Annotated in this window: 87 protein-coding genes (1 of these 87 only partly in view); 56 read left to right on the top strand and 31 right to left on the bottom strand. The window is 71.4% G+C overall.

Going from position 1 to position 103,254, the window contains the following annotated elements:
* From AB0K28_RS23775 to AB0K28_RS23820, 10 genes are all read left to right on the top strand, one after another.
* Positions 1–1,476: the 3' portion of a sugar ABC transporter permease gene (locus tag AB0K28_RS23775; RefSeq protein WP_364373678.1), read on the top strand. Its footprint begins 552 nt before the window's first position; 1,476 of the gene's 2,028 nt are visible here — the last part of the coding sequence; its start codon lies off the left edge, out of view; it ends in the stop codon at positions 1,474–1,476.
* A gap of 11 nt (positions 1,477–1,487) precedes the next feature.
* Positions 1,488–2,630: a GNAT family N-acetyltransferase gene (locus tag AB0K28_RS23780; RefSeq protein WP_364373681.1), complete on the top strand. Its 1,143-nt coding sequence runs from the start codon at positions 1,488–1,490 to the stop codon at positions 2,628–2,630.
* Positions 2,631–2,721: 91 nt separating this feature from the next.
* Positions 2,722–3,246, top strand: coding sequence for a crossover junction endodeoxyribonuclease RuvC (gene ruvC / locus AB0K28_RS23785; RefSeq protein ID WP_364373870.1), 525 nt, complete (start codon positions 2,722–2,724; stop codon positions 3,244–3,246).
* Positions 3,247–3,706: 460 nt separating this feature from the next.
* On the top strand, positions 3,707–4,327 hold the full coding sequence (gene ruvA / locus AB0K28_RS23790) for a Holliday junction branch migration protein RuvA (protein WP_364373684.1): 621 nt from the start codon (positions 3,707–3,709) through the stop codon (positions 4,325–4,327).
* Positions 4,328–4,882: 555 nt separating this feature from the next.
* A complete protein-coding gene (ruvB, locus tag AB0K28_RS23795) occupies positions 4,883–5,917 on the top strand; it encodes a Holliday junction branch migration DNA helicase RuvB (protein ID WP_355414372.1) in 1,035 nt (344 codons plus the stop codon).
* Positions 5,918–6,134: 217 nt separating this feature from the next.
* Positions 6,135–6,518 (top strand): preprotein translocase subunit YajC, encoded by a 384-nt coding sequence (yajC, locus tag AB0K28_RS23800; protein ID WP_364373687.1) that lies wholly within the window; start codon positions 6,135–6,137, stop codon positions 6,516–6,518.
* 43 nt (positions 6,519–6,561) lie between these two features.
* On the top strand, positions 6,562–8,463 hold the full coding sequence (gene secD, locus AB0K28_RS23805; RefSeq protein WP_364373690.1) for a protein translocase subunit SecD: 1,902 nt from the start codon (positions 6,562–6,564) through the stop codon (positions 8,461–8,463).
* Between the two features lies 1 nt (position 8,464).
* The gene (gene secF, locus AB0K28_RS23810; protein WP_345386332.1) at positions 8,465–9,457 is read left to right on the top strand and encodes a protein translocase subunit SecF; all 993 of its coding nucleotides are present in this window, start codon (positions 8,465–8,467) and stop codon (positions 9,455–9,457) included.
* Positions 9,458–9,636: 179 nt separating this feature from the next.
* On the top strand, positions 9,637–10,155 hold the full coding sequence (locus tag AB0K28_RS23815) for an adenine phosphoribosyltransferase (protein WP_345386330.1): 519 nt from the start codon (positions 9,637–9,639) through the stop codon (positions 10,153–10,155).
* Between the two features lie 187 nt (positions 10,156–10,342).
* Complete coding sequence (locus AB0K28_RS23820; RefSeq protein WP_364373694.1) at positions 10,343–12,535, top strand: bifunctional (p)ppGpp synthetase/guanosine-3',5'-bis(diphosphate) 3'-pyrophosphohydrolase; 2,193 nt, start codon at positions 10,343–10,345, stop codon at positions 12,533–12,535.
* A 31-nt stretch (positions 12,536–12,566) separates the two neighbouring features.
* On the opposite strand, the gene AB0K28_RS23825 is transcribed toward AB0K28_RS23820, so the two are convergent.
* The 3 genes from AB0K28_RS23825 to AB0K28_RS23835 form a co-directional block, all read right to left on the bottom strand.
* Complete coding sequence (locus AB0K28_RS23825) at positions 12,567–13,655, bottom strand: cupin domain-containing protein (RefSeq protein WP_345386328.1); 1,089 nt, start codon at positions 13,653–13,655, stop codon at positions 12,567–12,569.
* A 107-nt stretch (positions 13,656–13,762) separates the two neighbouring features.
* A complete protein-coding gene (locus AB0K28_RS23830; RefSeq protein WP_364373697.1) occupies positions 13,763–14,992 on the bottom strand; it encodes a DUF349 domain-containing protein in 1,230 nt (409 codons plus the stop codon).
* Positions 14,993–15,054: 62 nt separating this feature from the next.
* The gene (locus AB0K28_RS23835; RefSeq protein WP_345386324.1) at positions 15,055–15,924 is read right to left on the bottom strand and encodes a peptidylprolyl isomerase; all 870 of its coding nucleotides are present in this window, start codon (positions 15,922–15,924) and stop codon (positions 15,055–15,057) included.
* Positions 15,925–16,062: 138 nt separating this feature from the next.
* On the opposite strand from AB0K28_RS23835, the gene AB0K28_RS23840 reads away from it, so the two are divergent.
* The 3 genes from AB0K28_RS23840 to aspS are packed head-to-tail and all read left to right on the top strand — an operon-like array spanning position 16,063 to position 19,794.
* Positions 16,063–16,743, top strand: coding sequence for an MBL fold metallo-hydrolase (locus AB0K28_RS23840; RefSeq protein ID WP_345386322.1), 681 nt, complete (start codon positions 16,063–16,065; stop codon positions 16,741–16,743).
* On the top strand, positions 16,743–18,005 hold the full coding sequence (hisS, locus tag AB0K28_RS23845; protein ID WP_345386320.1) for a histidine--tRNA ligase: 1,263 nt from the start codon (positions 16,743–16,745) through the stop codon (positions 18,003–18,005). The genes AB0K28_RS23840 and hisS overlap by 1 nt, the downstream gene beginning before the upstream one ends.
* A 55-nt stretch (positions 18,006–18,060) precedes the next feature.
* Entirely contained in the window at positions 18,061–19,794 is a 1,734-nt protein-coding gene (gene aspS / locus AB0K28_RS23850; protein WP_364373702.1) for an aspartate--tRNA ligase, read from the top strand.
* A gap of 77 nt (positions 19,795–19,871) precedes the next feature.
* Here the strand turns inward: aspS and AB0K28_RS23855 are convergent, their stop codons facing one another.
* Positions 19,872–20,768: a peptidylprolyl isomerase gene (locus AB0K28_RS23855; RefSeq protein ID WP_345386318.1), complete on the bottom strand. Its 897-nt coding sequence runs from the start codon at positions 20,766–20,768 to the stop codon at positions 19,872–19,874.
* A 167-nt stretch (positions 20,769–20,935) separates the two neighbouring features.
* On the opposite strand from AB0K28_RS23855, the gene AB0K28_RS23860 reads away from it, so the two are divergent.
* The 18 genes from AB0K28_RS23860 (at position 20,936) to AB0K28_RS23945 (ending at position 39,294) form a co-directional block, all read left to right on the top strand.
* A complete protein-coding gene (locus AB0K28_RS23860; RefSeq protein WP_345386316.1) occupies positions 20,936–21,415 on the top strand; it encodes a DUF2231 domain-containing protein in 480 nt (159 codons plus the stop codon).
* A gap of 30 nt (positions 21,416–21,445) precedes the next feature.
* Positions 21,446–22,747: a replication-associated recombination protein A gene (locus tag AB0K28_RS23865; RefSeq protein WP_364373706.1), complete on the top strand. Its 1,302-nt coding sequence runs from the start codon at positions 21,446–21,448 to the stop codon at positions 22,745–22,747.
* A gap of 55 nt (positions 22,748–22,802) precedes the next feature.
* Positions 22,803–23,648, top strand: coding sequence for an oxygenase MpaB family protein (locus AB0K28_RS23870; RefSeq protein WP_364373709.1), 846 nt, complete (start codon positions 22,803–22,805; stop codon positions 23,646–23,648).
* 86 nt (positions 23,649–23,734) lie between these two features.
* Entirely contained in the window at positions 23,735–24,136 is a 402-nt protein-coding gene (locus AB0K28_RS23875; protein WP_345386310.1) for a DUF948 domain-containing protein, read from the top strand.
* 8 nt (positions 24,137–24,144) lie between these two features.
* Entirely contained in the window at positions 24,145–24,363 is a 219-nt protein-coding gene (locus AB0K28_RS23880) for a hypothetical protein (protein WP_355414407.1), read from the top strand.
* A 71-nt stretch (positions 24,364–24,434) separates the two neighbouring features.
* Positions 24,435–27,107 carry an alanine--tRNA ligase gene (alaS, locus tag AB0K28_RS23885; RefSeq protein ID WP_364373713.1) on the top strand — a complete coding sequence of 891 codons (2,673 nt, stop codon included), beginning with the start codon at positions 24,435–24,437 and terminating at the stop codon, positions 27,105–27,107.
* A gap of 1 nt (position 27,108) precedes the next feature.
* The gene (ruvX, locus tag AB0K28_RS23890; RefSeq protein WP_345386306.1) at positions 27,109–27,588 is read left to right on the top strand and encodes a Holliday junction resolvase RuvX; all 480 of its coding nucleotides are present in this window, start codon (positions 27,109–27,111) and stop codon (positions 27,586–27,588) included.
* Between the two features lie 730 nt (positions 27,589–28,318).
* Positions 28,319–29,326: an endolytic transglycosylase MltG gene (mltG, locus tag AB0K28_RS23895; protein ID WP_364373717.1), complete on the top strand. Its 1,008-nt coding sequence runs from the start codon at positions 28,319–28,321 to the stop codon at positions 29,324–29,326.
* 211 nt (positions 29,327–29,537) lie between these two features.
* On the top strand, positions 29,538–30,701 hold the full coding sequence (mltG, locus tag AB0K28_RS23900) for an endolytic transglycosylase MltG (RefSeq protein ID WP_364373720.1): 1,164 nt from the start codon (positions 29,538–29,540) through the stop codon (positions 30,699–30,701).
* A complete protein-coding gene (locus tag AB0K28_RS23905; protein ID WP_364373723.1) occupies positions 30,671–30,928 on the top strand; it encodes a hypothetical protein in 258 nt (85 codons plus the stop codon). The genes mltG (AB0K28_RS23900) and AB0K28_RS23905 overlap by 31 nt, the downstream gene beginning before the upstream one ends.
* A 101-nt stretch (positions 30,929–31,029) precedes the next feature.
* Positions 31,030–31,869 (top strand): shikimate dehydrogenase, encoded by an 840-nt coding sequence (locus AB0K28_RS23910; RefSeq protein WP_364373726.1) that lies wholly within the window; start codon positions 31,030–31,032, stop codon positions 31,867–31,869.
* 343 nt (positions 31,870–32,212) lie between these two features.
* Positions 32,213–32,800, top strand: coding sequence for a translation initiation factor IF-3 (gene infC, locus AB0K28_RS23915; RefSeq protein WP_364116687.1), 588 nt, complete (start codon positions 32,213–32,215; stop codon positions 32,798–32,800).
* Between the two features lie 121 nt (positions 32,801–32,921).
* Entirely contained in the window at positions 32,922–33,116 is a 195-nt protein-coding gene (rpmI, locus tag AB0K28_RS23920) for a 50S ribosomal protein L35 (RefSeq protein WP_043622108.1), read from the top strand.
* Positions 33,117–33,140: 24 nt separating this feature from the next.
* A complete protein-coding gene (rplT, locus tag AB0K28_RS23925) occupies positions 33,141–33,524 on the top strand; it encodes a 50S ribosomal protein L20 (protein WP_345386295.1) in 384 nt (127 codons plus the stop codon).
* 101 nt (positions 33,525–33,625) lie between these two features.
* Positions 33,626–34,429 carry an RNA methyltransferase gene (locus tag AB0K28_RS23930; protein WP_364373873.1) on the top strand — a complete coding sequence of 268 codons (804 nt, stop codon included), beginning with the start codon at positions 33,626–33,628 and terminating at the stop codon, positions 34,427–34,429.
* 49 nt (positions 34,430–34,478) lie between these two features.
* Complete coding sequence (locus tag AB0K28_RS23935; RefSeq protein WP_345386293.1) at positions 34,479–35,570, top strand: ATP-binding protein; 1,092 nt, start codon at positions 34,479–34,481, stop codon at positions 35,568–35,570.
* 131 nt (positions 35,571–35,701) lie between these two features.
* Positions 35,702–36,742, top strand: a complete 1,041-nt coding sequence (pheS, locus tag AB0K28_RS23940; protein WP_345409250.1) for a phenylalanine--tRNA ligase subunit alpha — start codon at positions 35,702–35,704, stop codon at positions 36,740–36,742.
* A complete protein-coding gene (locus AB0K28_RS23945; protein ID WP_364373730.1) occupies positions 36,742–39,294 on the top strand; it encodes a phenylalanine--tRNA ligase subunit beta in 2,553 nt (850 codons plus the stop codon). The genes pheS and AB0K28_RS23945 overlap by 1 nt, the downstream gene beginning before the upstream one ends.
* A 50-nt stretch (positions 39,295–39,344) precedes the next feature.
* On the opposite strand, the gene AB0K28_RS23950 is transcribed toward AB0K28_RS23945, so the two are convergent.
* Positions 39,345–39,950 carry a Uma2 family endonuclease gene (locus AB0K28_RS23950; RefSeq protein WP_364373733.1) on the bottom strand — a complete coding sequence of 202 codons (606 nt, stop codon included), beginning with the start codon at positions 39,948–39,950 and terminating at the stop codon, positions 39,345–39,347.
* 70 nt (positions 39,951–40,020) lie between these two features.
* Here AB0K28_RS23950 and AB0K28_RS23955 point away from each other — a divergent pair, with 70 nt between their 5' ends.
* Complete coding sequence (locus AB0K28_RS23955) at positions 40,021–40,260, top strand: hypothetical protein (RefSeq protein WP_364373736.1); 240 nt, start codon at positions 40,021–40,023, stop codon at positions 40,258–40,260.
* A 38-nt stretch (positions 40,261–40,298) separates the two neighbouring features.
* Here AB0K28_RS23955 and AB0K28_RS23960 read toward each other — a convergent pair whose 3' ends face one another.
* From AB0K28_RS23960 to AB0K28_RS23975, 4 genes are all read right to left on the bottom strand, one after another.
* The gene (locus AB0K28_RS23960) at positions 40,299–41,591 is read right to left on the bottom strand and encodes an MFS transporter (RefSeq protein WP_364373739.1); all 1,293 of its coding nucleotides are present in this window, start codon (positions 41,589–41,591) and stop codon (positions 40,299–40,301) included.
* Positions 41,592–41,704: 113 nt separating this feature from the next.
* Positions 41,705–42,055, bottom strand: coding sequence for a nuclear transport factor 2 family protein (locus AB0K28_RS23965; protein ID WP_364373742.1), 351 nt, complete (start codon positions 42,053–42,055; stop codon positions 41,705–41,707).
* A gap of 70 nt (positions 42,056–42,125) precedes the next feature.
* Positions 42,126–42,527 carry a hypothetical protein gene (locus AB0K28_RS23970; protein WP_345386283.1) on the bottom strand — a complete coding sequence of 134 codons (402 nt, stop codon included), beginning with the start codon at positions 42,525–42,527 and terminating at the stop codon, positions 42,126–42,128.
* A gap of 245 nt (positions 42,528–42,772) precedes the next feature.
* The gene (locus AB0K28_RS23975; RefSeq protein ID WP_364373746.1) at positions 42,773–44,434 is read right to left on the bottom strand and encodes a class I adenylate-forming enzyme family protein; all 1,662 of its coding nucleotides are present in this window, start codon (positions 44,432–44,434) and stop codon (positions 42,773–42,775) included.
* Positions 44,435–44,739: 305 nt separating this feature from the next.
* Between AB0K28_RS23975 and AB0K28_RS23980 the strand changes: the two genes are divergently transcribed.
* Positions 44,740–46,359: an endo-1,4-beta-xylanase gene (locus AB0K28_RS23980; RefSeq protein WP_364373749.1), complete on the top strand. Its 1,620-nt coding sequence runs from the start codon at positions 44,740–44,742 to the stop codon at positions 46,357–46,359.
* Between the two features lie 181 nt (positions 46,360–46,540).
* A complete protein-coding gene (locus AB0K28_RS23985; protein WP_364373752.1) occupies positions 46,541–49,534 on the top strand; it encodes a glycoside hydrolase family 38 C-terminal domain-containing protein in 2,994 nt (997 codons plus the stop codon).
* A gap of 75 nt (positions 49,535–49,609) precedes the next feature.
* Here AB0K28_RS23985 and AB0K28_RS23990 read toward each other — a convergent pair whose 3' ends face one another.
* Positions 49,610–50,788, bottom strand: coding sequence for an ROK family transcriptional regulator (locus tag AB0K28_RS23990; protein WP_364373755.1), 1,179 nt, complete (start codon positions 50,786–50,788; stop codon positions 49,610–49,612).
* Between the two features lie 78 nt (positions 50,789–50,866).
* Between AB0K28_RS23990 and AB0K28_RS23995 the strand changes: the two genes are divergently transcribed.
* From AB0K28_RS23995 to AB0K28_RS24010, 4 genes are all read left to right on the top strand, one after another.
* A complete protein-coding gene (locus AB0K28_RS23995; protein ID WP_345386275.1) occupies positions 50,867–52,228 on the top strand; it encodes an extracellular solute-binding protein in 1,362 nt (453 codons plus the stop codon).
* Positions 52,225–53,139 carry a sugar ABC transporter permease gene (locus AB0K28_RS24000; RefSeq protein WP_345386273.1) on the top strand — a complete coding sequence of 305 codons (915 nt, stop codon included), beginning with the start codon at positions 52,225–52,227 and terminating at the stop codon, positions 53,137–53,139. The genes AB0K28_RS23995 and AB0K28_RS24000 overlap by 4 nt, the downstream gene beginning before the upstream one ends.
* Positions 53,136–53,957: a carbohydrate ABC transporter permease gene (locus AB0K28_RS24005; protein WP_345386271.1), complete on the top strand. Its 822-nt coding sequence runs from the start codon at positions 53,136–53,138 to the stop codon at positions 53,955–53,957. Before AB0K28_RS24000 ends, AB0K28_RS24005 begins: the two co-directional genes overlap by 4 nt.
* Positions 53,958–54,069: 112 nt before the next feature.
* Entirely contained in the window at positions 54,070–57,798 is a 3,729-nt protein-coding gene (locus AB0K28_RS24010; protein WP_364373760.1) for a S8 family serine peptidase, read from the top strand.
* A gap of 73 nt (positions 57,799–57,871) precedes the next feature.
* Here AB0K28_RS24010 and AB0K28_RS24015 read toward each other — a convergent pair whose 3' ends face one another.
* From AB0K28_RS24015 to AB0K28_RS24070, 12 genes are all read right to left on the bottom strand, one after another.
* Positions 57,872–61,039 carry a DUF87 domain-containing protein gene (locus AB0K28_RS24015; RefSeq protein ID WP_364373763.1) on the bottom strand — a complete coding sequence of 1,056 codons (3,168 nt, stop codon included), beginning with the start codon at positions 61,037–61,039 and terminating at the stop codon, positions 57,872–57,874.
* Positions 61,036–61,665 carry a hypothetical protein gene (locus tag AB0K28_RS24020; RefSeq protein WP_345386264.1) on the bottom strand — a complete coding sequence of 210 codons (630 nt, stop codon included), beginning with the start codon at positions 61,663–61,665 and terminating at the stop codon, positions 61,036–61,038. The genes AB0K28_RS24015 and AB0K28_RS24020 overlap by 4 nt, the downstream gene beginning before the upstream one ends.
* 3 nt (positions 61,666–61,668) lie before the next feature.
* Complete coding sequence (locus AB0K28_RS24025) at positions 61,669–62,661, bottom strand: DUF559 domain-containing protein (RefSeq protein ID WP_364373766.1); 993 nt, start codon at positions 62,659–62,661, stop codon at positions 61,669–61,671.
* Positions 62,662–62,739: 78 nt separating this feature from the next.
* Positions 62,740–63,486 carry a carbon-nitrogen hydrolase family protein gene (locus tag AB0K28_RS24030; RefSeq protein WP_364373769.1) on the bottom strand — a complete coding sequence of 249 codons (747 nt, stop codon included), beginning with the start codon at positions 63,484–63,486 and terminating at the stop codon, positions 62,740–62,742.
* A 4-nt stretch (positions 63,487–63,490) separates the two neighbouring features.
* The gene (locus tag AB0K28_RS24035; RefSeq protein WP_364373772.1) at positions 63,491–63,946 is read right to left on the bottom strand and encodes a helix-turn-helix domain-containing protein; all 456 of its coding nucleotides are present in this window, start codon (positions 63,944–63,946) and stop codon (positions 63,491–63,493) included.
* Positions 63,947–63,982: 36 nt separating this feature from the next.
* A complete protein-coding gene (locus AB0K28_RS24040) occupies positions 63,983–65,575 on the bottom strand; it encodes an ABC transporter ATP-binding protein (RefSeq protein WP_364373775.1) in 1,593 nt (530 codons plus the stop codon).
* A complete protein-coding gene (locus AB0K28_RS24045; RefSeq protein WP_364373778.1) occupies positions 65,572–66,618 on the bottom strand; it encodes a serine hydrolase domain-containing protein in 1,047 nt (348 codons plus the stop codon). Before AB0K28_RS24045 ends, AB0K28_RS24040 begins: the two co-directional genes overlap by 4 nt.
* Positions 66,615–67,778, bottom strand: coding sequence for an anhydro-N-acetylmuramic acid kinase (locus AB0K28_RS24050; protein ID WP_364373781.1), 1,164 nt, complete (start codon positions 67,776–67,778; stop codon positions 66,615–66,617). The genes AB0K28_RS24045 and AB0K28_RS24050 overlap by 4 nt, the downstream gene beginning before the upstream one ends.
* A complete protein-coding gene (murQ, locus tag AB0K28_RS24055; protein ID WP_345386252.1) occupies positions 67,775–68,674 on the bottom strand; it encodes an N-acetylmuramic acid 6-phosphate etherase in 900 nt (299 codons plus the stop codon). The genes AB0K28_RS24050 and murQ overlap by 4 nt, the downstream gene beginning before the upstream one ends.
* A gap of 7 nt (positions 68,675–68,681) precedes the next feature.
* Positions 68,682–69,506 (bottom strand): ABC transporter permease, encoded by an 825-nt coding sequence (locus AB0K28_RS24060; protein WP_364373785.1) that lies wholly within the window; start codon positions 69,504–69,506, stop codon positions 68,682–68,684.
* Positions 69,503–70,468 (bottom strand): ABC transporter permease, encoded by a 966-nt coding sequence (locus AB0K28_RS24065; RefSeq protein WP_364373788.1) that lies wholly within the window; start codon positions 70,466–70,468, stop codon positions 69,503–69,505. The genes AB0K28_RS24060 and AB0K28_RS24065 overlap by 4 nt, the downstream gene beginning before the upstream one ends.
* Positions 70,469–70,476: 8 nt before the next feature.
* On the bottom strand, positions 70,477–72,027 hold the full coding sequence (locus tag AB0K28_RS24070) for an ABC transporter substrate-binding protein (RefSeq protein ID WP_364373791.1): 1,551 nt from the start codon (positions 72,025–72,027) through the stop codon (positions 70,477–70,479).
* An 82-nt stretch (positions 72,028–72,109) separates the two neighbouring features.
* On the opposite strand from AB0K28_RS24070, the gene AB0K28_RS24075 reads away from it, so the two are divergent.
* The 4 genes from AB0K28_RS24075 to AB0K28_RS24090 all read left to right on the top strand — a co-directional run bounded on the left by AB0K28_RS24075 (position 72,110) and on the right by AB0K28_RS24090 (position 76,334).
* A complete protein-coding gene (locus AB0K28_RS24075; RefSeq protein WP_364373794.1) occupies positions 72,110–72,994 on the top strand; it encodes a MurR/RpiR family transcriptional regulator in 885 nt (294 codons plus the stop codon).
* A gap of 127 nt (positions 72,995–73,121) precedes the next feature.
* Positions 73,122–74,012, top strand: coding sequence for a sulfotransferase (locus tag AB0K28_RS24080; protein WP_364373797.1), 891 nt, complete (start codon positions 73,122–73,124; stop codon positions 74,010–74,012).
* A gap of 65 nt (positions 74,013–74,077) precedes the next feature.
* Positions 74,078–75,709, top strand: a complete 1,632-nt coding sequence (locus tag AB0K28_RS24085) for an arylsulfatase (protein ID WP_364373800.1) — start codon at positions 74,078–74,080, stop codon at positions 75,707–75,709.
* Positions 75,710–75,782: 73 nt separating this feature from the next.
* Positions 75,783–76,334, top strand: a complete 552-nt coding sequence (locus AB0K28_RS24090; RefSeq protein ID WP_364373803.1) for a peptidoglycan recognition family protein — start codon at positions 75,783–75,785, stop codon at positions 76,332–76,334.
* A gap of 2 nt (positions 76,335–76,336) precedes the next feature.
* On the opposite strand, the gene AB0K28_RS24095 is transcribed toward AB0K28_RS24090, so the two are convergent.
* The 7 genes from AB0K28_RS24095 to AB0K28_RS24125 form a co-directional block, all read right to left on the bottom strand.
* Positions 76,337–76,873: an NUDIX hydrolase family protein gene (locus AB0K28_RS24095; RefSeq protein WP_364373805.1), complete on the bottom strand. Its 537-nt coding sequence runs from the start codon at positions 76,871–76,873 to the stop codon at positions 76,337–76,339.
* A gap of 24 nt (positions 76,874–76,897) precedes the next feature.
* The gene (locus tag AB0K28_RS24100; RefSeq protein ID WP_364373808.1) at positions 76,898–77,038 is read right to left on the bottom strand and encodes a hypothetical protein; all 141 of its coding nucleotides are present in this window, start codon (positions 77,036–77,038) and stop codon (positions 76,898–76,900) included.
* Positions 77,035–78,015 (bottom strand): NrfD/PsrC family molybdoenzyme membrane anchor subunit, encoded by a 981-nt coding sequence (nrfD, locus tag AB0K28_RS24105; RefSeq protein ID WP_364373878.1) that lies wholly within the window; start codon positions 78,013–78,015, stop codon positions 77,035–77,037. The genes AB0K28_RS24100 and nrfD overlap by 4 nt, the downstream gene beginning before the upstream one ends.
* 17 nt (positions 78,016–78,032) lie before the next feature.
* Positions 78,033–78,926 carry a 4Fe-4S dicluster domain-containing protein gene (locus AB0K28_RS24110; RefSeq protein ID WP_364373811.1) on the bottom strand — a complete coding sequence of 298 codons (894 nt, stop codon included), beginning with the start codon at positions 78,924–78,926 and terminating at the stop codon, positions 78,033–78,035.
* Positions 78,927–78,929: 3 nt separating this feature from the next.
* Positions 78,930–82,157 (bottom strand): formate dehydrogenase, encoded by a 3,228-nt coding sequence (gene fdh / locus AB0K28_RS24115; RefSeq protein WP_364373813.1) that lies wholly within the window; start codon positions 82,155–82,157, stop codon positions 78,930–78,932.
* 63 nt (positions 82,158–82,220) lie between these two features.
* Complete coding sequence (locus tag AB0K28_RS24120) at positions 82,221–83,642, bottom strand: rhamnulokinase family protein (protein WP_364373816.1); 1,422 nt, start codon at positions 83,640–83,642, stop codon at positions 82,221–82,223.
* Positions 83,639–84,640 (bottom strand): substrate-binding domain-containing protein, encoded by a 1,002-nt coding sequence (locus AB0K28_RS24125; RefSeq protein ID WP_364373819.1) that lies wholly within the window; start codon positions 84,638–84,640, stop codon positions 83,639–83,641. The genes AB0K28_RS24120 and AB0K28_RS24125 overlap by 4 nt, the downstream gene beginning before the upstream one ends.
* 290 nt (positions 84,641–84,930) lie before the next feature.
* Here AB0K28_RS24125 and AB0K28_RS24130 point away from each other — a divergent pair, with 290 nt between their 5' ends.
* The 12 genes from AB0K28_RS24130 to AB0K28_RS24185 all read left to right on the top strand — a co-directional run bounded on the left by AB0K28_RS24130 (position 84,931) and on the right by AB0K28_RS24185 (position 98,765).
* Positions 84,931–86,862 carry a beta-galactosidase gene (locus AB0K28_RS24130; protein WP_364373822.1) on the top strand — a complete coding sequence of 644 codons (1,932 nt, stop codon included), beginning with the start codon at positions 84,931–84,933 and terminating at the stop codon, positions 86,860–86,862.
* 145 nt (positions 86,863–87,007) lie between these two features.
* Positions 87,008–87,325 (top strand): L-rhamnose mutarotase, encoded by a 318-nt coding sequence (locus AB0K28_RS24135; protein ID WP_345386222.1) that lies wholly within the window; start codon positions 87,008–87,010, stop codon positions 87,323–87,325.
* A 10-nt stretch (positions 87,326–87,335) separates the two neighbouring features.
* Positions 87,336–88,493 (top strand): L-rhamnose isomerase, encoded by a 1,158-nt coding sequence (gene rhaI / locus AB0K28_RS24140; RefSeq protein WP_364373826.1) that lies wholly within the window; start codon positions 87,336–87,338, stop codon positions 88,491–88,493.
* A gap of 6 nt (positions 88,494–88,499) precedes the next feature.
* Positions 88,500–90,542 (top strand): bifunctional aldolase/short-chain dehydrogenase, encoded by a 2,043-nt coding sequence (locus AB0K28_RS24145; RefSeq protein WP_364373829.1) that lies wholly within the window; start codon positions 88,500–88,502, stop codon positions 90,540–90,542.
* Between the two features lie 264 nt (positions 90,543–90,806).
* On the top strand, positions 90,807–91,829 hold the full coding sequence (gene argC, locus AB0K28_RS24150; RefSeq protein ID WP_364373832.1) for an N-acetyl-gamma-glutamyl-phosphate reductase: 1,023 nt from the start codon (positions 90,807–90,809) through the stop codon (positions 91,827–91,829).
* A 67-nt stretch (positions 91,830–91,896) separates the two neighbouring features.
* Positions 91,897–93,048, top strand: a complete 1,152-nt coding sequence (gene argJ, locus AB0K28_RS24155) for a bifunctional glutamate N-acetyltransferase/amino-acid acetyltransferase ArgJ (RefSeq protein ID WP_345386220.1) — start codon at positions 91,897–91,899, stop codon at positions 93,046–93,048.
* Entirely contained in the window at positions 93,045–93,920 is an 876-nt protein-coding gene (gene argB, locus AB0K28_RS24160) for an acetylglutamate kinase (RefSeq protein ID WP_345386217.1), read from the top strand. The genes argJ and argB overlap by 4 nt, the downstream gene beginning before the upstream one ends.
* Entirely contained in the window at positions 93,917–95,083 is a 1,167-nt protein-coding gene (locus tag AB0K28_RS24165) for an acetylornithine transaminase (protein WP_345386214.1), read from the top strand. Before argB ends, AB0K28_RS24165 begins: the two co-directional genes overlap by 4 nt.
* On the top strand, positions 95,080–96,003 hold the full coding sequence (argF, locus tag AB0K28_RS24170) for an ornithine carbamoyltransferase (RefSeq protein ID WP_364373837.1): 924 nt from the start codon (positions 95,080–95,082) through the stop codon (positions 96,001–96,003). Before AB0K28_RS24165 ends, argF begins: the two co-directional genes overlap by 4 nt.
* The gene (locus AB0K28_RS24175; RefSeq protein WP_364373840.1) at positions 96,000–96,503 is read left to right on the top strand and encodes an arginine repressor; all 504 of its coding nucleotides are present in this window, start codon (positions 96,000–96,002) and stop codon (positions 96,501–96,503) included. Before argF ends, AB0K28_RS24175 begins: the two co-directional genes overlap by 4 nt.
* Positions 96,504–96,663: 160 nt before the next feature.
* Positions 96,664–98,094 (top strand): argininosuccinate lyase, encoded by a 1,431-nt coding sequence (gene argH / locus AB0K28_RS24180; protein ID WP_364373843.1) that lies wholly within the window; start codon positions 96,664–96,666, stop codon positions 98,092–98,094.
* A complete protein-coding gene (locus AB0K28_RS24185) occupies positions 98,076–98,765 on the top strand; it encodes a DNA-3-methyladenine glycosylase (RefSeq protein WP_364373846.1) in 690 nt (229 codons plus the stop codon). Before argH ends, AB0K28_RS24185 begins: the two co-directional genes overlap by 19 nt.
* On the opposite strand, the gene AB0K28_RS24190 is transcribed toward AB0K28_RS24185, so the two are convergent.
* The gene (locus tag AB0K28_RS24190; protein ID WP_364373848.1) at positions 98,705–99,106 is read right to left on the bottom strand and encodes a PH domain-containing protein; all 402 of its coding nucleotides are present in this window, start codon (positions 99,104–99,106) and stop codon (positions 98,705–98,707) included. The two genes, AB0K28_RS24185 and AB0K28_RS24190, sit on opposite strands and share 61 nt — an antisense overlap.
* Before the next feature lie 86 nt (positions 99,107–99,192).
* On the opposite strand from AB0K28_RS24190, the gene tyrS reads away from it, so the two are divergent.
* A complete protein-coding gene (gene tyrS / locus AB0K28_RS24195; RefSeq protein WP_345386205.1) occupies positions 99,193–100,458 on the top strand; it encodes a tyrosine--tRNA ligase in 1,266 nt (421 codons plus the stop codon).
* 91 nt (positions 100,459–100,549) lie between these two features.
* Here the strand turns inward: tyrS and AB0K28_RS24200 are convergent, their stop codons facing one another.
* Entirely contained in the window at positions 100,550–102,022 is a 1,473-nt protein-coding gene (locus AB0K28_RS24200; RefSeq protein ID WP_364373851.1) for a glycosyltransferase family 39 protein, read from the bottom strand.
* A gap of 106 nt (positions 102,023–102,128) precedes the next feature.
* On the opposite strand from AB0K28_RS24200, the gene AB0K28_RS24205 reads away from it, so the two are divergent.
* Positions 102,129–102,728 (top strand): HAD family phosphatase, encoded by a 600-nt coding sequence (locus tag AB0K28_RS24205; protein ID WP_364373854.1) that lies wholly within the window; start codon positions 102,129–102,131, stop codon positions 102,726–102,728.
* Positions 102,729–103,254 lie beyond the last annotated feature (526 nt).

The raw sequence follows: 103,254 nt of genomic DNA on the forward strand, positions 1-103,254 counted from the left end.
CCGGGGCCGGCGACCGTGGCGGTGGGCGTCCTCGTCGCGTTCGCCATCGTGGCGGCCGGACTGCAGACGTTCGCCCTCAGCCAGGTGCTCACCGGCGGCGGCCCTCAGCGCGCCACACAGACGCTCGCGGGCCTCCAGTACGACTACGCCTTCAGAACGGCCGAGTTCGGCCTCGGTGCGGCCGTGGCGACGCTCACGGGAGTGGTCCTGGGCGTGCTGGGCATCGCCGCCACGATCATCGCGGCCGCCTCCGGCCTCCGCATCACCCTCACCCCCAAGACCGGCCTCCCCGGCCTCCCCGACCTCCCCGACCCACCGACCCCACCGGCCTTCGGCCCGGGCGCACCCACCTCCGCCCAACACGGACCGTTCGCCTCCGGCGCACAGGCACCGGCCGCCCTCGGCCAGCAGGGACCCACGGCTTTCTTCCCGCACGGCGGAGCCGCCTCCGGCCAGGGCGGTCAGGCCGCCTTCGGCCAGCAGGGATCCCTGCCTGGGGGTGCCCAGGGCGGGGCCGCCTCCGGTCCGCAAGGCGCGGTCACCTCCGGCTCCCAGGGGCAGACCCCCTTCGGGGCCGCCTTCGGTGCGCACGGCTCTCAGCCGCACTCGGGGCACGCCCAGGGAGGTGCCCCGGAGGCTCACGACGGTGGTGCGGGTGGGGTGACGTCCCCGTACCTGCCCGGGAGCGGGCAGCCCGGGAAGGCGCGGCAGGCCCCCGCGAGGCGCGCGGCCACACCGGCGGGCGTCGCGATCGGGGTCGCCGCGTTAGCGGTGGTCGTGGTGGCCGCGTTCGTGCTCGCCTGGCCGTGGATGGACGGCGTGCTGGCCTCCAGGGCGGGCGCGGCGAGCAGCCTCAGAGCCCAGGTCAACACCTGGGTCCCGGCCGTCATCGGCGCAGTGGTCTCGGTGGGCGTGGCGTACCTGGCCGCCCTCGGCATCGGCGGTCTGCGCCCGCTCGGCCGCGCCAGCGAGTGGCTGCTGCTGATCTTCGCCCCCTGGTTGTTCGTCGGCGCGGGCCCGTTCAGCGTCGCCAACTGGCAGAACGTCCGCAACCTCGGCCTCATCGACACCTTCCCCGCCCTCATCCCGCCGCTGCTGGTGAGCGTCCCCGCGCTGCTGGTGCTGACCCTCCTGTGCAAGGGCCTGGCCGAACGCACCGACAGGGACTTCTTCTCGGGCGTGTTCCTGCCGTCGCTGCCCATGGCGGGCATCCTGGCCGGCGCCGTCACGCTGGTGAACGCCCACGACGTCCAGTGGCCGCTCCTGGTCGTCCAGCACACCGACCTGTTCACCGCCCCGGTCGCCCAGATGGCCCAGGTGGGCGGCTTCTCCCGGGCCGCCGCCGACATCGGCGCCGCGACACCGCTGGTCGTGGTGGCCGTCGGGCTGGCCGTCCTGGTGACGGCCCAGCTCCTCTACCTCGACAGGCTCGCCGTCACGACAAAGGATTCGCGGGTACGTACCCCGGTTTCATAGGTTTGCTGCTTGTGGAAATACGCGACATAACGCCCGACGACCTCGACGACGTCCTCGACCTGCGCCGGCGGGCGTTCGGCCCGATGAGCCCGAGCGGCAAGGAGAAGTGGCGCAAGTCCGTGCTGCCCGCGCTGGCCGAGGGGCGCTACCTCGGGATGTTCGACGGCGGCAGGATCGCGGCGGCCGCCCGGCTGCGCCGCTTCACCCAGTGGTGGCACGGCCGGCCACAGCCGATGGCCGCGATCGCGGGCGTCACGGTCAGCCCCGAGGACCGCGGGCGCGGCGTCGGCACCGGCATCATGCGGGCCGTCCTCGACCGCGCCACCAAGCTGGGCGACGCGGTCTCCGCCCTCTATCCGGCCACCACCGCCATCTACCGCAACCTCGGCTACGAGCACGCGGGCGCGCAGCACATCATCCGCCTGCCCGCCGAGTCGCTGCGCGGCATCCGGCCGTCCGGCCAGGTCAAGCTGCGCAGGATGGGCCCCGGCGACGCCGCCGAGCTGATCACCGTGCTGCACCGCGTGCATGGCGCGGCCCGCGCCAGCGGCCCGATCTCGTACGACGAGGACACCTGGAACCTGTGGCTGGCCAACGAGGACGACTTCCTCTACCTGGCCGACGACGGCTACGCGGTCTACCGCTGGCGGGGCGACGACATGGAGGTCGAGAACGTCGTCGCCGCCTCCTCCGACACCCTGCGGGCGCTGTGGGGGCTGGTCGGCAGCGCCTCCTCGGTGGCCCGCGAGGTCGTCGCCGCCGTGGCGCCCGACGACCCGGTGCTGTGGATGCTGCGCGAGCGTACGAAGGAGCAGCTCACGCGGGTGCCGTGGATGTTCAGGGTGCTGGACGTGGCCGCCGCCGTCGAGCGCAGGGGATATCCGGCGCACGCGAGCTGCCAGGCCGTCGTGACCGTGGACGACCCGGTCAGGGGCGGGGGCACGTGGCGCCTGGACATCTCTGGCGGAACGGGCGCAGCTACCCCGGCCTCCGGAACCGGCGTCACGCTCTCGGTGAACGGCCTGTCCGCTTTGTACGCCGGTATCCCCACCTCGACGCTGCGGCTCAGCGGTCTCATGTCCGGAGATGACCGATACGACGAGGCACTCGACGCCGCCTTCGCCGCCAAGCCGTACATGCTCGACTACTTCTAGCCCCCGCTTCCCGGTGCGCGCCCTCCCCGGCCACGGTAAAGTCTCGTGCCGAACAGATGTTCGGCGGCGCAGGTCTCTGGAGGGCATGCCGGTGCGGGTGATGGGCGTCGATCCGGGGCTGACCCGGTGCGGGGTGGGCGCGGTCGAAGGGCGCCCAGGAGCGCCGCTGTCACTCGTGGCCGTCGGGGTGGTGCGCACGGGTGCCGACGAAGAGCTCGGCGCCCGGCTCGTCGGCATCGAGGCCGGCATCGAGCGCTGGCTCGACGAGGTGCGCCCCGACGCGGTGGCCGTCGAGCGCGTCTTCAGCCAGCACAACGTCCGCACGGTGATGGGCACGGCACAGGCCGCCGGCATCGCCGTCCTGTGCGCCGCCCGGCGCGGCCTCCCGGTGGCGCTGCACACGCCGTCCGAGGTCAAGGCCGCCATCACGGGCAGCGGCACGGCCGACAAGAAACAGATCGGCGCCATGGTCACCCGCCTCCTGCGCCTCACCGAGATGCCCAAGCCCGCCGACGCCGCCGACGCCCTCGCCCTGGCCATCTGCCACGTCTGGCGCGGCGGCGCCCAACACCGCCTCGCCACCGCCCTGGCCAAAGCCAGAAACCCCCACCGATGACCCCAACCTCCCCAAACCCACCCCACACTTCCGGCCCCCAGCCCGCCGACACACGACCCGGCCACACCCCGGCCCTGGGGCTGAGCGGCATAGCGGCCCCAAGCACGGGGGCGTCGGGCGTGGTGCTGCCGCGCGCAGTGGCGCCGCGCGCAGAGAGATGCCTGCGCTTGACGTCCTCAGGCTTCGTGAAGGCGACGTCTGGCCGCTGCCCTCAGCCCGTCGGCACCCCCAGCGGCCCCACCCGGAACGTGGGGCTGCCGGGTGTGGGCAGGCGCTTGCGGTTGGCCTCGACGGCAGCCGCTGCGAGGGTCGCATGCCCCCGTTCTCAGCCCATTCTCGGCCGCAGCGGCCGCGCCCGGAGCTCGGGGTTGCCGGGCGTGGCGGTGGTGGGTGTGGGGGTGGATCTGCGCTATGACAGGGGACCAGGTGTGACAGTGGTGACGGAGACGGGAGGCCGAGCGTGATCGCGTCGGTGACGGGCAAGGTGACGGCGATCGCCCCTGATGGGGCCGTGATCGAGGTCGGCGGCGTCGGCATCCTCACCCACTGCACGCCGGGCACGCTCGCCACGCTCCGGCTGGGCGAGGAGGCCAGGCTGGCCACGTCCCTCGTGGTGCGCGAGGAGTCGCTCACCCTGTACGGCTTCGCCACCGACGACGAGCGGGCCGTCTTCGAGCTGCTCCAGACGGCCAGCGGCGTCGGCCCCAAGCTGGCGCTGGCGATGCTCGCCGTCCACACGCCCAACGCGCTCCGCGTGGCCGTGGCCTCGGCCGACCTCAAGGCGCTCACCCAGGTGCCGGGCATCGGGCAGAAGGGCGCCCAGCGCATCGTCCTGGAGCTCAAGGACCGGCTCGGCACTCCTGAGGAGACCGTCAACGCCGCGCTCAACGGCGACCGCCGCGCGGCAGTGTGGCGCGAGCAGGTCCACTCGGGCCTGGTGGGGCTCGGCTACTCCAGCAAGGACGCCGACGACGCCATCGCCGCCGTCGAGCCCGAGGCGGAGGCCGACCTCGCCGCCGGCCGCCAGCCCCAGGTCGCCACCCTCCTGAAGGCCGCACTCCGTTCCCTGAGCATCCGATGACCCACCACCACTCCGACACCCCCAAGCCACCGCGTGCCGCAGCACATCTCGGCGCCGTGCGTGACGCGCTGGCGCATGGTGCGCCCGTGCACCTCGCAGAGCAGGGAAGTGGGGTTCGGCTGAACTCCGGGCGAGGGCGACGGGACCGTGGTGACCATGGGCGTCCACGGCGTGGAGCTGCTGTTGTCGCTGAGGGCTCGGAAGCCGGTGAGGGGCTTGAGGATGTGCGGTTGCCGTCGGCCCATCGGCTTGGTGCCATTGCGCCGTCACATCCGGCATGCCTGCCGGTCGTTGCGGGACGCTCAACAGGCAGGCATGCCGGCCGGTCGTGCGAGACGCTCGGATGGGTCGCGGGTTTTCGCACCGCGCGGGGTCGGGGTTCGGCAAATGGCCGAGGATGCCATCGGGGATGGGGCGAGGGTGGCGAAGAGGGTCCTGGGGTGGGGCGAGGGTGTGTGGTGGCGGGGGAGAGGGGTGGCGTGATACGTGAGGGCGTGGCGGGCCATGACGGCCGCCCAGGCGGGCGTTCGGTGACTGAGGAGAGGAGGCGCTGGGATGGGATTTGAGCGGGACGAGATTCTGTCGGCCGCCGCCGGTGGCGACGAGCTGCAGATCGAGGCCGCACTCAGGCCCAAGCGCCTCAGCGAGTTCATCGGCCAGGGACGCGTCCGCGAGCAGCTGTCGCTGGTGCTGGAGAGCGCCTTGCGGCGGCAGCGGCCACCGGATCACGTGCTGATGAGCGGCTCGCCCGGCCTGGGCAAGACGACGCTGGCGATGATCATCGCGGCGGAGCTGAACGCGCCGCTGCGCATCACGTCGGGGCCCGCGCTGGAGCGGGCGGGCGACCTGGCGGCGATCCTGTCGACGCTGACCGAGGGCGAGGTGCTGTTCATCGACGAGATCCACCGGATGGCCAGGCCCGCCGAGGAGATGCTCTACCTCGCGATGGAGGACTTCCGGGTCGACATCGTCGTGGGCAAGGGGCCGGGGGCGACCGCCATCCCGCTGGAGATCGCGCCGTTCACGCTGGTGGGCGCCACCACCAGGGCGGGGCTGCTGCCTGCGCCGCTGCGCGACAGGTTCGGCTTCACCGCCCACATGGACTTCTACGAGGTCCCCGAGCTGGAGCAGGTGCTGCACAGGTCGGCGCAGCTGCTCGGCGTCGGGCTGCCGGACGAGGGCGCCCATGAGATCGCCCGCCGTTCCAGGGGCACCCCGCGCATCGCGAACCGGTTGCTGCGCCGGGTGCGCGACTTCGCCGACGTGCGCGCGGGCGGTGTGATAGACCGCGACGTCGCCTCGGCGGCGCTCAACCTCTACGAGGTCGACGGCGAGGGGCTCGACCGGCTCGACCGGGCGGTGCTCGGCGTGCTGCTGCGCAAGTTCGGCGGCGGCCCGGTGGGGTTGTCCACACTCGCGGTGGCCGTGGGGGAGGAGCCCGAGACGGTCGAGGTGGTGGCCGAGCCGTTCCTCGTACGCCAAGGACTGCTGGCCAGGACCCCGCGCGGCCGGGTGGCGACCGCGGCGGCGTGGACCCATCTCGGGATGACGCCACCGCCGGATGCGTTCGGAGCGTCGCTTTTCGACTGATCACAGATCGGTTGCAACCATTTCAATATGGGAACTTCCCCGCGCGCCGAAACGCTGCTTCGTTGCCGCGTTTCGCAACAAGCGCCTACACTCCGTGGCTTGGCTGGCTGTGTAGGCTGACGGGCTGAGCGGCGCGGCCCGGAGCAACGCACGGAATTTCCGGCGCGAGGCCGGTGTCAACTCCTTGTACGACTATGGAAGGTCGCCCCTTATGGACATGGGACAACTCGGAAGCATCCTGCCGCTGATTCTTCTGGTGGTGGTGTTCTACTTCCTGCTGATCCGCCCCCAGCGCAAGCGCCAGCAAGAGGCGATCCAGATGCAGAACTCCCTGACGCCGGGCACCCGGGTCATGACCACGACCGGGCTGTTCGCCACCGTCGTCGCGGTAGACAATGAGGACGTCGTCCTCGAGATCGCGCCAGGGATCGAGACCCGCTGGGTGAAGGCCGCCATCGGCCGCGTCGTCACCCCCGGCGACGCTCCGGCGAGTGACGAGCCGGCCGCTGACCAGGCCGAGCTCGGCGAGGAGGGCAAGACGGAGTCCGAGGCCACCGTGGAGCGCAACGGCGACCAGGACTCCAGCACGAAGAAGTCCTGACTAAGCTCTGCCACAAACCTCTATCTGAAAGAACTGACGACCAGTGGCCCGACCGACCAGCCGCCACAGCCGACCGGGGCGTACGCTCCTGGTGCTGCTGGCGCTCATCCTCGCCCTGGGCGGGACGATGTTCCTGCAAAAGGCGTACACGCCCAAGCTGGGCCTCGACCTAGCGGGCGGCACGACGGTGACGTTGTCCCCGGTGACCCAGAACAACGCGGCGCCGCCCGAGGAGATCCTCGACCGGGCGGTCAACATCATCCGCGACCGGGTCAACGGCACGGGCATCTCCGACGCCGAGGTCGCCAAGTCCGGCGACAACATCATCATCTCCATCCCGGGCGTGGGCCAGAACGAGGCCATCAAGCTGGTCGCGACCACCGCGGAGCTGCGTTTCCGTCAGGTGCTTGCCATGGAGGCCACGCAGGCCCCCGCCGACCTGGCCACCACCGCGCCGACGCCCGGCCCGTCCGGCAGCCCGTCGGCCCAGCCGTCCACCCGGCCCTCCCAGTCGGCCGCGACGCCGAGCGCGTCCCCGACCGGTAAGGCGCTCTCGTCCGCGCTGACCTCCCCGACCGCCCCGCCCTCCGCGGGCGCGCCGCGGTCGGCCACCGAGACCGGTGACGGGCAGAAGAGCCAGGGCGACGGACAGGCCCGGCAACAGGACCCCGATGGGCAAGGCGACGGTGACGGCAAGGCCCGCACCGGCACCCAGAACAACCAGACCGCCCAGAACAACCAGACCGGCCAGAACAACCAGGACAACACCAAGGGCCAGAACGCCAAGGCGTCGCCGTCGGGCGCGCCCACGGCCAGCACGCCGCCCGTGCAGCCCCCGCAGCAGAACCCCGACATCAACACCGCCGGCATCGACCCCAAGGTGCTCGAGCAGTTCAACAAGCTCGACTGCGCCGACCCGGCCAACCGCGGCCAGGGCGTCCAGGACGACCCGAACAAGCAGTACGCCGCCTGCGAGACCGACGGCAGCTTCAAGTACGTCCTCGACGTCGCCAAGGTCGTCGGCACCGACATCGACACCGCCTCGGCCGGCGTCCGGCAGGGCACCACCGAGTGGATCGTCCAGCTCGACTTCAAGAGCAAGGGCGCCGGCGAGTGGAGCAAGCTCACCACCGCCGCCTACAACTCGCCCGAGCCGCGCAACAAGGTCGCGGTCGTGCTCGACGGCGTCGTCATCACCGCCCCCAACATCATCAGCCCGATCCCCGGCGGGCGGGCCGAGATCACCGGCGGCTTCGACCAGATCAGCGCCACCAACCTGGCCGACCAGCTCAAGTACGGCGCGCTGCCGCTGAAGTTCAACCGCAGCTCGGTCGACACGGTCTCCTCGACGCTCGGCCAGGACCAGCTGCAGGGCGGTCTCATCGCCGGCCTCATCGGCCTGGCGCTGGTGGTCGTCTACTGCATGCTCTACTACCGGGGCCTCGGCATCGTCGCGGTGCTGAGCCTCGTGGTGGCGACGGTCCTGACGTACACCGCGGTGGTCGTGCTCGGCCACAACGCCAACTTCCGGCTCTCGCTGCCGCACATCATCGGCCTGGTGGTCTCGATCGGCATCACCGCCGACTCCTTCATCGTCTACTTCGAACGCATACGTGACGAGATGAAGGAGGGCAGGCGCTCGCTGCGGGCGGCCGTCGAGGTGGCCTGGGTTCGCGCCCGGCGCACGATCCTGATCGCCGACGCCGTCATGTTCATCGCCGCCATCGTGCTGTACTTCCTGGCGGTGGGCGGTGTCGCCGGCTTCGCGTTCGCGATGGGCCTGACCACGCTGATCGACGTCGTGGTGGTGTTCCTGTTCACCAAGCCGTTCATCGCCATGCTGGCGAAGCTCAAGTTCTTCGCCAAGGGGCATCCGCTGTCGGGGCTCGATTCCGAGCGCATGAGCGAGGCGACCGGCCACAAGACCACTCCGCAGGAGGCCTGAGATGGGACTGGGGCGTCGCCTCTATCGCGGCGAGATCGACGTCGACTTCGTCGGCAAATGGCGGCTGTGGTACAGCCTGTCCGGCCTGCTGCTGCTGGTGTCGCTGGCCGGGCTGGTCCTGCATGGGCTCAACCTCGGTGTGGAGTTCAAGGGCGGCACGATCTTCTCGTTCAAGGCCCAGCACGCCACCGTCGAGCAGGTGCGTACGTCCGTCCAGGAAGAGGGCGTGCACCAGGTGATCGTCCAGCAGGCCGGCACCGACGGCTGGCGGGCGACCACCGAGAGCCTGCCGGAGGACACCAGGTCGCAGGTGCAGAGCGCCATCGCGAAGGACTTCAGCGTCCCGGCCGACCAGGTCAGCATCCAGGCCATCGGCCCGTCCTGGGGTGGTGAGGTGTCGCAGAAGGCGTGGATCGGCCTGGGCGTGTTCATGCTCGCGATCATCTTGTACCTGTCGATGGCGTTCGAGCCGAAGATGGCGCTGGCGGCGATCGTCGCGCTCATCCACGACCTCGTCATCACGGCCGGCATCTACGCCTGGTCGGGCTTCGAGGTCACGCCGGCCACGCTGCTGGGCTTCCTGACCATCCTCGGTTATTCGCTCTACGACGCGGTCGTGGTGTTCGACATGATCAAGGAGGTCACGGCCAAGCTGGGCCACACCTCGAAGCAGACGTACTCGATGGCGGCCAACAACGCGCTCAACCACACGCTGATCAGGTCGCTGAACACCTCGCTCGTCGCGATCCTGCCGGTGGCGGCGATCCTGTTCATCGGCACCACGCTGCTCGGCGCGGGCACGCTGAAGGACCTGTCGCTGGCGCTGTTCGTCGGCATGATCGTCGGTACGTACTCCTCGCTGTGCGTCGCCACGCCGCTGCTGGTGACGCTGAAGGAGCGCGAGCCGAAGTACCAGGCCATCGCCAAGAGGCTGGCCTCCACCGGAGGCGGTGGCAGGAAAGGCCCCAAAAGCGCGGCCGTAGCCAAGGGCTGACCCGTTCGTACGACGGGCTCAGCAGGCGCCCTCGCCCCGGCAAGGGGCGGGGGCGCCTGCCTTTGTGGGCCCCGAGGTCGCGAGGGCCTCAAAGAGGCGCTGAGAGCTCCGGGTAGGGGTCAGGGCCCGATATGCACCATCATGGAGCCCGGCACACGGCCGGCGGAGAAGGGATGACCATGAGCGAGCTGAGCACGACGATCCTCGACCGGATCAGGGACGTGCCCGACTACCCCAAGCCGGGGGTCATGTTCAAGGACATCACCCCGCTGCTGGCCGACCCGGTGGCGATGGCCGCCGTGGTGGACGAGCTGGCCGGGCTGCACCAGGTGGACAAGATCGTGGGCATTGAGGCGCGGGGGTTCATCCTGGCGGCGCCGGTGGCCTACCGGGCGGGCGCGGGGTTCGTACCGGTGCGCAAGAAGGGGAAACTGCCCGCCGCCACGCTGGAGGAGTCCTACGATCTGGAGTACGGCTCCGCGACGATCGAGGTGCACCGCGACGCGTTCGCGCCCGGCGACCGGGTGCTCGTGGTCGACGACGTGCTGGCCACGGGCGGCACCGCGAAGGCGGCCGTGGAGCTGGTGAAGAGGGCCGGCGCCGAGGTCGTCGGCATCGCCGTGCTGATGGAGCTGGCCTTCCTGAAGGGACGTGAGCGCATCGAGGGAGAGCGGTTGCACTCCCTTGTGATCGTCTGAGCCCGCCCGCGGCGGCCCAGGTTTCCTGCCTGGATACACTGGGGGGATCTGGACTCGAACGTGAGGAGCCACTGCGTGAGGAGTCTGTGTGCCCCGTGATGTGGTCGCGCCCGACGTAACCGACTCCGGCAATGCGGAGACGCCCGGTGTGCCGTCGGTGCGCCGCAGGCGTTTCGGGGGTGGGGCGATGAATCCGGTGCTGGAGCCGCTGTTCCGTACGGTCCGTGCCACCCACCCCAAGGCCGACCTGCGGGTGATCGAGCGCGCCTACGACGTGGCCGCCTACCACCACCGCGACCAGAAGCGGAAGTCGGGCGACCCCTACATCACCCACCCGCTGGCCGTCGCGACGATCCTGGCCGAGCTCGGCACCGACGACGAGACGCTGTGCGCGGCGCTGCTGCACGACACGGTCGAGGACACCGCCTACTCCCTCGACGAGCTGCGGGGCGACTTCGGCGACACGATCGCGTCGCTGGTCGACGGCGTCACCAAGCTCGACAAGGTCAAGTTCGGCGACGCGGCGCAGGCCGAGACCGTGCGCAAGATGGTCGTGGCGATGTCGCGCGACATCAGGGTGCTGATCATCAAGCTGGCCGACCGGCTGCACAACATGCGCACGATGCGCTACCTCCCCGAGCACAAGCGTCACCAGAAGTCGCGCGAGACGCTGGAGATCTTCGCCCCGCTGGCCCACCGCCTGGGCATGAACACGATCAAGTGGGAACTTGAGGACCTCGCGTTCGCCATGCTCTATCCCAAGCGCTACGACGAGATCGCGCGCATGGTGTCGGAGCGGGCGCCGCGCCGCGACCTGTTCCTGCAGGAGGTCATCGAGAAGGTCTCGGGCGACCTGCGCGAGGCGAAGATCCGCGCGGTGGTGAAGGGCCGGCCGAAGCACTACTACTCGGTCTACCAGAAGATGATCGCCCGCGACGTCGCGTTCGACGACATCTACGACCTGGTGGGCATCCGCGTGCTGGTCGACTCCGTACGCGACTGCTATGCCGCGCTCGGCACCATCCACGCGAGGTGGAACCCGGTGCCAGGGCGGTTCAAGGACTACATAGCGATGCCCAAGTTCAACATGTACCAGTCGCTGCACACCACGGTGATCGGTCCCGAGGGCAAGCCGGTCGAGCTGCAGATCCGCACCCACGCGATGCACCACAGGGCCGAGTACGGCGTCGCCGCGCACTGGAAGTACAAAGAGGAGGTCGGCAGCCCCGGCCCCACGGGCAAGGTCAAGCCGGGCAGCGACATGGCCTGGCTGCGCCAGCTCCTCGACTGGCAGAAGGAGACCTCCGACCCGGGCGAGTTCCTCGAGTCGCTGCGCTTCGACCTGTCGGTCTCCGAGGTCTACGTCTTCACCCCCAAGGGCCAGGTCATCGCGCTGCCCGAGGGCGCCACGCCGGTCGACTTCGCCTACGCGGTGCACACCGAGGTGGGTCACCGCTGCATCGGCGCCCGGGTCAACGGGCGGCTGGTGCCGCTGGAGTCGCGGCTCGGCAACGGCGACACGGTGGAGATCTTCACCTCCAAGTCGCCCGACGCGGGGCCGTCGCGCGACTGGCTGAAGTTCGTCAAGTCGGGCAGGGCCCGCAACAAGATCCGGCAGTGGTTCTCGAAGGAGCGCCGCGAGACCGCGATCGAGGCGGGCAAGGAGGCCATCGGCCGGGCGATGCGCAAGCAGGGCCTGCCGCTGCAGCGCCTGATGTCCGGCGAGGCGCTGCTGGCGCTGGCCCGCGACCTGCGCTATCCCGATGTCTCCGCGCTCTATGCGGCGGTCGGCGAGGGCCACATCGCGGCCCAGTCGGTGGTGCAGAAGCTGGTGGCCTCGATCGGCGGGGTCGACAGCGCCGAGGAGGACATCGCCGAGACCTCGCTGCCGACCCGGCTGCGCGGCCGCCCGCGCGGCGGTGGCGGCGCCGGCGTGGTGGTGGCGGGCGACGCCGACGTCTGGGTACGCCTGTCGAAGTGCTGCACCCCCGTGCCGGGCGACGAGATCGTCGGTTTCGTCACCCGCGGCCACGGCGTCTCGGTGCACCGGGCCGACTGCACGAACGTGCAGCAGCTGCGGGAGCAGCCTGACCGGCTGGTCGAGGTGAGCTGGTCGCCGAGCGACGACAGCGTGTTCCTGGTGGCCATCCAGGTCGAGGCGCTCGACCGGCCGCGGCTGCTGTCCGACGTCACCCGCACGCTGTCCGACCAGCACGTCAACATCCTGAGCGCGTCGGTCACGACCTCGCGCGACCGGGTGGCGATCAGCAAGTTCACCTTCGAGATGGGCGACCCCAAGCACCTCGGCCACGTGCTCAAGGCCGTGCGCAGCATCCAGGGCGTCTTCGACGTCTACCGGGTCAGCGGCGCGGGCAACTGACGGCTCGGGTTGACGGCTCGGCGTTGACGGCTCAGCGGCGCAGGCCTGGCAGGTTGACCACGACGGCCTCCTGCGTGCTGCGCGCGATCACCACGACCGCCTCCTGCGCGGGGTCGGGGTTCTCCTCGCGGTGCGGCACGTACGGGGGCACGAACACGTAGTCGCCGGGCCGCGCGTCGATGCGGGTCTCCGTGTCGTCCTCCAGGAACACGAACGACGGCGTGCCGCTGACGACGTAGATGGCGGTCTCCGAGGCGCCGTGGTGGTGGTCGGAGGAGCGGGTGGCGGGCGCGACGTGCGTCTGGCCCATCCACAGCCGTGACGAGCCGGTGGTGGCGCCGCTGACGGCGGCCAGGCGCCGCATGCCCGAGCTCTGCGCCGTCTCGCCGGAGAGCTCTCCTGCGGCCACGTGACGCAGGGTCTGGTGGAAGGGGTCACCCTGGTCCCGGTAGCCCTCCCAGAGGCGCCCTCCGGCCCGTTCGAGCACGCGCGTGGCGACGGCGGTCAGGCGTACGGGGTCGTCGTGCACCTTCAGCAGCTCGTCGGCCAGCTCGGGGTCGTGGGCGCGCAGCTCGCGCAGCAGCCACTTGCCGGTGCCCTGCCACCTGCCGCCCGCGCCGAGCGCCGCCCTCGCGGTGGCCTGCACGATCTCCCAGCCGATGAACGCCGCCTCGCCCGGGTCGGTGGCGCCGGCGAGGTCGTCGAGCAGGTCGGACAGCACGTAGCGGGCCCGCTCCGACTGCCCGGCGGGCTGACCGCCGGGACCGGCCGAGACCCGCTCGCCCAGGGCCGCCTGCAGGTCGCTGGCCCGGCCGCCGGTCCTGTCGGTCAGCACCGCGCCCTCGGAGCAGATGCGGGCCAGTGTCGGCCTGCGGGCCGCGAAGTCGCGCTCGATGTAGGCCGCCAGGCTGGTCTCGCTGTGCGCGAACAGCTCGATCGGCCAGTCACGCCAGCGCAGGCTCTCGCGGTAGGGGCGGTCGAGACCGTCGAGCACCACGATGATGTCGAGATCGGAGGTGCTGGTGCGGCGCTCGGTGAGCACGCTGCCGCCGACGAAGGCGTACAGGGCTCCCGGGAACGTCTCTTCGACGAAGGCGCGCGCGGCGGTGACGGGATCCATGCCGCACAGCCTAGATCGCGGGCCCCGTCGCACGCCGCCCGATTCGGCGACGGCGGCCCGCATGGCGACCGGCGAGGAGCCCCCGTGAGAGGGGACCCCGCGCCGGATCAGCTGAACTCGGCCAGCGTGCGCTCCGCCTCCGCCAGCCACGAACGGCGGGCGGTGAGCGCCTCCTCGGCCTCCTTGACGTCCTTCGCCCGGCCCGCGGCCTGCGCCTTGTCCAGGCGCTTCTCCAGCTGCTCGATGGAGGTGCGCAGCTGGTCGACGGTGCTCTGGGCGCGCGCCCTCGCCTCGGGGTTGGAGCGCTTCCACTCGGCGTCCTCGGCCTTGCGCACGGTCTCGTCCACCCGGCGCAGCCCGCCCTCCAGGCGGTCGCGCTGGTCGCGCGGCACGGGACCGGCGGCCTCCCAACGCTCGAGGATGCTGCGCAGCGCGGCCCTGGCGGTGCGGACGTCGGTGACCGGCAGGATCTTCTCGGCCTCGGCCAGCAGCTCCTCCTTGACCACCGCGTTGGCCGCGAGCGAGGCGTCGCGCTCGGCGAACACCGCCGAGCGCGCCTGGAAGAACTGGTCCTGGGCGGCCTTGAAGCGGGCCCACAGCTCGTCCTCGGCCTCGCGCGAGGCCCGCCCGGCGTTCTTCCACTGCTGCATGAGGTCGCGGTAGACGGCCGCCGTGGGGCCCCAGTCGGTGGAGCCGGCCAGTGACTCGGCCTCGGCGACGATGCGCTCCTTCTCCGCGCGCACGCCCTCGCGCTGCTCGTCGAGCCCCGCGAAGTACGCCTTGCGCCGCTTGGCGAACGCCGTGCGGGCCGCCGACAGCCGCTTCCACAGCGTGGCCTCGGTGGCGCGGTCGATGCGGTCGGCCGCCTTCCACTCCTCCACGAGCTGGCGCAGCCGTTCGCCGCCCGACTTCCAGTGGGTGGTCTCCTCGGCGATGCGCTCGGCCTCGCCGACGATCCGCTCCTTGACCGTCCTGGCCTCGGCCCGCGCCTGCTCGCGCGCGGCCTTGACCTCCTCGCGGCGCTGGGCCACCAGCTCGGTCAGCCCGTCGAGCCTGGCCGTCAGCGCGGCCAGGTCGCCGACGGCGTGGGCGTCGGCCACGGCTTCGCGCAGCTTGGTGATGCCGGCCTCGGCCTGGGCCGGAGCGAGGTCGGTGCCCCTGACGCGCTGTTCGAGGAGCTGGACCTGACCGGCCAGCTCGTCGTACTTGCGATGGAAGTAGGCCAGTGCCTCTTCGGGTTCACCGGCCTGCCAGGAGCCGACGGCTCGCTCTCCCTCAGCCGTACGCACGTAGACGGTGCCGTCGTCGTCTACCCGGCCCCACGGGTCGGTGCTCACCGTGTCCTCCCGCACTATCCATCAGACCCTTCGGGACTACTTCGTCCCTAGTTTGTATTACGTCAGCTCTTGCCGGCGATTGTCACGTCTTTGATTTCGACGGTTTGCTTAGGTGCTCCTGTCCCATCTCCCGCGTCGGCGATCACGCCTGCTTTGTTCACCTTGTCCAGGATGTCGAGCCCCTTGGTGATCGTACCCACCGGCGTGTAATCCGGGGTGAGGCCGATGTCGCCGTAAACGAGGAAGAACTGGCTGCCCGTGCTGCCCGGCGCGGAGGTTTTGGCCATCGCCATCACGCCGCGCTTGTACTGGGCGCCCTGGAGGTTCTCCTCGGCCATGACGTAACCGGGGCCGCCCGAGCCGTCCTGGCTCTTGCCGTCGGCCTTGGCGGTCGGGTCGCCGCACTGCAGCATGGGGAACTTGTCGCTGCCGAGCCGGTGGCACTTGCTGCCGTCGTAGTACTTCTTCTCCGCCAGGAACTCCAGCGAGTTGGTGGTGCAGGGAGCCTTGGCGTTGTTCAGCTCGACGACGATCTCACCGAGGTTGGTGTCGATCGTCATCTTCTTCGTGGCGGGCTCGGTCTTGACCTTGGCCGGCGGCATGCCGACGTCCTTGACCTGACCGCCTGAGGTGTCCTTGACGTAGTCGCACGTGCCCGTCGCCGCGTCGTAGGGCTTCGGCCCCGTGTTCTCCGACGCCGGTGCGGTCTCCGCGGCCGTCGCGGAGGGCGAGGCGGCCGCCTCGGTGCCCGGGTCGTTGCCCCCGAGCAGCGCGACCGCGGCCACGATGCCGCCGACCACGACCACCACGCCCGCGGTGGAGCCGATGATCGCCGTGCGCTTGGCCTTCTGCTCACGCTCGATGCGGCGCTGCATCTGCCGCTCGTAGTGCTCGCGTGCCAGCTGCTTCTGCCGGTCCTTCCCCGTGGCCACCGCTTTGCCTCCCATAGTCAATCAACTGAGGTGGGCGAATCGTATCGGCCAACGGGTAATGATTCGCAGCCCGGCGACCCGCACCGGTACCCTTCGGTTACATTCCCATTGGCTTTTCGACGAGATCACCTGAGGCAGATGCTCATCGCCGGCTTCCCCGCAGGGGCCTTCCAGACCAATTGTTACGTAGTCGCGCCCGCGGCCGGCGAGGAGTGCGTCATCGTCGATCCTGGTCAGGACGCCGTCGAGGGGGTCGACGAGCTGCTGCGCGAGCACCGGCTCAAGCCGGTCGCCGTCCTGCTCACCCACGGCCACCTCGATCACGTCTGGTCGGTGGCCCCCGTCTGCGGCGCGCGCGACGTGCCCGCCTGGATCCACCCCGACGACCGCCACCTGCTGAGCGACCCGGCCGCGGGCTGGTCCGACACCAGCGCGTCGCTGTTCGGCGGCCTCACGCTGAGCGAGCCCGACGACGTGCGCGAGCTGTCCGACGGCGCCGTGCTGCCGCTCGCGGGGCTGGAGCTCGTGGTCGATCACACGCCAGGCCATACCAGGGGGTCGGTGAGCTTCCGGCTGCCCGGCGACGAGATCATGTTCTCGGGCGACCTGCTGTTCGCCGGCTCCATCGGCCGCACCGATCTTCCCGGCGGCGACTACACGACCATCCTGAGCAGCCTGGCTACCAAGTGTCTGCCGCTGCCGGACGATACGGTCGTCCTGCCGGGCCACGGACCACAGACCACGATCGGCCGCGAGCGCGCGACCAACCCGTATCTCAAGGAAGCAGCGCCGCACGCCGGTCCCACACGAGGGATCTAATGAGCTTCCAAGCACCGAAAGGCACCTTCGACTGGCTGCCACCCCGCTCCGAGCGGGTCCTCGCCGTACGCGAGGCGCTGGCCGCGCCGCTGCGCCTCGCCGGCTACGGCTACATCGAGACGCCGGTCTTCGAAGACACCCAGCTGTTCGCCAGGGGCGTAGGCGAGTCGACCGACATCGTCTCCAAGGAGATGTACACCTTCCCCGACAAGGCGGGCCGCTCGCTGACGCTGCGCCCCGAGGGCACCGCCTCGGTGGTCCGTGCGGTGCTCCAGCACAACCTGCACACCGGGCAGCTGCCGGTGAAGTTGTGGTACTCCGGCAGCCAGTTCCGCTACGAGCGCGCCCAGAAGGGCCGCTACCGCCACTTCTGGCAGGTCGGCGCCGAGGCGCTGGGCGCCGAGGACCCCGCGCTCGACGCCGAGCTGATCGTGCTCGGCGCGCGCGGCTTCGCCTCGCTCGGGCTGCGCGACGTCCGGCTGCTGCTCAACTCGCTCGGCGACAAGAACTGCCGGCCCGCCTACCGGGCCGCGCTGCAGGAGTTCCTGCGCGGGCTCGACCTCGACGCCGACACCAGGGCCCGCATCGAGATCAACCCGCTGCGGGTGCTCGACGACAAGCGGCCCGAGGTGCAGGCCCAGCTCGCCGGCGCGCCGCTGGTGGTCGACCACCTGTGCGACGACTGCCGGGCGTACCACGAGGAGGTGCGCGCCCTGCTGAGCGCCTCCGGCGTCGCCTTCGAGGACGACCCGCGCCTGGTGCGCGGCCTCGACTACTACACCCGCACCACGTTCGAGTTCGTCCACGACGGGCTCGGCTCGCAGTCGGCCGTCGGCGGCGGCGGCCGCTACGACGGGCTCAGCGAGATGCTCGACGGGCCGCCGCTGCCCAGCGTCGGGTGGGCGCTCGGCGTCGACCGCACGTTCCTGGCCATGGAGGCCGAGGGCCTGCTCGGCGACGACGCGGCACACGAGCGCGTGCAGGTGTACGGTGTCCCGCTGGGTGACGACGCCCGGCGCCGCATGTTCCTGCTCATCGACGAGCTGCGCGCGGCCGGGCTCAGCGCCGACATGGCCTTCGGCGGCAAGGGGCTCAAGGGCGCGATGAAGGGCGCCGGCCGCTCGGGCGCCGCGTTCGCGCTGATCCTGGGCGAGCGTGACCTGGCCGCCGAGGCCGTGCAAGTGAAGGACCTGGCCACCGCCGAGCAGACCGAGGTGCCGCTGGCCAAGGTCGTCGACGTCTTGAAGGGGAAGGTGCAGTGACCGGCGAGCCAGGGCCGCTGCCTCCCCTCACTCATCCGCATGAAGGGAAAGTGCAGTGATCCGCACGCATACCGCCGGGTCGCTCCGCGAGGAGCACGCCGGGCAGCAGGTGACGCTCGCAGGATGGGTGGCGCGCCGCCGTGACCACGGCGGTGTCGTCTTCATCGACCTGCGCGACGCCTCCGGCTCGGCGCAGGTGGTCTTCCGCGAGGAGGACCACGCTCACGACCTGCGCGCCGAATACTGCGTGCAGGTCGTCGGCAAGGTCAGGGTGCGGCCCGAGGGCAACGAGAACCCCGAGCTGCCCACCGGCGCCGTCGAGGTGGTGGCCGACACGGTCGAGGTGCTGAGCGAGTCGGCGCCGCTGCCGTTCCCCATCGAGGGCAACGTGGGGGTGTCGGAGGAGGCGCGGCTCAAATACCGCTACCTCGACATCCGCCGGCAGCAGGTGGCCAACGCGATGCGCACCCGCTCCAAGGCGACCTACCTCGCCAACGAGGTGATGCACGAGCTCGGCTTCGTCTACGTCGAGACGCCCACCCTGACCCGCTCCACGCCCGAGGGCGCGCGCGACTTCCTGGTGCCGGTGCGGCTGCAGCCGGGCAACTGGTACGCCCTGCCGCAGTCGCCGCAGCTGTTCAAGCAGCTGCTGCAGGTGGCCGGCCTCGAGCGCTACTACCAGCTGGCCAAGTGCTACCGCGACGAGGACCTGCGGGCCGACCGGCAGCCGGAGTTCACCCAGATCGACGTCGAGATGTCGTTCGTCGACCAGGAGGACGTCATCGAGGTCGGCGAGAAGCTGATCGGCCGGCTGTGGAAGGAGATCGCCGGCTACGAGCTGCCGACCCCGCTGCCGCGCATGACGTACGCCGACGCGATGGCCCGCTACGGCTCCGACAAGCCCGACCTGCGCTTCGGCCAGGAGCTGGTCGAGATGACCGACTACTTCTCCGGCACCTCGTTCCGCGTCTTCCAGGCCGACTACGTCGGCGCCGTCGTCATGCCCGGCGGGGCCTCCCAGACCCGCAAGGAGCTCGACGGCTGGCAGGAGTGGGCCCGCTCCCGCGGCGCCAAGGGCCTGGCCTACGTGCTCGTCCAGGAGGACGGCACGCTCGGCGGCCCGGTCGCGAAGAACCTGTCGGAGCAGGAGCTGTCCGGGCTGGCCGGAAAGGTCGGTGCGCAGCCGGGCGACGCCATCTTCTTCGCCGCCGGCGCCAAGAGCGCCGCCCGCGACCTGCTCGGCGCGGCCCGGCTGGAGATCGGCCGGCACTGCGACCTGATCGACGAGTCGCAGTGGTCGTTCCTGTGGGTCGTCGACGCGCCCATGTTCGAGGAGGACGGCGAGGGCGGCTGGACGGCCGTGCACCACCCGTTCACCGGGCCGAAGCCGGAGTGGGCCGACAACTTCCAGGACCACCCTGGCGAGGCGCTGGCCTACGCCTACGACATGGTCTGCAACGGCATGGAGATCGGCGGCGGCTCGATCCGTATCCACCGGGCCGAGATGCAGCAGCGCGTCTTCGACGTGCTCGGCATCTCCAAGGAGGACGCGGAGAGCAAGTTCGGCTTCCTGCTCGAGGCGTTCAAGTACGGCCCGCCCCCGCACGGCGGCATCGCCTACGGCTGGGACCGCATCTGCATGCTGCTGTCGGGCGGCGACTCGATCCGCGACGTGATCGCGTTCCCGAAGACGGCCTCCGGCTTCGACCCGCTGACCGGCGCGCCCACGCCGATCACGACGGAGCAGCGCAAGGAGGCGGGCGTGGACGCCGCGCCCAAGCAGGCGTAGTCCCGCGAATGAGAACGGCCCGGGCGCCCCGCGAAGGGGCGCCCGGGCCGTTCTCACATCCGGGCGGGGGCCGCGCGTCAGGAGAAGGTGATGCGCTTGATGATGACCGGCTTGCGCGGTGCGGTGGTGCCGCCGTCGCCGGTGATGTCGGCCTCGTTGACGATGAGGTCCTTGGGGCTGGTGGCCAGGCCCTCCAGCATCTCCATGCCCTCGCTGACGATGCCGACGACCGAGTAGCCGGCGCCGATCTGCATGTTCTCGTTGGACAGCGAGATCGCGAACTGGCTGTTGTTCTGCCCGGCCGAGTCACCCGGCTGGGTCATGAACACCACGCCCTTGCCGACCGGGATCTCGATGTTCTCGTCGCCGTAGACGTAGCCCGCTGTGCCCTGGCCGTCGGTCGGGTTCTTGCCGTCGGCCTTGGCCAGCGGGTCACCGCACTGCAGCATGTGCACGCCCGACACCTCGGGCGTCACCAGGCGGTGGCACTTCATGTCGTTGTAGAACTTCTTGCGCGACAGGAAGTTCAGCGAGTTGACCGCGCACGGCGCCTCGTTCGTCATCAGGTCGACGACGACGTTGCCGCGGTTCAGCTCGATCGTCATCTTCTTGAGCTTCAGGTTCGGCTTCTTGGGCGGCAGGCCCACGAACTTGTTGGGCACCGACTTGTCCCGCTTGTACGTGCACGTCACGGGGCCGGTCCTGGTCGGAGTGGGCGTCTCGGGCGTCGCCGGGGTGCTGGCGCTGGCCGAGGGGCTCGCCTGCGCCGAAGCCTCGTCGGGCTCGTTGTCGACCAAGGTGGTCGCCGCGAAGATGCCGCCCGCGACCACGACGACAGCCACGGCCGCGCCGATGAAGGTGTTCCGCCTCGCCTTAACGGTCTGCGCGGCGGCGCGCTTCGCCTGCCGTTCCTTGTGCTCCCGCGCCAGCTCTTTCTGGCGGTCCTCTTCGCTCTGGCGGTCGTCGCCGCTCACCGCTATGTCCTCTCGTCTTTGCCAAGGTATGACCAAACAACTCCGCGAATGCTACCGGCCTTCGATATGTGACGGACGTAAGTGGCGAAAGCCGAGCGAAGCGACCGCTGAGGCCGCGAACCTGCAGGCGGCGCGGACCGTAAGTGAAGGAGAACCAAGGAGTCCCCATGTTCGACGAGATCCTCGGCCTGCCGGCCCACCCCCTGATCGTCCACTTCGCCGTCGTGCTCACGCCGCTGCTCGCCGTCGTCGCGCTCGCGTACGCGCTCGTGCCCCGCTGGCGCCCCTCCACCGCGTGGGCCGTCGTGCTGCTCTCCTTGGCGGCGCCCGCGGCCGTGTTCGTCGCCAGGCAGAGCGGCGAGAGCCTCAAGGAGGCCAGGTTCGGCGAGGCCGAGGGCGAGATGGCGGAACTCATCTCCGCGCACGAGGGCTTCGCCCTGCCGCTGCTGCTGTCCGTGCTCGGGCTCGGCGCGTCCGCGCTGCTCCTCGTGTACGCCTCCCGCCCCGCCCGCGACTCCCTGTCGGGCGACCGCTTCGGCCGGCCCGTCACGGTCGTCCTCGCGGCGCTGACGGTCGTGCTGGCCGCCGTGGCCGCCTTCTACGTCTTCCAGGCCGGGGACTCGGGAGCCAGGGCCGTGTGGTCCTAGCGGGCCTGCCGCAGCGTGTAATCTCGCGTTGTGGATAGCCTGTTCGATTCGGCGGCCGAGGAGGCCACACCGCAGCCGCTCGCCGTGCGCATGCGTCCGCGTACGCTCGACGAGGTGATCGGTCAGCGGCATCTGCTCGGGTCCGGCACCCCGCTGCGGCGCCTGGTCGAGAGCGAGGCTCCCATGTCGCTGTTCCTGTGGGGGCCGCCCGGCACCGGCAAGACCACGCTCGCCTACGTGGTCTCCAATGTCACCAAGCGCCGCTTCGTCGAGGTCTCGGCCGTCTCCGCCGGGGTGAAGGACGTCCGCGCCGCCATCGACTCGGCGCGCCGCGAGCTCGGCATGACCGGCCGCCAGACCGTGCTGTTCGTCGACGAGGTGCACCGCTTCAACAAGGCCCAGCAGGACGCCCTGCTGCCGGCTGTGGAGAACCGCTGGGTCACCTTCATCGGCGCCACCACGGAGAACCCGTTCTTCTCGGTCATCTCGCCGCTGCTGTCCCGCTCGCTGCTGCTCACGCTGGAGTCGCTGACCGACGACGACGTGCGGGCGGTGCTGGAGCGGGCCGTGTCCGACCCGCGCGGGCTCGGCGGGCGCAACACGCTCGCGCCCGAGGCGCTCGACCACCTCGTGCGCCTGGCGGGCGGCGACGCTCGGCGCTCACTCACCTACCTGGAGGCGGCGGCGCTGCTGGCCGACGACATCACCGTGGAGGTGGTGGAGAAGGCCGTCGACAAGGCCGCCGTACGCTATGACCGGCAGGGCGACCAGCACTACGACGTCATCAGCGCGTTCATCAAGTCGATGCGCGGCTCCGACGCCGACGCGGCGCTCCACTACCTCGCCCGCATGATCGAGGCCGGCGAGGACCCGCGCTTCATCGCCCGCCGCATCGTCATCTTCGCCTCCGAGGACGTCGGCCTGGCCGACCCCACCTGCCTGCAGACCGCCGTGGCCGCCGCGCAGGCGGTGCAGCTCATCGGGCTGCCCGAGGGGCAGATCAACCTGGCCCACGCCGTCATCCACTGCGCCACCGCGCCCAAGTCCAACGCCGTCGTCAAGGCCATCGGGGCGGCGATCGGCGACGTCCGCAAGGGGCTGATCGGACAGGTGCCCGGCCACCTGCGCGACGCCCACTACTCCGGGGCCGCCAAGCTGGGCCACGGCGACGGCTACCGCTACCCCCACGACTACGACCACGGGCTGGTGCGCCAGGACTACGCGCCCGAGCAGGTGCGCGAACGGCGCTACTACCAGCCGACCCGCCACGGGGCCGAGGCGCCGGTGGCCGAGCGGTGGGCGAAGATCCGCGACTTCCTCAGGGGGTCGTGACACCTTCGCCGGCGAATCGTCCAAAGTGGTACTAAGTCTGCGATCACGGGGAATCATGATCGTTGTGAAGCCGACCGTGACCCCCGGCGGCGGCCTGTACGGCCCCCGATCGATCACCTGGCGCGTCCACACCGAGACGCCCGCCTGGCCGGCGGCCGTACGCGCCTTCCAGCTCCAGGCCCTGCACCCGCGCACGATCCGCGGCATCGTCCAGAACCACCTGCTCGACGACGCCGAGGCGGTCAGGGCGCACCTGCGGCGGCGGCTCGGCTTCGTCGCCCTGCGCACCTTCGGGACGCGTGAGCAGGCCGAGGCGATGTACGAGCGGGCCCGCGAGGTGCACGCCCGCCTCGTCGGGCTCGACACCGCGACGGGCACGCTGTTCCGGCTGGACGAGCCGGAGAGCCTGCGCTGGGCGCACTGCGCCGAAGTGGCGTCCCACCTGGAGGTCGCCCGGCTGTCGGGGGTGGCGCTGACGGCGGGGGAGCGGGACGCGTACGTGGCCGAGCAGCGCCGCGCCGCGTACCTCGCCGGCCTCACCGACGTGCCGGACAGCGCAGGTGAGCTGGCCGACCACCTCACCGGGATGCGCGCCCACCTGTCCGCCACCGACGAGGCACGCGAGCTGCTGCGCCTCGTCGTCACCCCGCCGCCCTCGCTGCGGCCCGGCACCCTGCCCGCCGTCGGCGCGCTCGCGTTCGCCACGCTGCCCGGCTGGGCCAGGAGCATGTACGGCTGCCCAGGCGACGCGGCGGCCGGATACGCGGCGGGCGCGGCGCTCAAGGCGCTGCGCGCGACGGCCATGGCGATGCCGGAACGGCTGGTGGCGCCCGAGATCCGGGCCGCGCGTGCCCTCATGCGAGCGGCGGCGCGGACCCGCGGAGCCGACGTGGCTGCCTGAGCGCGGAAGCCGTCCGCACTAACGTTGTCACCCGAACGCGATAGGGTCTTGACGTTCCGGCCCAGCGTACGTAGGGAGATGCGCGGATGCTTACCGCTGGAGAGGTCGCCGGGCTGATCGCCGCCACGGGCTGGGTGGTCCTGGTGTGCGTCATGGCCATGGTGCTCGTCAAGCTCGCCCGGCTGCTCAACGAGACCACCAAGGCGGTCTCCGACCTGAACAAGCGCCTGGCGCCGCTGCTCGACGACGTCAGCGTGACGGTCAACGAGACCAACAGGCAGCTCGTCGCCGTCGAGGCCATCGCCAAGGACGTCAAGCAGGTCAGCGGCCACGCGGCCAAGCTGAGCGCGGTCACGCAGACCATCTTCACCGGGCCGCTGATCAAGGTGTCCTCCCTGAGCTACGGCCTGCGCAGGGCCATCGAGGCCCGCCGGCCGCGCCGCCCCGTGCGGACGAGCAGGAGCCGGGTTCAGGAGCGCGCACGATGATCAGACGCATGTTCTACGTCTCGCTGGGCGCGTTCCTCGCCTTCTGGGTGATGCGCCGCCTGCAGGCACTCCACCCCGACCACGTCGCCCGGCGGACGGCCGACGGCGCCGCGGGCATGCTCCGGCAGGTGAGAGACTTTACTCACGACGCGCTCGGCGAGGCCGCGGAGCGCGAAACCGAGTTGCGCGCCCGGTTCGGCCTCGACAAGGCTGAAAACGCCGGATGACGCTCGCCCGCCGACGGCGGGCGGCTCGACGAACACGACAACACGACTGACTACAGCAAAGGATGGCCACCATGGAGTCGGCAGAGATCGCGCGCCGCTTCCTGCGCTTCTTCGAGGAGCGTGGGCACACCATAGTGCCCTCGGCCAGCCTGATCGCTGAGGACCCGACGCTTCTCCTGGTCAACGCGGGTATGGTGCCGTTCAAGCCGTACTTCCTGGGGCAGCGCAGGCCTCCGGGGTCACGGCTCGCCACCGCCCAGAAGTGCGTCCGCACGCCCGACATCGACGAGGTCGGCAAGACCACCAGGCACGCGACGTTCTTCCAGATGCTGGGCAACTTCTCCTTCGGCGACTACTTCAAGGCCGAGGTGATCCCCTACGCGTGGGAGCTGCTCACCAGGTCCGAGTCCGACGGCGGCTTCGGCTTCCCCGAGGACAAGCTGTGGGCGACGGTCTACCTCGAGGACGACGAGGCGTACGACATCTGGCGCAACAAGGTCGGCCTGCCCGAGCACCGCATCCAGCGCCGCGACCTCGAGGACAACTACTGGCACATGGGCGTGCCCGGCCCGGGCGGCCCCTGCTCCGAGATCTACTACGACCGCGGCCCCGAATACGGCAAGGAGGGCGGCCCCGTCGCCGACGAGGACCGCTACCTCGAGGTCTGGAACCTCGTGTTCATGCAATACCAGCTGAGCGCGGTCCGGGCCAAGACCGACTTCGACATCTCCGGCGAGCTGCCGAGCAAGAACATCGACACCGGCATGGGCCTCGAGCGCATGGCGGCGATCCTGCAGGGCGTCGACAACATCTACGAGATCGACACCACCTACAAGATCCTCGACAAGGCGGCCGAGCTCACCAAGACCCGCTACGGGCGCGACCAGCGCGCCGACGTCAGCCTGCGGGTCATCGCCGACCACGTGCGCACCGGCACCATGCTGGTCGCCGACGGCGTGCTGCCCGGCAACGAGGGCCGCGGCTACGTCCTGCGCCGCATCCTGCGCCGCTCGATCCGCAACCTGCGCCTGCTCGGCTCCGGCGACGAGCGCTACATGCACGAGCTGACCGACGTCGCGATCAACGTGATGGGCGAGCAGTACGACCAGCTCAAGGCCGACGCGCCGCAGATCCACGCGGTCATCGACGCCGAGGAGGCGTCGTTCCTCGGCACGCTGCGCACCGGCACCGCGATCTTCGACGTCGCCGTCGAGGAGACCAAGCGCAAGTCGGGCACCACGATCCCCGGCGACCAGGCGTTCAAGCTCCACGACACCTACGGCTTCCCCATCGACCTGACGCTGGAGATGGCGGCCGAGCACGGCCTCAAGGTCGACGAAGAGGGCTTCCGCCGGCTCATGAAGGAGCAGCGGGCGGCGGCCAAGGCCGACGCGGCGGCGAAGAAGACCGGCAACGCCGACATCTCCGTGTTCGGGCAGATGCTGGAGTCCGCCGGCAAGGTCGACTTCCTCGGCTACGACGAGACCGAGGCCGACACCCGCATCGTCGGCGTCCTCGTCGACGGCCTGCCCGTCCCCGCGGCGGGCGCGGGCAGCACGGTCGAGGTCGTGCTGCAGCGCACGCCGTTCTACGCCGAGGGCGGTGGCCAGCTCGCCGACCAGGGCGTCATCCGTACGAGCGGGGCCGAGGTCGAGGTCGTCGACGTGCAGTCGCCGCTCAAGGGCCTCATCGTGCACCGCGGCAAGATCCGCAGCGGCGAGCTGCGGGTCGGCGACGAGGCGCAGGCGGAGATCGACATCGAGCGGCGCCGCGCGATCTCGCGCAGCCACAGCGCCACCCACCTCGTCCACCGCGGCTTCAAGAACGCGCTCGGCGAGACCGCGGCGCAGGCCGGCTCCGAGAACTCTCCCGGCCGCTTCCGCTTCGACTTCACCGCGGCGGGCGCGGTGCCGCCGAGCGTGCTGCGCGACGTCGAGGACGAAGTCAACGCCGTGCTCATCAACGACCTCAAGGTCAACGCCTTCTACACCTCGCAGGCGGAGGCGCGGGCGATGGGCGCGCTGGCCATGTTCGGCGAGAAGTACGGCGACGAGGTCCGCGTGGTCGAGATCGGCGACTACTCCCGCGAGCTGTGCGGCGGCACCCACGTCCACAGCTCCGGCCAGCTCGGCCTGGTCAAGGTGCTGGGCGAGCAGTCGGTCGGCGCGGGCGTGCGCCGCGTCGAGGCGCTCGTCGGCATCGACGCCTTCCGCTTCCTCGCCCGCGAGAGCGTGCTGGTCAACCAGCTCAGCGAGCAGCTCAAGGCGCGCCGCGAAGAGCTGCCCGAGCGCATCGAGGGCATCGTCACGCGGCTGCGGACCGCCGAGAAGGAGCTGGAGCGGCTGCGTTCCGCCCAGGTGCTCCAGGTGGCGGGCGAGCTGGTGTCGCAGGCCCGTGACCTGGGCGGCGTCTCCGTCGTGACACACCGCGCGCCTGATGGCACCGGCGCCGATGACCTGCGTAAGCTCGCGCTTGATGTACGAGGCAGGTTCCCGGCCGACCGGCCGGCGGTCATCGTGATCGTCGGCGTCCCCTCCGACCGGCCCGTGGTGGTTGCCGCGGTCAACGAGGCGGGGCGCGAGCGGGGGCTCAAGGCCGGACGGCTGGTCGGCGTCGCCGCCAAGGCTCTTGGGGGTGGCGGTGGCGGCAAGGACGATGTCGCGCAGGGCGGCGGCACACGACCGGAGGCGATCGGCGACGCGCTGCGCCTGGTTGACGACGCGATCGTGGGGCAGCTCGGCTGACATGAGGTTCGGTTCACGAATCGGCGTCGACGTCGGTTCTGTACGCATCGGCGTGGCGCGCAGCGACCCGTCGGGGTTGCTGGCCACGCCGGTCGAGACCGTGCGGCGAGGCAAGGGCGACCTCGCCCGCATCGCCGCGATCGCCGCCGAGCACGAGGCGATCGAGGTCGTGGTGGGACTGCCCACCTCGCTGTCCGGGCGTGAGGGGCAGGCCGCGGGGCTGGCGCGCGAGTTCGCCGCCAGGCTCGCCGCGCGGCTGGCTCCCACGCCCGTCCGCCTGTTCGACGAGCGGCTGACCACGGTCACGGCGCAGCAGGGCCTGCGGGCCAGCGGCGTGCGGGCCAAGAAGCAGCGCGGCGTCGTCGACCAGGCGGCGGCCGTCGTGCTGCTGCAGGACGCGCTCGATTCCGAGCGCGCCACCGAGAGACCACCAGGCAGGCCCGTCGAACCGCCCCGCGCGGCCGACGGACCTGCCTCATGAACGCGCCCACGCCCACATCCCGTTGCGGGTGGCCCGCTGCTAGGGCCACCTCCTTCGCGCTGCTCTCTTCCGAGCACGCTCGCCACTCCTCCGGAGACGCACACCGGTCCTCCGGGAACGCGCGCCGCCGCGCGGCGAGTGACTCTGCCGGGACGTGCCGTCCCGAGGCCGCTGTTCGCAGCTCTTTGGAGCGTTCCGATCTGGTGTCCGATGAGGCGGTCGCATGAACAGGACACCGGGCGACGAGGACGACCTCGGCGACATGATCCCCTTCCAGGACAGCGAAGACCTGCCCGGCAGCACAGAGCCAGAGCCCGAGGCCCGAACCGCGCCCGAGGAGCGGCCCGCGGCCGAGGCCGGTCGAGACGAGCTGGCCCAGCCCGATCGGCAGGCAGCAGCCGCGGCGCAGTCGGACCCCACGGAGCGGGTTGTAGCTGGGACTGAGCCGGAGTCTGAGGGGCGGGCTGCCGCTGGGGCGGAGGCGGGTCCTGAGCAGCGGGCGGCTGCCGGGGCGGAGCCGGAGTCTGAGCAGTCGGCTGTCGCTGGGACGGAGGCGGGTTCTGAGCGGTGGGCGGCTGGGGGAGCGGAGCCGGGGGTCGAGCGGGGGAGCGTCTCTGATGAGCAGCCCCCTTCCCAGTCTCCTTCTCGACCTCCTTCTCATTCCCCTTCCGAGGAGGCCGCTGGGGACGATGTGGCCGCCGGGCGGCGGAAGGCTTGGCGGAAGGTCGGGGTGCTGTCCGCTGGGTTGCTGGCCGGGGTGCTGGCGCTTGGCGTGGGGGCCATCACGGTCGTGAAGCCGTACCTGAGTCCTGATGACTTCCAGGGGCCGGGCAACGGCGCGGTGACGGTGCGGATCACGCCGGGGTCGAGCGCGTACGCGATCGGGGCGGCGCTGGCCGAGGCCGGGGTGGTGGCGAGCGCGCAGTCGTTTGTGAACGTGACCGAGCAGCGGGCGGTGAGCGACCGGCTGCGGCCGGGACACTACCGGCTGCGCAAGGGCATGGCCGCGGCGGCGGCGCTCGACCTGCTGCTCAAGCCCGCCTCGCGGGTGGTGCGGCGGGTGACCGTGCCCGAGGGGCTGCGGGTGCAGGAGGTGTTCAGCCGGCTGGCCAAGCTGGCCGGGCTGCCGGTCGAGGAGCTGCGCAAGGTGGACAAGGCTCTCGTCGGCCTGCCCAAGTACGCTCCCGGGCTTGAGGGGTTCCTGTTCCCCGCCACGTACGAGATCGAGCCCGGCGACACCGCCGTGGACGTGCTGGCGGCGATGGCCGAGCGGTTCGAGGCCGCGGCCCGTCACGTGGGCCTGGAGGAGCAGGCCGGGCAGGTGAACCTGACGCCGCTCGAAGTGGTCACGGTGGCGAGCATGATCCAGGCCGAGGGCGGCACTGACGAGGACTACCCGAAGATCGCTAGGGTGATCTACAACCGGTTGGCGAAGGGCACCCCGTTGGAGATCGACAGCACGGTGCTGTACGCGCAGAACCGGCGGACGCTGAAAGTCACGGAGAGCGACACCAAGGTGAACTCTCCCTACAACACCTACCGGCACAAAGGGCTGCCCCCAGGCCCCATCGCCAATCCGGGCGAGAAGGCACTGATGGCGGCCCTGAACCCGGCTGAAGGCGATTGGCACTGGTTTGTTACCACGGATCCCGCGCATAGAATCACCAAATTCACCAACAAAGAGAGCGAGTTCGTGAGATACCGGGAAGAGTTGAACAAGAACCTCGGGACACGCTGATGTTCGTTGGGACCCGCACTGTCCCCGCGCAAAAGCCCCAAAACGGGGCATGCGTCCTCTTTCCGTCCCCTAGCATGGCTACCCAGAGTGATCCCCGTCGGCCGGCGCGGTGCGTCCGGCGGATTCCCCCGTTTCGCTCGGTGACTCCAGCCGGTTGGGCAGTTCCGCTTGACGCCTGGCGGGCAGTGCCGGGAGATTGGCCAGCGCATCTATGAACGATCTCGATCTGAACACTCTGCTCGGCCCCGAGGACGACGAAGGCTCGCCTCGGCGCCGCTCCCGGGGCGCCGGCAAACGCGGCGGTGGCCGCCGCCGTCGCCGGCGCCGCAACCGGGGCCGCTTCCTCGCGCCGATGCTCGCCTTCATCGTCCTGGCCGGCATCCTCGGCGGCGGTGGCTACTTCGCCTACACGCGGATCAACGACGCCCTTGTTCCCGATGACTACACCGGCGCCGGCTCCGGCGAGGTCGTCATCGAGATCAAGGACGGCCAGAGCGCCTCCGACGTCGCGCAGGAGCTGGAGCGGCAGGGGGTCGTGGCCAGCGCCAGAGCGTTCACCAACGCCATCGCCAACGCGAAGAAGAGCGGCTCGCTGCAGCCCGGCGAGTACAAGCTGCGCAAGAAGATGTCGGCCGCCAGCGCCGTCGAGATGCTCGACCACGACAAGCGGCTGCGCGACACCTTCACCATCGCCGAGGGCCTGCGGCTGTCCCAGACGCTCCCCCAGCTCGCGGAGAAGACCGGCAAGCCGCTTGAGGAGTTCAACGCGGCGGCCAAGGACGTCGAGAGCCTCGACCTGCCGAAGTACGCCAAGGGCAAGCTGGAGGGGTACGCCTTCCCGGCCACGTACGAGTTCCAGCCCAACTCGACGCCGAAGCAGATCCTGGCGGCCATGGTCAAGCGCTACAACCAGACGGCCGAGAAGTACGACATCGAGTCGGGCGCCAAGGACCTCGGCTTCACGCCGCACGAGCTCATCACCATCGCGAGCATCGTGCAGGCGGAGGCGGGCCGGCAGGAGGACATGGCGAAGATCGCCCGCGTCATCTACAACCGGCTCAAGCTGCCGATGAACCTGGCGATGGACAGCACGGTCATGTACGCGCTCAAGAAGAAGGGCACGTACGCGACCTTCGCCGAGACGCGGAACACCAAGTCCCGGTACAACACGTACAAGTACCCGGGGCTGCCGCCGGGGCCCATCGCCAACCCCGGCGACCACGCCATCGAGGCGGCGCTCAACCCCGCCAAGGGGCCGTGGCTGTTCTTCGTCGCCACCGACCCCAAGAGCCAGGTCACCGAGTTCGCCACCACGGAAACCGAGCACAACGCGCTGGTGGCCAAGTGCAAGGCGAACGGCGGCTGCGGCGGCTGACCGTCCAAGGCGCCCGCGCACGCAACGCGCTGCGCGGGCGCCGCAAGCGGATGCGCCGCAAGCGGATGCGCCGCAAGCGGATGCGCCGCAAGCGGATGCGCCGCAAGCGGATGCGCCGCAAGCGGATGCGCCGCGAGCGGATGCGCCGCGAGCGGATGCGCCGCGAGCGGATGCGCCGCGAGCGGATGCGCCGCAAGTGGATGTGCCGTGAGCCGGATGTGCCGTGAGCCGGTGGGGCTGGAGGATGTTCTCACCGTGCGCCCGTGGCGTGTCCGTGTGGCGTGGTGGGCGGCGGTAGGGTGCTGCGTGGTTGGAAAGGACGTGCGTGATGCGAGCTGCCGTGATGGGGTCGCCCATCGGCCATTCGCTCTCGCCCCACCTGCACCGGGCCGCCTACCGGGCGATGGGGCTCGACGGGTGGAGCTACGAGGCGTTCGAGTGTGACGAGGCCCGGCTGCCCGGCCTGCTGGCCGAGCTGACCCCCGTACGCGGACAGGCCGGCGACGACGGCCGCGCCTGGGCGGGGCTGTCGCTCACGATGCCGCTCAAGCGGGCCGTGCTGCCCCTGCTCGACACGGTCTCCGACCTGGCCGTCGAGGTGGGCGGCGCCAACACGGTGGTCTTCCGCGACGGCCGGCGCCACGGCGACAACACCGACGTCTACGGCATCGAGCGCGCCCTGGCCGAGGCGGGGGTGCCCGCGCCGCGCTCGGCGACCGTGCTGGGCGGCGGCGCCACGGCGGCCTCCGCGCTGGCGGCGCTGCGCGGTCTCGGGCTCTACTCCGCGACGCTGCTCGTCCGCGACCCCGCCAGGGCGGGGGAGACGGCCGCGGTGGCCGAGCGGCTTGGCGTGGCGCTGGCGGTGGAGACGTTCGCCAAGCTCGACGCTCGCATCGACGTCGACCTGGTGATCTCCACGCTGCCGAGCGGCGCCGCCGACGCCTTCGCCGACCGGCTGGCGCGCGTGCCGGCCCTGTTCGACGTGGTCTACGCACCCTGGCCGACCGCCGCGGCGACGGCCGTGCGGGCTGCGGGCGGCATCGTGGTCGGCGGGTTCGAGATGCTGCTGCACCAGGCGGTACGCCAGGTGCAGCTGATGACCGGTGTGACGGACGTGCCCGTCGAGGCCATGCGCGCCGCCGGCGAGGCGGAACTTCTCCGCCGCTGACTCCGCGCCATGGGAGCGATGCCCGCTGCAGGCGAGGCTGAGCTGCTCCGGCGCTGAATCTCCGCGTTACGGGGATGATTCGAGCAGGCTTCGGTGTTGTGGTAATGTAGCTCTCTGATCGGTCCGGCATGCCTTGCTGGACGCGCAAGCGGAGGTCTCCCTCCCACCTGAGTCGCCGCAAGGTGGCCGGGTCCAGGATCACGCCGGACTACTCCGGGGAGCTCGAGGCCACGAAAGCCAAAGAGCTCAGTGGCCCCGCATGCGCGACGTGCGGGGCTTTTCGCGTTCAAGTGAGAAGCCCCGATACGACGAGCACGTAGGGATCGCAAACCTAGGAGGCCCCATCAGCACTGAGCCCCGCATCAACGAGCGTATCCGAGTTCCCGAGGTTCGCCTCGTGGGCCCGAACGGCGAGCAGGTAGGCATCGTCTCCATTCATGACGCGCTGAAGCTCGCCCAGGAGGCCGACCTCGACCTCGTCGAGGTCGCGGCCACGGCTCGACCGCCCGTGTGCAAGCTCATGGACTACGGCAAGTTCAAGTACGAGTCCGCGATGAAGGCGCGCGAGGCGCGCAAGAATCAGGCGCACACGATCATCAAGGAGATCAAGCTCCGGCCGAAGATCGACCCGCACGACTACGAGACCAAGAAGGGTCACGTGGTGCGGTTCCTCAAGGCGGGGGACAAGGTCAAAGTCACGATCATGTTCCGCGGGCGCGAGCAGTCCCGGCCGGAGCTCGGTTTCCGGCTGCTGCAGCGGCTGGCGGACGACGTCCAGGAGCTCGGCTTCGTGGAGTCCCACGCCAAGCAGGACGGCCGTAACATGATCATGGTGATCGGTCCGCACAAGAAGAAGGCCGAGGCAAAGGCCGAAAAGGCCGCAGCCAAGGCGCAGCGTGGCGGCGAGGAGCCTTCCCCACCGGAAGCGTGACCCGCAGTTGGGGTTAGCCTTACAGCACCCCAGCAGCCACCGGCAGACGAAGACGCCGCGACCGGGCCGGACACGCACCGGCCCGGCCACCGGCACGACCGAAACGAGGAGAGACGGCGACATGCCGAAGATGAAGACGCACAGCGGTGCGAAGAAGCGGTTCCGGCTCACCGGCACCGGCAAGATCAAGCGTCGCCGTGCCAATCGCGCGCACTACAACGAGTGGAAGTCGTCCACGCTGACGCGCCGTCTCAAGAACGAGGTCGTCCTTTCCGACGCCGATTCCAAGAAGATCAAGAAGCTGCTCGCCAAGTAGCGCGAACCCCCGGGGAGAAGAAACATGGCACGCGTGAAGCGGGCGCTCAACGCCAAGAAGAAGCGCAAGGTCGTCCTCGACAGGGCGAGCGGTTACCGTGGCCAGCGGTCGCGGCTCTACCGCAAGGCCAAGGAGCAGATGCTCCACTCGATGACGTACGCCTACCGGGACCGCAAGGACCGCAAGGGCGCGTTCCGTCGTCTGTGGATCCAGCGCATCAACGCCGCGGCCCGGCAGAACGGCATCACTTACAACCGCCTGATCCAGGGTCTGCGCCTGGCCAACATCGAGGTCGACAGGAAGATCCTGGCCGACCTCGCGGTCAACGACAGCCAGACCTTCGCCACGCTCGTCGAGGCCGCCAAGAAGGCGCTCCCGGCGAACGTGAACGCTCCGGCCGCGAGCTGAAGCGCTTGATTTGAACGAGGGGCCCACCGATGACGGTGGGCCCTTTGCTGTCTGCACGCACGGGCCGTTGGCGGCAGGCGTCCGTACGACTGGGGGAGACGATGGCCGGGTCCGAGCTGACCAACGTGAGATCGCCGCGGGTCAAGGCCGCGCGGCGGCTCACCAAGCGGGCCTTCCGTGAGCAGGACAGGAAGTTCCTGGCCGAGGGGCCGCAGGCGGTGCGCGAGGCGCTCAAGCTCGACGGCGTGACCCTGGAGCTGTTCAGCACGGCCGAGGCCGAGCTGCGCCACCCCGAGCTGATCACCGAGGCCACGCTCAAGGGCGTCCTCGTCCACCGGGCGAGCGGCGAGGTCATGTCCGAGCTGTCACAGACCGTGACGCCGCAGGGGCTGGTGGCCGTCTGCCGGCTGGTGCACGTGCCCCTGGAGGAGGCGCTGGCGGGCGAGCCTCGGCTGGTGGCGGTGCTGGCGCACGTCCGCGATCCGGGCAACGCGGGGACCGTCATGCGGGCGGCCGACGCGGCGGGGGCGGACGCGGTGGTGTTCACGGACGCGTCGGTTGACCCGTACAACGGCAAGTGCGTACGCGCCAGCGTAGGCAGCCTTTTCCATCTTCCCGTCACGATCGGTGCACCGGTGGGCTCCGCCGTGCGTCAACTCAGGGAGCGGGGCCTGCGCGTGCTGGCGGCCGACGGCGCGGGCAAGCACACGCTCGACGACGTCGATCTCTCGGGACCGACGGCGTGGATCTTCGGAAACGAGGCCTGGGGACTGCCGGAGGAAATACTCACCGAAGCGGATGATGTGGTCAGAGTGCCCATCTACGGACAGGCTGAAAGTCTGAACCTGGCCACCGCCGCGGCGGTATGCCTTTACTCCTCGGCCAGGGCGCAGCGGGTGCCCTAGGCGACGGGAAACCCGCTATTGTCGGCGTTGTAGGCGGAGGAGGCGAGGCGTGCACGGCGCAGACACCGACGGGCGAGTGGTCGCGGCCGCGTGCACGATAGCCATCGACGATCTCCCCGACGGCCTCATCGTGACCGACCGATATGGGCGCGTGCTGGCCGTCAACCGGGCCGCCGCGCGGCTCACCGGCATCGTGGCGGAGCGCGCCGTCGGCCGGCACATGAACGACGTCTACCCGTTCCGCGACCACGACGGGCGCGACTGGTGGAAGGCGCTCGACCCCGAGGGCGGGCTGCGCACCCGCACCCGCGTGCCGGAGCGGCCGCTGCACCTGCCCGGCGGGCAGGAGCTCTACGTCGCGGCCAGGCTCGTCCGCGAGCCGGAGCGCGGCGGCGAGGTCGAGCGCGTCGCGATCACGCTGCGTGACGGCGGTGCCCGCTCCCGGCTCGAGCGCAGCCGCGCCGACCTGGTCTCCACCGTCGCCCACGAGCTGCGCTCGCCGCTGACCAGCGTCAAGGGGTTCACCGCCACGCTGCTGGCGAAGTGGACCCGCTTCACCGACGAGCAGAAGCTCGTCATGCTCGAGACCGTCAACAACGACGCCGACCGCGTCACCCGGCTCATCACCGAGCTGCTCGACGTCTCCCGCATCGAGTCGGGGCGCCTCGAGGTGCGCCGTCAGGTCGTCGATCTGCCCGCCAGGGCGCGCCGTCTCATCGCGGGCCGGGTCGCGGCCGGCGAGCCGGAGAACCGCTTCCGGCTGATCGCCGACGACGAGCTGCCCGAGATGTGGCTCGACCAGGACAAGATCGACCAGATCCTGGGTAACCTGGTGGAAAACGCGCTGCGCCACGGGCGCGGCACTGTGACGATCGAGATCGAGTCCATCGAATGGGGAGTGGCCGTGTCGGTGCGCGACGAGGGCGAGGGCATCGAGCCCGAGCTGGCTCCGCGCGTCTTCAGGCAGTTCTGGCGGGGCGGCAACAGCCGCCGCCGGGGCGGCACGGGGCTCGGCCTGTTCATCGTCAAGGGCCTGGTCGAGGCGCACGGCGGCACGATCACGGTGCAGCGCGCGCCCGAGGGCGGGGCTGAGTTCCGATTTACCTTGCCCACCGGCACCCCCGACTTCGCCGGCGTCTAGTCGCCGCGTTCGGGCCCGGTGGGCGGGTCCCACTAGACTCTTTTCCGCTCAAGCCCTGGATACGGAGCTCACTCTTGTCTGACTACGATCCCGTCGAGGTGACACCGTTGCATGCCGACGAGGTGTCCCGGATGGAGGCCGACGCCATCGAGGCGATCAAGGCGGCCGGCGACCTCGACGCACTCAAGCAGGCCAGGCTGGCGCACGCGGGTGACCGCTCGCCCATCGCCCTGGCCAACCGCGAGATCGGCGCCCTGCCGCCGGCCGCCCGCGCCGAGGCCGGCAAGCGCGTCGGCGCGGCCCGCAAGGCCATCAACGAGGCGCTCGCCGCCCGCCAGGCCGAGCTGGAGGCAGAGCGCGACGCCCGCGTCCTCATCGAGGAGGCCGTCGACGTCACCCTGCCGTGGGACCGCCGGCCGCGCGGCGCCCGCCACCCGCTCACCACGCTGCAGGAGCGCATCGCCGACGCCTTCGTCGCCATGGGCTACGAAGTGGCCGAGGGGCCCGAGCTCGAAGGCGAGTGGTTCAACTTCGACGCTCTCAACATCGCCAAGGACCACCCGGCGCGCTCCGACCACGACACGTTCTTCGTCGGCTCCACCGACTCCGGCATGGTGCTGCGCACGCAGACCTCGCCGGTGCAGATCAGGGCGCTGCTCGAGCGCGAGCTGCCGGTCTACGTCATCTCGCCGGGCAAGACGTTCCGCACCGACGAGCTCGACGCCACCCACACCCCGGTCTTCCACCAGACCGAGGGCCTGGCCGTCGACGAGGGCCTGACCATGGCCCACCTCAAGGGCACGCTCGACCGGTTCGCCGAGGTCATGTTCGGCAAGGGCATCACGACGCGGTTCCGGCCCAACTACTTCCCGTTCACCGAGCCGTCCGCGGAGATGGACCTCAAGTGCTTCGTCTGCCGCGGCGCCTCCGCGGTGCCCGGCAACCCGCCCTGCCGCACCTGCAAGTCGGAGGGCTGGATCGAGTGGGGCGGCTGCGGCATGGTCAACCCGCGCGTGCTCATCGCGTGCGGCGTCGACCCGTCGCGTTACTCCGGGTTCGCCTTCGGCATGGGCATCGAGCGGACGCTGATGTTCCGCCACAACGCCGAGGACATGCGTGACATGGTCGAGGGAGACGTGCGCTTCACGCTCCCGTTCGGAATGGAGATCTGATGAGGGTCCCGCTTTCCTGGCTGCGGGAGTATGTCGATCTCCCGGCGGTCACCGCCCACGAGGTGGCCGACAAGCTCACGGCCGCCGGGCTCAAGCTCGAGTCGATCACCTCGCACGGCCACGACGTCAAGAACGTCGTCGTCGGCGAGGTGCTCGAGGTCGAAGAGCTGACCGGCTTCAAGAAGCCGATCAGGCACTGCAAGGTCGAGGTGGGCGAGGCGACGCCGCGCGAGATCGTCTGCGGCGCCACGAACTTCGCCGCCGGTGACCGGGTGCCCGTCGTGCTGCCCGGCGGCGTGCTGCCCGGCGGGTTCGAGGTCGGGGCGCGCAAGACGTACGGGCGGATGTCCGAGGGCATGATCTGCTCCGAGCGTGAGCTGGGGCTGGGCGACGACCACAGCGGCATCATGGTGCTGCCCGAGGGCACGCCCATCGGCACCGACGTGGTCGAGCTGCTCGGGCTGCGCGACGACGTCATCGAGCTGGAGATCACCCCCGACATCGGCTACGCGCTGTCGATCCGCGGCGTGGCCCGCGAGGTGGCCACGGCGTTCGGGGTGGCCTTCCGCGACCCCGCCGACGTCGAGGTGCCCGCCGAGACCGCGCCGTCGTGGCCGGCCTCCATCGGCGACCCGACCGCCTGCGACCGGTTCGTGCTGCGCGAGGCGCACGGCTTCGACCCGGAGGCGCAGACGCCGCTGTGGATGCGCGTACGCCTGCACCGGGCCGGCATGCGCCCGGTCTCGCTGGCCGTCGACATCACCAACTACCTGATGCTGGAGCTCGGGCAGCCGCTGCACGCCTTCGACCGCGGCAAGCTCACCGGCGAGATCGTCGTCCGCAGGGCCGCGGCGGGCGAGCGGCTGGAGACGCTCGACCACGTCGTACGCGACCTCGACCCCGACGACATCCTCATCACCGACCAGTCGGGGCCGATCTCCATGGCCGGCACCATGGGCGGCCTGGAGACCGAGATCTCCGGCTCCTCGACCGACATCGTCATCGAGGCCGCCCACTTCTCCGCCACCGGCATCTCCCGCGAGTCCCGGCGGCACGGGCTGGTCTCCGAGGCGTCCAAGCGGTTCGAGCGCGGCGTCGACCGCGAGCTGCCGCTCGTCGCCTCGTGGCGGGCCGTGCGGCTGCTGGCCGAGCTGGGCGGCGCCACCGTGCCGCCCGGCGTCACGCACGCCGAGGTCGAGGTGTCGCCGGCGCGCATCGCGATCCCGGCCGGCTACCCGGGCCGGGTGGCCGGCGTCCCCTACTCCAAGGAGACCGTGGTCACCCGCCTGCAGCAGGTCGGCTGCGTCGTCACCGACGGCGCCGACCCGGCCGTGCGGCAGGGCGGCGTCGCCCCGACCGGCGTGGTGACCGGCGGCGAGCTGGCCGCCAGGCTGGCCGTGACCGGCGACGACATGATCACCGTGACCCCGCCGTCCTGGCGGCCCGACCTGACCGACCCCAACGACCTGGCGGAGGAGGTCATCCGGCTGGAGGGCTACGAGAACCTCCCGTCGGTGCTGCCCTCCGCCCCGGCCGGCGCCGGGCTCACCGAGGGCCAGCGGCTGCGCCGGCGGGTCGGGCGGGCGCTGGCCGAAGGCGGCTACGTCGAGGTGCTCAGCTACCCGTTCATCAGCCCCGACGACTTCGACCGCATGCAGCTGCCCGCCGAGGACGCGCGCCGCCGCGCCGCGCGGCTGGCCAACCCGCTGTCGGAGGACGAGCCGCTGATGCGGACGACGCTGCTGCCGGGGCTGCTGAAGACGCTCGTACGCAACGTCGGGCGCGGCTTCACCGACGTCGCGCTGTTCGAGTCCGGCTCCGTCTACCGGCCCCGCGAGGACGCGCCCGAGGTCGCTCCGGTGCTCGGCGTCGAGCGGCGGCCCACCGCCGACGAACTGGCCACCATCGAGTCGGCGCTGCCCGACCAGCCGCTGCGGGTCGCGGTCGTGCTGGCCGGCGAGTTCGAGCGGTCCGGCTGGTGGGGCGCGGGGCGGGCGGCCTCGTGGGCCGACGCCGTGCAGGCGGCCCGGCTCGTCGCCGCCGAGGCGCGGCTCGAGCTGTCCATCAGCGCCGACCAGCACGAGCCGTGGCATCCCGGCCGGTGCGCCGCCCTCTACGTGGGCGACACGCTGGTGGGGCACGCCGGTGAGCTGCACCCGCGGGTCATCGAGGCGTACGGGCTGCCGGCCCGCACCGCGGCGATGGAGCTGGAGCTGTCGCGGCTGGAGGCGGCCATGCCGGGGCCCGTCGACACGCCCGCCGTGTCCGCCTACCCGGTCGCCACCCAGGACGTCGCGCTGATCGTGCCGGACTTCACGCCGGTCGCCGACGTCGAGGCGGCGCTGCGCGACGGGGCGGGGGAGCTGCTGGAGTCGATCAGGCTGTTCGACGTCTACGCGGGTGAGCAGGTGGGCGAGGGGAACAAGTCGCTCGCCTACTCGATGCGGTTCCGCGCGCCCGACCGTACGCTGACCGTCGAGGAGACCACGGCGGCCCGCGACGCGGCGGTGGCCATGGCCGCCGACCGGGTGGGCGCCCAGCTCCGCGGCTGACCCGGCCGTTTCAGAGGGCCGGTGCGCTGCCGCACCGGCCCTTTCTGGCGTCAGGGTTCGTAGAGTGTGGCGACGTCGAAGTCGATGGGGAACGGGACCGAGAGTTTGAGCCGGTCGTGGTGGATGCCGGTGACGACGTAGGACCTGGTGGTCGGGCTCAGCTCGTGGACGACGACGGTGGCCTTGCCCTGGGTCTCCTCCACCAGCCAGAAATGGGGGATGCCTGCCTCGGCGTAGAGGACGGGCTTGCGCTTCGTGTCCCGCAATGCGGACTCCGGTGAGATCACTTCGACGGCGAGGACCACGTCTGCGGCATCGAAGTAGGTGACCTCGCTGCCGGTGAAGGTGCCGGGTGCGAGGACGATGAGGTCAGGCTCGGGGCGCTGCCTCGGGCCCAGCTTGACGCTCATCTCCTGGCGTACTTTGTGATCTGCAGGGGCGAACCTGTCCAGCTCGACGTGTAGCCGGTAGAGGACCAATGAATGGAAGTCGCGCTGGGGGGCCACGAAGACCAAGCTTCCATCAATCAACTCTGTGTGCGCAGGCAAATCCGGAAGGTGATCGAGATCTTCTGCTGCGAAGCCCTGTGGTGGCGGAAAAACCCAGTCCGGGAGCGAGGACGACGTCATCTCAGCGATCACCGCTTCGGCAGTCATGGTTGAACGCTACCAACCTATTGTGATCACGCTAGGTGAAAGTCAAGACACAGTTAAGAGCCTGAGAGGGATGGAGATGGCGGAGCTGCTGGTGTTCGGGGAGCGGGAGGATGCCGAGGAGGTGGCGGAGACGCTGGGGGAGTGGTTTCCGGAGGTGGGGGTGCCGCGGGTGGTGCGGGAGACCTTGGCGGGGGAGGACGATGCCGAGGATGCTCAGTGGGTGGTCGTGGTCGAGGGGCTCGACGGCGCGGCTTTGGGCAAGGTCGATGAGCTGGTCGAGCGGTATGACGGGTGGCGGGAGGCGGGCTGATCGCATCAGGTGGCCCGCCTCGTCAGCCGGCCTCGGGGTCAGGCGAGGGTGGCGGCTTCGCGGCGGGCCTTTTCCGCCAGGGCGTTTTCGTCGGTTGTGGCGTCGTAGCGGCGGAACTTCGGCAGGGCGGTGGCCAGGCTCAGTACGGCGGCCACGCACAGCACGCCGCCCGCGCCGAGTGCGAAGCGGGTGCCGCCGAGCTGGGCCATCATGCCGGCCCGCGCGTTGCCCAGCATGGGGCCGCTGGCGTACGAGAGGAGCTCGATGCCGGCCAGGCGGCCGCGCAGCTCCGGCGGGATGGTCTGGTTCCACATCGTCATGCGGAAGATGCCGCTGATCATGTCGGCGGCGCCCGCGAACGCGATGCAGACGACGATGAGCCAGATGTTCGGGGCCACGGCGGTCAGCGCCACGGCGACGCCCCACAAGGCGGCGGCCACGATCACGCCGAGGCCGTGGCGGCGTACGCGGGCCGTCCAGCGGCCGGTGAGCGAGGCGATCAGCGCGCCGACCGCGGAGGCCGAGTAGAGCAGCCCGAGCGCCTGCGGAGCCCGCAGCTCCTCGGCGAGGAACGGGAACAACGCGTTCGCCATCGCGAACACCATGGCGGCCATGTCCACGAGGTACGTGCCCACCAGGTCCTTGCGGCTCATCGCGTACCGCATGCCCTCGACCAGCGACTTGATCGAGGCGGGCGCCGCGTCCTCGGCAGGGGGCAGCGACCTGACCCGCCAGAGCAGGAACATCGACAGCAGGAAGGTGAGCGTGTCGAGGACGTACGCGGAGGTGACGCCCCACGACGCGACCATCAGGCCGCCGAGGGCGGGGGCCACGATGGCGCCGAAGTTCCAGCGCAGGCTCGACAGGACGGCGGCGGCGGCCTGCTGGTCGTGCTTGACGACCTGCTGCATCACCGCCTCCAGGCTGGGGCGCTGGAGCGAGCCGATGCCGGTGGAGATCGCGCCCACGACGTACAGGACCCAGATCTGCGGGCTCGGCAGCATTGCGTTGATCATGAGCGCGGCGGAGGTGACCAGCAGGCCCAGCTCGCTCACCACGATGATCTTGCGGCGGTCGAGCGCGTCGGCGATCGCGCCGCCCCACAGCCCGCACACCACCATGGGCACGAACTCCGCCAGGCTCACCAGGCCCACCGCGAGGTAGGAGTCGGTGAGCTGCTTCATCTGGTACGGCACCGCGACCATCGTGATCAGCGTGCCGAACATGGTGATGACGCCGGACCCGAAGAGCAACCGGTAGTCGCGGGAGTCGCGGAGCGGGCTGAGGTCGAGCGCGAGGTGGCGGAGCAGGCGCTTCAATGCTGATGGCACGAGTGGCAATTGTCCGTGATGGCGGCTGGCGTGGGCAAATCAATTCAGAGGTGGATGTTCAGGAGACGACTCGACGACCTCCGGGAGGCTCCCGGAGGTCGTCGCGAGGGCGGTCAGGACGGGATCTCGTCCAGGAAGCCCAGGACGCTGCGGACGCGGCCGTCCTCGGCCAGTTCCACCGCGTCGAAGCCGGTGGCGACGGGGTCGCCGCCCTCCGGGCCGAGGTGCCAGGTGAAGCGGGCGACGTGGTGGTGGCTGTCGTACAGCTCGCCCGGGGTGAAGACGAGGCCGGGGAACATGGACTGCGCGCCCTCGATCACGGCGGCGATGGCGGCGTGTCCCGTGACGTCGGCGAGGGGGTCGGTGTAGGTGCCGTCCTCGGTCCACAGCTCGGCCACGGCCTTGGCGCGGGCCTCGGGGTCGGTCTCGTTCCAGCAGGCGAGGTAGCGGTCGACGAGGGTCACGATCTCTGTCTCCTTGGTGCGGGGTCGGCTTGGTGCGGGGTCGGCTTGGTGCAGGGCCGGCAAGGAAGGGTCAGCGGCTCTTGCGCAGGCCGGTGAGCTGGAGTTCGGCGAAGACGGCCACCACGAGGGCCTGGGTGACGGCCCAGACGGCGCCGATCGTGGTGAGGTCGAGTGCGCCGGTGACGACGGCGGCGACGCTGCCCAGGGTCCAGGCGACGTTCAGGGCGATGACGGCCCTGGTGCCGGTGCGGCTGATGTCGCGGCGGGTGGCGAGGACGGCGACGGCGGCGCCGTACGCCAGGAGGAAGGCGCCGATGCCGCGCAGCAGGGCGGCGTCCGGGCCGAGCAGCGCGGCGACGGGGCCGGCGAAGGCGAGGTAGGCCAGCCCGTTGACGCCCGTCACGGCGGCGTCCGCGGCCAGCGCCAGGCGCAGGAACTTCGTACGGTCGGTGGTGATGGGCAGGGCGGTCATGTCGGGCTCCTTCGCGGCGACCACGGTCGTGCTGACACCGGGAACGATGTCAGGACGCGGGTAGGCGCCGCGATTACCCGGTGGGTAAGCGGGAGCCGGGAAGGGGTGTCCGAGCAGGGGGAACGCGATCGGTGTGAAGGCCATCACACGCCGACGGCTCCCCCGGAGGACACCGGGGGAGCCGTCGGACGCCTGCTGCGCTGGGCGGAGCGCCCAGCGGCGCGGCGCGTCAAAGCCCCGGCGGGTCAGGTGCCGAGGATCTCGCGGCGCAGGTGGGTCTTGAGGATCTTGCCGCCGGGGTTGCGGGGCAGCTCGCCCTCGCGGAACCAGACGTGCACCGGGATCTTGAACTTGGCGATCCTGGAGGACAGGAACTCGCGCAGCTCGTCCGGCGTGAGCGAGGCGCCGGGCGCCAGGCGGAGCACGGCGCCGACCTCCTCGCCCAGCTCGTCGTGCGGTACGCCGATCACGGCCGCGTCGTCCACCGCCGGATGCTCGAACAGGGCGGCCTCGACCTCGGCGCAGTAGACGTTCTCGCCGCCCCTGATCACCATGTCCTTGGCGCGGTCCACGATGTAGACGAAGCCGTCCTCGTCGATCTTGGCCAGGTCGCCGGTGTGCAGCCAGCCGCCGACGAACGTCTGCGCGGTCGCCTCCGGCTTGTTCCAATAGCCGAGGATGACGTTGGGTCCGCGTACGCACAGCTCGCCGACCTCGCCGCGGGGCAGCTCGCCGCCCAGGGGGTCGACGACCCGAACGTCCACCACGGGGGAGGGCAGGCCGATGCTGTCGGGCCTGGCGTGGTAGTCGGCGCCGCCGTTGCCGATGGCCAGGGCGCTGGTCTCGGTCATGCCGTAGCCGTTGGAGGGCGCGCGGTCGGGCAGGTTCGTCTTGATGCGCTCCAGCAGCTTGGGCGGGGCGGGGGCGCCACCGTAGCCGAGGGTGGACAGCGAGGACAGGTCGTACTTGCCGAAGTCGGGGTGCGACATGAGCTGCCAGGCGTTGGTGGGCACGCCGATCATGGCGGTGACCCGCTCGCGCTCGATGAGCTGCAGCGCCTTCTCCGGGTCCCACTTGTACATCAGCACCAGGCCGCCGCCGCTGAACATCGTGGTCGTCATCGCCGAGAAGCAGCCGGTGACGTGGAAGAGCGGCACGGTCAGCAGGGTGATCCTGCGGGTGCCCGCCGCCGCGCCGACGTCCTTGCCGGACAGGGCGACGGCGCGCATGAGGCCGTAGGCGACGGTCATGGGGGACTGGCCGATGTTGCGGTGGCTGCCGAGCGCGCCCTTGGGGTTGCCGGTGGTGCCGGAGGTGTAGAAGATCGTCGCGGGGTCGTCGGGGGCCGGCTCGACCTCGGGGAGGGAGACGTCCGCCGGGATCTCGCCGAGCACGTCGTCGAACGCGCGCGCCCCGTCCGGGGCCTCGCCCCTGGCGACGATCATCGGCACGCCCGTGGAGGCCAGCCTGACGGCGCGCTCACCGTCCGCGATCAGCACCTTGGCTCCCGAGTCGGTCACGCCGTAGGCCAGCTCGGCCTCCGTCCACCAGGCGTTGAGCGGTACGGCGATGGCCCCGGCGGCCAGCACGGCCGAGAAGGAGATCACCCATTCCGGGTAGTTGCGCATGGCCACGGCCACCCGGTCGCCCTTGCTCACGCCGTAGTCCTCGACCAGCCGGCGGGCGAGGGTGGCGACGCGGCGGAAGTGGTCCTCGAAGGTGATGTGCTCGTCCTCGTAGACGAGGAAGACCTTGTCGCCGTGGAATCTGCTCATCTCCAGCAGGGCCCGGTAGTGCGGCGGGGCGTGCTTCCACGTGCGTACGCCGGTGCCGCCGATCTCCTCCATCTCGAAGAGCTGGCCGGGACCGGTGAGCTGGGCCTGGACCTGGGCGTGCGAAAGAGACATCCGCAGTACTCCCGCAGTGGACGATTGTTCCGGACAATCACAGTACCGACCGGCCGGTACGTGCGCTAGACGCCTGATCTCCGCCGCTGTGACCATGAAACTTTCATGAGTTTGCCGATACTTTCTGCCCGCCAACTGCTCATTTGGCCCCGGCCCGACCGCCTGGTTGACCCGCTCGTGCGCATGTCAATACCGTCTGCTCCATGGTCCCATCGGGGCCGAAACTTTCGGAATCGAGTGCCTGCCTCCGGAGGTAGATGCCCGTGCGTTCGTCCTCACTCCTCAGACCCCTCGCGTTAGCGGGGTTGCTCGCGACCTTCCTCCTACCCACCGTCCCGGCGGAAGCATCGGCGCCGCTGCGTACGCACGCGGCCTCCAAGGGCAAGTTCATCGGTGCGGCGCTCGCCACCAGCCCGCTGTCGAACGAGACCGCCTACCGCAACATCGCGGCCACGGAGTTCAACCAGATCACCGCCGAGAACGCGATGAAGTGGGACGCCACCGAGCCCAGCCAGAACCAGTTCAACTTCTCCGGCGCCGACGCCATCGTCAACTTCGCCGAGCAGAACAACCAGCAGGTCCACGGCCACACGCTGGTCTGGCACCAGCAGACCCCCGGCTGGGTGCAGGGCCTCGGCGCGAGCGCCATGCGCAGCGCGATCCAGAACCACATCTCGCAGGTCGTCGGCCGCTACGCCGACAACCCGGCCGTGGTCTCGTGGGACGTGGTCAACGAGGTGTTCGAAGAGAACGGCAGCATGCGGAGCTCGTTCTGGTACAACACGCTCGGCCAGAGCTACATCGCCGACGCCTTCAGGGCCGCCCGGGCCGCCGACCCCGACGCCCGGCTGTGCATCAACGACTACAACGTCGAGGGCATCAACGCCAAGAGCACCGCGATGTACAACCTGGTCTCCTCGCTGCGCCAGCAGGGCGTGCCGGTCGACTGCGTCGGCTTCCAGGGCCACCTCGCCATCCAGTACGGCTTCCCGAACGACCTGCAGCAGAACCTGGAGCGCTTCGCCGCGCTCGGCGTCCAGGTGCGCATCACCGAGCTCGACATCCGCATGCAGATGCCGCGCAACTCCTCCAAGGACGCCACCCAGGCCACCTACTACCGCAACGTCATCAACGCCTGCCTGGCGGTGACGGCCTGCGCCGGCGTGACGATCTGGGGCTTCACCGACAAGCACTCGTGGGTGCCGGACACGTTCGGCGGTGAGGGCGCCGCGCTCATCTACGACGAGAACTACCAGCAGAAGGCCTCCTACACCGCCGTGCACGACGCGCTGGCGGGCGGCACGGGCGGCGACGACACCACGCCGCCGACCACGCCGGGCACGCCGACGTCGAGCAACGTCACCTCCAACTCGGCGACGCTGTCCTGGAGCGCCTCGACCGACAGCGGCGGCAGCGGCCTGGCCGGTTACAACGTCTACCGCGAGCAGGGCGCCACGGACACGCTGCTCGGGCAGAGCACGACCGCCTCGATCAACCTGACGGGGCTGACGCCGGAGACGCAGTACCAGGTCTACGTGCGCGCCCGTGACGGCGCGGGCAACCTGTCCGGCAACTCGCCGGCCGCCACGTTCACGACCTCCGAGGGTCCCGTCGGCGGTGGTGGCTGCACCGCCACCGGCACCGTGCAGACCCAGTGGCAGAACGGCTACGTCGTCCAGCCGGTGACCGTCACCAACACCGGCACCTCGGCCATCAACGGCTGGACCGTCACCTTCACGCTGCCCTCCGGGCACACGCTGGCCGGCTCGTGGAACGCGTCCCTGACCGTCAGCGGGCAGACCGTCACGGCCAGGAACGCCAACTACAACGGCAACCTGGCGCCGAACGCCAGTACCACGTTCGGTTTCCAGGTGAACCGTCCGAACGGGAACACGCAGACGCCTTCCGGCTACACCTGCGCCTGATCGGGGATCCCCTGGGGCCTGCCCGACTGCCCGCCCGGCACCGGTAACCGCCCCAGGGGATTCTCTCCCCTTTTGAGAAGAGGGGGTGGCTTTGCCGGAAATGATGGGGATGCATAACGTGCTGTTGGTGCCCGCCCTTGCCAGCGGCCCGCCGTTCTCCATCTGCTGAGGAGCCTGCCTGATGCATGACGACCGCACTCTGGTCGAAGCCCGTCTGAAGCGCGTACTGACCGAGCGGATCCGCCCCGCGGTCTATCCCGAGTCGGTGCCGCTGGAGGTGGGCGTGTGGCACGCGCCGGGCGAGCCGGTACCGGTGGCCGAGGGCCTGGCCGCGCCGCGCGAGCCGATCGCGGTCGGCACGCCGTGGGGGCCGCCGTGGGGCACGAGCTGGTTCACCGTGAGCGGCACCGTCCCCATGGAGTGGACGGGCAAGATCGTCGAAGCGGTGCTCGACCTCGGGTTCAACCCGGACAAGACGGGCTTCCAGTGCGAAGGGCTGGTCTACCGGCCCGACGGCACCCCCGTGAAGAGCCTCAACCCCCGCCAGCAGTGGGTCCGCGTCGCCGGGCCCGCCGAGGGCGGCGAGGAGGTGCGCCTGCACATCGAGGCCGCCTCCAACCCGGTCATCCTCGACTACCACCCCTTCCTGCCCACTCAGCTGGGCGACAAGGAGACGGCCGGCACCGAGCCGCTCTACCGGCTGGCCCGCATGGACCTCGCCGTCTTCGACAAGACGGTGTGGGACCTGGTGATGGACCTGGAGGTGCTCGGCGAGCTGATGCAGGAGCTGCCCGTCGAGGGCGCCCGCCGCTGGGAGATCCTCCGGGCGATCGAGCGCGCGCTGGACGCCGTCGATCTGCAGGACGTGAACGGCACCGCCGCCGCGGCCAGGGCCGAGCTGACCGGTGTCCTGGCCGCGCCGGCCGTGCCGTCGGCGCACCGGATCAGCGCCGTCGGGCACGCCCACATCGACTCGGCCTGGCTGTGGCCGCTGCGCGAGACCGTGCGCAAGGTGGCCCGCACCGCCTCCAACATGACCACGCTGCTGGAGGAGGACCCCGACTTCGTCTTCGCGATGTCGCAGGCCCAGCAGTGGGCCTGGCTGAAGGAGCACAGGCCCGAGGTGTGGGCCAAGGTCGTCAAGGCGGTGGCGACCGGCCGGTTCGTGCCCGCGGGCGGCATGTGGGTCGAGTCCGACACGAACATGCCGGGCTCCGAGGCGATGGCCCGGCAGTTCGTGCACGGCAAGCGCTTCTTCATCGACGAGTTCGGGGTGGACAACGAGGAGGTGTGGCTGCCCGACACGTTCGGGTTCGCGGCCGGGCTGCCGCAGATCATCAAGGCGGCCGGGTCGAAGCGGCTGCTCACCCAGAAGATCTCGTGGAGCCAGACCAACACGTTCCCGCACCACACGTTCCTGTGGGAGGGCATCGACGGGACCAGGATCTTCACCCACTTCCCGCCCATCGACACCTACAACGCCTCCCTGCGCGGCGGCGAGCTGGCGCACGCGGCCCGCAACTTCAAGGACAAGGGCGTGGCCAGGCACTCGCTGGCCCCGACCGGGCACGGCGACGGCGGCGGCGGCACCACCCGCGAGATGGTGGCCAGGGCGGCCCGCGTCCGCGACCTGGAGGGCTCGCCCACCGTGACGTGGGAGACGCCCGCCGAGTTCTTCGACAAGGCCGAGGCCGAGTACCCCAACCCGCCGGTCTGGGTGGGCGAGCTCTACCTGGAGCTGCACCGGGCCACGCTGACCAGCCAGGCCAAGACCAAGCAGGGCAACCGGCGCAGCGAGGCGCTGCTGCGGGAGGCCGAGCTGTGGGCGGCGACGGCGGCCGTACGGGCGGGGGCCGACTATCCGTACGAGGCGCTCGACCGGCTGTGGAAGACGGTGCTGCTGCACCAGTTCCACGACATCCTGCCCGGCTCGTCGATCGCGTGGGTGCACCGGGAGGCGCGCAGGACGTACGAGCTGGTGACCGAGGAGCTGAACGGCATCATCGACGCCGCGCAGCGCGCGCTGGCGGGCGAGCCGGCCGGCGGCACGCTGGTCTTCAACGGCGCACCGCACGCCCGCAACGGCGTGCCCGCGGGCGGCGCCGCCCCCGAGACCCCGGCCGCCGCCGTGCAGGCGGCGCCGCGGCCCGCGGGCGGGTTCGTGCTCGACGACGGGCTGCTCAGGGTCGAGATCGACGGGCGCGGGCTGGTCGTGTCGGCGTACGACCTGCGGGCCGGGCGCGAGACCGTCGCGCCGGGGCGGGCGGCCTGCCTGCCACAGCTGCACCCGGACTTCCCGAACAAGTGGGACGCCTGGGACGTGGACGAGTTCTACCGCAACACGGTGACCGACCTGACGGAGGCGGACGACGTGCGCCTCGACGGGGTCACGGTCGTGGTCGAGCGCTCGTTCGGGGCCTCGTCGATGGTGCAGCGGCTCACGCTCGCCGAGGGGCGGCTGGAGATCGACACCGAGGTCGACTGGCACGAGACGGAGAAGTTCCTCAAGCTGGCCTTCCCCCTCGACGTACGCGCCGACCGGTACGCCTCCGAGAGCCAGTACGGTCACACCTTCCGCCCCACCCACACCAACACGAGCTGGGAGGCCGCCAAGTTCGAGGCCTGCAACCACCGCTTCGTGCACCTGGAGGAGCCCGGCTGGGGCGTGGCCATGGTGACCGACTCGACCTACGGCCACGACGTCACCCGCGACGTGGACGAGCACGGCACCACGACCACGCTGCGCGTCTCGCTGCTGCGCGCGCCGCGCTTCCCCGACCCCGAGACCGACCAGGGCGCGCACCGCTTCCGCCACGCGCTCGTGCCGGGCGCGGAGATCGGCGACGCCGTGCGCGAGGGCCACTTCATCAACCAGCCCGAGCGCCGCGTGCCCGGCTCCGCGCCGGTCGAGCCGCTGGTCACGGTGGACGACGACGCCGTGGTGGTGACGGCGGTGAAGCTGGCCGACGACGGCAGCGGCGACGTGGTGGTCCGCTTCCACGAGTCGCGCGGCGGCCGGGCCCGCGCCAGGCTGCGTCCCGGCTTCCCCGTCGCGGAGGTCGTCACGACCGACCTGCTGGAGCGGCCGACGGGCGAGCCCGAGCGGCCCGGCGACGGGATCGCCGTGGCGCTGCGCCCGTTCGAGCTGGTCACGCTGCGCATGAAGCGGGCCTGAGCCCGCACCGGCCGGGCCCTGACGCCAGAACCCGCGCGCCAGGGCCCGGCCGCGCGCCTGACCATCGAGCCGGGCTCAGCCGCTGAGCAGCGTGCCGAGGCGGGGCGCGTAGGTGGCGTGGAAGACGAGGGAGGCCGCACCGATCGCGGCGGCGTCGGCCGCGATCGGTGAGGTCTCCACGCGTACGGCGTGCAGCCGCCTGGCCATCGTCCGCCCCGCCACGGCCGCCGCGATCGCCTCCCGATAGATGCCGCCGACCTCGCGCAGCGCGGGCCCGCCCAGCACGAGCAGGTCGATGTCCAGCATGTTCACCACGCTGACGGCGGCCACGGCGAGGCGGTCGGCCACCCGCTCGATCACCGCGCGCGCCGCCGGCTCGCCGCGCGCCGCGGCCGCGCAGACGTCGGCGTGGTCGGCGCCGCCCGCGGCCGCCTCGATCGCGCTCGGGCAGCACACCGCCTCCACGCAGCCCCGGTTGCCGCAGTAGCACGCGGGCCCGTCGGGCTCGACGGTGATGTGCCCGAACTCGCCGGCGTTGAGTGAGCGCCCGCGATAGATCTGGTTGTCGAGGAACAGCCCGCCGCCGATGCCGGTGCCGAGGTAGAGGTAGGCGAAGCTGGGCGCGGAGCGCGCGATGCCGGCCCACCGCTCGCCGATCGCCGCCGCCGTGGCGTCGTTGTCGACGGTCACCGGGAAGCGGGTGTACTCCTGGAGCAACTCCTTGATCGGCGTGCCGGCCCACGCGGGCAGCCGGGGCGGGCTCACCATCACGCCGTCGCCGTCGAGCGGTCCCGGGCAGGCCAGCCCCACCCCGAGCACCTTGCCGTCCGGCACCCCCGCCTCGCGCAGGATCCGCCTGGCCGCCCGCGCCATCTGCCTGACCACCGCGTCGGGCCTGGCCCGCGGGCGTACGGGCAGATGCAGCCGGGCGACCGGGCGGCCCGCCAGGTCCGCCAGCACGCACGACAGCGCCTTGGGATCGAAGTGCACGCCGACCGCGTAGCCGGCGCCGGCGTCCACCCGCAGGATGGTGGCCGGCTTGCCGCCGCGCGACGGCGCCGAGCCGTCCTCGACGACCAGGCCCTCCTCCAGCAGCCTGCGTACGATCACCGACACCGTCTGCGCCGTCAGCCCCGTCACGGACGCGACCTGGACGCGGCTGATCCCGTCGGAGGCCTGGATGGCCTCCAGCACCACGGCCCGGTTGTAGCTGCCGACCTTGGGCAGGTTGGTGCCCTGCTGCATGTGAGTCATATCACCACAAAGTGTTGACTTAGTAAATCAAAAAGACTTACGTTCTCCGCAACCCAAAGGAAACAAGGGGAGGCCGTGATGACACGTAGGCTGGCCGGTTCCCTCCTGCTGTTGACAGCGCTGACAGCAGCCGGTTGCGGCGGTGGCGCCGCCGAAGAAGCCTCAGGAACCAAGGAGCTCGAGGTTCTCTACAAGGTCGAGCCCACGTGGCCGCACCTGGAGAAGATGCTCACGGATGCGAAGAAGCAGTACGAATCCAGCCATCCCGGCGTCACGATCAAGCTGACCGGGGTGCAGGGCAACAACGAGGCCTACTACACGAAGCTGGCGCTGCTGAACCGCTCCGCGGACTCGGCGCCCGACATCTACTACCACGACACCTTCCAGGTGAACGCCGACGTCGCCGCGGGCAAGCTGGCCCCGCTCGACGAATACCTGACCAAGTGGCCCGACTGGAGCTCCCAGTTCCCCGACTCGGTCAAGGAGGCCGCGAAGGGCGCCGACGGCAAGATCTACGGCGTGCCGATCAGCACCGACACGCGCGGCCTCTGGTACCACAAGGACGTCTTCGCCAAGGCGGGACTGCCCGTCCCGTGGGAGCCGAAGACCTGGAACGACGTGCTGACCGCAGCCCGGACGATCAAGCAGAAGGTGCCGGACGCCGTCCCCTTCAGCATGTACTCCACGAAGATCCACGGCGAGGCGTCCACCATGCAGGGCTTCGAGATGCTCCTGTACGGCACCCCCGGCGGCACCCTGTACGACAGCGCCCAGCAGAAGTGGGTGAGCGGCGGCAAGAACTTCACCGACGCGCTGACCTTCATCCACACGATCTACCGCGAGGAGCTCGGCCCCAGGCAGGCCGACGCCCACAACGCCAAGCTCGCCGACAAGGTCAACCACGAGTGGTTCCCGGCCGGCAAGGTCGGCATCTCCCTCGACGGCGCCTGGACGCCGTCGGCCTGGAAGGACACCAGCACCAAGCCGTGGCCCGCCTGGCAGGAGAAGATCGGCTGGACGGCCATGCCGACGCAGAACGGCGAGGAGCCGGGCGCGGTCAGCATGTCGGGCGGCTGGGTCATGGCGATGAGCTCCTACACCAAGCTCAAGCAGGAGGCGTTCGACTTCATCACCGTGGCGATGAACAAGGAGAACGCGATGACGTACTCCGTGAGCACCGGTGACCTGGCCGTGCGCAAGGACGTCGCGGCCGACCCGAAGTACACCGCCGACAACCCGTCGGTGAAGTTCTTCACCGAACTCGCCGAGGTGACGCACTACCGGCCCGCCTACGAGGCGTACCCGAAGGTGTCGGCGCAGATCCAGGAGGCCATGGAGGCCGTCACCACCGGCTCGCAGACGCCTGAGGAGGCCACCGCGGCCTACGCCAAGGCGCTGCCCGGCGCGGTCGGAGGCCCCGACAAGGTCGTCGCCAAATGACGGTCGCCACGGCGCCGTCCCCGCCCGTGACGGGCACGCCTGCGGGCGGCCCGTCACGGCGGCGGGTCATGCGCTGGCTGCTGCCCCTGGGCCCGGCGCTGGTGCTGCTGGCGCTGTTCCTCGCGGGGCCCATCCTGTGGAGCGTCTACATCGCGTTCACCAACGAGACCCTGACCGGCTCGGCCTCGGTGAACTCGCAGTTCGTCGGGCTGGACAACTTCGTCAAGCTCTTCGACGACCCGAACTTCATCAACTCGTTCCTGCTCACGTTCGTCTTCGTGATCGGCTCGGCCGTCATCGGCCAGAACACGCTGGGCCTGATCATCGCGCTGCTGATGCGCGGGCGCGGCAGGGTGACGCGCAGCACGGTCAACGGCGTGGTCATCGCGGCCTGGGTGATGCCCGAGATCGTGGCGGCGGCCTGCTGGTTCTCCTTCCTCGCCGAGGAGGGCACGCTCAACACCGCGCTCGGCATCTCGCAGGAGTGGCTCTACACCGCGCCGATGCTGGCGGTGATCCTGGCCAATGTCTGGCGCGGCACCGCGTTCTCGATGCTGGTCTACTCGGCGGCGCTGTCGGAGGTGCCGAAGGACCTGGTGGAGGCGGCGGCGGTGGACGGCGCGGGCCCAGGAAAGCGGCTGCTGCACATCACGCTGCCGCTGATCCGGCGCTCGATCATGTCGAACCTGATGCTGATCACCCTGCAGACGCTGGCCAGCTTCGGGCTCATCTACGCCCTGACGGGCGGCGGTCCTGGCACGGCCAGCCAGACGACCCCGCTCTACATGTACGAGCAGGCGTTCCGCTACTTCGAGATCGGCTACGGCTCGGCCATCGCGCTGGTCATGCTGGTCATCGGGGCCCTGTTCTCGCTGATCTACCTGCGTCTGATCAAGGTGGAGGACGCATGACCAGACTCGCCGCGAGGGGCGCGGCCACGCTGTCGCTGCTGGTGATCGCGCTGGCGTTCCTGGGGCCCTTCATCTGGGTGCTCATCGCCTCGGTGCAGCCGGAGGCGACGCTGGCCGCCGCGCCGACCCTGACCTTCTCCCTCGACAACTTCAAGGCCGTGCTGACCTGGGAGACGATCGTGCTCCCGCTGATCAACTCGGTCGTCATCTCGGGCTCGACGGCGCTGCTGACGGTGGTGGTGGCCGGGCTCGCGGCCTATCCGCTCTCGCGCTACCAGCTGCGCTACCGCCGCCACTTCATGCTGACGCTGCTGTTCACCACGGGCCTGCCGATGACGGCGATCCTGGTGCCGGTCTACGCGATGTTCTTCCGGTTCAACCTGTACGGCTCGGTGCCGGCGATGGTGCTGTTCCTGACCGCCAGCTCGCTGCCGTTCTCCATCTGGATGATGAAGAACTTCATGGACGGCGTGCCGGTCAGCCTGGAGGAGGCCGCCTGGGTGGACGGCGCCGGATGGGTGCAGTCGCTGCGCGCCGTGGTGGGGCCGCTGATGGCGCCGGGCATCGCGGTGGTGGCGATCTTCGTGTTCGTCGGGCAGTGGGGCAACTTCTTCGCCCCGTTCGTGCTGCTGGACGCGCCGGAGAAGCAGCCGGCCGCGGTGACCATCTACACGTTCTTCTCGCAGTACGGGCAGGTCGCCTACGGGCAGCTGGCCGCGTTCTCGATCCTCTACACGGCACCCGCGGTGATCCTCTACGTGGCGGTCAACAAGTACCTCGCGGGGTCGTTCAACCTCGGCGGCGCGACGAAGGGGTAGCTGGCGGATTCACGACAAGTCAGGATGTGGCCACCTCCATGTCATAGACACCGCAGTTCGGGACCACTAGAAATCCGGTATTCGTGCTTACCGATTCTCTGGAGGTCGTCCCATGCTGCGTGGCTTAAGCCGGTTGAAGTGGGGGTCGGCGCTCGCGCTCCCCACGGTCATGGCGGCCGCGCTGCTCGCGGCGCCCGCCGCGTACGCCGAAAGCGCCGGGCCCTTCACGGCCGCGGCGACGAGCGACGAGATCACCCTGATCACCGGCGACCGGGTGCAGGTGCGCGACGTGGACGGCGGTCACCACGCGGTCACCGTCACGCCCGTCCCGCGCGCCGACGGTTCCGTGCCCACCTTCCAGGTGATGGAGACCCAGCGCGGCGTCACCGTCATCCCCGACGACGTCGCGAGTCTGGTGCCGGGCCGGCTCGACCCCGCGCTGTTCGACGTGACGGCGCTGGCCGAGCAGGACTTCGGCGCCGCCATCCCGCTCATCCTCACCTACGGCGCCAACGCTGCCAAGGCCGCTGTGCCCGCCGCCCGGCAGGAGCGCACGCTGGAGAGCATCGGCGGCGCCGGCGTGTCGGTCGCCGCGTCCGACGCCCCCGCGTTCGGCGCCCAGCTCGCCGCGCTGGCCGCCCCGTCCTCGCAGGCCCGCGCGGCGGGCGCGCTGGCCGGCGTCGAGAAGATCTGGCTCGACCGTAAGGTCAGGCCCACGCTGACGGAGAGCGTGCCGCAGATCGGCGCCCCCGCCGCGTGGGCCGCCGGGCACGACGGCGCCGGCACCACCGTGGCCGTGCTCGACACCGGCGTCGACGCCACCCACCCCGACCTCACCGGCAAGGTGGCCGGGCAGCGCGACTTCACCGGCGAGAACGCCACCGGCGACCCCCACGGCCACGGCACCCACGTCGCGGACACGATCGCGGGCGCGGGCGTGGACGGCGGCAAGGGCGTCGCGCCGGGCGCGCGGCTGCTCAACGGCCGCGTCCTGGCCGCCGACGGCTACGGCCAGCTGTCCTGGATCATCGACGGCATGGAGTGGGCGGCCGGCGAGCAGCACGCCCAGATCGTCAACATGAGCCTCGGCAGCCCCGAGGCGGGCGGCCCGCTCACCGAGGCGCTGTCCACGCTGACGCGGGAGTACGGCACCCTGTTCGTGGTCGCGGCCGGCAACGACGGCTGCGAGTCCTGCGTCGGCTCGCCCGGCGACGCCCCCGAGGCGCTGACCGTCGGCGCCGTGGACAAGCAGGACAAGCTGGCCCCCTTCTCCAGCCGCGGCCCGATCACCGCCACCCAGGCGGTCAAGCCCGAGGTGACGGCGCCCGGCGTGGACATCACCGCCGCCAGGACCGGCGGCGGGCTGGTATCCATGTCCGGCACCTCGATGGCCACCCCGCACGTCGCGGGTGCGGCCGCGCTGCTGCGCCAGGCCCGTCCAGGCCTCACCGGCGGTGAGCTGAAGGCGCTGCTCACGGCCACCGCCAAACCGGGCCAGGACATCCCCGTGGACGCCCAGGGCCTGGGCCGCATCGACGTGAACGCCGCGCTGCGGAGCACGGTCGTCGCCTCGACCGGCACGCTCGACTTCGGCAGGAACGACGAGGGCGCCGCCAAGACGCTCACGATCGGCTACCGCAACCTCGGCGACCAGCCCGCCGACCTCGACCTGAGCGCCGGCGACGCGTTCACCGTCGAACCCGCCAGGCTCACCGTCCCCGCGGGCGGCACCGCGCAGGCCAAGGTCACGCTCAAAGCCGACCGGCCGGGCGTGCTGCGCCAGGAGCTCGTCGCGGGCGGCGCCCGCACGCTGCTGACCGGCAGCGTCGAGGAGGAGAAAGTCGAGCTGCGGGTACGCGGCATCGCCAGGGACGGCAGGACGGCCCGCGGCGGCTTCACCGTGCTCAACCTGGACGAGGGCACCCTCGTCGGCCGCGTACTGCCCGGCGACCCCGCCCAGCCCTGCACCGACGCCAAGTACGGCTCGGGCACCTGCCTGCTGGTCAAGCCCGGCACCTACTCCGTGCTCGGCCACATCTTCACCATGCCCGCCACGCAGGACAGCACCGCCACCGGCGACCCGCTCAACGAGAGCCTGGTCGGCGACCCCGAGATGAAGATCACCAAGGACACCGAGGTCGTCCTGGACGCCCGCAAGGCCGTCGAGGTCAAGGTCGAGACCCCCGACCACGAGACCAAGCGCAACACCGGCGCCGCCGCCGCGATCAAGTGGTACCGGGCCGGCGAGCAGGGCACCGCGCTGCGCGGCGGCACCACGATCACGCCCGGCGGGCAGATCGAGGAACGCCTGTTCATCCAGCCCACCAGGAAGGTCACCAAGGGCACGTTCGTCGTCGCCACCCGCTGGCGGCTCACCGCGCCCGAGATCACCTTCTCCACCCTCGGGCTGAAGCTCGACCCCCAGTACGTCGACCCCGTCCAGTTCAGCGACTACGCCACCGAGTACCCCCGGCTCGACGGCACCCGCCTGCTCCTCGCCGTGGACGCCGGGCGCGGCACCCCCGCCGAGATCAAGGCCCGCGACCTGCGCGGCAAGCTCGCCGTCATCCGCCGCACCGACGGCGTGCCGGTCTCCACGCAGGCCAACGCCGCCGCCGCGGCCGGCGCCGCGATGGTCGCCGTCTACAGCGACCGGCCCGGCCCCGACGCCACCACCGGCGGCAACGGCGTCAAGCTGGCCGTCCCGACCGTGCGGCTCACCCACGAGGAGGGGATGGAGCTCGTCCAGCGGGCGCGCCACCTTCCCGTCCTGATCGTCGCCAAGGGCATCGTGGCCAGCCCGTACGTGTACGACCTGTACCTGCGCGAGAAGGGGCGGGTGCCGGACAAGCTCACGTACAAGGTGAAGTCGAAGTCGCTGGCCAGGATCGAGACCGGCTACCACAGCCAGCTCTCCGACGACGTGACCGTCAACGAGGCGCGCTTCGTCTTCGAGCCCTGGGACACCTCGTCCATCTCGACGAACCACCCCATGGCGAAGACGCCGCGCACCCGCACCGAGTACGTCACCCCGGACCCCGAGGTGGTGTGGACCTCGTCGGCGATCACGCCGGAGCGGGCGTACAACAACCTGTGGCCGCACCCCGACACGCCGCGGCTCTCGCTGTCGTCGCCGGAGTTCCGGGCGTACAAGGCGGGGGAGCGGGTCAGCCGCACCGCGTTCAAGCAGCCGCTGCTGCCCGGCTTCAACCCGCGCAACCCGACGCGCAGGGAGGGCGACCAGCTGTTCCTGTCGCCGCAGGGCTTCGTGGACGCCCAGGGCAACTTCGGCGACGCGTACACCAGCGACTTCGAGCACGGGCTGAAGACCGACTTCCGGCTCTACCAGGGCGACGAGCTGCTGTGGCAGACCAACTACCTGCCCTCGGGGTCGGGGACGCTGCCCGCCGAGAAGGGGACGTACCGGATCACGTACGACGTCGCCAACGAGGCCGAGTGGGCGAAGCTGGCCGTCCGGACGCGCGGCGAGTGGACGTTCGGCTCCGCGCACGCCGGCGAGCCGACCGTGGTGCCCCTGCTGCTGGCCTCCTTCGACGCACCGGTCGACCTGAAGAACCGGGCCGGGGCCCGCAAGCTCGGGCTCACCCTGCGCCACCAGGAGGGCGCCGAGCGCAGCGCGATCAAGGACGTGTCGCTGGAGGTGTCGTACGACGACGGCGCCACCTGGAAGAGCGCCCGGCTGCGCGCCAAGGGCGAGGGCCGCTACGAGACGTCGCTCACCCAGTCGCGGTCCGGGTTCGTCTCGCTGCGGCTGCGGGCCTCCGACGTCAAGGGCAACGCGGTGGCGCATGAGGTGATCCGGGCCTACGCCCTGCGCTGATCTGCGGAAAGGGGAGCGCCTGACGGGCGCTCCCGGCTGAGGGGGAGCGCCGCACCGGCGCTCCCCCTTTTCGTCATGCCCGGCTCTTCCCGATGACCTCCTCCGTCGTCAGCGGCGACTTCGGGTGCCACGTCAGGCACATCGGGACGCGCGTCTTGGTGAACGCGCTCTCCTCGGACGCCACGTAGAACTGGCCCGCGCCGAGGCGGGAGATGTCCGGCACGTCGCCGCCCTTCTGCTTGGCCATCTCCTTGGCCGCCGTGATCTGGATCGGGGCGTTCAGCAGGCCGAAGAACTGCGTGGCCGCGTTGCCCGGGATCTGGTTGTGCAGGCCCTTCGGCGCCTGGGTGGCGAAGACCAGGCCGAGGCCGTACTTGCGGGCCTGTGAGGCCAGCAGCACCGTGCTGCGGGTGGAGGCCGCGGTGCCCGTCGCCGGGGCGAACGTCTGCGCCTCGTCCGTCACCAGCAGCGCGCCCAGCGGGCGGTCCTGCGCCGGGTGCCGCTTGAACCAGACGAACAGCTCCATCTGCAGCTGGCTCACGAAGCTCTGCCGCTGCTCCAGCGACGGCAGGCCGACCAGGCTGATCACCGACACCCTGGCCCGCTTCCCCTCGGGCGGCGTGATCAGCAGGCCCGGGTCCACCGGCGTGCCCGTCCCGCCGAACAGCGGGTCGTTGTCCATCGCGGCGGTCAGCGACTGGGCCAGCTCGGCGGCGATGTGCTGGGCACTGGCCAGCTCGCTCACGCCGTCGGGCAGGTCGGACAGCAGCGCGGCCAGGCCCTTGAGGCTGGTCGCGCCACGGCGGCCGTAGTACGCGAGCGCCTTGCGCAGCACCGCCTGGCCGCGCTGCGCCTTCTCCGTGCGGGCGTCCAGCCTGATGCGCGGCACGATGAACGACACCGCGGCCTCCACCGCCTCCGCGAACTCGTCGGGGTCGTTCGCGAGGCTCGTGAAGTCGGGCAGCGGCTGGAAGGCCAGCGGGCGGCCGCCCGCGCGGCCCGGCGTCCACACCACCACGTCGGTGTTCTCCAGGTACTCCCGCGCCCGCTCCCGGTCACCCGCCTCCCACCCCGGCGGTTCCTCCGGCCAGGGGTCGCCCAGCCTGGCCAGGTCGTTGTTCGGGTCGATCACGATGGCGGACACGCCGCGCAGCGCGCACTCCTCGACCAGCCGCCGGATGAGCACGGTCTTGCCGGATCCGGACCCGGCGAAGATCGTCACATGCTTCCTGAGCGCCTCCAGCCCCACACTCACGGCCACCCCATCGGAGATCCGCCGCCCGACGCACAAGGACGGCGCGCCGCCCCCGCCCCCTGGCCGCGCGCGGACCGGGCCCGGCTCCGATGCCACTGCCGGCCCCGCCTCCGGGTCCTGCGATGCGGTCTGTGAGGGGGTGGTCTGTGAGGGGGTGGTCTGTGAGGGTGCGGGGGGAACGGTCCAGGGGCCGGTCAGGGCCTCGGTGAGGAAGGGGATCGTTTTCGTCGGGTGGCGGGAGGTGAGCCAAGCTCGTAGGTCCGGGGGATTCTCCGACAGCAGAGCCTTCAGGGCCGCGAGGACGCGGAGGTCGTCGCCGGTCCAGCTCAGGGTGCGGCCGCCGGCCCGTTCGAAGGCGGCGATCGCGGCCTGGGTGGCCGCGCCCTTCGACCAGGGTGTGTTGCGGAGCAGGAACAGGTGGCGTTTCGGGACGTCGGCGTCCAGGCCGGCGGCCACGCACGCCTTGCGCACCCGGTTGAGCGCCGCGTTGCCGTGCGCGGCGGTGACCGCGCGGAAGGCCCAGTGGACCTCGTCCTCCCTGGCCTCGTCCAGCGTGCGGCGCAGCCGGGCGTGCAGGGGCGGCTTCTGGCTGGGCGGCGGGTCCACGTTGAACGCCGTCCCGGCCTCGCCCCGCTCGGCGATCCAGGCCGCCAGCCCGGCGGCGAGCAGGGAGGGCATGGCGGTGTCCTCGCTCGCGTGGTCGATCTCCGGGGCGGGCCCGGCGTCGCGCAGCTCGGCGAAGCGGGCGTCGATCGCGGCCAGAGCGCCGGAGGAGGGCGGCGCGGGCACGGGCGCCGGCTCAGGCCGGTCGGTGGTGAAGCCGGTGAGCTCTCTGACCTCGCCGTCCTGGACGCAGGCCCGTACGTGCTGGTCGATGCGGATGAGGAGCTGGCGCGGCGTGAAGCCGGGAGCCTGCTCGAACGCCTCGGGACGCACCGGCCACGTCGGGTAGGGCGGCTTGACGCCGGCCTCGCCGTACTGCACCTCGAACCGCCGCGCGACGAGGGCCCGCGCGGTGCCGGCGTCGGGGATGGTCATGAGCTGGACGGCCTGACGGAACCGGTCGCGTACGGTGTCCACCGCCACGTTCTCGATGAGCGCCCACGTGGCGGGGATGCAGGTGACCACGGTGAGCGTACGCCGGGTGACCTCGCGCAACGCCATGAGCCCGCCCGCGATGCGCTCGATCAGCAGCGCCTCGCCCGGGTCGAGCCCGCCGCTCTGGGTCGCCGTCGAGGACTGCGCGACCAGCGGGTCGATCTGGTCCACCGCGATGACCGTCGGGCCGGTGAGGGCGAGCAGGCGGGAGACGTCTCGGACGATCTCCTGCGGCGTCCTGCCGACCTGGCGGATGCCCCACCGCGCCCGCTCGCCCGGTTCGCCCTCGGGAGCCGACGACAGGAACGCCTCGCCCAGGTCCTGCAGCGCGAGGTCCTCGCCGGCCAGCAGCACCAGGGCACGCGCCGCGTCCTGGCAGTCCTTGCCGACCTGCGGGTGCGACTGGCGCAGCCGGGTGATGAACGTGTCGAGCTCCTCCCTGGTGATGTGCCGCTTGCCGGTGACGGCGCGACGCGTCATGCGGGAGACGCCCACCTGGACGGCCAGCCGGTCGAGGAGCACCGCGAGCTGCACCTGCCCGTCCTCGCGCGGCCGGAACAGGCTGTCCAGGATCGACACCACGGTGCTCTCCCAGAAGCCCTTGGCGTCGAGCAGGCTGACCAGCACGAAGTAGCCGCCCTGGCGCTGGGCCTGCTCGCGTACCCAGCCGAGCAGGTGCGTCTTGCCGGTGCCGCGCTGCCCCTGCACGACGACGCCGATGGGGCTGCCGTCCGCGCGTCCGGCCGCCTCGGCGAGGCCGTCCAGGACGATCTGGGCGGACGCGCCGTGCAGCCCCTCCACGTGGTACTCGGAGCGGCGCCACACGTCGTCGGCGCTCTCGGTGTAGTTGAAGCTGAGCGCGGCGAGGTCCTGTGCGCCGCCCGTCACCGCGGGCCGATCCAGAGCAGGTGCTTGGCCTGGTCGCCGATGACCACGGCGGCGTCGCGGTCGCGCGGGCCGAGCGTCTTCTGGTTCGACTCGGGGACGAGGTTGACGTCGGGGAGCCGCTCCATGCGGACGAGTGTCGCGTCCACGTCGGAGCGCGGCACATCGGGCAGGCGGTCGCGGACGTCCGTCAGGCTGACCCACGCGCCGGGCCGGGCGGCGAGCGCGGTGTACGCGGCCCGGATGCGCTCCTCGACGTCAGCGGCCTCGGCCGGATCGTCGGGCTGGAGCACGTCGGCCAGGCTCTGATCGGTACGCCGCATGTAGCGCGGCAGCCACCCCAGTAACGCGATCGCCATCGCGCCGGCCGAGCCGCTCATCACCGGGAACGTTCCCGTGCCGAGGTCGTCGGCGAGGCGCGCCCACCCGGAGTCGGTCAGCGTGTGCGAGAACCCTCGTCCCACCCGTCGGCTCTCGACCAGCTTCATGTCGTTGAGCCGCACCCGATGCTTACCGTCGAGTGACAGCTTGTACCGCTGTTTCAGCTCGGTGTTCGGCACCTCGCGGGCCTCGACGGCCAGCACGACCAAAGCGGCGAATTCGGGAAGCGACAGCCCGTTGTCCGGCATATTTCATCCTTCCGTCCCGCGGCGGTTCCGCAGGAACCGCGCGATCGAGTTGATCACGGTAGTGGTGTCGGTCAACACCTGAACATCGAGGAAGCGCAGCACGGCGTAACCGTCGAGTTGCAGCCGCACGTCGCGGGCCCGGTCGGCGGCGAACTTGGCGGCCTGCCGGTGGTCGTCGCCGTCGATCTCCACGACGCACCGCTCCCGCTCCCACACCAGGTCGAGCCGGATCGGCACGGCCAGCGGATGCGGCTGGTACGTCTGGTTCCACGCCCGCCCGTACGCCCACGCCTGCCGGGAAAGCGCCGCCTCCAGCGCCTGCTCACCGGGACTGCCGGGATGCGGCCGTCCGACCGGCGCCGGGTACGACACCCGCGGCGGCTCGGGGACGACGGGGACGGTGAGAGCGGGAAGGCGCGGCTTGACCGTCTCCAGCCGATCGACGGCGTCCAGCGGCGCGCCCGCCAGCCACACCCCCAGCGACCCCCGGTGCGCCAGCCACTCGCACGCGGCGACCAGCACCTCCTGCCCGGCGGCGGTCAGCCCGTCGGGGACGCGGACCAGCAAGGCGGTGCGGCTCCTGCCGAAGCTGTCGGCCAGCGCCCTGGCCAGCCCGGCGGCCCGCACCTCGGGCCGTAACCCGCTGGGCCCGCCCGCTAGCGCCCGCTCGGCCAGCTCCGCCAGGAACGGTCCATAATGCTCGCTCGCGGCGGCCCTGCGCAGCGCCAGGGCGCGGACGGCGGGCAGGTGCGCGCCGCCCGGCCCCTCGATGCCCTCGGCCCCGGGTAACCAGGCGGGGAACAGCGCGACGGCCGCCGCGTCGAGCTCGTCGAGGACGGCGGCGACCAGCCCGGAGACGGAGGTCACCGGGCCCGGCCGGTAGGTGAGGACGGCGGGGGCGTCCGGCGGCAGCGGGTCGATGCTCACGGCGATCGCCTCGGCGTCGGCGTCGAGCCGGACCACCCGGCCGACCGGCAGCTCTGACCACGACCGCACAGGACACCATTCCATCGAGCATTCAGGGGGCAGCAGCGACCGTATCGGGCCGCCGGCCCGGCTGTCAGCCCCTGAGCGTCAGCGGAAGCCGCGGGCCGTGCGGTCGGAGCGGAAGGCGTCCAGGCGGGCGAAGTCCAGCTCGTGGACCGAGACGGGCGCGTCGGGCGGGCCGGTGAAGAAGCCGGTGTGCGTCTCCGGGCAGGGGTTGGCCAGGCCGGTGACGCCCGCGCAGGGATGCCCGTGGTACGTGGTCTCATGGTGCCAGTCGCTGACCGCCACGTACGTCATGAACTCGTACGCCCGCGCCACGCTCATGTGTTGCCACAGCTCCCTGGCGGGGGCGGGGCCGTCCCAGCGGGTGACGGAGAAGGCGGGCACCAGCACGGCGTCGAGGCCGTCGCGCCCGGCCAGGCTGGCGGAGTACCACAGGTCGGCGCAGAGCAGCACGTGCAGGCGGTGGCCGGCCAGCTCGAAGCCGGCGCTCGGGCGGCCGGGCCGGATGCCGGAGCGCAGCTCCAGCCCGTACGGGTGCACCTTGTCGTACTCCAGCAGCAGCGTGCCGCCCGCGTCGAAGACCGCGCCCCGGTTGACCGGGCCGTCGTAGTGCGAGCCGCCGACGACCGCCATGCCGGAGCCGGTGGCGAGGTCGCGCACCCTGGCCAGGTAGTCGGACCGGGGCAGGCTGGACCCGGCCAGCTCGGGCAGCAGCAGCACGTCGGCGGGGGGACCGGCGGAGCTCGAGGAGCCGATCAGGGTCTCGGCGGCGTCGAAGTTGGCGTGACCGTCGGGGGACCAGTGCGGAGGCTGGACTAAAAGGATCTTCACGTGACTACTGTGGCTCGTGCACGCGCAGCGCGGCCATGTCCTCGGCCACGCGCAGCGCGGCCATGTCCTCGGCCAGCACCGGCTTGTTGCAGCTCGCGCAGACCGTGACGGGCTCCAGCACCTTGCCGCAGCTGTGGGCCCAGACGTTGGGCGGCGGGCCGTCGGTGACGTAGCGGTCGCCCCACGACATCAGCGTCAGCAGCACCTCGTGCAGCGCCCGGCCCGACTCGGTGAGCACGTACTCGTGGCGCGGCGGGCGCGACGCGTACGGCCGGCGTTCGAGCAGGCCGGCCTCCTCCAGCTTGCGCAGCCTGGCGGTCAGGATGTCGCGGCTGGCGCCGGTGTTGCGGGCGATCTGGTCGAAGCGGCGCACGCCCATGAAGATCTCCCGCAGCGCCAGCAGGCTCCACCGCTCGCCGACGACTTCGAGCGCGTTGGCGATCGAGCATTGTCTGGGCATGACCACCCCTCCCACCTGTAAGTCTGAAATTCCAACTTACCTGCTGCCGGGGATCGCGGCGAGCAGCTCCTGGGTGTAGCCGTCGGACGGGCGGTCGAAGATCTCGCCGGCCGTGCCGCTCTCCACGACGCGCCCGCCGCGCATGACGTGCACCCGGTGCGAGATCATCCGCACCACGGCCAGGTCGTGGCTGATGAACAGGTAGCTGAGCCCCAGCTCCCGCTGCAGCTCGGCGAGCAGCTCCAGGATCTGCGCCTGCACCAGCACGTCCAGCGCCGAGACGGCCTCGTCCAGCACGACCAGCTCGGGCGACAGGGCCAGGGCGCGGGCGATGGCCACCCGCTGGCGCTGGCCGCCGGACAGCTCGTGCGGCAGCCGCCCGGCCATGGAGGCCGGCAGCGACACCTTCTCCAGCAGCTCGGCGGCCGTCTTCCTCCGCTCGGCCGGGGTGCCGACGCGGTGCACCCGCAGCGGCTCGATGATCGACTTCTCGACCGTGTAGCGGGGGTCGAGCGAGGCGTACGGGTTCTGGAAGACCGGCTGCACCCGCCTGCGGAAGGCGAACAGCTCGCGCCGCCCGAGCCCGGCGAGGTCCGTGCCGTCGAAGCGGATGCTCCCCGCGGTGGGCTCGTCCAAGCCGAGCAGCAGGTTCGCGGTCGTGGACTTGCCGGAGCCCGACTCGCCCACGATCGAGACCGTCTGCCCGCGCGGGATCGTGAACGACACCTCGTCCACGGCGGTGAAGCCGGGGTCGCCGTCCCTGCCGGGGAACACCTTGCGCAGCCCGTCCACCACGACCAGGTCGGGCGCGTCGCGGGGCGGCTCCTGCACCCGTACGGACGACAGGCTCGGCACGGCGCCGAGCAGCCGCCGCGTGTACTCGTGCCCGGGATCGCCCAGGATGCCCGCGGCGGGCCCGGTCTCCACGATCTCGCCGTGATACATCACGGCCACCACGTCGGCCCGCTCCGCGGCGAGCGCTAGGTCGTGCGTGATGAGGAAGACGGCGGTGCCCATCTCGGCGGTGAGCTGTTCGAGCTGGTCGAGGATGCGCCGCTGCACGGTCACGTCGAGCGCGGAGGTCGGCTCGTCGGCGATGAGCAGCTTGGGCCGGCAGGCCAGCCCCATGGCGATGAGCGCCCGCTGCCGCATGCCGCCGGAGAACTCGTGCGGGTACTGCCTGGCCCGCCGCCGCGCGTCCTGGATGCCCACCATGTCCAGCAGCTCGACCACCCGCTCGCGGGCCGCCTTGCCGCTGGCCACGCCGTGCACCTCCAGGGCCTCGGCGATCTGGTCGCCGATGCGCATGAGCGGGTTCAGGTTCGACATCGGGTCCTGCGGCACCAGGCCGATCCCGGCGCCGCGGATCGCGGTCATCTGCCGCGCCGACGCCTTGACCAGGTCCCGGCCGTCGAACACGACCCGCCCGCTCGTGATGCGGCCGTTGTCGGGCAGCAGCCGGTTGACCGCCGCCGCCGTGGTGGACTTGCCCGAGCCCGACTCGCCCACGACGGCGACGGTCTGGCCGGGCAGGATGCTCATGGAGACGTTCTTGACGACGGTGACGTCCTGCTTGCGGGTGCGGAAGGCGACGGAGAGGTCGTCGATCTCCAGAAGCGGGGTCGTCATGCGGTCCTCGATCGCTGTTCGACGGCCTGCAGCAGGCCGGCCCAGAGGGCGTCCGTGGGAGTGGGGGTGCCCTCGACGAGCAGGCGGTTGCTCGCCAGGGCCAGCACGATGTCGCGGCCGGGCACGAAGCCGACCGCGCAGCCGACGTAGCCGGGGTGCCCGAGCACGGTGACGGTCTCGCCGGGCAGGTCGAGCGCGTACCGGCGGAAGCCCAGCGCCTGCTCGGGGTCGGGGCCGGGGGAGAGGAACTCGCGGACGACCTCGGGCCGCCACAGGTGGTCGTGCTCCTCGTACCTGGCCAGGGCGGCGCCGTACTTCAGCAGGTCGGGCACCGTCGAGAACAGGCCCGCGTGGCCCGCCACGCCGCCGAAGGCGTGGTGGGCGTTGCCGTCGGCCACCTCGCCCAGCACCGGCCCGGTACGCCAGCCGGCGAAGTCGCCGCTGCGATACGGCACCGGGTACGGCCGGCCGGTGTCCAGCATGGTCATCTCGACCCGGTCGTCCAGCGCGCTCATGGCGACCTCGGAGCCGGCCGGGCGGGCGTACGTGGTGGAGGTCAGGCCGAGCGGCCTGGTGACCAGCTCGGCCAGCGCCCGGTCCAGGCGCAGCCCCGTGACGGCGGCGACGATCCGGCCGAGCAGGATGAAGCCCAGGTCGGAGTAGTGGCGGGCGCGGCCGGGGCGGTAGCGCGGCGGCGGCAGCCGGTGCTGGACGTAGAGCGGCCACCACTCCCAGAGGCCGCCCCGGTGCAGCAGCAGATCGCGCACCGTGATGGCCTCGTACGAGTGCGGCAGGTACGCGCTGAGCGGCGCGTCCAGGTCCACCAGCCGGTCGGAGACCAGCCGGATGAGCATCGTGGTCGTCGCCATGACCTTGGTCACCGAGGCCAGGTCGTGGTAGGTCTCCAGGGTCATCCTGGCCACCCCCTCGAGCCCGGCGCCGGTCGCGCGCACCGTGCGGTGACCGGTGACCTCGGTGAGCTCGAACCACGGCGTACGAGCCGCCATGATCAGGCCAGGCGGCGGCTCCGCGGTGACGGTCATCGGGTGAGCACCAGCGAGCGCGGCGCCGCCGCGAGCGGCGCGGGCAGCACCAGCGGGCCCGCGCCCGGGGTGAGCGTGCCGAGGACGCGGGCGGCGCTCGCGCCCGTGCCACCGGGGACGGTGCCCGGCAGGCCGTGCGCGGTCAGCCAGCCGATCAGCGCGAACGCGATGGCCTCCTTGTCGTCCGTGGGCGCTCCGTACTCGTCGGACGGCGCCACCCGCACGCCGGGCAGCGCGGCGCGCAGCCCGTCCATGATCACCGGGTTGCGGGCGCCGCCGCCGGAGACGACCAGCGCGCCCACGCCCGCCCCGCGCACGTCCTGGGCGACGGTCCGCACGGTCAGCTCGGTCAGCGTGGCCACCAGGTCGGCGTCGCCGACGGGCGCGGCGGTCCGCGCCAGCGCCTGCTCGACGTAGCCGGGGTGGAACAGCTCCTTGCCGGTGCTCTTGGGCGGGGTGAGCCGGTAGTAGGGCTCGTCCAGCAGCACCGCCAGCAGGCCCTCGTGCACCTGGCCCGAGGCGGCGATGCGGCCGTCCTCGTCGAAGCCGCGGGGGTGCAGGCCCCTGCCGGTCACCACGGCGTCGATCAGGGCGTTGGCGGGGCCGATGTCGTAGGCGTACAGGTCGTCGCCGCGTACCACGGTCATGTTGGAGATACCGCCGAGGTTGAGCGCCGCCGCGCCGCCCTCGTGCGCGCCGAGCAGCAGGCCGTCCAGCACCGACACCAGCGGAGCGCCGTGGCCGCCGGCGGTGATGTCCCTGATGCGCACGTCCGACAGCACGGGCGCGCCGGTGCGCTCGGCGATCCAGGCGGGCTGGCCGATCTGCAGGGTGCCGCGCGCGTGCGCACCCTCCACCCAGTGGTAGACGGTCTGCCCGTGCGAGACGATCAGGTCCACGGGCCCGCCCGCGGCGACGGCCGCCGCGGCGGCGTCGGCGAAGCGCTGCCCGATGAGCGTGTCCAGCTCGCACACCTCGGCCAGCGTGGTCGGCGCCGGCGGCAGCGCCGCGATCAGCCGGGCCCGCAGCTCCTCCGGGTACGGCGTGCTCGCGGTGTACCCGACCCTGCCTTCGAGCACGCCCCCGGTGAGCTCGAACTCCACGATGGCGGCGTCGATGCCGTCGTGCGAGGTGCCGGAGATCATCCCGAGAACCCTCATGCCGTCTCCCCCAGAGCGACCCGCAGCCGCCCGCCGGCCGCGGCCAGCCGGGCCGCGGCGTCCTGCGGTGACAGGTCGAAGCGCGAGGCCACGACCGCCTGTTTGACGTTGAACCCGTTGGTCTGCAGCGCGGCCAGCGCCTCGTCGCGGCCGGCCCCGGTGATCGTCGCGACCATGCGCACGGCCCGCTCGCGCAGCTTGCCGTTGCTGGCCTTCACGTCGACCATGAGGTTGCCGTACGTCTTGCCGAGCCGCACCATCACGATCGTCGAGAACATGTTGAGCACGAGCTTCTGCGCGGTGCCCGCCTTGAGCCGGGTGGAGCCGCTGATCACCTCGGGCCCGACGAGCACCTCGATGCCGTGCTCGGCCGCCGCGCTCAGCGGGGTGCCCGCGTTGCACGACAGCCCCACGGTCAGCGCGCCCAGCTCCCGGGCCCGCCGCACGGCGGCCAGCACGTACGGCGTCCGCCCGCTGGAGGCGATGCCCACCACGGTGTCCAGCGGCCCGATGCCCGCGGACTCGACGGCGGCGGCGCCGGCCGCCTCGTCGTCCTCGGCGCCCTCGCACGGCGAGACGATCGCGCTCTCACCGCCCGCGATGATCGCGAACACCTGCCCGGGCGGCGTGGAGAAGGTCGGCGGGCACTCGGAGGCGTCCAGCACGCCCAGCCTGCCGGGGGTGCCCGCGCCCACGTAGACCAGCCGCCCGCCGGTCTCCATGCGGGCCGCGGCGGCCTCGATGGCCGGGGTGATGCTGGGCAGCGCCGTCTGCACCGCGGCGGGCACGCTCGCGTCGGCCGCGTTCATGGTCGCCGCCAGCTCGCCCACGCTCATGGTGTCGATGCCGGCGAAGCGCGGGTCGGCCGACTCGGTCGTCAGTTCGGAGAGATTCACCGCTTCCTCAGGTTCCTCGGTGTCCGCGGTTTCTGGGGTCGAGAGTGTCGCGCAGGCCGTCGCCGAGCAGGTTCAGCCCGACGACGAGCAGCACGACGACCGCGCCTGGCGCGATCAGCGTCCACGGGGCGATGAACACCAGGCTGCGCGCCTCGAAGATCATCGAACCGAGTGACGGTGCGGGGGGAGGGGTGCCGAGGCCCAGGAAGCTCAGCGACGCCTCGGTCAGCACCGCCCACGACAGCGACAGCGCGACCTGGACGACGATGATCGAGGTGATGTTCGGCAGCACGTGACGCAGCATGATCTGCCAGCGGCTCTGGCCGGTCGAGACGGCCGCCCTGACGTACTCGATCTCCCTGAGCGAGAGCACGGGCCCCCTGGTGACCCTGATGAAGATCGGCACGTAGACGATGGCGATGGCCACGGCGATGGTGAACCAGTTGCGGTTCAGCACCGAGGCCAGCGACAGCGCGAGCAGCAGCGGCGGGAACGCGAACAGCACGTTCGTCACCCCGCCGATCGCGCCGTCGGCGAAACCCCGGTAAAAGCCCGACACCAGCCCGCCCAGCGTGCCCACCACGGTCGCGAACGCCACCGCGACCACCGCGATCAGCGCCGAGTTGCCCACGCCCGCGGCCACCCGGGAGAACACGTCGCGCCCGAACTGGTCGGTGCCGAAGAGATGCGCGCCCGACGGGCCCAGGAAGCGCGACGGCGGATGCTGCGCGATCGGGTCGTAGGGCAGCATCCCCAGGTACGACAGCACCGCGACGACCGCGAGGACCGCCAGGATCACGATGCCCGCGAGGGCGGCGGGACTGCGCCTCATGACGCCCTCACCCGCGGGTCGATCACCCGGTAGAGCAGGTCGGTCAGCAGGTTGACCAGCACGAACGCCAGCGCGATCACCAGCACGGTGCTCTGCACGACCGCGTACTCCTTCTGCTGGATGCCGAGCAGCACCTGCCGCCCGATGCCCGGCACGGAGAAGATCTGCTCCACCACGACCGCGCCGCCCAGCAGGTAGCCGAACTGCAGGCCCGTCATGGTCACGATCGGCACGAGCGCGTTGCCCAGCACGTGCCTGACCTGCAGCCGCCGCTCGGGCACGCCCTTGGCGCGGGCGGTGCGCACGAAGTCGTCCGAGCGCACCTCCAGCACCGCCGTACGCGTGGTGCGCAGGATCGGCGCCGCGATGCCGAAGCCGAGCACGAGCGCCGGCAGGAACATCTGCTGCAGGTTGAGCAGCGGGTTCTCGAAGAGGGGGGCGAAGCCCTGCCCGTTGGGGTTGAACCCGAACGACGCGGCGAAGACCGACAGCAGCGTGGTGGCCAGCAGGAACGCCGGGATCGACAGGCCCGCCAGGCTCACCACCTGGCCGGCGGCGTCGCGCACCGAGTTCGTCCGCGAGGCCGCCAGCATGCCCAGCGGCACCCCGATCAGCAGCGCCAGCACGATCGAGAACACGGCCAGCTCGAACGTGACCGGCAGCGCGTTCATCGTCAGCTCCAGCACGCTCTGCTGGGAGCGGGCCGAGTAGCCGAAGTTGCCGGTGAACATGTTGCCCAGCCACGAGAAGAACTGCGTGACCAGCGGCTGGTCCAGGCCGTAGTACTGCTCGAGGGCCTGCCGCTGGGCCGGGGTGAGCGCGGCGGCCTCCGTGCCCAGCCCGGCCGTGATCTGGTCGCCGGGCAGCGCCCGCAGCATCACGAAGACGACCACGGCGACCCCGAACAGGATCCCGATCGTCTCCGCGACGCGGCGCAGCGCCCGGTTGCGTACGAACTTCATCCGGTGCCTCAGCCGACGGACGTCGTCCGCAGGTACTGCAGGGAGCCGCTGGCCATCGGCACGAAGCCCTGCACGTTCTGGGTGGTCGCGGTGTAGGTGTAGCCGGCGAACAGCCAGATCCAGGCGGCGTTGTCCTCCAGCTCGGCGGCCACCTTGTCGTAGATCGCCTTGCGGGCGGCCTGGTCGTCGGTGGCCTTGCCCTCCGCGAACAGCTTGTCCAGCGCGGGCGAGCTGTAGCCGGCGACCTTGTTGAGGTTGCCGTCGCTGGTGAAGTAGCGGCCGTAGGAGCCGTCGGGGTCGGGCCTGCCGCCGTTCAGCGCCACGGCCGCGTCGAAGTCGGCGGCGACCCAGCGGTCCACGAACGCGCCGGACTCCAGCACCTCCAGGTCCAGGTTGATCTTGGCCTCGGCGAGCTGGGCCTTGAGGTTCTGGGCCTCGTTGACGGAGGTGGCGTACTCGCCCTGGGAGACGATCGTCTTGACCGTCACGCCGCCCGACTTGCCGGCCTTGGCGAGGTAGTCGGCGGCCTTGGCCAGGTCGCGGGTGGGGCAGGGGCGCTTGTTCGGGTCGGACTTGAACGCGGGCGCGGTCATCGGCCCGGTCACCTCGCCCTCGCCGAGCGCGGCGGTGTCGAGCACCTGCTTGCGGTCGATCGCGCACTGCATGGCCAGGCGCACGTTGACGTCCTTGAGCTCGCCGCGCTGCGCGTTGAGCTGCAGGACGTGGTAGTTGAGCTGCGGCGTCTTGGCCACGCTGATCGTGCCGCCGCCCTCGGCGGTCTGCGCGACGAGCGGGTCGTTGAAGACCGCGAGCTGGACGTTGCCCGACTGCATGGCCGAGACGATGGACGACTCGTCGGGGATGACCCGGAACTCGACCGAGCCCGCCTTCGCCTTCTCCGCGCCCCAGTACTTGTCGTTCCTGGTCAGCGTGAGCGACTGGCTGGGCACCCGCTTGCCGAGGGTGAACGGGCCGGTGCCGTTGGGCGTGGTGGTCAGCTTCTCCTCGGTGTCGTCGGAGGAGAGCATGGCCATGTTGACGGTGGCCAGGTTGGCCGGCAGCGCGGCGTCGGGGCCGCTCAGCTCCAGCACCACGGTGTTCTTGTCGGGCGCCTTCACCGACTTCACCGACGACAGGGAGGCGCGGGCGACCGCGGCCGTCTTCTCGTCCATGATCTTGTCGAGGGACGCCTTGACGTCCTCGGAGTCGAACGCGCTGCCGTCGGCGAACGTCACGCCCTGGCGCAGCTTCAGCGTCAGCTCCTTGCCGTCCTTGCCGGTCTCCCAGGATTCGGCCAGGCCGGGGACCACGTTGAGGTCCTTGTCGAACTCGGTCAGCGTGCCGTAGAGGTTCTGCAGCACGTTGACGGCGGTGAACTGGGTGGCCTTCCAGGGGAAGAGCGTGTCAGGGTCGGAGGTGACGCCGACGACGAGGGAGCCGCCGCCCTGGGCGGTGGCGCCCGGGTCGGAGGCGGGGGCTCCGCCGGAGGACGAGCAGGCGGTCAATGCGACGGACAGCGCAGCGGCGACGCCGACCGCGGAGAAGGCGCCACGGGGCATGTGCTCTCCTTGGGGCAGTAGGTCATAAAATTACACAGACCCTACCACCTGGGTATTTATTTTCCTTCGACGGGGATGAGTGATGACGGGCGAGGACGCGGAGACACTGCTGATCCGGATCCGCGCGGCCATGCCCGCGCTGCGTCCGTCCGAGCGGCGCATCGCCGAGGAGTTCACCGGAGAGCCCGCCGCCGCGGCCAACCTGTCGATCGCCGAGCTCGCCGCCCGCTGCCAGACCTCCACGACCTCCGTCGTCCGCTTCTACCGCCGCATGGGCTACAGCCACTACCGCGACTTCAGGATCGACCTCACCCGGGCCGTCGCCAGGGAGGAGCTGGCCACGGCCAGCCTGCCCGAGGTCTCCGGCGACATCGACAGGAACGACAGCCTGGCCGGCATCGTCTCCAAGGTCGCCATGAACGAGACGCTCTCCATCGCCGACACCGCACGCTACCTCGACATGGACGCCCTCGGCCGGGCGGTCGAGCTGCTGCTCGGGGCCCGCAGGATCGACACCTTCGGCGTCGGCGCGAGCGCGCTCGTGGGGCTCGACCTGCAGCAGAAGCTGTCGCGCATCGGGCGTACCGCGATCAACTGGCACGACTCCCACACCGCATGGACCTCCGCCGCCACGCTCGGCCCCGGCTGCGTGGCGGTGGCCGTCTCCCACACCGGCGCCACCGTGGACACCGTCGAGTTCCTCGCCATCGCCCGCAAGCCGGGCGCCGCCACCATCGCGATCACCAACTTCGGCGACTCGCCGCTGGCCCGCGCGGCCGACGTGACGCTCACGACCGCCGCACGCGAGACCAGGTTCCGCTCCGGCGCGCTGGGCAGCCGCATCGCCCAGCTCATGGTGGTGGACTGCCTGTTCACCGGGGTCGCGCAGGCCTCCTACGACACGTCGATGGAGGCGCTGCGCAACACGTACGCGGTGGTGCACGACCGGCGCGTCACCCGCGAGTGAGCCACTGCTGCTGGACGGAGTCATGTTCCGCTCCGCGCACAGGTGCACGAATGAGCTGTCATCTCGGCGACACCTTCACAGCCCCGATTCACCTGCGGTTCACGGGCGGCCCCTACCTTGTGGGGCCATGAACTGGAGGTATCGGGCCAACGCCACGCTCGAAGGGCTGACGGGATACACGCTGACGCGCCGGCCGCGCCGGCAGCCGCAGAAGCCGCCGCCACCGAAGCCGCCGCTGGAGCTGCAGCGCCTGCCGGGCGACCAGGTGCGGGCCCCGGCGGACCCGGCGCACGACCGGTTGCTGCGCGGGCCGGTCTTCCTGCTGTCGTCCGTACGCTCGGGGTCCACGCTGCTGCGCGTCATGCTGAACAGTCACTCACAGGTGCACGCGCCCATCGAGACCCACTTCAGGAGGGTGAGCGTGGGCCTCGGCACCGACCCCGTACGCCAGGCCATGGAGCTGCTCGGCCACACCCACAGCGACATCGAGCACCTCGTCTGGGATCGGCTGCTCCACCGCGAGCTGGCCCGCAGCGGCAAGCCGGTGCTGGCCGAGAAGACGCCGAGCAACGTCTTCGCCTGGCGGCGCATCGCCACCTGCTGGCCGGACGCCCGCTTCGTCTTCCTGCTGCGCCACCCCATGTCGATCGTGCAGTCCTGGCACGAGGCGGACCCCGGAAAGCGGCCCATGGAGGAGGCCGTGCCGCGCACGCTCAGCTACATGACCTACCTCCAGGAGGCCCGCACCCACCTGGAGGGCCTCACCCTGCGCTACGAGGACCTGGTCGCAGGACCCGAGGCCGAGCTGCGCCGCCTGTGCGCGTTCCTCGGCCTGGAGTACGAGCCCGCCATGCTCGACTACGGCCGCCAGGACCACGGCGGCTTCGTCAAGGGCATCGGCGACTGGCGCGACAAGATCCGCGCGGGCACCGTCGTCGAGGGCCGCCCGCTGCCCGAGCCGGAGGAGATCCCCGAGGAGTTGCACGGCATCTGCCGGACATGGGGATACCTTTCGTGATGGTGTGACAGAGTTCGCTGGTCATTCGCCCACCATTCGCCATGACCTCCGATATGTTGCCCTTCGTGATCAACGGGCCTTCGCGCCGTGCCTTATTCGCCGGTACCTTCGCCGGCCTCGCCCTGCCCGCGGCCACCTCCGCGGGCGCACCGGCGAGCGCCGAATCGTCCATCAGCCGCGGCACCCTGCCCGAGCGGCCGAACATCCTGCTCATCCTGGCCGACGACCTGGGATGGGGAGAGATCGGCAGCAACGGGCAGCGCTCCATCCGCACCCCCAACCTCGACCGGCTCGCCGCCGAGGGGGTGAAGTTCGCGACCGCGTACGCGGGGGCGCCGCTGTGCGCGCCGTCCCGCTGCGCCCTGCTCACCGGCCTGCACGCCGGGCACGGCACCGTACGCGAGAACCCGGAGGGCGGGCCGCAGCACGCGCTGACCGACGCCGACCTCACCTTCGCCGAGCTGCTGCGGCTGGCGGGCTACCGGACGGCGTGCATCGGCAAGTGGGGATTCGGCCCCGAGGAGCCCGACCACGTCTCGCACCCGAACGCCCGCGGCTTCGACGAGTTCTACGGCTACATCGGCCACAAGCACGCCCACCAGTACTTCCCCAAGTACCTGTGGCACAACGGCGAGAAGGTGCAGCTCAGCGGCAAGTCGTACGCGCCGCACCTGTTCCGCGAGCGCGCCGTCGAGTTCATCAACGACGACAGCGACAAGCCGTTCCTGCTGTACTTCGCCACCAACCTCCCGCACGCCCCCAGTGCCGTCCCCGGCGACGCCGGCCCCTACGAGAGCCGCCCGTGGAGCGGTCCGAACCGGCGGCACGCCGCCCAGGTGGCCCGCCTCGACACCGACGTGGCCGCGCTCATCAGGGCGCTGCGCGACGCGGGCGTGGCCGAGCGCACGCTGGTGCTGTTCACCAGCGACAACGGCCCGCACCACGAGAAGGGCGTGACGCCCGAGCTGTTCAACTCCAACGGCCCCTTCCGCGGCGACAAGCGCGACGTGTACGAGGGCGGCATCCGCGTCCCCATGATCGCCTGGTCGCCCGGCCTGCGGCACCGCGTGGTCAGGCAGCCGGTCGCGTTCTGGGACGTGCTGCCCACCCTCGCCGACCTGGCCGAGGTGCCGGTGCCCGCCCGCATCGACGGCCTGTCCTTCCGCGGCCTGCTCACCGGCGGCAGCGCGCCCAAGCACGACCACCTGGTGTGGAACCGCCCGCGCAAGGCCCAGGCCATCCGCAGGGGCCGGTGGAAGGCGGTCAGGTTCAACCCGCACATCGCGGGGGCGGGCCCGCACGGCAGGATCGAGCTGTACGACCTCGGCGCCGACCCGTACGAGCGCCGCGACCTGGCCGGGGCCCGCCCCGAGCTGGCCGGGCAACTGCTGGCCAGGCTCGACCGGTCGATCGGCCCCGACCCGCGCCTGCCGTACGGGCTGCGCACGGAGGTGACGGGGGACCAGGTCGTGGTGACCCTGCACAACGGCTCCGCCGAGCCCTGGAGGGACGTGCGGCTCAGCCTCGACGGCGAGCGGGGCGCGCGGGCGCGCAAGGTGGCCTCGGTGGCCCCCGGCATGGCGATCTCGGTGGGCTTCCCCGTGCCGTCCGGCCGGATCGCCGCGCGCGCCGACTTCAGGGCCGCCGGCAGGAAGCAGGTCTTCCGGCACGCCCACAGGGCGCTCACGCCCGGCTGACCTCTCTCACCTGGACGGCAGCTCACTCTAGTGACAAAGAGTGATGACACAACTACAGAAAGTTGACATTCTGGTGACCAGGACATTCCTGCGAAGAGAGGTACGCATGAACCTGGTCACCAGAGCCGAATGGAACGCCAAGAAGCCGAGCAGCCCCTACACCCGCCTGCGCTCCACCAAAGGCGTGAAGATCCACTACACCGGCGGCAAGGTGCCCGCCGACCTCGCCGACGCCGGCAACCACGACCGCTGCGCCGACCTCGTCCGCGACATCCAGCGCATGCACATGGCGGGCGGGCGCGGCGAGCGCTACATCGACCTCGGCTACAACATGGTCTGCTGCCCCCACCGGCAGGTCTTCGTCGGGCGCGGCCCGCACCACCTGCCGGCCGCCAACGGCGCCGGCCTCAACTCGGGCCACTACGCGGTGCTCGCGCTGCTCGGCAGCTCCGGCCTGACCGAGCCCAACGACGACCTGCTGCACGCCCTGGTCGACGCCATCGAATACCTGCGCGAGCACGGCGACGCCGGCCGCGAGGTCAAGGGACACCGCGACGGCTACGACACCTCCTGCCCCGGCGACCCGCTCTACCGCTGGGTCGAAGCCGGGGCGGAGCGTCCCTGACCTCAGACCAGCCGGCCCACGTGGGCCAGCGCCTGCTTGAGCAGCACGCCCTGACCGTTGGCCATCTCCTGCTGCACCACCGGCGAGGCCGCCTCCTCCGGCGTGAACCACACCAGGTCGAGCGCGTCCTGACGGGGCCGGCAGTCACCGGCCACCGGCACGATGTAGGCCAGCGAGACGGCGTGCTGGCGCGGGTCGTGGTACGGGGTGACGCCGGGCGTCGGGAAGTACTCGGCCACCGTGAACGGCTGCGGCGAGGCCGGGATGCGGGGAAGGGCCACGGCGCCGAGGTCCTTCTCCAGGTGACGCATGAGGGCGTCGCGGATCCGCTCGTGGTGCAGCACCCGGCCGGAGACCAGTGCCCGGCTGACCGTGCCGTCCGACGAGATGCGCAGCAGCAGCCCGACGTGGGTCACCACGCCGCTGTCATCGACGCGCACCGGCACGGCGTCGATGTAGAGGATCGGCATCCGGCCCCGCACCGACTCCAGGTCCTCGGGTGCGAGCCAGGCGGGCGTCGTTTCGGTCTTTTCGGTCATCTGCTGATCGTAAGGCCAGCGGGCTCAGCGCCGTACCCTGGCCTTGCCCCATGGGACGCCCCACGGGACGCTCGCCGGCGGTGTACGCCCCGCCAGCCACGACGCCGTGCAGACGACGAACACGATGCCGAAGAACGGCAGATATTCCGCGACTTTCCGCTTCATGTGAGATCACGCTCCGCTCTCGTCTTGGCCAGCCGCCTGCGCTGCGGCTGGACGGTGTAGCGGGGGTCGCGAGCCGACTCCATCCCCGCCTGGAAGATCCCGAACCGGGTGCACGCCGACCCGGCCAGCAGCGCCGCGCCCGCCGCCATCGCGGCGACCCTGCTGCGCCGGCCCACGGTGGCCCCCGCGACCGCCCCGGCCACCGACAGCGCCTCGCCCAGCCGCAGCAGCCTGCTGCGCTTGAGCGGCTCGGCCAGCGGCCCCAGCCTGCGCTCCATGCGCAGCGCGGCCACGCACTCCACCGCCGCGCCCAGCACCGCCGCCCGCCGCGCCGGCCCCGCCTCGTCCAGCGGCGCGGCGAACATGCCGAGCCCGCCCGCCGAGGCCGTCGCCGACCCGGCGAACAGGAACGGCATCTCCCGGTAGCCCTCGTGCCAGGCCGGTACCGCCGTGTCGCAGATCAGCGCCGCCGTGTACGTCGCCACCGCCGGCCCCACCAGCCCCGCCCCCACGGTCGCCGCCCGGCCCACGCCCGGCGCCACCCCCGTGAGGCTCGCCGCCGCCGCGAGCCCGGCCTGCGGCCCGTACGCGCTCAGGAGCCACGTGCCGACGCTCATCGGCGAGGTCACCTTGAACACCCGCAGCATGTTGACGAACCGCTCGGGCCTGCCCAGGTCGTGGATGAGCGCGTACAGCGAGCCGCCCAGCGCGCACACCGCCCCCACCTTGCCCACCCTGGCCAGGCGCGGCCTGCCGGTCAGCTCCGCGGCGGCGGCCAGCGTGGACGACGCCCCCGCCAGGCCGCCGAGGAACAGGTAACCGGCGATGTCGGGCGCCTGCCAGGTCGGCTCGTGCAGCACCGGCCGCCCGTAGTAGGAGTCGAACTCCGCCTTCGGCACCAGCAGCCGCTCACGCCGGCGGCCCGCCGAGCCAGGCGTCGCCTCGCGCTCGCCGCGCAGCTCCGCCGAGCCGTCCATCCGCACGTCGGTCTGGCTCATCCGCGCCGCCCTCTCCAGATCCCCGTCGATGTGCCCGTCGATGTGCCCGTCGATGTCCCCGTCGATGTCCCCGTCCATGTCCCCGTCCACGTCACCGCCGCGATGCCCGCGACCAGGCCGAGCGCCGCCACGGCCGCGTGCCGCCACATCGACGGCAGGTCCCTGGTCGTCACCACCGGGTCCGGCGGCAGGCCGTACACCTCGGGCTCGTCCAGCAGCAGGAAGAACGCGCCCGTGCCGCCCACGCCGTCGTCCGGGTCGTGACCGTACAGGCGGGCCGACGTCGTGCCCGCCTCCCGCAGCTGCGCGAGCCGCCGATCGGCGCGCTCGCGCAGCTCGTCGAGGTCGCCGAACTGGATCGAGTCGGTCGGGCACGTCTTCGCGCAGGCCGGCTCCTCACCGGCGCCCAGCCGGTCGTAGCACATCGTGCACTTGGCGGCCGTGCCGCTCGTCTCGCGCTTGCCGATCACCCCGAACGGGCACGCCGGCACGCAGTAGCCGCAGCCGTTGCAGATGTCCTCCTGCACCACCACCGTGCCGAACTCGGTGCGGAACAACGACCCCGTCGGGCACACGTCGAGGCAGGCTGCGTGCGTGCAGTGCTTGCACACGTCGGAGGACATCAGCCAGCGGAAGTCCATGTCGCCGACGCCGGGCTCCTGGTGGCCGAGCGGCCTGCGCTGCTCCACGAACGCCACGTGCCGCCAGGTGTCGGCGCTCAGTCCCACCGTGTTGTCGTAGGACATGCCGGTGAACTCCATGCCGTCGTCCGGCACGGCGTTCCACTCCTTGCAGGCCACCTCGCACGCCTTGCAGCCGATGCAGATGCTGGTGTCGGTGAAGAAGCCGACCCTGCGCCCGTCGAGCTGCTCCCTCAGGTCGAAGGCCACGGCTCACACCTCCGTTCCTGTGCGCTCGTCGATGCCGGCCCGCCGCTGGTACGCCTTCACCAGCTCGGGCAGCGCCGGACCCCGGGGACGGCGGCCCGGCCTGATGTCCGCCGACAGCGCCTTGACCTCCTGGATGTGCGAGTTGGGGTCGAGCGAGATCGACGACAACTCGTTGGCCGCGTCGCCCGTGACCACCCCGTTGGGCCCGAAGTGGAACGGCAGCCCGATCTGGTGCAGTACCCGCCCGTTCAGGTGCAGCGACGGGATGCGGTCGGTGACCAGCACCCGCGCCTCGATGGCGTTGCGCGCCGTGATGATCGTCGCCCAGTCGCCGTGCACCAGCCCCCGCTCGGCCGCCAGCGCCGGCGACACCTCGCAGAACATCGCCGGCTGCAGCTCCGACAGGTACGGCGTGAACCGGCTCATCCCGCCCGCCGTGAAGTGCTCGGTCAGCCGGTACGTCGTCACCACGTACGGGTAGACCGAAGCCCCCGGCTCGTCCCCGCTCGGCTGGTAGCGGTTGTGCTCGTGCGGATAGACCTTGCGCACCGGGCTGCGCTGCCGGCCGTACAGCGGGTTGACCACCGGCGAGTCCTGCGGCTCGTAGTGGGTGGGCAGCGGCCCGTCCACCACCCCGGTCGGCGCGAACAGCCAGCCCTTGCCGTCGGCCTGCATGATGAACGGGTCGATGCCCGACAGCGCCTCCACGCCCTGCGCGCCCGGCGGCGGCCGGTAGCCGGGGCTCTTGCCGGCCTCGAAGTCCGGCACGTCGTGGCCGGTCCAGCGCTGCGCCTCGTCGTCCCACCACACCAGCCGCTTGCGCTCGCTCCACGGGCTGCCGTCGGGCCTGGCCGAGGCCCGGTTGTAGAGGATGCGGCGGTTGGCCGGCCAGGCCCACGCCCACTCGGCGGAGATCCAGTCCTGCTCCGACGCCGGCTTGCGCCGGGCCGCCTGGTTGACGCCGTCGGCGTAGACGCCGCAGTAGATCCAGCAGCCGCACGCGGTGGAGCCGTCGTCCTTGAGCGCGTGATAGCCGGGCAGCGGGTCGCCCTGGGCGTCCCAGCCGTTGATCTCGGCCAGCACCGCCTCGGCCGACGGCTCGGCCGTCTCGCCCTCCACCGGGTAGTCCCAGGTGAGGTCGAGCACGGGCTGGTCCATCGGGTCCTGCGAGCCGGCCAGCTTGCGGCGGATGATGCGGCCGAGGTGGTACATGAACCACAGGTCGCTGCGGGCGTCGCCGTGCGGCTCGACCGCCTGGTGGTGCCACTGCAGCAGCCGGTTGGTGTTGGTGAAGCTGCCGTTCTTCTCCGTGTGGCTGGCCGCCGGCAGGAAGAACACCTCCGTACGGATGTCCTCCGTCCTCAGCTCGCCCGTCTCGATCTCCGGGCCGTCCTTCCACCAGGTGGCGCTCTCGATCAGGCTGAAGTCGCGCACCACCAGCCAGTCGAGGTTGGCCATGCCGAGCCGCTGCATCTTGGAGTTGGCCGACCCCACCGCCGGGTTCTCGCCCAGCAGGATGTAGCCCTTGCAGGTGCCCTCGAGCTGCGCCAGCACCGTGTCGTACGTGCTGTGCGAGCCGGTCAGCCTGGGCAGCCAGCCGAAGCGGTAGTCGTTGTCCGGCTGCGCCGACTCGCCCCACCACGCCTTGAGCAGGCTGACGAGGTAGGAGGGCATGTTGGCCCAGAAACCCTTGTGCGGCGCGTCGGCCAGCAGGAAGTCGTGCAGCCGCTCGTTCTCGTGGGCGTGCGGCATCGGGATGTAGCCGGGCAGCAGGTTGAACAGCGTCGGCACGTCGCTGGAGCCCTGGATGCTGGCGTGCCCGCGCAGCGCCTGGATGCCGCCGCCCGGCCGGCCGATGTTGCCGAGCAGCAGCTGCAGGATGCTCGCCGCCCTGATGAACTGCGAGCCGTCGCTGTGCTGCGTCCAGCCCACCGCGTAGACGAACTCCGCCGTCTTGTCGGGCCCCGAGTTCTCCGTCAGGTGCCGGCAGACCTCCTCGAACAGGTGGCGCGGCACCCCGCACACCCGCTCCACCATCTCCGGCGTGTAGCGGGCGAAGTGGCGGCGCAGCACCTGCAGCACGCAGCGCGGGTGCCGCAGCGTCTCGTCGCGCTGTGGCGAGCCGTCCAGCGGCATCCCGGTGGAGCCCTGCACCTCGGGCCGGCCCGGCGGGGTGCGGCCCTCGCGCCGCTCGAAGTCGGTGTCCCGATCGCCCGACGCGGCCACCGTGGACATGCCCTCGTACTGCCAGGAGTCGGTGTCGTAGGTGCGGCTCTCCTCGCCGAAGCCGGAGAACAGGCCGTCGAGGTCCTCGGCGTCGCGGAAGTCCTCGCGCAGGATGGTCGCGGCGTTGGTGTAGTTGACCACGTACTCGTGGAAGTACAGCTCGTTCTCCAGGACGTGGTTGATGATCGCGCCGAGGAAGGCCACGTCGGAGCCGGCCCTGATGGGCACGTGCACGTCGGCGACGGCGCTCGTCCTGGTGAAGCGGGGATCGACGTGGATGACGACCGCGCCGCGCGCCTTGGCCTCCATCACCCACTGGAAGCCCACGGGATGGCACTCGGCGAAGTTCGAGCCCTGGATGACCACGCAGTCGGAGTGCTGCAGGTCCTGCATGAACGTGGTGGCGCCGCCGCGTCCGAACGACGTGCCGAGCCCCACCACGGTCGAGCTGTGGCAGACGCGGGCCTGGTTCTCGATCTGCACCACGCCGAGCGCCGTCAGCAGCTTCTTGATGAGGTAGTTCTCCTCGTTGTCCAGCGTCGCGCCGCCCAGGCTGGCGATGCCCATGGTCCGCGCGGTGCGCCGTCCGCCGTGCTCCCACTCCCAGGTCTCGCGGCGGGTCGCGATGATCCGGTCGGCGATCATCTCCATCGCCGTGCCCAGGTCGATCTCCTGCCAGCCGGCCCCGCCCGGCGGCCGGTAGAGCGCCTTGTGCATGCGGCCTTCGCCGGTGGTGAGCTGGAGGCTGGCCGCGCCCTTCGGGCACAGCCGGCCCAGGCTGATGGGGGAGTCGGGGTCACCCTCGATCTGGATGACCTTCTCGTCCCGTACGTACACGTTCTGGCCGCAGCCCACCGCGCAGTACGGGCAGACCGACTTCACCACCCGGTCGGCCGTCGTCGTACGGGCCCTCAGCGCCTCCGTCTTGGCCGACTTGGCCGCCGGACCCCGTGCCGTGCGGTCCGCCCCCGTGAGCTGCCGCAGCAGCGGCCACGTGAGATCCATGGCATCCCCCCGATGTCCCCGGCCCGAGTCCTGCCCTGGACAGGCCGGGGGAAAACCGGCAGGTCAGAACAGCCGGGCGGCCGCCTCGTCCCAGGCGCGCAGGTCGCCGGACGGCTCGTAGCGGCGCAACGGCTGCGTCCCGGCGACCAGCGCGCGCATCTCGCCGAGGTCGGAGACGAGCCCGGCCGCGCGCGCCTGCACCAGCACGTTGCCGAACGTGGTCGCCTCGGCGGGCCCCGCCACCACGGGCAGCCCGCAGGCGTCGGCGGTGAACCGGCACAGCAGCTCGTTCCGCGACCCGCCGCCCACGAGGTGCACCACCTCGACGTCGCGGCCGGACAACTCCATGGCCTGCCGCACCGCCGTCCTGTGCCCGATCGCCAGGCTCTCCAGCACGCACCGCACGTAGCCGGCGGGGGAGGAGGGCGGCCGCTGGCCGGTGCGGCGGCACTCGGCGGCGATCCTGGCCGGCATGTCGCCCGGCGGCAGGAAGACCGGCTCGTCGGGATTGACCACGGCCGCGAACGCCGGCTCCTGAGCCGCCGCGGCCAGCAGCTCGCCCAGATCGGCGCCGGGCCAGGCGCGCAGGCACTCCTGCAGCAGCCACAGGCCCATGACGTTGCGCAGGTAGCGGACGGTGCCGTCGATGCCGGCCTCGTTGGTGAAGTTCGCCGCCCGGCTCTCGAGGGTGAGCACCGGGCCGGGCAGCTCGACGCCGGCCAGCGACCAGGTGCCGCAGGAGACGTACGCGAAGGCCGGGCCCGCGGCGGGCACCGCGGCGACGGCGGATGCGGTGTCGTGCGAGCCGACCGCCCTGACCGGCGCCGACCAGCCGATCTCGGCGGCCACGTCACGCCGCAGCCCGCCCACCGCGTCGCCGGGGTCGCGCAGCGGCGGCAGGATGCCCGGGGGCAGGCCGAGCTGCTTGACCAGCGGTAACGCCCACGACCTCGTGCGGACGTCGAGCAGCCCCGTCGTGGAGGCGTTGGTCACCTCGGCGCCGGTCTCGCCGGTCAGCCAGTAGCCGATCAGGTCGGGGATCAGCAGCATCGTGGCCGCGTCGTCGAGCCGGTCGGCCAGCAACTGGTAGAGGGTGTTGAACGGCAGCACCTGCAGGCCGTTCACGTCGTAAAGGGCCTCGGCGCCGACCGCCCGCGCCACCTGCTCGGGCACGCCGCGCGTGCGGTCGTCGCGGTAGTGCACCGGGTTGCCCAGCATGTTTCCCGACGCGTCGAGCAGCGCGTAGTCGACGGCCCACGAGTCGACCCCGATGGAGGAGACGGGCCCCGCCGCGCGCAGCCCGGCCAGGATCTCCCGGTAGAGGCCGAGCACGTCCCAGTAGAGGCGGTCCGCCACGCGTACGGGGCCGTTGGGGAAGCGATGGGCCTCCGTGAGCGCCAGCCCGTCCGACAGATCGGCGAGCATCACCCGCCCGCTGGAGGCCCCCAGGTCGACGGCGGCGAAACGGCGGCTCGTCCTGCTCATTGCGTGGACTCCCTGGCGATGAGCTCAGGCTGGAACATGATGTGCTGGTGCGCGTGCGTGTCAGGGTTGTCGCACTCGTCCAGCAGCAGCTCGGTGGCGATGCGCCCGAGCTGGTACGTCGGCTGCCGCATCGAGGTGAGCGACACCGTCGAGGCGGCGGCGAAGTCGATGTCGTCGTAGCCCATGAGGACGACGTCCTCGGGCACCCGCACCCCCGAGCGCAGCAGCGCGCGCAGCACGCCGAGCGCGAGCAGGTCGTTGGCGCAGAAGATGGCCTCCGGCAGCCCGGCGGCGACCAGCTCGCCGGCCGCCTTCTCGCCCGCCTTGGCGGTCATCGTGGCCGCCTCGACCACCCGCAGCGCGGCGGGGTCGAGCCCGGCGCCGGTCATGGCCGTCTTGGCGCCCTCGCGGCGCTCCACGCACTGCCGGATGGTCAGCGGCCCGGTCACGTACGCGAGGCTGCGCGCGCCCTTGCCGAGCAGGTGGGCCACGGCCGCGCGGCCGCCCGCGACGTCGTCCACGGCCACCGCGCACTGGTCGGGCCGGTGGGCGGGATGGTCGACCAGCACCACGCTGATGCCGTGCTCGCGCAGCCGGTCGAGCCTGGCGGGGTCCTCGCCCGAGGGGGTGATGAGCACGCCGCGCACCCGGTGCTCGGCCAGCACGCGCAGGTTGCGGTCCTCCTTGTCGGTGGAGCCCGCCGAGTTGCCGAGGATCACCGCGTAGCCGAGCTCGCTGGCGACGTCCTCGACGCCGGCGGCGACCTCGGTGAAGAACGGGTTGCCGATGTCGATCACGCTCAGGCCGATCGTCCTGCTGTGCCCCGCGCGCAGCGTGGAGGCCGAGCCGTGCCGGACGAACCCCAGCTCGCTGATGGCGGCCTCCACCCGCTCCCGGGTGGCGGGCGCGACTTTGCCCGGCCGGTTCAGTACGTTGGAGACCGTGCCCGGGGAGACGCCGGCGAGCGCGGCGACGTCCTTGATGCTGACCATGGCCATGAAGAGCAATTAAAACGTACAAACAGGCGCTTGGCCAGTCGCGCCGCCGCTAGGAGCCCGGATCTCCGCCGCGAATCGCCGGCGATTGAGCGGTGAGACGAAAAACGTTCAATCGAAATCACCCCGCGAGGCCACGCCTCGCGCCCGCGCGCGTGGACACCACTGCCCGGCGAGCCCAGCCACCCCGCTTGAGCAGCGACGACCATCGCAAGGCGCTTGACGGGGCTTGTGCCTCACGCTGTGGAAACGTTTTAATCCCCAGGTACACCACCCATCGAAAGGCAGGCTTCATGCCGGATGTCATCGCGTACGGCGGCGACTGGAACCCCGAGCAGTGGCCCGAGGAGATCTGGGAACAGGACGTCGCGCTGATGCGCGAGGCCGGCGTCAACAGGGTCAGCCTCGGCATCTTCTCCTGGTCGCTGCTCGAACCCGTCGAAGGCGTCTTCGACTTCGACCGGCTCGACCGGGCGATGGACCTGCTGGCCGCGAACGGCATCCGGGCCAACCTGGCCACCCCCACCGCCTCGCCGCCGCCCTGGTTCGGCGACGCCTACCCCGAGGCGCTGCCGGTGGACGCCGACGGCCGGCGGCTGCACCACGGCAGCAGGCAGGGCTTCTGCCCCAGCTCGCCGATCTACCGGGAGAAGGCGCTGCGCATCGCCGAGCAGGTGGCCGTGCGCTACCGCGAGCACCCCGCGCTGGCCCTGTGGCACGTGCACAACGAGTACGGCTGCCACAACGCCCGCTGCTACTGCGACACCTCCGCCGCCGCCTTCCGCGCCTGGCTGCGCTCCCGCTACGCCACGCTCGACGAGCTGAACGACGCCTGGGGCACCGCGTTCTGGTCGCAGCACTACAGCGGCTGGGCGCAGATCCTGCCGCCGCGCGCCACCCCCAGCTTCCCCAACCCCGGCCAGCTCCTCGACTTCCGCAGGTTCAGCTCCGACGCCCTGGTCGAGCTCTACCTGGCCGAGCGCGACCTGCTCAGGCAGCTCACCCCCGGCGTGCCCGCCACCACCAACCTCATGGCCGGCGCCCACTGGGACATGGACTGCTGGGCCTTCGCCGCCGAGCTGGACGTCGTCTCCACCGACCACTACCTCATCGGCGCCCGCGCCGAGCCGCACATCGACCTGGCCTTCGCCGCCGACTACGCCCGCTCGCTCAACGGCGGCCGGCCCTGGCTGCTCATGGAGCACTCCACCAGCGCCGTCAACTGGCAGCAGCCGCGCAACCTCGCCAAGAAGCCCGGCGAGCTGCGCCGCAACTCCCTCGCCCACCTCGCGCGGGGCGCCGACGGCATCATGTTCTTCCAGTGGCGCCAGTCCAGGGCCGGGGCCGAGAAGTGGCACTCGGCGATGCTGCCGCACGCCGGTCCCGACACCAAGGTCTTCCGCGAGGTGAAGGCGCTCGGCGCCGAACTGGCCGGGCTCGCCGGGGTGGCGGGCAGCCGGGTCGAGGCCGAGGTGGCGCTGCTCGTCGACCACTCCAGCGTCTGGGCCCAGGATCACCCCGCCCAGCCCAGCTCGGAGCTCGACCCGGTGGAGGAGGCCAAGCGCTGGCACGCGGCGCTCTGGCGGGCCGGCGTCACCTGCGACATCGCGCACCCCGAGGGCGATCTCAGCGCCTACCGGCTGGTGCTGGTGCCGCAGCTCTACCTGGTGAGCGACGCGGGGGCGGCCAATCTGGAGGCGTTCGCCCGGCGGGGCGGGGTCGTGCTGGTGGGGCCGTACAGCGGGGTCGTGGACGAGCACGATCGGGTGCGGCTCGGCGGCTACCCCGGCGCGTGGCGGGAGCTGCTGGGCGTGAGCGTCGAGGAGTTCTTCCCGCTGGCCGCGCCGATCCGGCTGGCCTCGGGCGCGACGGGCCGGGCCTGGAGCGAGGCGGCGCGGGTCACGACGGCGAAGGTGCTGGACACGTACGCGAGCGGGGAGCCCGCCTGGACCCGCAACGAGTTCGGCGACGGCGCCGCCCACTACCTGACGACCCTGCTCGACGACGCCGCGCTGGCCGAGGTCGTCGTCACCGTGTGCGGCGAGTCGGGGGTCGTGCCCGCCGCCGCGGCGGAGCCGGGCGTCGAGGTGGTCCGCCGCGCGCACGAGGACGGCCGCTCGTTCCTGTTCGCGATCAACCACACCGCCGCCGACGCCACGGTGACCACCCGCGACGGCCGCACCGTGACGGTCGCGGCCGGCGACGTCGCCGTGCTGCGGGGTTGACGCTGGGTTGACGCGGGGTTGAAACGTGTCAGAGCCCTGGTCAGGCCCCGCCTTCCGAGGCCGGGGCCGGGCCGCGCATTGACAGCGGGCAACGGGAATCATAGTTTCCTGCACAGAGGATTAAAACGTTTTGAAAGGAGTGTCAGTGCAACGCGTCTGCTTCCTGCTGAAAGTCCGCCCGGAGCGGCTGGCGGAATACCGCGAGCGGCACCGCGACGTCTGGCCGGAGATGCGCGCCGCGCTGTCACGCACCGGCTGGCACAACTACTCGCTCTTCCTCAGGGACGACGGCCTGCTCGTCGGCTACCTGGAGACCGACGACTTCGAGGCCGCCAAGAAGGCGATGGCCGAGACCGAGGTCAACGCCCGCTGGCAGGCGGAGATGGCGCCGTTCTTCGAGGACCTCGACGGCCGGCCCGACGAGGGCATGACACCGCTGACCGAAGTGTTCCACCTGGACTGATCGGGGAGTAATGACTGACATCAAGGCCGTGCTGCGGGCGCAGCACATCGAGACGCCGTCCTGGGCCTACGGCAACAGCGGCACCCGGTTCAAGGTCTTCGCGCAGCAGGGCGTGCCGCGCGACCCGTACGAGAAGCTCGCCGACGCCGCCCAGGTGCACGCCCACACCGGCATCGCCCCCACGGTCGCCCTGCACATCCCGTGGGACAAGGTGGACGACTACGCCGACCTGGCCAGACACGCCCGCGAGCTGGGCGTCGGCATCGGCGCCATCAACTCCAACGTCTTCCAGGACGACGACTACATGCTGGGCAGCGTCACCCACCCCGACGCCCGCGTCCGCCGCAAGGCCACCGACCACCTGCTCGAATGCGTCGACATCATGGACGCCACCGGCTCCGGCACGCTCAAGCTGTGGTTCTCCGACGGCATCAACTACCCGGGCCAGGACGACATCAGGGCCCGCCAGGACCGCCTGACCGACTCGCTCGCCGAGGTCTACGACCGGCTCGGCGACGGCCAGCGCTTCCTGCTGGAGTACAAGCTGTTCGAGCCCGCCTTCTACGCCACCGACGTGCCCGACTGGGGCACCGCCTACGCCCACTGCGTCAAGCTCGGCCCGAAGGCCCAGGTCGTCGTGGACACCGGCCACCACGCGCCGGGCACCAACATCGAGTTCATCGTGGCGTTCCTGCTGCGCGAGGGCAGGCTCGGCGGCTTCGACTTCAACTCCCGCTTCTACGCCGACGACGACCTGATGGTCGGCGCCGCCGACCCGTTCCAGCTCTTCCGCATCATGTACGAGGTCGTGCGCGGCGGCGGGCTCGACCCCGAGGCGGGCGTGGCGTTCATGCTCGACCAGTGCCACAACATCGAGCCCAAGATCCCGGGCCAGATCCGCTCGGTCATGAACGTGCAGGAGGCCACCGCCAAGGCGCTGCTGGTCGACCGCGACGCGCTGGCCGCCGCCCAGACCGCGGGCGACGTGCTCGGCGCCAACGCCGTCTTCATGGACGCCTTCAACACCGACGTACGGCCGCTGCTCGCCGAGCTGCGCGAGGAGATGGGGCTCGCGCCCGACCCGATGGCCGCCTACGCCGAGTCCGGATACTTCGAGAAGATCGCCGCCGGGCGCGTCGGCGGCGAGCAGGCCGGCTGGGGGGCCTGAACCGTCATGTCCAACGTCATCAACGAGCTGCTCGACCGCTCGCACCGCCTGGGCGCCGACCCGCGCAACACCAACTACGCCGGCGGCAACACCTCCGCCAAGGGCGCCGCGCCCGACCCGGTCACCGGGGCCGACGTCGAGCTGCTGTGGGTCAAGGGCTCCGGCGGCGACCTCGGCACGCTCAAGGAGCCCGGCCTCGCCGTGCTCCGCCTCGACCGGCTGCGCGCGCTCAAGGACGTCTACCCGGGCGTCGAGCGCGAGGACGAGATGGTCGCCGCGTTCGACTACTGCCTGCACGGCAGGGGCGGCGCCGCCCCGTCGATCGACACCGCCATGCACGGCCTGGTCGAGGCCGCCCACGTCGACCACCTGCACCCCGACGCGGGCATCGCGCTGGCCACCGCCGCCGACGGCGAGGAGCTGACCAGGCGGGTCTTCGGCGACCGCGTGGTGTGGGTGCCGTGGCGCCGGCCCGGCTTCCAGCTCGGCCTCGACATCGCCGCCATCAAGGACGCCAACCCGCAGGCCATCGGCTGCGTCCTCGGCGGGCACGGCATCACCGCGTGGGGCTCGACCTCGCAGGAGTGCGAGGAGCGCTCGCTGGAGATCATCCGCACGGCGGAGGCGTACCTGGCCGAGCACGGCCGCCCCGACCCCTTCGGCGCGGTCGTGTACGACACGCTGCCCGCGGCCGAGCGGCACGCGCGGGCCGCCGCGCTGTTCCCGATCGTGCGCGGCCTGGCCTCCACCGACGTGCGCGTGGTCGGTCACTACACCGACACGCCCGAGGTGCTCGACTTCGTGGCGCGGGCCGAGCACCCGAGGCTGGCGGCGCTGGGCACGTCCTGCCCCGACCACTTCCTGCGCACGAAGGTCGCGCCGCTGGTGCTCGACCTGCCGCCGGACGCGCCGCTGGAGCAGGCCGCCGAGCGGCTGCGCGAGCTGCACGCCGCCTACCGCGCCGACTACACCGCCTACTACGAGCGGCACGCCGAGCCGAACTCGCCGCCGATGCGCGGCGCCGACCCGGCGATCGTGCTGGTGCCCGGCGTCGGCATGTTCTCCTTCGGCAAGGACAAGCAGACCGCCAGGGTGGCCGGCGAGTTCTACGTCAACGCCATCAACGTCATGCGCGGCGCCGAGTCCGTCTCCGCCTACGCCCCCATCCCAGAGTCGGAGAAGTTCCGCATCGAGTACTGGGAGCTGGAGGAGGCCAAGCTCCGCCGCATGCCCAAGCCGAAGCCGCTGGCCACCAGGGTCGCGCTGGTCACCGGCGGCGGCTCGGGCATCGGCGCGGCCACCGCGCGCCGGCTGGCCGCCGAGGGCACCTGCGTGATCGTGGCCGACCGCGACCTCGCCGCCGCCGAGAAGGTGGCCGCCGAGATCGGCGGGCACGCCCACCGGGCCTCCGACGTCGCCGTGGCGGTCGGCGTGGACGTCACCTCGGAGGAGCAGATCGCCGCCGCCGTACGCGCGGGCGTGCTCGCCTTCGGCGGCGTGGACCTGGTCGTCAACAACGCCGGCCTGTCGCTGTCGCGCTCGCTGCTGGAGACCACGGTCTCCGACTGGGACCTGCAGCACGACGTCATGGCGCGCGGCTCGTTCCTGGTCTCCAGGGAGACCGCCAAGGTCATGATCGACCAGGCCATGGGCGGCGACGTCGTCTACATCTCCTCCAAGAACTCCGTCTTCGCCGGCCCGAACAACGTCGCGTACGGCGCCGCCAAGGCCGACCAGGCCCACCAGGTCCGGCTGCTCGCGGCCGAGCTGGGCGCCCGCGGCATCCGGGTCAACGGCGTCAACCCCGACGGCGTCGTGCGCGGCTCCGGCATCTTCGCCTCGGGGTGGGGCGCGAACCGGGCGGCCGTGTACGGCGTGGAGGAGGAGAAGCTGGGAGAGTTCTACGCCCAGCGCACGCTGCTCAAGCGCGAGGTGCTGCCCGAGCACGTGGCGGCGGCCGTCTTCGCGCTCACGGGCGGCGAGCTGACCCACACCACCGGCCTGCACATCCCGGTGGACGCCGGCGTCGCCGCCGCGTTCCTGCGCTGATCATGCGCTGATTCTGGCGGGGTGAGCGAAGCCCCGAGCCATACGGCTCGGGGCTTTTTACGTGTGGCCGACCGGAAAACGGACAAGTACTGGTGCATGGCTTGCATCGGGCCCGCATGTTTTCGGCCCCCAACGGCGGGTGACAAGTCTCACGATACGGTCAATAGTCCCAGCCTGGCTTGCATGCTCATCCTCTAGAGTGCATCATCTTCACAAGCAAGGTCATAAGCTATGATGCATATTCATGCAGCAGGAGGAAGTTGAATGAGGGCAGCGATCGCGGGAGCCAGTGGCTACGCGGGAGGGGAGCTGCTCCGCCTCCTCCTCGCTCATCCCGAGTTCGAGATCGGCGCGCTCACCGCCGCCTCCAGCGCCGGTAGCCCGCTCGGCGCCCACCAGCCCCACCTCGCCCCGCTCGCCGACCGCGTGATCGAGGAGACCACCGCCGAGGCGCTCGCCGGCCACGACGTGGTCTTCCTGGCCCTGCCGCACGGCCACTCCGCCGCCGTCGCCGCCCAGCTCAGCGACGAGACGCTGGTGGTCGACTGCGGCGCCGACCACCGTCTCGCCGACCCCGCCGCCTGGCAGGAGTTCTACGGCGGCGAGCACGCCGGCACCTGGCCCTACGGCCTGCCCGAGCTGCCCGGCCAGCGCGAGGTGCTCATGGGCGCCACCCGCATCGCGGTCCCCGGCTGCTACCCGACCTCCGTCCTGCTCGCCCTCGCCCCCGCCTACGCCGCCGGCCTGGCCGGCCCCGACGTCGTCGTGGTCGCCGCCAGCGGCACCAGCGGAGCCGGCAAGTCGCTCAAGCCCCACCTGCTCGGCAGCGAGGTCATGGGCTCGGTCAGCGCCTACGGCGTGGGCGGCGTCCACCGCCACACCCCCGAGATGGAGCAGGGCCTGTCGGCCGTCGCCGGGCAGCAGGTCCGCGTCTCGTTCACGCCGACGCTGGCCCCCATGAGCCGCGGCATCCTCGCCACCTGCACCGCGCCGGCCGCCCCTGGGCTCACCAAGGAGGCGCTGCGCACCGCGTACGAGGTGGCGCTCAAGGACGAGCCCTTCGTCCGCCTGCTGCCCGAGGGCACCTGGCCGGCCACCTCCATGACCTACGGCGCCAACACCGCCGCACTGCAGGTGACGCTCGACGAGCGCGCGGGCCGCGTGGTCGCCGTCATCGCCATCGACAACCTCACCAAGGGCACGGCCGGAGGCGCGATCCAGAGCGTCAACCTCGCCCTCGGCCTGCCGGAAGAGCTCGGCCTCCCCACGACAGGAGTTGCTCCGTGAGAGAGCGCAGCGAAGCAAGCAGCAAGCACGGGTGCCCGGCATCCCTGCCGAAGGCGGGGGAGGAGGCATGAGCGTGACCGCCCCTCTGGGATTCAGAGCCGCCGGCGTCGCCGCGGGCATCAAGTCCGGCGGCTCCCGTGACCTGGCACTCGTCGTCAACGACGGGCCGAGCCGCGCCGCCGCGGGCGTCTTCACCGCCAACCGCGTGCAGGCCGCCCCCGTGCTGTGGTCGCGCCAGGTCCTGTCCGGCGGCCGGCTGCGCGCCGTCGTGCTCAACTCCGGCGGCGCCAACGCCTGCACCGGGCCCGAGGGCTTCCAGGACACCCACGCCACCGCCGAGAAGGTGGCCGAGGTGCTCGACGACTCCGCCGGCGAGGTCGCCGTCTGCTCCACCGGCCTCATCGGCGAGCGGCTGCCCATGGACGCGCTGCTGTCCGGCGTCGAGACCGCGGCGGGCCAGCTCTCCCGCGACGGCGGCCTGGCCGCCGCCGACGCCATCCGCACCACCGACACCGTCTCCAAGATCTCCTTCAAGCGCGGCAGCGGATACATGGTCGGCGGCATGGCCAAGGGCGCCGGCATGCTCGCCCCCGCCCTGGCCACCATGCTCTGCGTGATCACCACCGACGCCGAGGTCAGCGCCGAAGAGCTCGACACCGTGCTGCGCGCGGCCACGTCCAGGACCTTCGACCGCCTCGACACCGACGGCTGCATGTCCACCAACGACACCGTGCTGCTGCTCGCCAGCGGCGCCGCCGAGGTGCGTCCCGACCTCGCCGAGTTCGAGGAGCGGGTCACCGAGGTCTGCGCCGACCTCGCCAGGCAGCTGCTCGTGGACGCCGAGGGCGCGTCCAAGGCGATCGCCATCGAGGTGGTCGGCGCCGCCGACGAGGACGACGCCGTCAAGGTCGGCCGCGCGGTAGCGCGTTCCAACCTGCTCAAGTGCGCCATCCACGGCGAGGACCCCAACTGGGGCCGCGTGCTCGCCGCCGTCGGCACCACCGACGCCGAGTTCGAGCCCGACCGGCTCAACGTCGCCATCAACGGCATCTGGATCTGCCGCGGCGGCGCCGTCGGCGACGACCGCTCCAAGGTGGACATGCGTCCTCGCGACGTCACCATCACCATCGACCTGTCCGCCGGGCCGCACACCGCGACCGTGCACACCACCGACCTGACCGCCGACTACGTCCACGAGAACTCGGCGTACTCCTCATGAGACTCACCACCGCGCAGAGCAAGGCCCAGGCGCTCATCGAGGCACTGCCCTGGCTCACCCGCTTCCACGGCGCCACCATCGTCGTCAAGTACGGCGGCAACGCCATGACCGACGAGTCGCTCAAGCACCGCTTCGCCGAGGACGTCGTCTTCCTGCACCACGCCGGCCTGCGCCCGGTCGTCGTGCACGGCGGCGGCCCGCAGATCAGCAGCGCCCTCGACAAGCTCGGCATCGAGTCCACCTTCACCGCCGGGCTGCGGGTCACCACCCCCGAGGCCATGCAGGTCGTCAGGATGGTGCTCACCGGCCAGGTCAACCGCGAGATCGTCGGCATGATCAACCACCACGGCCCGTTCGCCGTCGGCATGTCAGGCGAGGACGCCCACCTGTTCACGGCCGTGCGCAAGCACGCCCTCGTCGACGGCGAACCCGTCGACATCGGCCAGGTCGGCGAGATCATCAAGGTCGAGCCCGGCGCCGTGCGCGCGCTGCTCGACGACGGCCGCATCCCCGTCGTCTCCAGCGTCGCCAGAGGCGACGACGGCGAGATCTACAACGTCAACGCCGACACCGCCGCCGCCGCGCTCGCCGTGGCGCTCGAAGCGCACAAGCTGATCGTGCTGACCGACGTCGAGGGCCTGTACGCCAACTGGCCCGACGACACCGACGTCATCGACCAGCTCACCGCCGACCAGCTCGCGGCCCTGATGCCCACCCTGTCCAGCGGTATGGTCCCGAAGATGGAGGCGTGCCTGACGGCCGTGCAGGGCGGGGTGCCGCAGGCCCACGTCCTCGACGGCCGGGTGCCCCACTCGCTGCTGCTGGAGCTTTTCACCAATGAAGGAATCGGAACGATGGTGATCCCGTCATGAACCTGCACGAGCGCTTCGGCAACGCCTTCATGCCCAACTACGGCGTCCCGCCGATCGCGCTGGCCCGCGGCGAGGGCACCCGCGTCTGGGACGTCGACGGCAGGCCCTATCTCGACTTCATCGCCGGCATCGCCACCAGCTCGCTCGGCCACGCCCACCCGGCGCTGGTCGAGGCGGTCTCCCGGCAGGTCGCCACCATCGCCCACACCAGCAACCTCTTCCTGCACGAGCCCGAGGTGCGCCTGGCCGAGAAGCTGCTCGACCTGCTCAACGCGCCCGCCCGCGTCTTCTTCGCCAACTCCGGCACCGAGGCCAACGAGGCCGCCTACAAGCTGGCGCTCAAGTACGGCCGCCGCGAGGGCCGCTCCTACTTCGTGGCCGCCGAGAACGGCTTCCACGGCCGCACCATCGGCGCCCTGTCGCTGACCGGCAAGCCCTCCATCCGCGACCAGTTCGGACCGTTCCCGGTGGACGTGCGCTTCGTCCCGTACGGCGACGCCGCCGCGCTCAAGGAGGCCGTCACCGGCGACTGCATCGCGGTCTTCCTCGAACCCACCCAGGGCGAGGCCGGCGTCGTGCCGCCGCCAGGCGGCTACTTCGAGGCCGCCCGCGAGATCTGCGACTCCACCGGCGCGCTGCTCGTCGCCGACGAGATCCAGTCGGCCATCGGCCGCACCGGCCACTGGTTCGCCCACCAGGCCGAAGGCGTCACCCCCGACATCGTCACCCTCGCCAAGGGGCTCGGCGGCGGGCTGCCCATCGGCGCCTGCATCGGCTTCGGCGAGGTCGGCAAGCTCTTCGAGAAGGGCGACCACGGCTCCACGTTCGGCGGCAACCCGGTCTCGTGCGCCGCCGCGCTGGCCGTGCTCGACACCCTCGACCTCGACCACGTCAAGTCCGTCGCCGCCCGGCTGCGCACCGGCCTCGAGTCCGCGAGCCACCCGCTGCTCAAGGGCGTCCGCGGCCGCGGCCTGTGGCTGGCCGCCGTGCTCGCCGAGCCGCGCTCGGCGCAGGTGCAGCAGGCCGCCGCCGAGGCCGGCTTCCTGGTCAACGCGCTCCAGCCGGACGCCGTACGCATCGCGCCGCCCCTCGTGGTGAGCGCGGACGAGGTCGACGCGTTCGTCACCGCGTTCCCGTCGATCCTCGCGGAGGCCGCGAAGTGAGCACCAGGCACTTCCTGCGCGACGACGACCTGAGCCCCGCCGAGCAGGCCGAGGTCCTCGACCTGGCCGCCGCGATGAAGAAGGACCGCTTCGGCTACCGCCCCTTCGAGGGGCCGCAGACCGTCGCCGTGCTGTTCGACAAGCCGTCGGCCAGGACCCGCGTCTCCTTCCACACCGGCATCGGCGAGCTGGGCGGCCTGCCGCTGGTCGTCGACAACGTCTCGGTCCTCATGGGCCGCGGCGAGCCGGCCGCCGACCTCGCCCGCGTGCTCGACCGCCAGGTGGCCGCCATCGTCTGGCGCACCACCGGCCAGGAGCTCATCGAGGAGATGGCCGCCCACTCCAGGGTGCCCGTCGTCAACGCGCTCACCGACGACTTCCACCCCTGCCAGATCCTCGCCGACCTGCAGACCGTGCGCGAGCGGCTCGGCCGCACCGCCGGCCTCACCTTCACCTACCTCGGCGACGGCGCCAACAACATGGCGCACTCCTACCTGCTCGGCGGCGCCACGGCCGGCCTGCACGTCCGCATCGCCGCGCCCGCCGGCTACCAGCCCGACGCCGTCATCCTCGACCATGCGGCGGCCATCGCCGCCAAGACCGGCGGCTCGGTCATCGCGCTGTCCGACCCCGAGGCCGCGGTCCAGGGCGCCCACGTCGTCGCCACCGACACCTGGGTCTCGATGGGCCAGGACGGCAAGGAGCAGCGCGTGGCCGCGCTCAAGGCGTACCAGGTGAACGACGAGCTGCTCGAACACGCCGCGTCCGACGCGATCGTGCTGCACTGCCTGCCCGCCTACCGCGGGCTGGAGATCACCGACGAGGTGCTCGAAGGGCCCCGCAGCGTCGTGTGGGACCAGGCCGAGAACCGCCTGCACGCCCAGAAGGCGCTGCTGCACTGGCTGGTGTCCCGGCGATGATCCCGATGACCAAGGCGGCCCGGCAGGCGAAGATCACCGAGCTGCTGCAGCGCAAGGCCGTACGCTCCCAGCCCGAGCTGGCCAAGCTGCTGTCCGAGAGCGGGGTCGAGGTCACCCAGGCCACGCTCTCCCGCGACCTCGACGAGCTCGGCGCGCTCAAGCTGCGCGCCGACGACGGCTCGCTCGTCTACGCGCTGCCCGGCGAGGGCGGCGGCCGCATCCCGCTCGCCCGCCTCGGCACCGGCGAGACGCCCGCCGCCCGGCTGCACCGCATCGCCGAAGAGCTGCTGGTCGGCGCCGAGGCGTCGGCCAACCTGGTCATCGTGCGCACGCCGCCGGGCGCCGCGCAGTTCCTCGCCTCCGCCATCGACCACGCCGACTGGGAGTCCATCCTCGGCACGGTGGCGGGCGACGACACCATCCTGGTCATCAGCCGCGACCCCAGCGGCGGGAAGGCCGTCGCCGACGCACTGCTCAAGGTCGCCGACCGGCGCGCCTAACCCCCGGACGCCCGCCCGCGGCTAGGATCGCGGCGGCCCACGACGCCAAGCTGGACCGACTTGCACTAAGGTCGCGCAGGAGCTCGGGGGGAGCGCGCGAGGGCACGCCCGGCCACCGATGCCGGGACCACCGGCGCGGGCGCGTCCAGCGAAAACGTATATGGAGGACACAACGGTGAGTGATGGCAAGCCGATGCGGCTGTGGGGCGGACGCTTCGAGAGCGGCCCGTCCGACGCGCTGGCCCGGCTGTCGGTGAGCGTGCACTTCGACTGGCGGCTGGTGCCGTACGACCTGGCGGCGTCCAGGGCGCACGCCCGCGTGCTGCACCGGGCGCAGCTGCTGACCGCCGAGGAGCTCGAGCGCATGATCGGCGCGCTCGACGACCTCGAGCAGGCCTGCAAGGCCGGCGAGTTCCGCCCGACGGTCGCCGACGAGGACGTGCACACCGCGCTCGAACGCGGCCTGCTCGAACGGCTCGGCTCGCTCGGCGGCAAGCTGCGCGCCGGCCGCTCGCGCAACGACCAGATCGCCACCGACCTGCGGCTCTACCTCCGCGACCACGCCCGCTCGATCGTCTCCCGCCTGGTCGAGCTGGAGACCGCGCTCATGGCGCAGGCCGAGCAGCACGCCGAGACCGCCGCGCCCGGCATGACCCACCTGCAGCACGCGCAGCCCGTCTCGTTCGGCCACCAGCTGCTGGCCCACGTGCACGCCTTCGCCCGCGACGTCGACCGGCTCACCGACTGGGACAAGCGCGCCGCGATCTCCCCGCTCGGCTCCGGCGCGCTGGCCGGCTCGTCGCTGCCGCTCGACCCGCAGGCCGTGGCCGAGGAGCTGGGCTTCTCCGCCGCCGCGCCCAACTCGATGGACGCCGTCGCCGACCGCGACTTCGCCGCCGAGTTCCTCTTCGACGCCGCCATGATCGGCGTGCACCTGTCGCGGCTGGGCGAGGAGATCGTCCTGTGGGCCTCGCAGGAGTTCCGCTGGATCGAGATGGACGACGCCTACTCCACCGGCTCGTCGATCATGCCGCAGAAGAAGAACCCCGACGTGGCCGAGCTGGCCCGCGGCAAGTCGGGCCGCCTCATCGGCAACCTGATGTCGCTGCTCACCACGCTCAAGGGCCTGCCGCTGACCTACAACCGCGACCTGCAGGAGGACAAGGAGCCGGTCTTCGACGCCGTCGACACCCTGCTGCTGGTGCTGCCCGCCATGGCCGGCCTGGTCGCCACCATGCGCGTCAACACCGCCCGCATGGAGGCCTCCGCCCCCGACGGCTACGCCCTCGCCACCGACCTGGCCGAGCTGCTGGTGCGGCGCGGGGTGCCGTTCCGCGAGGCGCACGAGGCCGTCGGCCACCTCGTCGTCTGGTGCCAGGTCAACGACAAGGACCTCGGCGAGCTGACCGACGACGAGCTCGGCAAGGTCTCGCCCCACCTGACCCCCGACGTGCGCGACGTGCTCAGCGTGCCCGGCGCCCTCGCCGCCCGCAAGGCCCACGGCGGCACCGCGCCCGACCGCGTACGCGACCAGCTCATCGCCCTCCGCGAGGCGGTCGACGCGCAGGCGGCATGGGCAGCGGGCAGCTGAGCTCCGCACCGCTGCCGCGGAGCTTCTTCGACCGGCCGTCCCACGAGGTCGCGCCCGACCTGCTCGGGCGCGTGCTCGTGCACGGATCCGTCGCCGTACGCCTGACCGAGGTCGAGGCGTACGGCGGCCCCGGCGAGGACCCGGCCGCCCACACCTACCGCGGCAAGACCCCGCGCAACGCCGTCATGTTCGGCCCGCCCGGCCACATCTACGTCTACTTCACCTACGGCATGCACTTCTGCGCCAACCTGGTGTGCCTGCCAGAAGGCTCCGGCTCGGCGGTGCTGCTGCGCGCGGGCGAAGTGGTCGAAGGGGTGGCCGAGGCCCGCGCCCGCCGCTCGTCCGGCCGGCCGGTGCCCGATCGCGACCTCGCCCGCGGCCCCGCCAGGCTGACCGTCGCCCTCGGCCTGCTGCGCGAGCACAACGGCCTCGACGCCGTGCTCGACGGCTCACCCGCCGGGCGCCCCCACCAGTCGGCCACCGTGCTCGCCGGCCGGCCCGCCGACCCCGCGACGATCAGGTCAGGCCCCCGCACCGGCGTCTCGACCGCCAAGGAGACCCCATGGCGGTTCTGGATCGACGGCGACCCGACCGTCTCCCCCTACCGCGCTCACGTGCCACGGCGCCGCAACGCCGCGGCCACCTCCGTCGGCGAGGCACCCAAGTCGTGAGGGCTGAAGATGTGCAGGTAGTCGCCGGTGTCGATCTCCAGCATCTCGCTGCGCAACCCCCACCGCCTGCGCACGTCCACCTTGATGTCCCAGATCGACTCCCACGGCACGTGCCGCCGCCCCGCGAACCCGTGCACCACCGTGATGCCGCTCTCGTCGGCCGCCAGCCGCACCGGCGCCAGCACGTCGCGCAGCCCCATCGCGGCCAGCAGAACCATCGCGGGAACCGCCAGGATCACGCCGCGGAAATCATCCCCCGCCCACCAGTGAACGCCGAGCCCGGCACACACCAGAGCCCCTAAGATCTTGAAAACGGCCAGCTCGCGACGGACCCTCCACATGGGCACCCAGCGTATCCAAGTGGCGCGCATCCGCACCGATCGGGCAGGCTAAAGGCACCGACATCCGACAGGAAAGCCAGATCACCGTGACCGACTTCCTTGACGACCTCGCGTGGCGAGGCCTGATCGCCCAGTCCACCGACCTCGACGCGCTGCGCGCGTCCATGGCCAAGGGACCGATCACGCTCTATTGCGGTTTCGACCCGACCGCACCGTCCCTGCATGTCGGTCACTTCGTGCCGCTGCTGACGCTGCGCCGCTTCCAGCAGGCGGGCCACCGCCCGATCGGCCTGGTCGGCGGCGCCACCGGGCTCATCGGCGACCCCAGCGGCCGCAACACCGAGCGCTCGCTCAACGCCGCCGAGGTCGTCGAAGGCTGGGTCGAGCGGCTGCGCGGCCAGGTCGGGCGCTTCCTCGACTTCGACGACCCGTCCAACCCCGCCCTCATGGTCAGCAACCTCGACTGGACCGGCGAGCTGAGCGCCATCGACTTCCTGCGCGACATCGGCAAGCACTTCCCGGTCAACCGCATGCTCGCCAGGGAGTCCGTCTCGGCGCGGCTGGCCGGCGAGGGCCTCAGCTACACCGAGTTCAGCTACCAGATCCTGCAGTCCAACGACTTCCTCGAGCTCTACCGCCGCTACAACTGCACGCTGCAGATCGGCGGCAGCGACCAGTGGGGCAACATCACCGCGGGCGCCGACCTGATCCGCCGCGTCGAGGGCGGCCACGTGCACGTGCTGACGCTGCCGCTCATCACCAAGGCCGACGGCACCAAGTTCGGCAAGACCGCGGGCGGCGCGCTCTGGCTCGACCCCGAGATGACCTCGCCGTACGCCTTCTACCAGTACTTCCTCAACTCCGACGACCGCGACGTGATCCACTACCTCAAGGTGTTCACCTTCCGCGGCCGGGAGGAGATCGAGGCGCTGGAGAAGGCCGTCGCCGAGCGGCCCTTCGCCCGCGAGGCCCAGCGCGCGCTCGCCGAGGACCTCACCGAGTTGCTGCACGGCAAGGAGGAGCTCGACGCCGTCGTCGCCGCCTCCAAGGCGCTGTTCGGTCAGGGCTCGCTGGAGGAGCTGCCGGCCGCCACGCTCGGCGCGGCGCTGGCCGAGGTGCCCAAGGCCGACATCCCGGCGCTCGGGGCGCCCTTCATCGACCTGCTCGCCGACAGCGGTCTCGTCGAGTCCAAGTCGGCGGCCCGCCGGGCGGTCAAGGAGGGCGGCGCCTACCTCAACAACCGCAAGATCACCGACGAGGCGTACGTGCCGGGCGCCGAGGACCTGCTGGCCGGGCGGTACATGGTGCTGCGCCGCGGCAAGAAGTCGATCGGCGGCGTCGAGGTCAGCTGACCTCTCCTTTCCATGGGAGCGCCCGCCCTGCCGGAGTCTCCGGGGAGGGCGCTTCCTTGCGCGCCTCCGCTGACGTCTCCGGCAGGTGCTTCTATCGAGAGCGCCCGCCTGGCTCCTGAGCCTGCCTGCGCCGCCGCTCTGTGCCCTGCGTGGGGGTCCTCGTGGCGCTTCTACGGGAAGCCCGGCTGGGCCGGTCGGCGCGGGTGAACAGGGCGACCGTCAAGCCGGGCAGGTCGGCCGAGTGCTTGGCCGTCTCCAGCTCGTACCCGGCCCGCCGGACCTCCTCGACCCGCGGGAGGCCGTCCTCCTTGAGCCCGGAGTCCTTCGTGCCGCGCCACACCACCCAGACCCGCTCGTGCCCGGCCAGTGCCGCCGCGACGTCGGATTGCTCCGGGTAGCCGAACCCCTCGGGGTCCGGCGCGTCCCCCGAGCGCAGGACGTCCACCGGCATGAGCGAGCCGGCGTAGTAGTCGAAGCCGGCACGCAGCTGGCTCTGCCCGTAGACGATGGCGTCGTCCGGCTCGGCCTTGATCACCCGCAGCGCCCAGGGGATGTTCTCCATCCGCCCGTTCTCCTCGCGTACGTCCACATGCTCGGGCAGCGCGACCAGGCAGCCCAGCACCACGACCGCCACCCCGGCCACCACCTGCAATCGCGGCAGGCTCGCCACCGCCAGCCCGGCGAGCAGCGCCAGCGCGGGGGCGGTGACGAAGAGGTAGCGGTCCACGTACACGGGAGTGACGAGCCAGGAGACCGCCAGCAGCAGCATCGGCGGCAGCACCAGCCACCCCGCGACCGCCGCGGCCCAGGCGCGCACGCCGTTCGGCCGCCACAGCAGCACGGCGCCCGCCAGCGCGATCGCGAACAGCGCGACGCCCAGCACCTCCGCCTCCGCCGCCATCTTCGGGAACGTCAGCAACACCTCGGGCCCGCGCTGCGGGATCCAGCTGATGGCGTGCCGCTCCCCGTACCCGATCAGGCCCAGCACCGCCGCGGGCACGCACCCCACGGCGAGCGCGGCCGCCATCCTGCCCAGCACCTCCCGCCGCACCAGCAGCGCGTGGGCGGGCAGGACGAGCACCGCGAACAGGTGCGTGCAGCACACGAGCGCCACCGCCACCCCGTACGCCGCCCACCTGCGCCCGCTCGGCCGCTCCAGCGCCCGGTGCAACGCCCAGAACGCGAAAACCACCGCTGCCGCCGCGAACGCGTACGACCTGGCGAAGGCCCCGTAGTAGGACACCGATGGCAAGATCGCGAACAACCCCGCCGCCACCACGCCCGCGCGCGTGCTGTGCAGCCGCCGCCCCAGATCCACCAGCAGCCACGCCGCCACGCCGATCGCCACCGCCGACGGCAACCGCAGCCACAGCTCCGCCGAGCCAGCCTTCATCCAGAAGTGCATGAAGAGGTAGTAGGGCAGGAAATGCCCGTCGATGTGGCGGGCCAGCTCGACCATGCCGGCGAGCGAGCGTGAGGCGGCGCTGATGGTGGCCAGCTCGTCGCCGTTCAGGGTGCTGGCGCCGGTGCCGGAGAAGGCGGCGAGTCCGCCGAACAACCCCATCCACCAGGCGGTGAACGTGCGCCTGTGTGTGGCTGGACGTGCTGGAGGTGTGAGAGTGGCGACGGAGTTCACCCGAGCCAGGATACGTCCGGTTATGGTCGGAGACATGGCGAACGTGATCGTTTTCGACCTGTACGGGGTGATCGCCCGTACACAGGGGGACGCGGCCAGGCGACGGATCGAGGAGCTCGCCGGGGTGGCGGGGGAGTCGTTCTGGGAGGCGTACTGGGCCTGCCGGCCTCCGTACGACGCCGGCCAGGACGGCACCGCCTACTGGACCGCCGTCGCCGACCGGCTGGGCGTGCGCTTCGCGGACATCCCCGCGCTCATCGCCGCCGACCTCGACAGCTGGTGCCACGTCGATCCCGCGATGGTCGAGCTGATCCACGAACTCGCCGACCGGGGGCACCGCCTGGGGCTGCTGTCCAACATCATCGCGGAGCTGGTGCCCGTCTGGGAGTCCCGGCACAGCGAGTGGCTCGATCGCTTCGAGTCGCTGACGTTCTCGTGCCGGGTGGGGGTGGCGAAGCCGGATCCGCGGGCGTACGAGATCTGCGCGGAGCGGATGGGGGTGGCGCCGGGGGAGGTGCTGTTCATCGACGACCGCGAGGAGAACGTGGTGGCGGCGCGGGCCGCGGGCATGAAGGCCGAGGTGTTCGTATCGGCTGAACAGGTACGCGAGCTGGCCGGCGCCCCCGCCCGGTGACGCCGCCCTTACCCCGCCGGCGGCCTCTTCTCACCTCCCCGGGCGGGGCGATTTGACGAGTCGCGGATCGCCGCCTAATCTTTCACTTCGCCCCGGGGAGTGAGCCGGACGCCGGTCAGGCGGACGGGCCTCCAGGGCAGACCCCTTGAAGTAACGAGCCAACTCGGCGCAGCCGCTTCGGTGTGCTGTCGCATGGGTTCGTCTTAGGGCGCGCCGAATCACCGAAAAACCGGTTGATTCGACACGGGCCCGATGACACGGTAAGTTACGAGGGTTGCCCCAGATCGGGGCAGGCAATCTTGGAAGTTCGAACCACTTCCCGTCAAGTCGCAAGATTTGACAAGGATCCGGGCGAACTGATAAGATTGAGGAGAACGAGATAGCGCCTTCTGGTCGAGATTCATCGCAAGTGAGTCTTCAGTCAGATGCATGCGTCCGTTTCTTGAGAACTCAACAGTGTGTTAAAAGCCAGTGCATGATGCACAACCCCGTCATATTTTTGACGGATTCCTTTGGTTGACATCCA

The sequence above is a fragment of the Nonomuraea sp. NPDC049504 genome (assembly GCF_040676845.1).
GTDB lineage: Bacteria > Actinomycetota > Actinomycetes > Streptosporangiales > Streptosporangiaceae > Nonomuraea > Nonomuraea salmonea.

Coding starts and splice junctions, on each gene's coding strand:
- ruvB (WP_355414372.1), top strand. CDS start 4,883: ATGGGATTTGAGCGGGACGAGATTCTGTCGGCCGCCGCCGGTGGCGAC.
- yajC (WP_364373687.1), top strand. CDS start 6,135: ATGGGACAACTCGGAAGCATCCTGCCGCTGATTCTTCTGGTGGTGGTG.
- secF (WP_345386332.1), top strand. CDS start 8,465: ATGGGACTGGGGCGTCGCCTCTATCGCGGCGAGATCGACGTCGACTTC.
- AB0K28_RS23815 (WP_345386330.1), top strand. CDS start 9,637: ATGAGCGAGCTGAGCACGACGATCCTCGACCGGATCAGGGACGTGCCC.
- AB0K28_RS23820 (WP_364373694.1), top strand. CDS start 10,343: ATGAATCCGGTGCTGGAGCCGCTGTTCCGTACGGTCCGTGCCACCCAC.
- AB0K28_RS23825 (WP_345386328.1), bottom strand. CDS start 13,655: ATGGATCCCGTCACCGCCGCGCGCGCCTTCGTCGAAGAGACGTTCCCG.
- AB0K28_RS23840 (WP_345386322.1), top strand. CDS start 16,063: ATGCTCATCGCCGGCTTCCCCGCAGGGGCCTTCCAGACCAATTGTTAC.
- hisS (WP_345386320.1), top strand. CDS start 16,743: ATGAGCTTCCAAGCACCGAAAGGCACCTTCGACTGGCTGCCACCCCGC.
- AB0K28_RS23860 (WP_345386316.1), top strand. CDS start 20,936: ATGTTCGACGAGATCCTCGGCCTGCCGGCCCACCCCCTGATCGTCCAC.
- AB0K28_RS23870 (WP_364373709.1), top strand. CDS start 22,803: ATGATCGTTGTGAAGCCGACCGTGACCCCCGGCGGCGGCCTGTACGGC.
- AB0K28_RS23875 (WP_345386310.1), top strand. CDS start 23,735: ATGCTTACCGCTGGAGAGGTCGCCGGGCTGATCGCCGCCACGGGCTGG.
- AB0K28_RS23880 (WP_355414407.1), top strand. CDS start 24,145: ATGTTCTACGTCTCGCTGGGCGCGTTCCTCGCCTTCTGGGTGATGCGC.
- alaS (WP_364373713.1), top strand. CDS start 24,435: ATGGAGTCGGCAGAGATCGCGCGCCGCTTCCTGCGCTTCTTCGAGGAG.
- ruvX (WP_345386306.1), top strand. CDS start 27,109: ATGAGGTTCGGTTCACGAATCGGCGTCGACGTCGGTTCTGTACGCATC.
- mltG (WP_364373720.1), top strand. CDS start 29,538: ATGAACGATCTCGATCTGAACACTCTGCTCGGCCCCGAGGACGACGAA.
- AB0K28_RS23910 (WP_364373726.1), top strand. CDS start 31,030: ATGCGAGCTGCCGTGATGGGGTCGCCCATCGGCCATTCGCTCTCGCCC.
- rpmI (WP_043622108.1), top strand. CDS start 32,922: ATGCCGAAGATGAAGACGCACAGCGGTGCGAAGAAGCGGTTCCGGCTC.
- rplT (WP_345386295.1), top strand. CDS start 33,141: ATGGCACGCGTGAAGCGGGCGCTCAACGCCAAGAAGAAGCGCAAGGTC.
- AB0K28_RS23930 (WP_364373873.1), top strand. CDS start 33,626: ATGGCCGGGTCCGAGCTGACCAACGTGAGATCGCCGCGGGTCAAGGCC.
- pheS (WP_345409250.1), top strand. CDS start 35,702: ATGGAGGCCGACGCCATCGAGGCGATCAAGGCGGCCGGCGACCTCGAC.
- AB0K28_RS23945 (WP_364373730.1), top strand. CDS start 36,742: ATGAGGGTCCCGCTTTCCTGGCTGCGGGAGTATGTCGATCTCCCGGCG.
- AB0K28_RS23950 (WP_364373733.1), bottom strand. CDS start 39,950: ATGACTGCCGAAGCGGTGATCGCTGAGATGACGTCGTCCTCGCTCCCG.
- AB0K28_RS23955 (WP_364373736.1), top strand. CDS start 40,021: ATGGAGATGGCGGAGCTGCTGGTGTTCGGGGAGCGGGAGGATGCCGAG.
- AB0K28_RS23970 (WP_345386283.1), bottom strand. CDS start 42,527: ATGACCGCCCTGCCCATCACCACCGACCGTACGAAGTTCCTGCGCCTG.
- AB0K28_RS23975 (WP_364373746.1), bottom strand. CDS start 44,434: ATGTCTCTTTCGCACGCCCAGGTCCAGGCCCAGCTCACCGGTCCCGGC.
- AB0K28_RS23985 (WP_364373752.1), top strand. CDS start 46,541: ATGCATGACGACCGCACTCTGGTCGAAGCCCGTCTGAAGCGCGTACTG.
- AB0K28_RS23990 (WP_364373755.1), bottom strand. CDS start 50,788: ATGACTCACATGCAGCAGGGCACCAACCTGCCCAAGGTCGGCAGCTAC.
- AB0K28_RS23995 (WP_345386275.1), top strand. CDS start 50,867: ATGACACGTAGGCTGGCCGGTTCCCTCCTGCTGTTGACAGCGCTGACA.
- AB0K28_RS24000 (WP_345386273.1), top strand. CDS start 52,225: ATGACGGTCGCCACGGCGCCGTCCCCGCCCGTGACGGGCACGCCTGCG.
- AB0K28_RS24005 (WP_345386271.1), top strand. CDS start 53,136: ATGACCAGACTCGCCGCGAGGGGCGCGGCCACGCTGTCGCTGCTGGTG.
- AB0K28_RS24010 (WP_364373760.1), top strand. CDS start 54,070: ATGCTGCGTGGCTTAAGCCGGTTGAAGTGGGGGTCGGCGCTCGCGCTC.
- AB0K28_RS24020 (WP_345386264.1), bottom strand. CDS start 61,665: ATGCCGGACAACGGGCTGTCGCTTCCCGAATTCGCCGCTTTGGTCGTG.
- AB0K28_RS24035 (WP_364373772.1), bottom strand. CDS start 63,946: ATGCCCAGACAATGCTCGATCGCCAACGCGCTCGAAGTCGTCGGCGAG.
- AB0K28_RS24040 (WP_364373775.1), bottom strand. CDS start 65,575: ATGACGACCCCGCTTCTGGAGATCGACGACCTCTCCGTCGCCTTCCGC.
- AB0K28_RS24045 (WP_364373778.1), bottom strand. CDS start 66,618: ATGACCGTCACCGCGGAGCCGCCGCCTGGCCTGATCATGGCGGCTCGT.
- AB0K28_RS24050 (WP_364373781.1), bottom strand. CDS start 67,778: ATGAGGGTTCTCGGGATGATCTCCGGCACCTCGCACGACGGCATCGAC.
- AB0K28_RS24060 (WP_364373785.1), bottom strand. CDS start 69,506: ATGAGGCGCAGTCCCGCCGCCCTCGCGGGCATCGTGATCCTGGCGGTC.
- AB0K28_RS24065 (WP_364373788.1), bottom strand. CDS start 70,468: ATGAAGTTCGTACGCAACCGGGCGCTGCGCCGCGTCGCGGAGACGATC.
- AB0K28_RS24070 (WP_364373791.1), bottom strand. CDS start 72,027: ATGCCCCGTGGCGCCTTCTCCGCGGTCGGCGTCGCCGCTGCGCTGTCC.
- AB0K28_RS24075 (WP_364373794.1), top strand. CDS start 72,110: ATGACGGGCGAGGACGCGGAGACACTGCTGATCCGGATCCGCGCGGCC.
- AB0K28_RS24080 (WP_364373797.1), top strand. CDS start 73,122: ATGAACTGGAGGTATCGGGCCAACGCCACGCTCGAAGGGCTGACGGGA.
- AB0K28_RS24095 (WP_364373805.1), bottom strand. CDS start 76,873: ATGACCGAAAAGACCGAAACGACGCCCGCCTGGCTCGCACCCGAGGAC.
- AB0K28_RS24100 (WP_364373808.1), bottom strand. CDS start 77,038: ATGAAGCGGAAAGTCGCGGAATATCTGCCGTTCTTCGGCATCGTGTTC.
- nrfD (WP_364373878.1), bottom strand. CDS start 78,015: ATGGACGGCTCGGCGGAGCTGCGCGGCGAGCGCGAGGCGACGCCTGGC.
- fdh (WP_364373813.1), bottom strand. CDS start 82,157: ATGGATCTCACGTGGCCGCTGCTGCGGCAGCTCACGGGGGCGGACCGC.
- AB0K28_RS24120 (WP_364373816.1), bottom strand. CDS start 83,642: ATGAGCAGGACGAGCCGCCGTTTCGCCGCCGTCGACCTGGGGGCCTCC.
- AB0K28_RS24125 (WP_364373819.1), bottom strand. CDS start 84,640: ATGGCCATGGTCAGCATCAAGGACGTCGCCGCGCTCGCCGGCGTCTCC.
- AB0K28_RS24130 (WP_364373822.1), top strand. CDS start 84,931: ATGCCGGATGTCATCGCGTACGGCGGCGACTGGAACCCCGAGCAGTGG.
- rhaI (WP_364373826.1), top strand. CDS start 87,336: ATGACTGACATCAAGGCCGTGCTGCGGGCGCAGCACATCGAGACGCCG.
- AB0K28_RS24145 (WP_364373829.1), top strand. CDS start 88,500: ATGTCCAACGTCATCAACGAGCTGCTCGACCGCTCGCACCGCCTGGGC.
- argC (WP_364373832.1), top strand. CDS start 90,807: ATGAGGGCAGCGATCGCGGGAGCCAGTGGCTACGCGGGAGGGGAGCTG.
- argJ (WP_345386220.1), top strand. CDS start 91,897: ATGAGCGTGACCGCCCCTCTGGGATTCAGAGCCGCCGGCGTCGCCGCG.
- argB (WP_345386217.1), top strand. CDS start 93,045: ATGAGACTCACCACCGCGCAGAGCAAGGCCCAGGCGCTCATCGAGGCA.
- AB0K28_RS24165 (WP_345386214.1), top strand. CDS start 93,917: ATGAACCTGCACGAGCGCTTCGGCAACGCCTTCATGCCCAACTACGGC.
- AB0K28_RS24175 (WP_364373840.1), top strand. CDS start 96,000: ATGATCCCGATGACCAAGGCGGCCCGGCAGGCGAAGATCACCGAGCTG.
- argH (WP_364373843.1), top strand. CDS start 96,664: ATGGAGGACACAACGGTGAGTGATGGCAAGCCGATGCGGCTGTGGGGC.
- AB0K28_RS24185 (WP_364373846.1), top strand. CDS start 98,076: ATGGGCAGCGGGCAGCTGAGCTCCGCACCGCTGCCGCGGAGCTTCTTC.
- AB0K28_RS24190 (WP_364373848.1), bottom strand. CDS start 99,106: ATGTGGAGGGTCCGTCGCGAGCTGGCCGTTTTCAAGATCTTAGGGGCT.
- AB0K28_RS24200 (WP_364373851.1), bottom strand. CDS start 102,022: ATGGGGTTGTTCGGCGGACTCGCCGCCTTCTCCGGCACCGGCGCCAGC.
- AB0K28_RS24205 (WP_364373854.1), top strand. CDS start 102,129: ATGGCGAACGTGATCGTTTTCGACCTGTACGGGGTGATCGCCCGTACA.